This window comes from Billgrantia kenyensis, assembly GCF_013697085.1.
Lineage (GTDB): Bacteria > Pseudomonadota > Gammaproteobacteria > Pseudomonadales > Halomonadaceae > Halomonas > Halomonas kenyensis.
In genome coordinates, this window is the sequence record NZ_JACEFT010000016.1 from 1 (window position 1) to 111,712 (window position 111,712).

Below are 111,712 nucleotides of genomic sequence, written 5' to 3' on the forward strand. Positions count from 1 at the left end.
GGGGATCATGTCATCCTGACCCGGGGCGACCACATGAACGCCCACGGCGGGACCAACACGATGAAGATTCTCGAGGTAGACAAGTCATGACCGAAAACCGCCCCCAGCGCAGCGTCAAACGCACCCTGCCGGCACGCAAGCGAATCGCCCTGGTCGCCCACGATGGCAAAAAGACCGAACTGCTGGAATGGGCCGCGCGCTGGCGCGACACCCTGGCCGAGCATGAGCTGGTGGGAACCGGCACCACCGCCGGGCGCCTATCGGCCAGCCTGGGCCTCAAGGTGGAGGGCCTGATGAGCGGCCCACTGGGGGGCGACCAGCAGATTGGCGCGCGCATCACCGAGCAGCGCCTCGATCTGCTGATCTTCTTCTGGGACCCCTTCGCTCCCCAGCCCCACGATCCCGACGTCAAGGCCCTGCTGCGGCTGGCCGCACTGTGGAATGTGCCGGTGGCATGCAACGCCGCCAGTGCCGACTTCCTGGCCAGCTCACCCTGGCTCGGTCAACCCTATGAGATGGCCATCCCCGATGCCGATGCCTGGGTGGCTGCGCGCAATCCCCAGTAACGAGATAGCGGGCCACGCCCGCAAGAGGACACCATGTTCCAGCTCACCCGCAGCGTCACCTGGCAGGCACTCACCCGGCTGCGCCAGGAAACCGCAAACGACCGCATCCGTGACTACTTCGCCGCCGATTCGCAACGCTTCGACAGGATGAGCCTGCGCGTCGGTGGGCTGTTCCTCGACTACTCCAAGCACCCGGTATCCGATGCGGTACTGGCCAAGCTGATCGAGCTGGCCGACCACTCTGCCCTGGTGCAGCGCCGCGCCCAGATGTTCTCCGGCGACATCATCAACGTCACCGAGAACCGTCCCGTACTGCACACCGCCCTGCGCAACCTGGGCGAGGCGCCGGTCATGGTGGACGGCAAGGACGTGATGCCGGAGATCCGCCGCTCGCGCGAGCAGATCCGCACCTTCTCCGAGGCGGTGCGCAGCGGCGAGTGGCGCGGCCACAGCGGCGAGCGCATCCGCGACGTGGTCAACATCGGCATCGGCGGCTCCGACCTCGGCCCCAACATGGCCTGCCGCGCGCTGCTCAAGCAGCGCCACCCGGAACTCAACTTCCATTTCGTCTCCAACGTCGACGGTGCCCACATCCAGAAAGTGCTGGCGCGACTCGACCCGGCCTCGACCCTGTTCATCGTCTCGACCAAGACCTTCTCCACCCAGGAGACCCTGCTCAACGCCAAGACCGCCCGGCGCTGGTTCCTGGAAGGCGCAGGGCCCGACGCCGACGTGGGCGCTCACTTCGTTGCCGCCTCCACCAACAAGAAGGCCGCCATGGCCTTCGGTGTGCGCGAGGAGAACGTCTTCGAATTCTGGGCCTGGGTCGGCGGACGCTATTCGATGTGGTCCTCCATCGGCCTGCCCATCGCCCTCTCCATCGGCTTCGATGGCTTCATGGAGATGCTCGAGGGCGCCTACGCCATGGATCAGCACTTCATCAAGGCGCCCTTTGGCGAGAACATGCCGGTGCTGATGGCGCTGATCGGCATCTGGCACCTCAACTTCATGGGTGCCGAGACCCAGGCCATCGTGCCCTATGACCAGGCGCTGCATCAGCTACCATCGTTCCTGCAGCAGCTCGACATGGAGTCCAACGGCAAGTCGGTGGACATCTTCGGCCAGCCGGTGGACTACAAGACCGGGCCCATCGTCTGGGGCCAGACCGGCTCCAACGGCCAGCACGCCTTCTTTCAGCTGCTGCACCAGGGCACCCGCTACGTGCCCATCGACTTCATCGCCTCGCTCAAGCCCGAGCCCGGCATGGAGGAGCACCACTTCGCCCTGCTCACCAACATGCTGGCCCAGGCCAACGCTTTCATGGAGGGCAGCCAGCGCGGCAGCCGGCTCGATCCCTACAGCTGCCCCGGCAACCGTCCTTCCAGCGTGCTGCTGCTCGACGAGCTGACCCCGCGTAACCTGGGGGCCCTGATCGCGCTCTACGAGCACAAGGTGTTCGTGCAGGGGGTGATCTGGAACATCAACTCCTTCGATCAGTGGGGGGTGGAGCTGGGCAAGCGCATCGCCGGCGAGATCAGCGAGCGCATCGACGAGCATAGCCAGGACTTCGACGCCTCGACTCAGGGCCTGCTGGCCCTGGTGCGCGAGCACTTTTCCGCGCCCCCCGCGCCGGGCCAGCCCTCGCAGGAGGTCAAGCCAAGCAAGAAGAAACCAGACAAGGCATCGCGCTGACGGGCGGCAACGGCGTCAACCGAAGCGGCGGCGCACGAAGCGGTCGCCCAGCCAGGCCGCCGCCAGCCACAGCGGCACGCTGAGCAGCACGTAAAGCAGCGCAAGGCCGGGGCGGCCGAGCCCCAGCAGGTGAAGGGTCTCGAGGCCGAACAGCGAAAACGTGGTAAAGCCGCCGCAGAAACCCGCCACCAGGAACGGCTGCCAGCGCGCCACATGGCCATCACGTCGACAGGCAGCATAAGCAGCGAAAGCGGCAATCAACCACGAGCCAACCAGGTTGACCAGCAGGGTTCCCCAGGGAAAGGCGGGGCCCAGCATGGCGATACTGGCCAGCGAGACCAGATAGCGCAGCGACGAGCCCAGGGCGCTGCCCAGGCCCACTGCCGCGTAGGCAGGCCAGCTGCTCACAGCACGCCCCCCCCAAGCCACCAGCCCAGCGCAGCCAACGCCAGGCCGGCTCCCAGCGTGAGTGACAGGTTGGCCAGCGCGGCGCCATGCCGCCCGCTCTGCCACAGGGCCAGGCTCTGCAGGCTCAACGAGGAAACGGTGGTATAGCCGCCCAGCACCCCGATGACCAGAAACAACCAAGCCGCTGCTGCCTCCCCATGAGGCACGCCGAACGAGCCGGCCAGGATGCCGGCCAGCAGCGCCCCGCTGAGATTGACGACAAGCGTGCCCCAGGGGAAACCGGCCCCGGCGAGCCTGGCCAGCAGATTGGAAACCGCCAGACGCAGCATGCCCCCCAGCGCGCCTCCCACTGCCACCATCAGCAGCATTGTCATGCCTTCATTTGCCCTGTATCCGTATCACCGGTGCCAACCCATGCTAGCTGAATAGCGAAAGCGGAACAAAAAGAAGCCATCCGCAGGGCGGATGGCAAAGGGGATGTAGAGCTATTGCAGGGAATCGCGCCCTGCGCATGGGCGCGATTCCAATATGACACACAACCTTCATTCTGTACAATGTCTGCACAAGACATGACTCCGATTCGTTCCGAGAGCCCTGACGGCTTATCATTAGCACAACGAAATAGATCCACTCCCGCCGACACGCCCGAGATGGAGGTCACGCGTGAATGCAAACCGGTTTCTCCCCTGGGTGCTGGGCTGGCTGATCCTCGCCCTGCTGGCCGCCTCACCGGCCATGGCCCAGCCCGCCGACACCACCGCCATGCCTGCCCCGGCAGCGCTTGCCGACATGCTCGAAGACGAGCAGGCTCGTCAGCAGCTGATCGAGCACCTGCGCCGACAGGCTGCCGCCGAACCGGAGCTGGCGGCCGATCCCGCCCCCGCAGGACCGGTATCGCTGCCCAGGCAGCTGGCCGAGCTGACCAGTCGCGTTGTCAGCGATATCGGTGGCGAGGTCCAGAATCTGTACGGCGTGGTGGCGGGGCTGTTCACCGCCGAGACCGATACCGCCGCCATCGACTGGGGCGCCTTCCTCACCGCCGCGATCAACCTCGGGCTGGTCATTGCCGCCACCTTCTTCTTGTTCTTGCTATTCCGCCGGCTGTCGCGGCCGCTTTTCAGTCGCCTGAGCCAGTGGTCGCTCAAGGGCAACGGCCTCAATCCGATCATCCGCCTGGTGCTGTGCGTGGTCATCGCTGCACTCATCGACGTGCTGGTGGTGGCGCTCTCCTACGTGGGCGGCAACCTGATCGCCACTTTCGCCGTGGGCGAGACCGGTGAGCTGTCGACCCGGGCGTCGCTGTTCCTCAACGCCTTCCTGATCATCGAACTGATCAAGGCGGCCATCCGCATGCTGTTCGCCTCGCGCTACGAGGGGCTGAGGCTATTGCCCATCTCGGCCGGCGAGGCCTCCTACTGGAACCGCTGGCTGGCCCGCCTGGTCGGCCTGGTGGGCTACGGCCTGCTGGTGGTGGCGCCCCTGACCAGCCTCTACCTGACGCCGGCCATGGGCCAGGCGGTCGGCGTGCTGATCATGTTCGGTGCCTTTTTCTACGCCGTGGCAGTGGTACTCAAGAATCGCCTGCGTATTCGCAGCGAGCTCGACCAGATGGCGGCCCGCTCCGACTTCACCGCCACCCGGATCACCCTGCAGCTGTTCGCCCGTACCTGGCACCTGTTCGCCCTGCTCTATTTCCTGATGGTGCTGGTGCTGACCCTGACGCGCCCGGCGGATGCGTTGCCCTTCGTCCTTTTTGCCACTCTCCAGACGCTGGCCGTGGTGATCGTCGGCATGCTGCTTTCCAGCCTGCTGACCCATACCATCGGCCGGCGCATCCGGCTCGCCGATGACCTGCGGCGCAAGCTGCCGCTGCTCGAGCCGCGCCTCAACAGCTACGTGCCCAATGCGCTGCGGGTCATCCGCACGCTGATCCTGGTCGGCGTGGTACTGCTGGTACTCGATGCCTGGGGTGCCTTCGACCTGGCCGGCTGGTACGCCTCCGAGCCCGGCCGCGGGCTGGTCGGCACGCTGGTCAGCGTGGCATTGATCCTGCTGCTCGCCATCGGCGTGTGGTTGGGCCTGGCAAGCCTGATCGAGCACAAGCTCAACCCCGAGACCGGCACCGGCGAGCCCGACGCCCGCGCCAAGACCCTGCTGACCCTGTTCCGCAACGCCCTGGCCATCGCCCTGATCACCATGACCGCGATGATCGTGCTGGCCGAGATTGGCATCAATATCGGCCCGCTGATCGCCGGTGCCGGTGTGCTGGGCCTGGCCATCGGTTTTGGCGCCCAGAAGCTGGTGCAGGACATCATCACCGGCATCTTCATCCAGGTGGAGAACGCCATGAATACCGGCGACGTGGTCACGGTGGGCGGCATCACCGGCACCGCCGAGCGGCTCAGCATACGCTCGGTGGGTATTCGCGACTTGGCGGGGGCCTACCACATTGTGCCCTTCTCCAGCGTCGATACCGTCTCCAACTACATGCGCGAGTTCGGCTACCACGTCGGCGAGTACGGCATCGCCTACCGCGAGAGCATCGACGAAGCGATCGTCGCCCTGCGCGAGGCCTACGACGAGCTGGCCGCCGACGACGACCACAAGATGAACATCGTCGCGCCGCTGGAAGTGGCCGGTGTCACGGCACTTGGCGACAGTTCGGTAAACATCCGCGTGCGCATCAAGACCACGCCCGGCACCCAGTGGGGCATCGGTCGGGCCTACAATCGCCTGGTCAAGCTGCACTTCGACGCCAAAGGCATCGAGATTCCCTTCCCCCACACCACGCTCTACTTCGGCGTGGGCAAGGAGGGCGAGGCACCGCCTGCCAACGTGCGCCTCATGCAGCAGAGCTTCGACATCGACGGCCGCCCCGGCGGCCAGCCCCGCTCCGGAGAAAGCAGCCGCGAGGGAGAAGAGGACCCCCGCTCGAAGCCCAACCCCGTGTTCAAGGGCGACTACGAGGACAAGGACTGACCTCTGTCTGTGTGGGAGAGCGGGGCTGCCAGGGGCAGCCCCGCTTGCTTTCAGGGGGCCGCTCAGGCGGGCGGGGGCGCTTCCCGGCGCGGCCAGGCCAGCCACAGCGCCTTCACCAGGGTGGCCAGGGGGATCGAGAAGAACAGCCCCCAGAAGCCCCAGATGCCGCCGAAGAACAGTACCGCCACGATGATCGACACGGGGTGCAGGTTGACCGCCTCGGCGAACAGCAAAGGCGCCAGCACGTTGCCGTCCAGCGCCTGGATGACACCGTAGGCGATGATGACGTAGAGAAACGGCTGGGTCAGGCCGAAGTGGAAGCCCGCCACGGCGGCAACGGGCAGCGTGACCACCGCAGCGCCGATATAGGGGAGCAGCGTCGAGAACCCGACCAGCAGGCCCAGCAACAGCGCATAGGGCAAGCCGAACAGGGCGAAGGTAGCGTAGCTGACCGCACTGACGATAAGGATCTCGACCGCCTTGCCCCTGACGTAGTTGCTCAGCTGGACCTCCATTTCCGCCCACACCTGGCTCATCAGCGTGCGCTTTTCCGGCAGGAAGGGAAGGAAGAAGCCCAGCAGCAGGGCTCGATCCTTGAGCAGAAAGAGCACCAGGATCGGCACCAGCACCAGGTAGATGATCAGGGTCATCACATTGCCGAGCGAGGCAAGGGACAGCGTGATGAGCTGCTGGCCGAGCTGGGTGGCCTCGCGGCCTGCCATCGCCGTCCATGCCTTCATCTGCTCGGGACTCACCAGGTTCGGGAACCGCTCCTCGAGCTGCCCCAGCACCGCCTGCCCCTGGCTGACGATTTGCGGAATTTCCTGCAGCAACCCGGTAAGCTGGGTCCAGATCAACGGTATCAGCAGCAGCACCACCGCCAGGAGCAGGCCGAGGAACCCCACGAAAACCGAAATGACGGCCGTGAGGTGAGAAATTCCCCGCCGCGTAAGGCGTGACACCGCGCCCTGCAGCAGGAAGGCAATGACCAGGGCCGTGAGGAAGGGGGCCAGCATGCGCCCCAGCCATAGCACCGCCGTGAAGCCAGCCACCAGCAGGATGAGCAGGATTACCGCCTGCTCGTCGGAAAAATAGCGCGAGGTCCACCCGCGCCAGACCCGCTTCAGTGCCACCTCGATTCCTCCCGAAAGACGCGAAAGGGGCGCCATAGCGCCCCTCGTTCGCCTGGATGCCGCCCGGCGCGGGCTCAGCTGGCCTTGTGCCGCTCCTGCTCGTCATCGGCGACTTCGGCTGGCTCGCCGGGCTCCGCCGGCTGCGGCAGGGAGGGAAGCGACTTGTCGAGCAGCTCGACGCTCTGACGGTAATACAGCTGGCTCTTGTTGTGCTCCCCGAGGTTGGCATACAGCCGCGCCAGCTCGGCGCAGACCAGGCCGCTTGGACGCTGGCGCTGGCTCGCCTCGAAGTACTCCTGAGCCTTGCCCCAATAGGCGTTGCGCAGCGCCAGCCGGCCCAGGGTGAGCAGCAGGTCGGGATCGTTGGGACGCTCCTGAAGCCATTTCTCCGCATGCACCAGCTGGCGAGCCGGGTCCACGTTGAGCAGCCCGTAGCGCAGCACCAGGCGACTGTCCCAACGCTCCTTGAGCGAGTGGCGCAGCAAACGCTCGGCAATGCCCTCCTCGTTGCCGCGCACCAGCGCCTCGGCATACAGCACGACCAGCTCGACGTTGCCACGCAGCGAGTCCGGCATATCCGCCCACAGGCTGCGAATACGTTCCACGTTGTCCGGGTCCCGGGCCTCGTGGACCAGCAGCTCCTTGTAGGCGCGCAGCTCCAGTTGGTTGCGCTCCTGGGGCGAGATCAACTGGCGCGATGCCAGACGCGGCATCAGCCGGCGCAGCCCATCCCAGTCGTTGACACTGAGATAGGCCTGCTTGAGCTGTTTGAGCACCTGGGGATGATTGGGTAGCTGGCGATCAAGACGAGTCAGGATGGCCAGCGCTTCCTCGTACTGCTGACGATCCAGCATCAGCTGGACTTGCATCAGGCCCACCGCGGTGTCGGCACCCTCGGTGGAGAGATGGGCCCGCTTGAGCAAGGTGTCGGCCTGCTCGTAGCGCCCCTGATAGTGCGCGGCCAGAGCCGCGGAGAGATAGTTGACCAGCGGCGTGCTGGAGTCGTCGGCGGCCTTGACCAGCGACTTCTCGGCGCGCTTCCAGCGCCCTTCGGCCAGCGCCACCAGCCCGCGCACGGTGCGCTTCATGGCGTTGCGGTGGCGGGTGCGCCGGTTCCATACCTTGAGCCGGCTGACGGGATAGCTCATCCGCATCAGCACGCGCAGAACGAAGTGCAGGATCAGGAATACGGCCAACAGCAGCACCAGGCCAAACCAGAACGAGGTCTGGTAGGAGGTGTCACCCACCCGCACCAGCCAGTAGCCGGGCACCGAGACCATCAGCTGGCCGAGCAGCGCCCCCAGGGCCAGCCCGAAGAGAACGATCAGCAGCAGCTTTCTCATGCCTCATCTCCCCGGTCGCCGCGCGAACCGAAACGACGCTCGATGAACTCGGCCAGGGCCTGTTGGGAGCCGCTGATATCGGGAAGCTCGGGGCGGATGTTCTCGCCCTTGAGCGCCTGGAGCTGCTCGATGACGCCCTGCACCTCGCTGCGCTCGGTATCGTAGTAGCCTTCGATCAGGGCCAGCGCCTTGTCGATGCTGGCTTCGTAAAGCTCCTGTTCTTCCTTGAGCAGCGCCAGCTGGGCCTGTTCGATCACCAGGCGTGAGCTCTGGCGCAGATAGGACTCCTGCTCCGGCGTCACCAAGGTCTCGAGCGCCTGGTCGTGATGGCGGATCACGACCAGGTCCCTCAGCTCCTGGCCGAAGCGCGAGAGCTGCTCTTGCCAGCCGCCGGTGGGCGTCTCCTCGATGCCGGAACGCGCCGGGATCTCTTCGAGCTCACGCGAAAGCGGCAGCTGTGCCAGGCGCTGCTGCTGGGCATCGAGTGCCATGTAGATGCCGGTACGGTCGACCTGGGGCACACCAGCGAGAATCGAGAGCTCCGAGGCGATACCGCGGCGAACGGAGAGCAGTGCGGGGTTTTCGGCTTCGCTCAGGCGGGCATCGGCGGTACGCAGCAGGGCGGCGGCGCCTTCGACGTCGCGCTCGAGCTGGAGCCGCTGGTTGGCCAGCCGCAGCAGGTAGGCCGCTTCGGCATGCAGCCATTCGCGCTCGTCAGGCTCCTGCTGGCGAGAGAGCTCGTCGAGGACCTGGTCCAGGGCGTCATCGACTTCGCTGCGGTAGCCGGCGAACTCGCTACGCATCGACTCTATCGCCTCGGCCATTTCCGCATCCCGGGCCTCCTCGCCGCGCTCCAGCTCCTCGCGCAGGCTGGCCACGTCATCGGCCGCTGCCGCCCCGGCGGCACGCTCTTCCAGCTCGGCCAGGCGCGCCTGCTGGGCGTCGAGGCGATCCCAGGCGTTCCATGCGAACAGGCCCGCCCCGATACCGAGGAACAGCACCAGGATCAGCGCAAGGACGCCCACGCCGCGGCCCCCCCCCTTACCCCCACTCGAGGCAGGTGGAACCGCGGCACCACCGCCGGGAGGCACTGCCTTGGCAGAGTCGCCCGGCTCGGCAGGGCCGCTGCTTGCCGAGCCGGGCTTGTCGGAAGCGGCTGGCTTGTCGGCAGATGCCGACTTTTCGGCGGCAGCCGGCTTTGCAGCCTCTGTCTTGCCTGGCTCAGGCTTGGTTGAGTCAGCCTTGGTGTTGTCCTCAGGCTTGGCGGATTCCGGTTTCGCCGGTGCCTGCTTGTCAGCCCCTTGTGCCTTGCTCTCGGCCGGGGCTGGCTTGGCCTCAGGTGAAGCTGCCTTGTCGCCAGCGGCGTCGCTCTTGCCGGGGCTGACGGCACTCCCGCTGGCAGCGGCCGGCGACTTGTCGCTTGCCTGACCCCCGGCGGACGGCTTGGGCGCCTGGCCACCTCCTGGCTCGCGGCCCTGGCCGGCTGCGTTGCCAGGCTTGTTGCCGGCTCCGGCCTGGCGTCCCTTGCCGCCCTGGCCCTTGCCGGAAGGCGCCTTCTTTTCGTCCTGCTCGTTGGTCTGCTTGCTCATCTGTCGCTAGCCCTTTTCGAAATCGTCTTGATCGACATCGGCATCCTCCTGATGGCAGGCGGCCACCACGGCACTGGCGAGAGCCGCCGGCGTGGCACCCGCTGCCACCACGGGAGTGCGAAAGCCCAAGTTGTTGGCCAGTGTAGCCAAACGGCAACTGGACACGATTAGCGGTTGGTTCAAGGTGGCCTTGGTACACCATCTTGCCAGATGTTCGAGCAGTTCGCCGCTGCTGGCCACCAGTGCGAGAAACTCACCCCGTGCAAGGCGCTCCTGAAGCTCGGGGGGAGGCGACTGCAATCGCCGTCGATAGAGCGCCAGCCGCGTGACCCGGGCACCGCGCGCCGCCAGGGTTTCGGCCAGCAGCGTGCGCCCGCCTTCGCCGGCCACCAGCAGCACCCGCTGCCCGTCGAGGTCACGCAGCGAAGCGAGCTCGAGCAGCGCTTCACTGGTGTCCTCGCCGGCGTCTGCCGGCGGCAGGTGAACCCGTACCCCAAGCCGCTCATGCAAGGCGGCGGCGGTGGCCGAGCCCACCGCATACCAGGCGATCCCCACCGGAAGCTGCGGCCAGTAGCGGTCAAGCGCATGGTCGAGGCACTCGGCGGCATAGGGACTGACCACCACGATCTTGTGAAAGTGATCGAAATCGAGCCACGCCTGGCGCATTGCCTGGCTCTCCGGCAGCGCCTCCAGCGCCATCGCGTCGAGGTGAGCCACCGGAAACCCGGCGCCCTCGATAGCCGCCGCCAGGGCAGAAGCCCGCTCGCCAGGGCGGCTGATCAGCACGGGAAGCCCGGCGCTCATTCAGGCGCCGTAAACCTGCGCCAGGATCTCGCCAGCGCCCTGTTCGAGCAGGTCTTCGGCCACCCGCACGCCCAACGCTTCCGGCTCGTGGATCGAGCCGCGGCCCTCGGCGCGCAGCACCTCGGTGCCCTCGGGGTTGCCCACCAGCGCCCGCAGCCACAGGGTCTGGCCATCGTTCTCGAAGGTCGCGTAGCCACCGATGGGAACCTGGCAGCCACCCTCGAGGCGGGTGTTCATTGCGCGCTCGGCGCGTACCCGCGTAGCGGTAATGGGATCATCCAGCGGTGCCAGCAGCGAGATCAGCTCGGGGTCGTTGATGCGACACTCGATGCCCAACGCCCCCTGGCCACAGGCCGGCAGGCAGACCTCGGGCGGCAACTCCTGGGCGATGCGCTCGCCGAGCCCCAGCCGCTTGAGCCCCGAGGTGGCCAGGATGATCGCATCGAACTCGCCGGCATCGAGCTTGGCCAGACGGGTCTGGACGTTGCCGCGCAGGGTCAGGATCTCCAGGTCCGGGCGCGCCTCGCGCATCTGCAGCCCTCGACGCAGGCTCGAGGTGCCGATACGGGCCCCTTCGGGCAGCTCGCCCAGGGAGCCGAAGTGATTGGACACGAAGGCATCGGTGGGCTCGGCGCCGGCAAAGATCACCGATAGCCCGAGCCCCTCGGGGAAATGCATGGGTACGTCTTTCATCGAGTGCACGGCGATGTCGGCGCGGCCATCCAGAATGGCTTCTTCCAGCTCCTTGACGAACAGCCCCTTGCCGCCGATCTTCGCCAGCGGCGTGTCGAGAATCTTGTCGCCGCGAGTGGAGAGCGCGACCAGCTCGACCTCGAGTCCAGGGTGCTCGGCCATCAGCAGGTCGCGAACGTGTTCGGCCTGCCACATGGCCAGTAGACTCTTGCGGGTGGCAATGCGCAGCGTGGTAATGGATCGCACGTGGTTCTCCCCAGCGGGCCCGGACGGCCCTGCTCAGCGGTAATTGCCGCAACATTATGGGTCACGGCAGGTCATCGGTCATTGACTCCCATCATAAAGCACCGGGCGAAGCAGGAAAAATTGGCACGTTTCGGACTGCGCCACCGCCCCTCGTCACCCGCGTCGACTCTGGTACACTGCAAGACCAGACTGAAGCCGCCGCTGGCGGCTTTGCGAATACGCCACAGCATGCAACACGCAGGATGCCCACGCCGATGAGCTCTAGTCCCACTAACCCCGGCACCAACCAGGCCTGGGGCGGTCGCTTCAGCGAACCCACCGATGCCTTCGTCGAACGTTTCACCGCGTCGGTCGACTTCGACCAGCGCCTCGCCCAGCAGGACATCCAGGGCTCCATTGCCCACGCCACCATGCTGGCTCGCGTGGGCGTGCTGACCGACGACGAGCGTGACGCCATCGTCGCCGGACTCGACGAGATCCGCGGCGAGATCGAGCGCGGCGAGTTCCAGTGGTCGGTGAAGCTCGAGGACGTGCACATGAACATCGAGGCGCGTCTGACCGACAAGATCGGCATCACCGGCAAGAAGCTGCATACCGGCCGCTCGCGCAACGATCAGGTGGCCACCGATATCCGCCTGTTCCTGCGCGACGAGATCGATGTGGTCGAAGCCGAGCTACGGCGCCTGCGTGAAGGCCTGATCGAGCTCGCCGAGCGCGAGGCCGACACCATCATGCCCGGCTTTACCCACCTGCAGACCGCCCAGCCGGTGACCTTCGGCCACCACCTGCTGGCCTGGCAGGAGATGCTGGCGCGCGACCACGAGCGGCTGCTCGACTGTCGCAAGCGAGTAAACGTGATGCCGCTGGGCGCCGCTGCGCTGGCCGGCACCACCTACCCCATCGATCGCCACGTCACCGCCGAGCTGCTGGGCTTCGAGCGGCCCGCGGAGAACAGCCTCGACGCAGTGAGCGATCGCGACTTCGCCATCGAATTCACCAGCTTCGCCAGCATCCTGCTGATGCACCTGTCGCGCATGAGCGAAGAGCTGGTGCTGTGGACCAGCGCGCAGTTCGACTTCATCGACCTGCCCGACCGCTTCTGCACCGGCAGTTCGATCATGCCGCAGAAGAAGAACCCCGACGTGCCCGAGCTGGTGCGCGGCAAGACCGGCCGCGTCTATGGCCACCTGATGGGCCTGCTGACGCTGATGAAGTCGCAGCCGCTGGCCTACAACAAGGACAATCAGGAGGACAAGGAGCCGCTGTTCGACACCCTCGACACGGTGCGCGACTGCCTCAAGGCGTTTGCCGACATGGTGCCGGCCATCGAATCGCGCAAGGCGAGCATGTATGAAGCCGCCCGCCGCGGCTTCTCCACCGCCACCGACCTCGCCGACTACCTGGTGCGCCGCGGCGTGGCCTTCCGCGACGCCCACGAGATCGTCGGCCAGTCGGTGGCCTTCGGCATTCGCGAGGGCAAGGACCTCTCCGAGATGACCCTCGACGAGCTGCGCCAGTTCTCCGACACGATCGAGCAGGACGTCTTCGAGGTGCTGACGCTGGAAGGCTCGGTGGCCGCGCGCAACCACATCGGCGGCACCGCCCCGGATCAGGTCCGCGCCGCTGCGCAGCGCGCCCGCGATGCCCTGGCGAGCCTGGGCCGATAGCCATGAGCATGATCGGCACGGGTGCGGCACGCCTGACACGTCCGCTGGCACTGGCAGTGCTGTTGCTCGCCCTGCTGGCCGGCTGCGGCCAGAAGGGCCCGCTCTACCTGCCTGACGACGAAGCTGCCGACGAGCGCTACGGTACGGGCGCTGCCGCTCCCAACGACGACGAGAGTTAACAGAGCCAATATGGATCACTTTGAATATCGCGACGGCGTGCTCTACGGCGAGGAAGTTCCGCTTTCGCAGGTGGCTGAGGAGATCGGCACGCCCTGCTACGTCTACTCCAGGGCCACGCTGGCCCGCCACTTCCGCGCCTATACCGAGGCGCTGGGCAGCCACCCCCATCTGATCTGCTACGCAGTGAAGGCCAACTCCAACCTGGCAGTACTGAACCTGCTGGCACGCATGGGGGCGGGCTTCGACATCGTCTCGCTGGGCGAGCTGGAGCGGGTGCTGGCTGCCGGCGGCGATCCGGCCAAGGTAGTGTTCTCCGGCGTGGCCAAGCAGGCCAGCGAGATGGCCCGGGCACTCGAGGTGGGCATCAAGTGCTTCAACGTCGAGTCGCGCCCCGAACTCGAGCGCCTCTCCGCCGTGGCCGAGCGGCTGGGCAAGATCGCCCCGGTGTCGCTGCGGGTCAACCCCGACGTCGACGCCGGCACCCACCCCTACATCTCCACCGGGCTAAAGGACAACAAGTTCGGCATTCCCGTGGAAGAGGCGCTCTCCGTCTACGAGCTGGCCGCAGGCCTGCCGGGCATCGAGATCGTCGGCATCGACTGTCACATCGGCTCGCAGCTCACCGAACTCGCCCCCTTCCTCGATGCCCTGGATCGGCTGCTGGTGCTGCTCGAGCGCCTTCGCGAGCGTGGCATCACGGTGGAGCATCTCGATCTCGGCGGCGGCCTCGGCGTGCCCTACCGCGGCGAGCGCCCACCCCAACCGTTCGACTACGCCGCCTCGCTGCTCGAACGCCTGGCCCAGTGGAAGCACGGCGAAAGCCTGACCCTGCTGTTCGAGCCGGGCCGCTCGATCGCCGCCAACGCCGGCGTGCTGCTGACCCGGGTCGAGTTCCTCAAGCCTGGCGAGACCAAGAATTTCGCCATCGTCGACGCCGGCATGAACGACCTGATCCGCCCCTCGCTCTACCAGGCCTGGCAGGCGATCATCCCGGTCGACACCCGCCGGCCCCGCGAAAGCGCCACCTATGACGTGGTCGGCCCGGTATGCGAGACGGGCGATTTCCTGGGCAAGGAGCGCGAGCTGGCCATCGCCCCCGGCGATCTGCTCGCGGTGCGCTCCGCCGGCGCCTACGGGTTCGTCATGGCCTCCAACTACAACAGCCGCCCGCGCCCCGCCGAGGTCATGGTGGATGGCGATACCTACCATGTGGTGCGCCAGCGTGAAACCCTCGAGTCGCTGTGGGCCGGCGAGGCGCTGCTGCCCGAGCCGACAACGGCAAGTGGCGGAGAAACCCACTGATGCTGCTGCATTTCACCAAGATGCATGGCCTCGGCAACGACTTCATGGTGGTCGACCTGATCACCCAGCGGGCACGCCTGCGTGACGAGCAGATCCGCCAGCTCGCCGATCGCCGCTTCGGCGTGGGATTCGACCAGCTGCTGATCGTCGAGCCGCCGCGCAGCCCCGAGATGGACTTTCGCTACCGCATCTTCAACGCCGACGGCAGCGAGGTGGAGAACTGCGGCAACGGCGCGCGATGCTTCGCCCGCTTCGTGCGCGACCAGCGCCTGACCCACAAGGACGAAATCCACGTGGAGACTGCGGGAGGGCCGCTGACACTCAAGGTGGAAAGCGACGGCCAGGTCACGGTGGACATGGGCAAGCCCCGCTTCGAGCCGGAGGCCTTGCCCTTCGATGCCGCCGAGGACCGCCCCCTGCACCGGCTCGAGGTGGAGGACGAGCGCTGTGAAATCGGCGCCGTCTCGATGGGGAATCCCCACGCGGTGCTGCGTGTGGACAGCGTCGACAGCGCCCCGGTCGAGCGCCTTGGGCCGGCCATCGAGCGCCACCCGCGCTTTCCACGGCGAGTCAATGTAGGCTTCATGGAGATAGTCTCTTCCCATGAGATACGCCTGCGGGTCTTCGAGCGCGGCACCGGCGAGACCCTGGCCTGCGGTACAGGGGCCTGCGCCGCGGTGGCCAGCGGTATTCGCCAGGGCCTGCTGGAAAGCCCCGTCACCGTGCACCTGCGCGGCGGCGACCTGCGTATCGAGTGGCCGGGTGGCGAGGCACCGCTGCTGATGACCGGCCCCGCCGAACGCGTCTTCGAGGGACGCATCGCCCTGGCTTGAACGCCGGGCACATCCGAACCCAAGGAGCCATGCATGACCCGAGCCGCCCCCGAACCGCGCAAGACCCTGGATCCTGATCGAGTCGCAGAGTGGCTTGCCCGGCACCCGGACTTCTTTGTCGGCCGGGAAGGGCTGCTGCAGCAGCTCAAGGTGCCTCACCCGGAGGCCCATGGCACCACCTCGCTCCTCGAGCGACTGGTGCATGATCTGCGTCGACGGGCGGAACAGGCCGAGTGGAGGCTGGAGCAGCTGCTGGAGTCGGCGCGACATAACGAGGTGCAATATCGCCGTACCCGCGAACTGGTGCTGGCGCTGATGGAGGCCGAGGATGCCGACGCCCTGGGCCAGGCGCTGGCCACCCAGATGGCCGAGCGATTCCAGATTCCCGCCGTGGCGCTGTGGTGCCCGGCCCAGCTCACCGACCACGAGCCGCTGCCGCCCCAGCCACCGCGCCATGTGCTCGACGAACACACCGGCGTGCGCCTGGGCGCACTGCTGGATGGCCGCACCAGCCGCTGCACCCGTCTCACACCCACCGACTGGGGGCGGCTGCTGCCCCATGCACAGCCACCGCGGCAAGCCGGCTCCTGCGCCCTGGCCCGACTGACCCTGGGCGAGCCGATGGGCTACCTGGTACTGGCCAGCCCCGACCCGGACCATTTCCGCGCCAGCATGGACACCCTGTTCACCGAGTACGTGAGTGATGTGCTTGCAAGGCTGCTGCTGCGCCATGCCCCAGCCACCCATGGCAGCCCCCCCCAGCATGGCTGATGGCCCCCTGCGCCAGCAGCTGGACACCTGCCTCGAGGCGCTGGCCCGGACCGCCAGCCCGGCCACGCTGAGCGCCTACCGCCGGGACCTCGAGGCGCTGGCGGAATTTCTCGAGGCCCGTGGCATTCTCGACGCCGCCGAACTGGATATCGGCCTGCTACGTCGATTCCTCGGCGCCGAACGCAGCCGTGGCCTGGCGCCACGCAGCCTGGCACGGCGCCGGGCAGCCATATCCCACTTCGGCGCCTTCCTGGTGCAGTCGGGTACGCTGGCGCACAACCCCGCCGAGCTGGTGCCGACGCCACGGCAAGGCGCTCACTTGCCCAAGCCACTGGATGTGGACCAGCTTACGCGCTTGCTGGACACGCCTCATGACGGTTCTCCTCTGGCGCTGCGCGACCAGGCGATGCTGGAGCTGTTCTACTCCAGCGGCCTACGCCTGGCGGAGCTTGCCAACCTCGATCTGGGCGACCTGGAGAGTCGCCGCGTGCGGGTCATGGGCAAGGGCAGCAAGCCGCGCCAGGTACCGGTAGGTCGCAGCGCACGGCGCGCCCTGGAGGCGTGGCTGGCCGTGCGTGGCACCCTGGCCGTTGATGGCGAAACCGCGCTGTTCGTCGGCCGCGGCGGCAGCCGGCTTGGCCATCGGGCGATTCAGAAGCGGCTCAGCGAGGTGGCTCGCCGGCGCGGGTTGCCCGAACACCTGCACCCCCACCGCCTGCGACACTCCTTCGCCAGCCACCTGCTGGAGTCGAGCCAGGATCTGCGCGCCGTGCAGGAGCTGCTGGGGCATGCCAACCTCTCCACCACCCAGGTCTACACCAAGCTCGACTGGCAGCACCTGGCGGCGAGCTACGATGCCGCGCACCCGCGCGCGCGGCGGCGCCGCGACGACTCTCCGGGCACCTGAAACCATGCTTCGAACCGCGCCTCTCCAGGCCATCACCTTCGACCTCGACGACACCCTGTGGGACAACCATGGCGTGATGGTCGCCACTGAAACCGGTCACTACGGATGGCTGGACCGAGAGCTCACCGGCTGGCTCAACGCACGCGGGCAGCCCGCCTCGCCGAGCTTTGGCGAACGCTTCCCGCTGGAAGCCTTCGAGCAGCGCCGCCGCGCCCTGGCACGCGCTCACCCGCTGCGCCGCGGTGACTTCACCTGGCTGCGCGAGCGTGCACTGCGCGAAATGCTGGGGGAATATGGGCTGGATCCCGCCTCGGCCAGGCTATGGGCCAGTGCTGCCATGGAACGCTTCATGGAGCTGCGTCATCGGGTCGAGCCGCACCCCGAGGTGGAGCCGCTGCTGGCCGGGTTGAGTCGGAACTACCGGCTGGCCAGCATCACCAACGGCAACGTGGAGGTGCAGCGGCTACCCTTGGGCCGCCACTTCCCGGTGGCCATCGCCGCCGGCGAGATGCTCGCCCCCAAGCCAGACCCGCGACCCTTTCTCGCCGCACTGGCCCACCTGGGTATTCCACCAGGCCGTGCCCTGCACGTGGGCGACTCCTGGCGCGAGGACGTCGAGCCGGCCCGGCGACTGGGCATGCAGGTGGCGTGGATCTCGCCCCATGTGGATACCTCTCCCATGCCGCCACATATCTACCGCCTGGACCATGTGCGCGAACTGCCCGCACTGTTGCGCCGGCTGGGGCAGAAAGTACCGCAGTGAGAGCCATCAAGGCTCGTGGGAGTCACCCAGCCACCCATCCAGCCGGGCACTTGCCTCGTCGATGCCCTCGCGCTTGAGTGAGGAAAACAGCTGCACCGTCACCAGGTCCTCCCACTCGCGCAGACGGCTACGCACCTGCTGCAGGGCGCTCTTGGCCGCGCCGGACTTCAGCTTGTCGGCCTTGGTCAGCAGGATGTGCACCGGCATGTCCTGGTCGTCGGCCCAGCCCAGCAGGGTCTGGTCGAACTCGGTCAGCGGATGACGCACGTCCATCACCAGGACCAGGCCGCGCAGCGAATGGCGCCCCTGCAGGTACTCGGCCAGGTGGCGCTGCCACTCGCGCTTGACCGCCTCCGGCACCTTGGCGTAGCCGTAGCCGGGCAGGTCGACCAGCCGGCGGCTGGTGTCGTCGCCCAGCGAGAAGAAGTTGATCAGTTGGGTACGGCCCGGCGTGCGCGAGGTGCGCGCCAGCGCCTTCTGCCGGGTCAAGGTATTGATCGCACTCGACTTGCCGGCGTTGGAGCGGCCGGCAAAGGCGACCTCGGCACCGTCATCGGCCGGACACTTGGCAAGCGTGGGTGCGCTGATCAGAAAGCGCGCGCTCTGGTAGTTCAAACGGGACATGACCTCGACTTCCTGCGGGGTTGAGCATCAGGTACAGCGCCGGGTTCTTGACCTGCATTCCCGATGCCGGCTTGTTTCGTTATAATGCAGTGTCTTTTGTCTGCGACCTGGGCGCGCTAGTGTACCACCGTGCTCTTGCCCACAGCGACCGACGCAAGCGGCGCTCGAATGGCAGAGCGAAGCCGGCCTGAGAGAATAAGGCTTTGGCAGCTCCCAGGATGCGTACCGGTATAACCCTACAACGGCATAGTGAAACAGCGATGAGAAAGTTACTGGCAAGCCTGGCATTTACCATCGGCGCTGTTGGCGCCGCCCACGCCGACCTGGAAGCAGACGCCGACCCTGCCGCCGGACGTGAGCTGGCACAGCCCTGTGCCGCCTGTCACGGTGAGTCCGGCATCAGCCCCTCCTCCTCCTTCCCGCACCTCGCCGGACAGCAGATGAGCTACACGGCCAAGCAGATCATCGACATCCGTGATGGCAATCGCGTGGTGCCGGAGATGGTCGGCCAGGTCGACGACTTCTCCGACCAGGATGCCTGGGACGTGGCCGCCTTCTATGCCCAGCAGGACGCCAACATCGGCCAGGCCGATGCCGACGAGGAAGCGCTGATGCGCGGCCAGGAACTCTACCGCGCGGGTGACATGGCCAAGGGCATTCCCGCCTGTGCCGCCTGTCACGGCCCCACCGGAGTCGGCATCAACAGCGCCGTCTATCCGGGGCTTTCCGGTCAGTTCCCGGATTACACCGTCTCCACCCTGCAGGACTTCGCTTCCGGCGAACGGGCCAACGACCCGAGCAACATGATGGCCGACATCGCCGCCAAGATGAGCGATGCCGACATGCAGGCCGTCGCCAACTACATTTACGGCCTGCACTGAGTCGTAGCAGAAGCACGGTGCCGGCTGCTGCCGGCAAGGAGAGGCGGCCTTCATGCCGCCTTTTCCTTATGTGGCATGCGACCCGGGGAACCGCGGACGCTGCCAACGCTCAAAGTGAGCGGTACAATCGCTATGCTGATGTTGCCGTCCCCTCTTGCGGCGGCCTCTCAAGGAGCCCAGATTCATGTTCAAGCCTTTTCGCCTTATTCAGTCAGCCATGATTGCGGTTGCCGGCCTTGGCCTGGCGACGCTCGCCTCTGCCTCCAACTTGGTCGAAGGCCAGCACTACGAACGCTTGCCGGAACCTGTCGAGACCCGCGTCGACGAGGGGCAGATCGAGGTCACCGAGGCGTTCTGGTATGGCTGCCCGCACTGCTACAACCTTCAGGACAGCGTGAAGGCGTGGTATGAAACCCTTGGCGAGGACGTCAGCGTGATCCACCTGCCCGCCACCATGGGCGGCGACTGGAATACCCATGCCCTGGTTTTCTATGCCGCCGAGGAGCTGGGCATCCGCGAAGAGGTCCATGACGACATCTTCAACGCCATTCATGAGGAGGGTCGCAACCTCAACGACGCCGACAGCATCGCGAGCTTCCTGAGCCAATACGGTGTCAGTGAAGAAGATGCCCGTCAGGCACTGGATGCCTTCAGCGTCAAGTCCCAGGTCAACCAGGCCCACGCACGTATGCGCGCCATGCGCCTGATGGGCGTACCGGCTCTGGTCGTCGATGGACGCTACGTGGTAACGCCCAGCAGCGCCGGCAGCCTGGAAAACATGCCGCAGATCGCCGACGCCCTGATCGAGCGTGTCCGCCAGGAGCGCGAAGACTGATCGTGCCTGCCGAGTACTCGCACTTGGCAGATGCCAAGACCCCGACCCTGGGAGGTGGGCACCTCAAGCTGCTCACCTTCAACATGCAGGTGGGCATACAGACGTCGGCCTATCATCACTACCTGACCCGCAGCTGGCAGCACCTGCTGCCGCACCCTCACCGGGTTCGCCGGCTGGACATGGTCAGCAACGTGCTGAGCCATTTCGATATCGTCGGGCTGCAGGAGGTCGATGGGGGCAGCTTTCGCTCAAGCCATGTCAACCAGGTAGAGTACCTGGCGACGCGCGGTGGCTTCCCCCATCACTACCAGCAGCTCAATCGCAACCTTGGCCGCTTTGCCCAGCACAGCAACGGCCTGTTGTCGCGCCTCACTCCGACCCTGATCGAAGAGCATCGCCTGCCCGGCACGCTGCCTGGCCGCGGGGCCATCCACGCCCGCTATGGCGACGGTCCGGACGCCCTGCATCTGTTCGTCGCCCACCTGGCATTGAGTCATCGCGGCCGGGTACGACAGCTCGACTACCTGAGCGAAATCATCCAGCCGCTGCGCCACGTGGTAGTGATGGGCGATCTCAACTGCACGCCGGACCAGTTGCATTCACACTCACGCTTCTGCGCCTCCCTTCCGCTTCACCCCGTGCGGCCGCTGCTCAGCTACCCGTCCTGGCAGCCCCGCCGCGCGCTGGATCATATCCTGCTTTCCAACTCCCTTGAGGCCCAGGACGTGCGCGTGCTCGATCATCTTTTCTCCGACCACCTGCCGATTGCCGTCGATGTCGCGCTACCGCCGTCCTGCCAGGCCGTGCTCGAGGCGCTGCACAAGCAACAAAGCTACTAGGCCCTACGCATGCGGGAAGCAGGCTGCGTGAAAACCTGCCGTTGAGGCGCGAGGGTGACGCCCGCCGCGGAATCGGCGATGATGCGACCCCTGAATCGCTTCGACACGAGACTCCCAACCATGCAAACCGCGAACCGCGACCCGGTCCTGCTCGCATGGCTCGACGGCTTTACCGAGGTCGTGGGCCGCTCCATCGCCTGGCTTGTGATCATCATGATGCTGGTACAGTTCGCCATCGTGGTGATGCGCTATGTCTTCAGCATCCACAGCGTGGTGATGCAGGAGTCGGTGATGTACATGCACGCCATGGTGTTCATGCTGGGAGCCGCCTGGACCCTGCGCCATGATGGCCATGTGCGAGTCGACATCTTCTACCGCAAGCTTTCCGTCCGCGGCCGTGCCTGGATCGACCTGTTCGGCACGCTGTTCCTGCTGATCCCGGTGGTGATCTTCATTGCCTGGTCGAGCTTCGGCTATGTACGCAGCAGCTGGGCCATTCTCGAGCGCTCTCCCGACGGCGGGATACCCGGCGTCTTCCTCCTCAAGTCACTGATCCTGGTGATGATGGCACTGCTGCTGCTGCAGGGCGTGGCGCAGTTGATTCGCCAGGTGCTGATCCTGCGTGGCAAGGCGCCGGGCAATACTATCGAACACGACGAGGTGGTGTGACGTGGAAGCCCTGCTCGAGTACATGCCACTGTTCCTGTTTTTCACCGTCTGCGCGGTGCTGATGCTGGGCTACCCGGTTGCCCTGGCCCTGGCCGGTACGGCGCTGATGTTTGCCGGCCTTGGCCATTTGCTGCTGCAGATGGGCGTACCGGTCCCCTTCGAGGCGCGCATGATGGGGGCCATGCCCAACCGCCTCTACGGCATCATGACCAACCAGACACTGCTGGCCGTGCCGCTGTTCGTGCTGATGGGGGTGCTGCTGGAGAAGTCGCGGGTCGCGGAGACCCTGCTCGACGCCATGGCCTTGCTGTTCGGCACCCTGCGCGGCGGCCTGGGCATCTCGGTGATCCTGGTGGGCATGCTGCTGGCCGCCTCCACCGGCATCGTCGGCGCCACCGTGGTTACCATGGGCCTGCTCTCGCTGCCGACCATGCTCAAGCGCGGCTATTCGCCGGCGCTCGCGACCGGCAGCATCTGCGCCACCGGCACCCTGGGCCAGATCATTCCGCCCTCCATCGCCCTGGTACTGCTGGGCGACGTGCTCTCCAACGCCTATCAGCGCGCTCAGCTGGCCATGGGCGTGTGGAGCCCCAAGACCGTCTCGGTGGGCGACCTGTTCGTCGGCGCCCTGATTCCCGGCCTGCTGCTGGTGGTGGCCTACATCGTCTACATGATGGCCGTCGCGTGGCTGAAGCCGGAAAGCGCTCCGGCCGCAGACCGGGACGTACTGAAGCAGGAGCTTGGCCACTCGGGGAGCATTCTGCCGCTGCTGATCAAGGGGCTGATCCCCCCGGTGCTGCTGATCGTCGCCGTGCTGGGCTCGATCCTCGGCGGCTTCGCCACCCCCACCGAGGCCTCGGCGGTGGGCGCCACCGGCGCCTTCCTGCTGGCATTGGCCAACCGCCGACTCAACCTACCCATGCTGAGGGAGGTGGTCTTCACCACCACCAAGGTCACCAGCATGGTATTCCTGATCCTGATCGGGGCGGCGCTGTTCTCGCTGGTGTTCCGCGCCTACGGCGGCGAGGAGCTGGTCAAGGAGATGTTCGAGGCGCTGCCCGGCGGCGTTGTCGGTGCCACCCTGGTGGTGATGCTGGTGATCTTCCTGCTCGGTTTCATTCTCGACTTCATCGAGATCACCTTCGTGGTGGTACCGATCGTCGGCCCGGTGCTGCTGATGATGGGCCTCGACCCCATCTGGCTGGGGATCATGATCGCGGTGAACCTGCAAACCTCGTTCTTGACGCCGCCGTTCGGCTTCGCGCTGTTCTACCTGCGCGGGGTGACGCCGGAGTCGGTGCCCACCTCGGCCATCTACCGCGGTGTGGTGCCGTTCATCCTGATACAGCTCGGCATGCTGGGGGCGCTGGCGCTGTTCCCGGGGCTGGCCACCTGGCTGCCTTCGGTACTGAGGTAAGCCTGGCTTTGTCTGAAAAGCCGGCAAGCGCAGCCAGTTATCAGGCACAGCCTAGTTACTGACAGAGCGGGGCCAGCCACGCCTGAGCCAGATACAGCACCACGGCATAGCGAGTCCCCTTGGCCACGGTAATCAGCAGGATGGCCCGCCACCAGGGCAGGCGAAAGACGCCCGCCAGCACGGTGAGCGGGTCGCCGATCACCGGCGCCCAGGAAAGCAGCAGGCTCCACTCACCGAAACGGTGATACCAGCGCTCGGCCCGGGCCAACCCCTGGGGCGAGGCGGGAAACCAGCGGCGATCCTGGAAGCGCCGCGCGTAGCGGCCCATCCACACATTGACCAGACTCCCCAGGGTGTTGCCAGAGGTGGCAACCAACCACAGCGCCAGCACCGGCTGGCCCAGGCACCACTGGCGCGCCAGCCACACCTCGGAGCCACCCGGCAACAGGGTGGCGCTGACGAACGCCACCACGAAAAGACTCAGCATCCAGCCTCCTACACACCGCCATTCTGTTTGCGAGAGGACGCCATGACGGCCCACCGCCCTGTTCCCAATACGCTCACCATTGCCGGCTCCGATCCCAGCGGAGGTGCCGGTATCCAGGCCGACCTAAAGACCTTCTCGGCGCTGGGCGCTTATGGTACCAGCGTCATTACCGCCTTGACCGCTCAGAACACTCGCGGGGTGCGGGGCGTTCACCCAGTACCAGTGGAGTTCATTCGCCTGCAGCTCGAGACCCTGCTCGACGATGTCGAGATCGATGCGGTCAAGATCGGCATGGTGGCCAGCCGCGAGGTCGCCGAGACCATCCGCGACGTACTCGAGACAAGGCGGCCGCGTTGGATCGTGCTCGATCCGGTGATGGTGGCCAAAAGCGGCGACATCCTGGTCGACGACGCCGGCATTGCCGCCGTGCGCGAGGTACTGGTGCCCCTGGCCGACCTGATCACGCCCAACCTGCCCGAGGCCGCGGTCCTGCTGCGAAGCCCGTCACCGAGTAGCCGCAGCGAGATGCTGGCCATGGCCCCTGACCTGTCGGCACTGGGAGCCGGGGCGGTGCTGCTCAAGGGCGGGCACCTGCGCGACGAGACCTGCCCCGACCTGCTGATCGAAGGCGAACGCTCGTCATGGCTCGAAGGGACACGTATCGCCACCTCCAACCTGCATGGCACCGGCTGCTCGCTCTCCTCGGCCATTACCACCAGGCTGGCGCTCGGCGACACGCTGCCCCAGGCCGTGGCAGCGGCCAAGCAGTGGCTGGAAGCAGCGCTCACCGAAAGCCATCGTATTGATGTCGGTCAAGGTCATGGGCCGGTTCACCACTTCCACCAGTGGTGGTAACGAAACGGCCTTGCAGCCTCGCCGAGTGGCGCCCATGCTGAAGTCTGCCTTGCCAGGCTCATCGCATCGGAGAGACGCCATGACCCAGACCCTGCTGTTTGCCTGCGACCTTTCGGCCGAGAATCGCGCCGCCTTCGCCCGGGCCATCCGCCTGGCCAACGAAAGCGGCGCGCGCCTGGATGTCATCCATGTCCTCGACCCTCATCTGCCCCGGCGTGTGCTGCACGACCTGGAAACGGCGGTGGTCGATGACATGCAGGCCATCCTTACCGACGTACGTGAGGACTACGCCCTGCCCGAGCCCAAGGTACTGCTGCAGACGGTGGCCGGCGCCGCCTATGCCGAGATCATCCGCGAAGCCCACGACCGTGAGGTGGACATGATCGTGCTGGGATCCCACCGCAAGCGCGGCCAGCCCGACCTGGTGGCCGGCACCACCCTGGCCCGCGTACTGCGCAGCGCCCCCTGCCCGGTGCTGTCGGTCACTCAGCCTGCCAGCCGCGACTGGCAGGAGATCCTGGTGCCGGTGGACTTCTCGCTGGCCAGCCGCAACACCCTGCGCGAAGTGCTCAAGCGCTTCCCCGAGGCCCACCTGACCCTGCTGCACGCCTGGGACGTGCCCGGCGAGCGGGAGCTGGGTTCCGACAGCGACTTCGCTCGCTGGCGCGACCGCGAGGTAGAGCGACTGCGCTGCCAGCTAGAGCGCGAGACCGACCAGTTGATGAGTGAGCTGGACAGCGTGCCGGAGGTGGAGCTGGTGCTGGAGCCGGGCGACCCGCTGGAGGTGCTGGTCACGCGACTGCGGCGCCAGCCCCCCGATCTGCTGGCACTCAGCAGCCGCGGGCAGCTGGGGCGTCAGAGCCCGATCACCGAGGCGCTGCTGGCCGAGCCGCACTGTGACATCATGCTCTGCCGCGCCTGGTGAGAGGCTGCCTACGAGCTACGCCACCAGGCCTGTAAACACCCTATGCCGGGCGTGATACCCTTTCGGCAGGCTCATAGGTCAGTAAGGGGAAGCTCGCCGCATGAAGGCCCTGATACAGCGCGTGCGACGCGCCAGCGTGACGGTGGAAGACCGCACGGTGGGCGCCATCGACCACGGCCTGCTGGCCCTGGTGGGGGTAGAGAAGAGTGACGACGAGGCCGCCGCCGAGCGGCTGCTGCACAAGCTGCTGCGCTATCGGGTGTTCAGCGACGAGGCGGGCAAGATGAACCTCGACCTGCAGCAGGTCGACGGCGGGCTGCTGCTGGTCTCGCAGTTCACCCTGGCCGCCGATACCCGCAAGGGGCTGCGCCCGAGCTTCTCCAGCGCCGCGCCGCCGGCCGACGGTGAGCGACTGTTCCACTACCTGCTCGACCGCGCCCGGGCGACCTGGCCCCGGGTCGAGAGCGGGGAGTTCGCCGCCAACATGCAGGTCGAGCTGATCAATGACGGGCCGGTGACGTTTCTGCTGGAGAGTTGAGGGGGGCTGTCCCCGGCGCCGCTCACCGCAACTGGCTATGTTTCAAGCCCCACTTTCGAGCAGCTCCGCTTCCATCATCTCCAGCGCCTCCTCGGCGGCCAGCCACTCGGCCTCGAGCTCGTCGAGGCGCGACTTGAGCTCGCCCTGGTGGGCCAGACGCTCGGTGAGCTCGGCCTTACGCGCCGGATCGGTGTAGAGTTCGGCCTCGCCCAGCGCCTCCTCCACCGCGGCGAGCTCCGCCTGGGCCTTCTCCAGCGCCTGCTCGGCGCGGTCGCGCACCTTCTTCAGCGGCCTCAATTTCTCGCGTAGCTCGGCGGCGGCGCGGCGGCTCGCCTTGCGGTCCTCCCTGGGCGCGGCACTCTCCGCCTGACGCTCGGCCTTGTCGGCCCGCGCCTCGCGCCGCTCCCCCTCCAGCCGCGCCTTGAGCCAGGCGCGGTAGTCCTCCAGATCGCCGTCGAAGGGCTCGACGCGATGGTCGGCCACGCGCCAGAACTCGTCGACGGTGGCACGCAGCAGGTGGCGGTCGTGGGAGACGAGGATCACCGTGCCCTCGAAGGCGGCCAGCGCCTCGGTGAGCGCCTCGCGCATCTCCAGATCGAGGTGGTTGGTGGGCTCATCAAGCAGCAGCAGGTTGGGCTTGCGCCAGGCCACCAGGGCCAGGGCCAGGCGCGCCTTCTCGCCGCCGGAGAAACGCCCCACCTCGCCGAAGGCGTCGTCGCCCTGGAAGCCGAAGCCGCCAAGGAAGGTGCGGATCGACTGGTCGCTGGCCGTGGGCGAAAGCCGCTGCACGTGCATGAACGGCGTGGCGGCCAGGTCGAGTCCTTCGAGCTGATGCTGGGCGAAGTAGCCGACAGCAAGATGCTCGCCCGGGATGCGCTTGCCCGCCAGCAGCGGCAGCTCGCCGGTCAGTGACTTGATCAGGGTCGACTTGCCGGCCCCGTTCGGGCCCAGCAGGCCGATGCGCTGCCCCGGCAGCAGGGTCAGCTTGACCTCGTCGAGCTGGACTTTCTCCACACCCGCGACGTCGCGATAGCCGAGCCGCGCCTGGTCGAGCACCAGCAGCGGGTGCGAGGTCTTGTCGGCGGCGGGCAGGGTGAAGTGGAACGGCGAGTCGGCATGAGCCACGGCGATGTCGCCCATGCGCTCGAGCATCTTCAGCCGGCTCTGGGCCTGGCGCGCCTTGCTCGCCTTGGCCTTGAAGCGCGCCACGAAGCGCTCGATCTCCTCGCGCCGGGCCTGCTGCTTGGCCGCTTCGGCCTGCTGCAGCGCCAGCTTCTCGGCGCGGGTACGCTCGAAGGTGGAGTAGTTGCCGCGATAGAGCACCAGCCGGCGCTGGTCGAAGTGGACGATGTGGTCGCACACCGCATCGAGGAAGTCGCGGTCGTGGGAGATCAGCAGCAGGGTGCCGGGGTAGCGCACAAGCCACTGCTCGAGCCACAGCAGGGCGTCGAGGTCGAGGTGGTTGGTGGGCTCGTCGAGCAGCAGCAGGTCGGAGGGCATGAACAGGGTGCGCGCCAGGTTGGCGCGCATGCGCCAGCCGCCGGAGAAGGCCGACAGCGGCCGCTCCAGGTCGGCCTGGCCGAAGCCCAGCCCGATCAGCAGCTGAGCGGCCCGCGCCGGCGCGCTGTAGCCGTCCAAGGCTTCGATGTGGCCATGCAGCTCGGCCTCGCGGTTGGCATCGCCCTGGCGGCGCGCCTCCTCGAGCGCTGACTCCGTTTGTCGCAGCTCACGGTCGCCGTCGAGCACGTAGTCGACGATGGGGCGATCCAGCGCATCGACTTCCTGGGCCATGTGCGAGATGCGCTGCCCTCCGCTCATCTCGATCTCGCCGCGGTCCGGGGCAAGCGTGCCCAGCAGCAAGCCGAACAGGCTGGACTTGCCAGCGCCGTTGGGACCGACGATACCGGCCTTGTGGCCGGCGTGCAGAGTCAACTCAGCATTCTCGAGCAGGGTCTGGGTGCCGCGTTGCAGGGCAACCTGGCGCAGTGCAATCATGCAGGCTCCAATGACAGAACAGGATGCCGTCGCCGCGCCGCCTCAGGCAGGCCCGGCCGGCAACGACCGTTACATGAGCGACGATTCTACCGCAACGCGAGCTGACCTGCGGAGTCGACTGGCCGCCGACCCGCTGTGGGACTTCGCCCTCGATTTCTATGGCCGCCCCGGCGTGGAGGCTGCCTGCCTGCTGCTGCAGGACGAGGCCGGTGTCGACGTGTGCGAGCTGCTGTGGCGCTGCTGGCTACATCGCCACGGCTTGGCGCCTGCCGGGGAGCCCGCTGAACTGGCGGCGATTCGCCGCTGGCAGGACGAGGTGACGGTGCCGCTACGAGCACTCCGCCGTCGGCTGAAGGCTCAGTCCATGCATGATGCCGGCACTGCAAAAGTACGCCGAGTCATCCAGCAGGCCGAGCTTGCGGCGGAAAGGGAAACATTGCTGCGGCTGCAGCACCTCGCCGAGCACACCAACCCTTCGACAATCCTGACCAGGGCCGCTTCCAATTTCGAAAATTCCCTTGCAAGTCGCTGGAAATTACAGAAAAAAGCGCAACTTTTGGCGCTTCAAACCCTTGAATGCCAGCTTGACCCTCTGTAGGCGGCACGCTAGCCTGAAAAAAGATGTGTAGCTATATGTCGCTACCAAGGCCTGTCGATACTTATTATTTCACGGGCAAACCTGCAAGGAGACGATAATAATGAAGGCAACCAAGCTGTTGACCACTGCCAGTATCGGCGCAATGCTGTTCGGCATGTCGGCTGCCGCTCATTCCGCCAACTGGCGCTATGCGCATGAGGAATTCGAGGGTGACGTTCAGGACGTTTTTGCCGTCGCCTTCAAGGAATACATTGAGGAAAACTCCGATAATACCGTTCAGATCTACCGCTTTGGCGAGCTGGGTGAATCCGACGATATCATGGAGCAGACCCAGGCCGGCATCCTGCAGTTCGTCAACCAGTCTCCCGGTTTCACCGGCGCGCTGATCCCCGAAGCACAAATCTTCTTCATTCCCTATCTGCTGCCCACCGACGAGGAAACCGTTCTCGAGTTCTTCGAGCAGAGCGAAGCCATCAACGAGATGTTCCCGGAACTCTATGCCGAGCAGGGTCTCGAGCTGCTCAAGATGTATCCGGAAGGCGAGATGGTCATCACCGTGGACGAGCCGATCCGCACGCCGGAAGAGCTGCGTGGCAAGAATATCCGCACCATGACCAACCCGCTGCTCTCCGAAACCTATCGTGCCTTCGGCGCCACACCGACCCCGCTGCCCTGGGGTGAAGTCTATGGCGGCCTGCAGACCGGCATCATCCAGGGCCAGGAAAATCCGATCTTCTGGATCGAGTCCGGCGGCCTGTATGAGGTGTCGCCGCATCTGGTCTTCACCGGCCACGGCTGGTTCACCACCGCGATGATGGCCAACCAGGACTTCTTCGACGGCCTCTCGGAGGAAGAGCAGGAGCTGGTCCGTGACGCAGCCCAGGCTGCCTACGACCATACCATGGAGCATATCTCCGGGCTGGCCGACGACTCCCTCGAGAAGATCCAGGCATCTTCCGATGAGGTTACCGTGACTCGCCTCGACGAAGACGAGATCCAGGCCTTCCGGGAGCGTGCACCCCAGGTCGAGGAGCGCTTCATCGAGATGACCGGCGATCGCGGTCGCGAGCTGCTCGAGCAGTTCAAGGCCGACCTGGAAGCCGTATCCGGCGAGTAAGCCCTTCCGGGCAGCTCACCGTGAACGCATCAAGGGGTAGCCGGCCGGCTACCCCTTCGTGCTTTCGGACTCTCGACCGGGCTACGGCCAATCAACGTTGAAGCTCCATCAGCAACACATGCCAGAAGCACGTAACCTGTAACCAAATGCAACCCGACTCTGCGTGTCCCCGATACGCAGCGGAGCCCGGAGCCTGCCGACATGGACATGAGTGAAGAAGACGTCGCCGAAAAGAACTACCGTTCCACGCTCCCCGGCCCCCTTGGCGTCGTCGATACCTGGATCAGCAACATCGAGGCCGTGATTCTGGCCATGGGCGTGATCCTGATGGCGATCAATACCGTGGCCAACGTGATCAGCCGCTTCGCCCTAGGCGAGAGCCTGCACTTCGCCGAGGAGGTCAACCGCATTCTGATCATCATGATCACTTTCGCCGGCATCGGCTATGCAGCTCGCCATGGCCGGCATATTCGTATGTCCGCCTTCTATGATGTGCTTCCCACCGGTGGGCGACGGGCACTGATGATATTCATCTGCCTGTTCACGGCGCTGGTGATGTTCGTACTCTGCTACTTCTCCATCGGCTACATCCAGACACTCTACGGCCGTGGCCGGGTACTGCCCTCTCTGAGTATTCCGGTATGGACCATCTATCTCTGGGTGCCTATCGGGTTCACCATCACCGGTATCCAGTACCTGCTTACCGCATTCAAGAATCTCACCTCCCGCGACGTTTATCTGTCGACCCATGTGGTCGATGGCTACAAGGATACTGAGACGGAAGTCTGACGAAGGGCACAAGGAACAATAACCATGACAGCTATCATTCTCTCGATAATGATCGTGCTGCTGCTGCTGGGATTTCCGATGATGATTCCCCTGGCCACAGCCGCCTTCGTCGGTTTCTACATGACCTTCGGCGGCATGGGCCAGATGGAAACCCTCATCCAGCAGATGATGGGCGGCATACGCCCCACGGCGCTGATTGCCGTGCCGATGTTCATCCTGGCTGCCGACATCATGACCCGCGGCCAGTCTGCCCACCGCCTGATCGACATGGTCATGAGCTTCGTCGGTCACATCAAGGGCGGTCTTGCCGTCAGTACCGCCACCTCCTGCACCCTGTTCGGCGCCGTGTCCGGTTCGACCCAGGCCACCGTGGTGGCGGTGGGTTCACCACTGCGCCCGCGCATGCTCAAGGCCGGCTACAAGGATCCCTTTACCCTTGCGCTGATCATCAACTCGAGTGACATCGCCTTTCTGATCCCGCCGAGCATCGGCATGATCATCTACGGGGTCATCTCGGGCACTTCCATCGGCGAGCTGTTCATCGCCGGCATCGGGCCGGGACTGCTGATCCTGCTGATGTTCTCGGCTTACTGCGTGGCTTACGCCGTTATCAAGGACGTGCCTACCGAACCCAAGTCGACCTGGCGCGAGCGCCTGACCGCAGTCCAGAAAGCCCTCTGGCCGCTGGGCTTCCCGGTGCTGATCGTGGGCGGCATCTATGGCGGTATCTTCAGCCCCACCGAGGCGGCGGCAGCCTGCGTACTCTATGCCGTACTGCTCGAATTCGTCATCTTCCGCTCGCTCAAGCTGCCGGACATGTACGCCATCGCCAAGTCCACCGGGCTGATCACCGCGGTGGTGTTCATCCTGGTCGCTGTAGGCAACGGCTTCTCCTGGATCATCTCCTTCGCCCAGATCCCGCAGACCCTGCTCGAGGCATTCGGCATCAACGAAGCCGGGCCGGTCGGCGTGCTCATCGCCATCTGCGTGGCCTTCTTCATTGCCTGCATGTTCGTCGACCCCATCGTGGTCATCCTGGTGCTGACGCCGATCTTCGCCCCGGCCATTGCCGCCTCGGGCCTCGACCCGGTGCTGGTCGGAGTGTTGATCACGCTGCAGGTGGCGATAGGCTCGGCGACGCCACCCTTCGGCTGCGACATCTTCACCGCCATTGCGATCTTCAAGCGACCCTACTGGGAGGTCATTCGCGGTACGCCACCCTTTGTCTTCATGCTGATCCTGTCGGCGGCGCTGATCATCATGTTCCCGCAGATCGCCCTGTTCCTGCGTGACCTGGCCTTCCGCTAAGGACCCGCCCCGATACTGAGGAGACGATGAGATGTTCAACCGCATACTGGTACCGGTGGACGGCTCCAAGGGCGCCTTGAAGGCATTGGAGAAGGCCGTCGGCCTGCATCTTCTGACCGGCGCCGAACTGTATATCCTGTGTGTCTTCAAGCACCACAGCCTGCTCGAGGCGTCGCTCTCGATGGTGCGCCCCGAGCAGCTCGATATTCCCGACAACGCGCTCAAGGAGTACGCCACCGAAATCGCCGTGCACGCCAAGGGCGAGGCGGTGGAGCTGGGCGCCAATGCCGACAAGCTACGAGCCTTCGTCAAGGGGGGGCGCCCCTCGCGTACCATCGTGCGCTTTGCACGCAAGCGCGAGTGCGACCTGATCGTGATCGGAGCCCAGGGCACCAACGGCGAGAAGAGCCTGTTGCTGGGCAGCGTGGCGCAGCGCGTAGCAGGATCGGCGCACTGCCCTACCCTGGTGGTGTGAGTCCGCCCGGGGCCGGTAAAGCAAGGCAAGTGCGGAACCGGCCTCACCCTGATAGAGTCCGATGATTATTGTCACGCCGACTTGGCTCCCATGTACAAACAATAGGACTCTGCATGAAGACTGTGCTGACTTCCGCTTCCTTGGCTGCGTTACTGGCGGCGGCGCCTCTCGCCCTGGCCGCACCGGAAACACAGGACGAGCGCCTCAGCTATAGCCTGGGTATCGCCTACGGTCAGAGTATCGCCCAGGAGTACCCCGACCTCGACGTCGACGCCTTCGCCGATGCCATCCGCGATATCATCGAAGGCAATGACCCGGCCATGAGCGCCGACGATATGGCCGAGACCCTGAGCCAGTTCCAGCAGGATGCGCTTGCGACCCGTCAGGCCGAGGCCGAGCAACTGGCCGAACTCAATCTTTCCGAGGGCCAAGCCTTCCTGGCCGAGAACGCCGAACGCGAGGAAGTCACCACGACCGACTCGGGCCTGCAGTACGAGGTACTGGAGAGCGGCGACGGCGAAAGCCCGGGGCCGAGCCACCACGTGGAAGTGCACTACGAAGGCACTTTGGTCGACGGCACGGTGTTCGACAGCTCCCTGGAGCGCGGCCAGCCGCTGAGCTTCCGCGTGGACCAGGTCATCGAAGGCTGGCAGGAGGCGCTGCAGATGATGAGCGTCGGCGATACCTGGATGCTCTACATCCCCCCCGAGCTCGGCTACGGTGCCCAGGGTCAAGGACCCATCGGCCCCAACGAGACGCTGATCTTCCGCGTCGAGCTGCTTGATGTCATGGAGTGATCCCCATCACATGAAACGCTCGGTTGCGTTGGCCGCCGGACTGCTGCTGGCGCTCGGCGCCCATGCCGACGAGCGCCTTCCTGAGCTACCGCAGCTTGGCATCGAGCCAGGCAGTACCAGCGTCATCGGCGTCTCATCGGGCGGCTATATGGCTACCCAGCTGGCCGTCGCCTGGCCTGAGAGGTTCCACGGCCTGGCGGTACTTGCTGCCGGCCCCTGGAGCTGTGCTCAGGGTGGGTTGGGCCAGGCTCTTGGCCAATGCATGGCCACGCGCCGTGGGCCTCCGGACCTGGCCAGCCTGGACCTGCGCCTGCGCGAATACCAGGCCCAAGAGCTGGTCGGGGAAGCCGATGCACTGGCCGGGCTGCGCGCCTACGTCTGGCATGGTGAAGAGGACAGGGTGGTGGCTCCGGCTCTCGGCGTGGCACTCGCCGAGCAGTTGAGTGGCTGGCTGGCCAGCCCCGATGAACAGCTCAAGGTAGTGCGCTCGCCTGACGTCGGTCACGGCTGGCCCATCCAGTCTGACGGACAGGTACCACCGAGCCAGCTGGCGCAGTGCCGAAGCGGGGGCGGGACCCACCTGCTCGCCTGCGACATGGATGTTGCCGGCGAGGCGTTGACTTGGCTGCATGGCGAGCTGGAGCCGCCGGGCGAGTCGTCATCCGCTGAGCTGCTGCGCTTCGACCAGACCCCGTTCGCCACCCGCGGCATGGGCAAGGCTGGCTACGTGCTGATTCCGGAAAGCTGCAAGACGGGAGGGTGCAACCTCACGGTCGCCCTGCATGGCTGCGGCATGACGGAGGAGCACATCGAGGATACCTTCTCGCGCTACAGCGGGCTCAATGCGTGGGCCGAAGCCAACCAGCGTGTCGTGCTATATCCTCAGGCCACCACCAGCCTGGCCAACCCGCAGGGCTGCTGGGACTGGTGGGGGTTTGCCGAAAGCACCTGGCAGCTCGATCCGCTGCACGACACCCGAGAAGGTGTGCAAGTGCGGGCGCTGATAGCCATGATCGAGTGGCTGGAGCAGCCCATCGAGGAGTAGCCTCACGCCGGGCCACGGCCCGGCGTGCTGCCCTCATCCGCCTAGCTCGTTCTCCAGCGCCGAACGCAGCGCATGCGGCGCCGGCGAGTAGAGTACCCGTTGGAGTATCGTGCCGTCTCGGTCGACCAGATAGAGCGATGAGCTGTGGTCGATGGTGTATTCCATTGCCGACTCGGGGGTTTCCACCCGACGCCAGACCACACCGTAGCGGTCGGCCAGCTCCTCGAGCTGTGCCTGGCTACCGGTGGCGCCGATGAAATCTTCACCGAAATAGCCGACATATTCGGTCAATCGCTCGATCGTGTCGCGCTCGGGGTCGACCGAGACCATCACCGGGACCACGCGCCTTTGCTGCTCCTCATCCAGCCCCTGCATTACCTGGCGCATGACCGCCATGCTCATGGGGCAGACGTCAGGGCAGTAGGTGAAGCCGAAGAACAGCACGGCGATCTGATCGTCGTCGAGCTGGGTCAAGGAGAAGTCGCCCTGGGTCGAGGGAAGCTCCACGGGACCGCCCCGCGGAGAGCCGTCGTCAGCCGGCTGCAGCTGCTGGTAACCGAAGAGCCCTCCCAGGCCAACCACCACGATCAATGCTCCCAGCGCCACCCATATGCGTTGCCGCTTCATGGAAAACTCCGCTCCACCGTGAAATCGAACTGGCTGCCCAGCCTGCCTTGCGGGGTCTCGACCACCACCCGCGCCTGCCAGGACATGACCGCCTCGGTACAGATCGGCACTTGGCCCACCCCCTCGAAACGTCCTTTATCCTGCCGCTCAAGGGGAAAGCGATGCAAGCCCATGTCCATGTCACGACCCACGAAGTCGATCCTGACCGATTCTGCCTCGACCCCCTCCAGGTGAACCTCGAGCGGGAGAAGCTCCAGCGCCCGGATATCCCCGGTGGCATCAATGCTGAAGGTCAGGGTACGCCCATCCCCCAGGTCGGCCTGACAGGCCGCCTGGTGAAGCTCGCAGGGCAACGAGGCTTGATGCCAGTCGACATCCGCCCCACCACGCACCACGTGAGACAACAGGTACCACAGGGCCACGCTGAGGGTGACCAGCGTAGCCAGCATCATCAGGCGAAGTCCCGGGAAACGGGACTCACCGGTTTCAGGCAGGGGGGTTGACGGCATGGCGGCGAAAGCAGCACTTCACTGAGCGTCGGTAGAAGGTAAGCTTAACAGCATTTGCCTGCTGGCCAGGCGTGTACCGTTGTCGCAGGGTTAACGTTGCTCCGCCACGACTGAACCGAACAAGGAATTTTCGATGGATGGTGTCGCAGATGCGCTAGGCCCGCTCTTCCTGCTGATCCTGCTGGGGGCTGCCCTGGGGCGGCTGCGCCAGCCAAGCGGCGAGTTCTGGGCACAGCTCGAGAAGGTCATCTATTTTCTGCTCTTCCCCGCCATGCTGGTATCGACGCTGGCCACTGCCAACGTCGGCGAGGTGCCCGTATTCCGCCTGGCGCTGGTGCTGTTGGGGAGCCTGCTGGTTTTCAGCGGGCTACTGTGGGCCTTCCATCGCAAGCTGGGCCTGGAGGCGGCGGCCTTCACCTCGGTGTTCCAGGGTGCACTGCGCTTCAACACTTACGTAGGGGTCGCTGGTGCCGCGGCGCTGCACGGCTCTGCCGGTGCCACGGTGGCGGCGGTCGCCGTGGCGCTGATGGTGCCGGTGGTCAACGTGCTGTGCGTAGCCAGCTTCATCGCCACCGGCACGCTGGGCAGCTCCAGCCTGGGCAAGAGCCTCATGGCCCTGGTGCGCAATCCGCTGATCCTGGCCTGCTTGGCGGGGATCGCCCTCAATCTCTCCGGCATCGGCCTGCCGGGCTGGAGCGGCACTGCGGTGGAGCTGCTGGGACGGGCTGCCCTGCCGCTGGGACTGGTAGCCGTGGGGGTCGCGCTGCGGCCGCAGGCGCTGCTGCGCCTGGATCGTGGCGTGTGGACGGCCAACCTGGTCAAGCTGCTCCTGCTGCCTGCCCTGGTATTCGGCGTTGCGCTGCTGCTGGGGCTGGATGCCGTTAGCCGCGACGTTGCGCTGCTGTTCGCCGCCCTGCCGACGGCGACTTCCGCCTATATCCTGGCCCGTCAGCTGGGTGGCGATGCCGAGCTGATGGCAGCGCTGATCACCGGCCAGACGCTGTTGGCCATGGCCACGCTACCGCTATGGCTGCATCTCGCCGGAAGCTAAAATAAAAAAGATTCGCATTTGTATTGACAGGGGTAATGAGAACGAATTACATTAAAGGCGTGGTGTTGATGAGGCACCACGGCCATTAGGGGAACCGCCAGTTTCCCGCTATGGTTTCTCCCCCTCATTGCTAGTCACGGTCTTGCCTGCGCCTCCCCTGGAGGCGCTTTTTTTGTTCAGAAAAACCTCATTGCCGCCCAATCATCCCGCCGCTGCGCCGCGCCAGGGGCCGCGTCCCCGCAGGCGCTCACGCAGCAGATCGGCCAGGGCCTGGGCGGCGGGTCGCGAGGCAGGCTCGATAGCGCGGGCGAAATGCAGCCGCGCCTCGCAGCGGCCAAGCGCGGGCAAGCCTTCGGCCTCGCCCAGCTCGCGCATGGCCGGCGTCAGTCGCTCGCGGTCGAGCACGCTGAGAGCCAGGCCCGTCTCCACCGCGCGCTCGATGGCATGGATGCTGGTGCTGGTGAATACCGCATGCCAGGGCCTGCGGAGCCGCTCCAAAGCCTCGGTGGCCAGCGCCCGGTAGGGGCAGTCGACCTCGTGCAGCGCCAGCGGCAGGCTCTCGCGCTCGGTCAGGTTGGCGGCCCGCGGCGCGGCCCATACCGGAGAGGTGCGCCACAGCGGCTCGCCGCCGGGCAGCGCGATGGGACGATCGAGCACCACCGCCAGGTCCAGCCGCGAGCGCCCCAGCTGGCGGACCAGCTCGCCGCTGGTGGCGGTGACCGCCTGCAGCAGTACTTCGGGATGACGCGAGGTGAACTCGGGCAGCACGTCGCCGAGCAGCTCGCGGGCGTAATCCTCAGGCAGGCCGAAGCGCACCTTGCCGCGCAGGCCGCGTCCGGCATAGCGGGCGAGGATGCCGTCATGCATGCGCAGCAGCTCACGCGCCTCCTGCAGCAGGGCTTCCCCCGTGGCGGTGAGCACCACGCCGCGCGGTCCACGTTCCAGCAGGCGGGCGTCGAGCAGCGACTCCAGGCGCTTGATCTGCATGCTGATGGCGCTGACGGTGCGATGACGCTGCTCGGCGGCCGCCGCCAGCGAACCGAGCCGGGCCGCGGCCTGAAAGCTGCGCAGCAGCTCCAGGTCCAGAGTTGCCGAGGAGACTTCAGCCATATTGAACCCTGCATGAAATATATATCGCTTCATTGAAGCCTGGATGCGCGTCAAGCTCAAGCCACCGCTATTCGGTATCAAGGAGCACGCCATGCCAGCCCAGGTCCTCTCACTGCTGATCGCCACCGGCTTCGTGGTGGGCTGGAGCTCGGGGTTCGTCGGCGGTCGGCTCGCCAGCGAACTCGACACGCCGGTGCTTAGCCTGTTCGCGTGGCGCTTCCTGCTTGCCGCCCTGGTGGTGGCGCTGTGGTGCCGACTGGCGCTTGGCGCACTGCCCAAGGCTCGCGAAATGGGGCGCGAAATGCTTGTCGGCAGCCTGACCATGGGCGGCTACCTGCTGGGGGTGATCCTGGCCATCGACCTGGGTGTCAGCGTCGGCGTCACGGCGCTGATCGCCGCCCTGCAGCCGCTGTTGGCTGCAGCCTTGGCCGGGCGCTGGCTGGGGGAGCGGCTCAGCGTACATGGCTGGCTGGGGATGGGGCTGGCCACCCTGGGCGTGGCGCTGTGCGTGGGCGATGACATGCAGCGCACCCTGAGCGCATCCGGCTGGGCCTATCTGCTGCCGCTGCTGTCAGTCGTCTCGGTGACGCTGGGCAGCCTGCTGGCGGTTCGCGGCAAGCCGGCCCTTCCACTGCCGGCCGCGCTGCTGGCTCAGCTTCTCGCGGCCGGCGGTATCTTCCTGCTGGCCGCACTGGTGGCAGGGGGCGGCCAGCTGAGGCCACCCGGCGTCGAGCCTGCGGTGCTGATGGCGATGGGCTGGTTGGTGGTGCTGTCGAGCCTGGGGGGCTACGGCTTCTTCGTCGCCAGCCTGCGTCGGCTCGGCGTCACTCAGACCGCGGCGCTGGTACACCTCACCCCGGGGGTGACCCTGTTATGGGCTGCCGCCATGTTCGGCGAGCGCCTCGGCCCGGCGGGACTCGCGGGCCTGGCGCTCGCTGGAGCAGGCGCCAGCCTGGCTATTCGCAGCGCGCGAAGATCAGATCCCACACGCCGTGACCCAGGCGCGCGCCACGCGCCTCGAACTTGGTCAACGGACGAAAGTCCGGACGCGGCACATAAGGCGCCGTCTCCGGCGTCGCCGTATTGACGTAACCTGGTGCGACTTCCATCACCTCGGCCATCCACTCGGCATAGGCCTGCCAGTCAGTGGCCATGTGCAGCTTGCCGCCCGGTTTCAGACGAGTGCGGATCAGCTCGATGAAGGCTGGCTGGACGATACGCCGCTTGTGGTGCTTCTTCTTCGGCCAGGGATCGGGGAAGAACAGCTGCAAGGTATCTATACTCGCCTCCGGCAGGCACTGCTCGAGCACCGCCAAGGCATCCTCGCGGTAAACACGGATATTGCCGAGGCCGCGCTTGTCGGCCTCGTCGAGCAGCTTGCCCACGCCCGGGGCATGTACCTCGATGCCGATGAAGTCGGTATCGGGATGGCGCTCGGCCTGCTCGACCAGCGAGGCCCCCATGCCGAAGCCGATCTCCACCACGCGCGGCGCCCGGCGGCCGAACAGGACGTCGAGGTCCTGGCGGCCATCGGCCAGGGTCAGGCCCAGCCGCGGCCAGACCTCTTCCAGGCCACGGGTCTGGGCTTGGGTCATGCGGCCGGCACGCAGCACGTAGCTCTTGATCCCGCGGCGATGCAGCGGGGCGTCCGGCCCTTCCGGGCCGGTGGTGGCGGTATCGCGTTGCGGGTCACTCATGAAGTCGCAGCTGCTCCGGTCAGTTCAGCCGTTGATGCGGCCGGCAAAGGGTGAGGAGGGATCGGCGCTCTGGCGGCGCGGCATGCGCCCGGCGAGGAATGCCTCGCGCCCGGCTTCGACGGCTTTCTTCATGGCGCTGGCCATCAGCACCGGCTGGCGGGCATGGGCAATGGCGGAGTTCATCAGCACGCCATCGCAGCCCAGTTCCATGGCCATGGCGGCATCGGAGGCGGTGCCGATGCCGGCGTCCACCAGCACCGGCACGCGGGACTGCTCGATGATCAGGCGGACATTGTGCGGGTTCTGAATGCCGTGACCGGAGCCGATCAGCGAGCCCAGCGGCATGATGGCGCAGCAGCCCATCCGCTCGAGCTCCTGGGCAACGATGGGGTCGTCGCTGGTATAGACCATCACGTCGAAGCCGTCCTTGATCAGTTCCTCGGCCGCCTTGAGGGTCTCGACCACGTTGGGGTAGAGGGTCGAGTCGTCGCCCAGCACCTCGAGCTTGACCAGCTTGTGGCCGTCGAGCAGCTCGCGGGCGAGCTTGCAGGTACGCACGGCATCCTTGGCGGTATAGCAGCCGGCGGTGTTGGGCAGCAGGGTGAAGCGCTCCGGTGGCACCACGTCGAGCAGATTGGGGCCCTCCTCCTGGCCGAGATTGGTGCGGCGTACGGCGAAGGTGACGACCTCGGCGCCGGAGGCGGCGATGGCCTCGGCAGTCTCGTCGAAGTCCTTGTACTTGCCGGTACCGACCAGCAGGCGGGAAGAGAAACGGTAGCCGGCAATCCGCAGCGGCTGGTCCTGGAAGAAGTCTGTCATCGCATGGGCCTGTGTCTGTAGCGGAGTCTGGTTCGGGATTCGATGGGCAGCGTCGTGCACTAGCCGCCGCCGATGGCGTGGACGATCTCGACGCGATCGCCGTCGACCAGGTGCGTGGTGGGGTGCTCGCTCCTGGGCACGATCTCCTCGTTGCGCTCGACGGCGATGCGGCGCCCAGTCAGGCCCAGGCTGTCGATCAACTGCGCCACTGTGAGGTCGGGGGCAAGGTCTCGAGCCTCACCGTTGAGCTGGATCTGCATGGCGTCCTCTTCACGTTGACGAGTGTCGCGGGCCCATATTGTAGCCCCTTCGCGGCCCTCGCGGTACGGTAGGCGGCAATCCCAGTCCCCCAAGGAGGTTCGAGATGCGCGATCGCGGATGGTGGAGCCTGACGGCGCTGTCGGGCGCCCTGACGGTCATGGCCGGCGCCTTCGCCGCCCATGCCCTGCAGGGCCAGTTGACGGAGCGAATGCTCGCCGCCTTCGAGACCGGCGTGCGCTATCAGGCCTGGCACACCCTGGCGATGCTCGGCGTACTGGCCTGGCGCGCCTCACGCCCCCATCGCGGCCAATCCCTCGTGCTGGCCCTTTGGACAGCGGGAATCGCGTTGTTCTCCGGCTCTCTCTACGCCATGGCGCTGACCGGCCTTGGCGGCCTGGGTTGGATCACGCCGTTCGGCGGCGTGTTGATGATCGGCGGCTGGCTGGCCCTTGCCGCATGTGCGCTATGGGCTCGCCCCGATCAGTCCGAGTCGGGAAGCACGTAGGTCGCCGTAACCAGCGCCACCGGGCGCTCGTCGCCGGCAGAGAAGAGCTGCACCTCGCCCACGGCCAGGCGACGCCCCAGCTTGAGCAGTCGCGCCGTGGCGATGATGTCGCGATCGCCCCGCGGGCGGCGCAGGAAGCGGCAGTGCAGATCGCTGGTCACCGCCATGGGCTCGGGGCCGATCTGGCCGAGAATCGCCACGTAGAGGCAGACGTCGGCCAGCCCCATCAGGGTGGGGCCGGAGACGCTGGCGCCGGGCCGCAGGTGCTCGTCCTCGATGGCCAGGCTCATGGTCGCGCGCATGTCGTCGACCGCCTCGATGGTCCCGATACGCTGGGGGAAAATCTCGTCGAGAAAATCCTCGATGGCGGCGGCGGTCATCACTGTCATCGCAGCTTCCTTGTGAATCGTGTTGGGTCGGCCGAAGGCAGGCACCGATCAACATAACGCAAAGCGCCCCGGGCGGGTACCCGGGGCGCAGTGGCCTGACTCCGTCCTGGCGGCTCAGAGCATCAGCGCGCCTTGTGCACGGCACGCCAATGGTGCAGCAGCGGCTCGGTATAGCCGGACGGCTGCTCGCGGCCCTTGAAGATCAGGTCGCTGGCCGCCTTGAACGCGGTCGAAGCCTCGAAGTCAGCGCTCATGGCAGTATAGGTCGGGTCGCCGGCATTCTGCTCGTCGACCACCTTGGCCATGCGCTCCAAGGTCTTCTTCACGCGCTCGGCATCGACCACGCCGTGGTGCAACCAGTTGGCAATGTGCTGGCTGGAGATGCGCAGCGTGGCACGATCCTCCATCAGGCCGACGTCGTGGATGTCGGGCACCTTGGAGCAGCCCACGCCATGCTCGACCCAGCGCACCACGTAACCGAGGATGCCCTGGCAGTTGTTGTCGAGCTCCTGCTGCAGCTCGCTGTCGGACCACTCGGCCTTCTCGGCCACTGGCACGGTGAGCAGGTCGTCGAGGAAGTCAGGCTCGCCCTGGGCCTCCAGCTCGCGCTGGAGTGCGCCGACATCGACCTGATGGTAGTGCAGCGCGTGCAGGGTGGCGGCGGTGGGGGACGGCACCCAGGCGGTGTTGGCGCCCGCCTTGGGGTGGCCGATCTTCTGCTCGAGCATGGCCGCCATCAGGTCCGGCATGGCCCACATGCCCTTGCCGATCTGCGCCTTGCCACGCAGGCCGCAGGCCAGGCCGACCTGGACGTTGTTGCGCTCGTAGGCGGTGATCCAGGCGGAATTCTTCATGTCGCCCTTACGGATCATCGGCCCTGCTTCCATGGCGGTGTGCATCTCGTCGCCGGTACGGTCGAGGAAGCCGGTGTTGATGAACACCACACGCGAGGCGGCCTCGGCAATACACGCCTTGAGGTTGACGGAGGTGCGGCGCTCCTCGTCCATGATGCCCATCTTGAGGGTGTCGCGAGCCAGGCCGAGCAGGTCCTCGATACGACCGAACAGCTCGTTGGAGAAGGCGACTTCCCTCGGACCATGCATCTTCGGCTTGACGATGTAGACCGAGCCCTGGCGCGAATTGCGCGGGTCGTTCTCGCCCTTCTTGAGGTCGTGCATGGCCAGCAGGCTGGTCACGACGCCATCGAGGATACCCTCAGGCAGCTCGTTGCCGTCGGCGTCGAGCACCGCCGGGGTGGTCATCAGGTGACCGACGTTGCGCACGAACATCAGCGAGCGACCTGCCAGGGTCAGGCTGCCGCCATTCGGCGTGGTGTAGCTACGGTCGGCGTGAAGGCGACGAGTGAAGGTCTTGCCGCCCTTCTCGATGGCCTCTTCGAGATCGCCCTTCATCAGGCCCAGCCAGTTGGCGTAGACGCCTACCTTGTCCTCGGCGTCGACCGCGGCCACGGAGTCCTCGCAGTCCATGATGGCGGTCAGCGCGGCCTCGACCAGCAGATCCTTGACGCCGGCCGGATCGGTCTTGCCGATCGGGTGGCTCGGATCGATCTGGATTTCCAGGTGAAGATCGTTGTTGACCAGCAGGATTGCCTCGGGGCTGGCGGCATCGCCCTGGAAACCGAGCAGCTTGCCCGGCTCCTCGAGGCCGGTCTCACTGCCACCTTCGAGGGTCACGACCAGTTGGCCGTCGCGCAGCGCGTACTTGACGGCATCGCGATGGGAGCCGGTGGCCAGCGGCGCGGCCAGGTCGAGCACGCCGCGTGCATAGGCGATGACCTTCTCGCCGCGCTTGGGATTGTAGCTGGTGCCCTTCTCGGCGCCGTCTTCCTCGGAGATGGCATCGGTGCCATAGAGCGCATCGTAGAGGCTACCCCAGCGCGCGTTGGCGGCGTTCAGGGCGTAGCGGGCATTGCTCACCGGAACCACCAGCTGCGGGCCAGCCTGGATGGCCACCTCGCGGTCGACATTGGCGGTGGAAACCGTGACCTGGAAGGGTGCCTCCGTGAGGTAACCGATCTCCTCGAGGAAGGCGCGATAGACGCTCATGTCCCGCACCGGGCCTGGGTTTTCACGGTGCCAGGTGTCCAGTTGCTCCTGCAGGCGCTCACGCTCTGCGAGCAATTCACGGTTCTTCGGTGTCAGATCATGAAAGAGGGCGTCGACACCGGCCCAGAAGCTTTCGGCATCGATACCGGTGCCGGGCAGGGCTCGATCATTGATAAAGCGGTCCAGTTCAGCGGCCACCTGGAGGCGATGGCGAGTGACGCGTTCGGACATGGAAAAGTCTCCTCCTGCATGGCGGCCGATGGCATGAATCTCGGCCAGCCGCAATACGTGGGGTGATACCACTGCGAGGCGCCAATTTTGTGGAAAACTGTTCCATATGTAAACCCGAAGAACGGGCTACCCTACTAGACATAGGGTTAAGATTCGATTTTTTGACCATTTGGTCAGCTTGGCGAATCGCTGTGATCGTTCACTCAACAGCATGGCTGCTAGTTATACTCACTGCACGCCCGGAGTCGCAGCAGAAGAACAGGCATCGAGGGAAGACGACTTGATTCGATGGAGCGCGCCATGACCGACTTCACGCCCCTGCAGGCCCTGGGACCGGTTGCCCCTTTCAGCGCCGACGGCGATCCTTCACTGGCCGAGTACCTGGCCCATTACGGCCTTGCACCGCTGCTCAGCGAGCAGGTGGGGCTCTACGTCGGCTACACCGTCACCCAGCGCTACCAGCTATGGACCCAGGTGTGGAGTCCCGCAGAGCCGATCGGCACGGCTTTCGTGGTACATGGCTATTACGACCATCTCGGCCTCTACCGTCATCTGCTGGAGCAGCTGCTGGAGCGCCGCTGGCGAGTGGTGCTGTGGGATCTGCCGGGGCACGGCCTGTCCAGCGGCAGGCGCGCCTGCATCGATGACTTCTCCCACTACGGGGAGTGCCTGCAAGCCCTGCAGGAGCAACTGGAGTCCAAGGACCTGGCACCGAAGCCCTGGCTTGGCGTTGGCCAGAGTACCGGAGCCGCCATTCTCGCCACCGACGCCTTGAGCCGGCCCGACGAGGGGCATTGGTCGGGCCTGGTGCTGCTCGCCCCGCTGGTGCGCCCATCCGGCTGGCCCCAGGCGGGCTGGCTGCACACCCTGGTGGGCCCCTTCGTCCAGTCCCTGCCCCGGCGCTTCGGGCCCAACTCCACCGACGCCGAATTCGCCGCCTTCCTGCGCGAGCGCGACCCTCTCCAGCCGGAATACCTTTCGCTGAACTGGGTCAGCGCCATGCGTCGCTGGATGCCGCAGCTGCTTGCCCTGCCGTCGAGCGACCTGCCGACGTTGATTCTCCAGGGGGAGCAGGACCTCACCGTCGACTGGGAGTGGAACCTCTCGGTCCTCGAGCGCAAGTTTCCGCAAGCTCGTATTCATCGTCACCCGGAAGCCCGCCACCACCTCGTCAACGAGGCCGAGCCGATTCGTACGATACTGTTCGCCACCCTCGACGAATTCGTCGCCGAGCTGGAACCCGGCTTCGTGCCGGTCACACAGGAACCTATCTCCCGATGCTGAGACCCATCGCCCTGCTCCTCCTGCTCGCTTTCGTCGCCGGATGCGCCGCCCCGCCCCCCGAGCCCGATCCCATTCGCCGCGCCTTGCAGAACCTTAGCGACCGAGCCGTCGACCGGATGATGCAGGCGGAGGCCCTGCAACCACCGGCGGATCAGGTGTTGCTGCTGGTTTCGCCCGACGTGGATGCCAGCCTCGGGATCGAGAGCGAGCGCTTTCTGGAAACCCTGACCCGTGCCCTGCTGGGCGCAAGCGACGGCCCTCAGGTGCTCGACTGGCGACCGGCCATGGCCGGAGAGGGAGGCGCTCACCAGTGGCGGCTGGAAAGCCAGCTGGAAGCCACCGCGCCGCGCCTGCGCCTGACCGATCGCGACCTGCTACCCTACCGCCTCGTCGTTTCGCTGCACCGCCCCGACAACGGCGGCGCCCTGTGGCAAACCGAGGTCGAGGGCGCCTTCGACGCCACGGCGCTGTAAATTCTCTACCCTTGACGCAGTTGGCGGTCCAGCTGCCGATAGCCGATCGCCTCCATCAGCTCGCCGCGCTCCGGGTGCGGCTTTTCGGCCAGGTCGGCCAGGGTCAGCGCCACCCGCAGCACCCGGTGATAGGCACGCGCCGACAAGCGCAGGCGCTCCAGTACGCCGGCCAGCCAGGCGCGGTCGGCCGTGGAGAGCGCGCAGGCCGCCTCCAGCTCGCGCCCGCCCAGGTGGGCGTTGAGCGCGCCGCGGGCGTACTGGCGCTCGCGGGCAGCCATGACCCGGGCACGCACCACGGCGGAGCTCTCACCCACCTCACGTGACGTCAGCTGCTCAGGCGGCAGCGCCGGCACCTCGATCTGTAGGTCGATACGGTCGAGCAGCGGCCCGGAGAGCCGCGACTGGTAGCGCTGGATCTGCGCCGCGGTGCACTGGCAGGCCTGGCGCGGGTCGCCCAGGTGCCCGCAAGGGCACGGGTTCATCGCCGCGACGAGCTGGAACCGGGCGGGAAATTTGCGTTCGTGGTTGGCCCGAGCAATATGGATACGCCCCGACTCCATCGGCTCGCGCATCACCTCCAGCACATGACGGCTGAACTCGGGGAGCTCATCGAGGAACAGCACGCCCTGATGGGCCAGCGAGATCTCCCCCGGTCGCGGCCAGGAACCACCGCCGACCAGGGCCACGGCGCTGGCGGTGTGGTGCGGAGCGCGAAAGGGTCGGCGCCCCCACTGCTCGGCCAGCGGCAGTCCGCACACCGAGCGGATGGCGGCGACCTCCAACGCTTCCTCCTCGGTGAGTTCCGGCAGGATGCCCGGCAGGCGGCTCGCCAGCATGGTCTTGCCGGTACCGGGTGGACCGGCGAAAAGCAGATTGTGCGAACCCGCTGCGGCGATCTCCAACGCGCGCCGCGCCTGGTGCTGACCGCGCACCTCGGCCAGATCGCCGTCGCGATCGTCACAGACAGGCGGCGCCTCGAGGCGGTGCGCGGCGATGGGCTGCTGCCCCAGAAGGTGTGCCATGACGTCTAGCAGGTGCTCAGCCGGAAGCACCTGCAGGTCGCCGGCCAGCGCCGCCTCGTCGGCGTTCTCCCGGGGCACGATCAGTTTGCGTCCCGCCTTGCGCGCAGCCAGCGCCAGCGGCAACACACCATTGATGGGGCGCAGCCGGCCATCCAGCGCCAGCTCGCCGACACTCTCGATGCCCTCCAGCGCCTCACCGGGCACCTGCCCCGAAGCCACCAGAATGCCCAGCGCAATGGGCAGATCGAAGCGCCCGCCGACCTTGGGCAGGTCGGCGGGCGCCAGATTGAGCACGATTCTACGGGTATTGGGGAAGTCGAAACCGGCATTCATGAGAGCGCTGCGCACCCGCTCGCGGCTCTCCTTGACGGCGGCCTCGGGCAGGCCCACCAAGGTCATTCCCGGCAGGCCGTTGGCCAGATGTACCTCGACCTGAACCTCGGGCGCTTCCAGCCCCAGGCCGGCCCGTGTGGCAACGATAGCCAGCATCTTGCGGTCCCTCGCTTTCCATTTGAGAAACGCTGAATAAATTGGCGAGCGAGATGAAGCGCAAGGCGCACGGAGCACAGGAACCGGAGCCTATGGGGTATAGGTGAGGATTCCGAGCACCGCGCAACGCAGCGATTCGCTCGCGCAGATATTTATGCAGTGTTTCATGAGCGTAAGGGCTAGATACTAGCACTGTGCCGCAGCGAGCTCTCCACGCTGTCTCAGCGCTCGATGTCGTCTGCGCCGGTCTCGCCCGGTTCGATCGGCTTGTCTGCATCAGGCGGTGTGAGGGTGGCCTGGGACACCGGGGTCTCGCGAGCTGCCAGCGCCTTCTCCAGGGCCTCGACCTGCTGCTCCAGGGCCTCGACGCGGATACGCGTGCGCTGCAGCACGTCCATCAGGATGTCGAAATCCTCGCGCGATACCAGCTCGAGCCGGTCGAAGGCGCCGCGCACGACCTGCTGCACTCCGCGCTGAAACTCCTCGGGCGCCTGGGCCGCCCCTTGCAGGCGCTCTCCCAACTGCTGCGCCAGACGGCTGAGCGGGTCCTGATTCGCCATGGTGCGCTTCTCCTTAACTACCCATATGTTGCCCTACAGCATACGCAAGGCCCCGCCGCGACGCATTCCCTTCTCGCGCTTCGTCATGAGGCACCCGAGCCAACCGCTGGCACCACTCTGGTGCACGGGCGCCAGGGGCGATGCGCCATTGCGGCGCAAGGCCGCATCGAGGTGTACCGCAATCTTTTGTTTCTGGTGAGTAAAAGGGCGGCTTGGCACGCTCTGCGCATAAGGCGTGATACAGCCGGCTGGCGTTCCGCCGCCTTCATTCCAGCAGGGAGAGATGTGATGAAACTGATCACTGCCATCATCAAGCCATTCAAGCTCGACGACGTACGCGAAGCGCTAGCCGATAACGGCGTCCAGGGCATCACCGTGACCGAAGTGAAGGGCTTCGGACGTCAGAAAGGCCATACCGAGCTCTACCGTGGCGCGGAGTACGTGGTCGACTTCCTGCCCAAGGTGAAGGTCGAGGTCGCCGTGGACGACTCCCGCATCGAGAGCGTGCTGGATGCCATCTGCAGCGCGGCCAACAGCGGGAAGATCGGCGACGGCAAGGTGTTCGTGACGCCGCTGGAGGATGTGATTCGCATCCGTACCGGCGAACGCGGCGCAGAAGCCGTCTGATCGCCATAACGACAACAACGGAGAACCGTCATGAGTGAACTTGCAGAGTTGAGTTACGCGCTCGACACCTTTTACTTCCTGATCTGCGGCGTGCTGGTAATGTGGATGGCGGCCGGCTTCTCGATGCTCGAAGCCGGCCTGGTTCGCGCCAAGAACACCGCCGAGATCCTGACCAAGAACATCGCACTTTTCGCCGTCGCCTGCACCATGTACCTGCTGGTGGGCTACTCGATCATGTACGCCAGCGACGCCGGCGGCATCCTGCCCAACCTGGGCGTGCTGATCGGCGGCGAGAACAGCGTCGATGCGGTCACGGCCGGCGGTGAAGATGCCCCCTACTACTCCATGCGTGCCGACTTCTTCTTCCAGGTGGTATTCGTCGCCACCGCCATGTCGATCGTCTCCGGCGCCGTGGCCGAGCGCATGAAACTGTGGGCCTTTCTCGCCTTCGCCGTGGTCATGACCGGCTTCATCTATCCGGTCTCCGGCTACTGGACCTGGGGGGAGGGCTGGCTCGACGAGCTGGGCTTCTCCGACTTCGCCGGCTCCGGCATCGTGCACATGGCAGGCGCCTCCGCGGCCCTGGCCGGCGTGCTGATCCTCGGCCCGCGCAAGGGTAAATACGGCAAGGACGGCAGCATCCACGCCATCCCCGGCGCCAATCTGCCGCTGGCCACCGTAGGCACCTTCATCCTGTGGATGGGCTGGTTCGGCTTCAACGGCGGCTCCGAGCTCAAACTTTCGGATGTAGCCTCGGCCAACAACGTCGCTCAGGTACTGGTCAACACCAACGCCGCAGCAGCCGGTGGCGTCCTCGCCGCGCTGATCCTGGCCAAGGTGTGGTTCCGCAAGGCCGACCTGACCATGGCCCTGAACGGCGCCCTGGCCGGCCTGGTGGCGATCACTGCCGAACCGCTGGCACCGACGGCCCTGGGCGCCACACTGATCGGCGCCGTAGGCGGAGCCATCGTGGTAGGTGCTATCGTGACGCTCGACAAGCTGAAGATCGACGACCCGGTCGGTGCCATCTCGGTGCACGGCGTGGTCGGCATCTGGGGCCTGCTGGCAGTGCCGCTGTCCAATGCCGATGCCACCTTCGGCGCCCAGATCATCGGCGGCCTGGCGATCTTCGCCTGGGTGTTCGCTGCCAGCCTGGTCGTATGGATGGTGATCAAGGCGATCATGGGCGTACGCGTCAGCGAAGAGGAGGAGTACGAGGGTGTCGACCTCGCCGAGTGCGGTATGGAAGCCTACCCCGAGTTCAGCGTTGCCAAGGTCTACGGCGGCAGCGGTGGGCGCCCGCAGTCCGGCGGCTATGCGGCCGGCTCATCGATCGGCCAGCCACGCCCCGAATAACCGACAACACGCTTTATCAGGCTCCCTGCGGGGAGCCTTTTTTCTTCCTGCCATGGGCGGTGTATGCTTGTGGCCAACCACAACGAATGACCAGGGTGCCTGCCACGGACCTGGCTCCACCATGAGGAAGACAAGCCATGAAACTGGTGACCGCCATCATCAAGCCGTTCAAGCTCGACGACGTCCGCGAATCACTTTCCGAGATCGGGGTGCAGGGCATCACCGTCACCGAGGTGAAGGGTTTTGGCCGCCAAAAGGGCCACACCGAGCTCTACCGCGGCGCCGAGTACGTGGTCGACTTCCTGCCCAAGGTGAAGGTGGAGATCGCCATCGACGACGACCTGGTCGAACAGGTAATCGACGCCATCACCCAGGTCGCCAATACCGGCAAGATCGGCGACGGCAAGATCTTCATCACGCCGCTGGAACAGGTCATTCGTATCCGCACCGGCGAAACCGGCAAGGATGCGGTGTAACCGCAAGAAGGCAGGTTGAAAAAAACCACGACCGAGAGGCCGTGGTTTTTTTGGGACTCTGCGAGCGCCCGAAACGTGAGCGAGCGTCCCTTTTTACTTCTCGACGAAGGCGCGCTCGATCACGTAATCCCCCGGCTCGCCCATCCGCGGCGAGATATTGAAGCCCAGGTCGTCGAGCAGGGCGCTGGTCTCGTCGAGCATCGCCGGGCTGCCGCAGATCATGGCGCGGTCCTGCTTGGGATCCATCGGCGCAATACCGGTATCCTCGAACAGCTTGCCGCTGCGGATGTGGTCGGTGAGGCGCCCCATGGTGTGGAACTCCTCGCGAGTCACGGTGGGGTAGTAGATGAGCTTCTCGCGGATGTCGTCGCCCAGGTACTCATGAGCCGGCAGTTCCTTCTGGATGAAGTCGGCATAGGCCAGCTCGCTGACGCTGCGCACGCCGTGTACCAGGATGACCTTCTCGAAGCGCTCATAGACTTCCGGGTCCTGAATCAGGCTCATGAACGGCGCCAGGCCGGTCCCGGTGGAGAGGAAGTAGAGGTTGCGTCCAGGGAGCAGATCGTCCGTCACCAGCGTGCCGGTGGGCTTGCGGCTGACCATGATCTGGTCGCCCACCTTGAGATGCTGCAGGCGTGAGGTCAGCGGACCATCGGGCACCTTGATGCTGAAGAACTCGAGATGGTCCTCGTAGTTGGGACTGGCGATGGAGTAGGCGCGCATCAGCGGCTTGCCGTTGACTTCCAGGCCGATCATCACGAACTGTCCATTCTTGAAGCGCAGGCTGCGCTCGCGCGTGGTGCGAAAACTGAACAGGGTGTCGTTCCAGTGGTGGACGCTGAGGACGTCTTCCAACGCAAACTTGCTCATGCCGGCTCCCGGATATTCCTATATCGAATAAAACAATGGGCTTGATGATTTGCTTGCATTATAAGAGCGCAAGGTTTATCTGTTAATTGGATTGTATGGATAACCTTTATCCATCATCCTGATATAGATCAAAATCGAGCGTCGTCATGCATTTCACCCTGCGTCAACTCGAGGTCTTCGTCGCCGTCGCACAGCATGAGAGCGTCTCGCGGGCCGCCCGCGCGCTCTCCATGTCGCAGTCGGCCACCAGCACCGCCCTGGCCGAGCTCGAGCGCCAGTTCGACTGCCAACTGCTCGACCGAATTGGCAAGCGGCTAAGGCTCAACGCGCTGGGCTTCCAGCTGCTGCCCAAGGCGGTAGCGCTGCTCGACCGTGCCGAGGAGATCGAGGAAATCCTGTACGGCCAGCAGGGCATCGGCTCCCTGGATGTCGGCGCCACCCTGACCATCGGCAATTACCTGGCGACACTGCTGATCAGCGATTTCATGCAGCGCCACCCGGGCAGCCGGGTGCGGCTTGCAGTACGCAACACACGGGAGATCATCGTCCGCGTGCACCAGCACGAGCTCGACCTGGGGCTCATCGAGGGGCACTGCGAGGAGGAGGACGTCATCACCCAGCCTTGGGTGGAGGACGAGCTGTCGGTGTTCTGCTCGCCGCGCCATCCACTGGCCGGGCATGGCCCGGTGGAGCTCGATAGACTGCTGCGCGAAGCGTGGATCATGCGCGAGCGAGGTTCGGGCACGCGCCTGACACTGGAGCAGGCCGCGCGGCATCGTCGCGGGCGTTTCAATATCCTGCTCGAACTGGAGCATACCGAAGGGATCAAGCGGGCGGTGGAGTCAGGGCTGGGTATCGGCTGCGTCTCGAAGCTGGCACTGCGCGACGCCTTTCGCCGTGGCAGCCTGGTGCCGATACCCACCCCGGAACTCGACCTGAGCCGCCAGTTCGCCTTCATCTGGCATCGCCACAAGTACCTGGCCACCGGCATGCGCGAGTTCCTGCGCCTGTGCCGGCAAATGACCGAAGGGGTCAGGCGCAGCGACGAAATCGACCTGCCGCCGATCGCCTGACCCTCTTCTTGGCCTCTGTCCGTCAGCGATCGCGCAGGCGGAAGCCGCCGACGACCAGTGCCAGGCGGTCGGCCTGCTCGCTGAGCTGTTCGGCGGCGGTGGTCGACTCCTCCACCAGCGCGGCATTCTGCTGGATCGTACGATCGAGGTCGGCCACTGCCACGCTGACCTGGCCGATGCCGTCGCTCTGCTCGCCGGCAGCCATGCTGATCTCGCCGAGCATGTTGGCCACCCGGTTCACGCTGGCCATCAGCTCGCCCATGCTTTCGCCGGCACGTCCCACCAGCTCGGTGCCGGTGATGACGCGCTGGCTGGAGGCCTCGATCAGCGCACGGATGTCGCGCGAGGCCTCGGCGCTGCGGGTGGCCAGCTGGCGCACCTCGTCGGCGACCACGGCAAAGCCGCGACCATGCTCGCCGGCTCGGGCGGCCTCGACCGAAGCATTGAGCGCCAGCAGGTTGGTCTGGAAGGCGATGCCGTCGATGACCTTGACGATCTCGCCGATCTGCTCCGATGAGCGGCTGATCTCCTGCATGGTGTCCACCACCTGGCCGACCGTGTCGCCGGAGCACTGCGCGACCTCGGCGGCCGACTTCGACAGGCCATTGGCTTCCCGCGAGGAGGCCGAGGTGTGTTCCACCGTGGCCGAGATCTGCTCCATGGAGGCGGAGGTCTGCTGCAGACTGGCAGCAGCCTGCTCGGTGCGCCGCGACAGGTCCTCACCGCCGCTGGCGATTTCGCTGGCCGCCACGCGAACCGATTCGCTGCTGTCACGCACGTCGAGCAGCACGTCGTGGATCTTGTCGACGAAGGCATTGAACTGGATAGCCAGCTCGGCGCTTTCGTCCCGCCCACGCACCGGCAGGCGCTGCGTCAGGTCGCCATCACCGCTGGCGATCTCGCGCATGCGCTCGGCCAGCAGGCGCAGCGGCCGCGACACGCGGGTGCCGACCCACCACAGGGCGGCGAGCCCCAACGCCGCCAGCAGCAGGCCGACCAGCGTCATGCCCAGGGTATCGGCCCGGCGCTGCTCGCCCATGAGCGCCTGAAGGGCAGCGAGCTCGGCCATCACCGCCTCTTCGGGCAGCCGAATCAGCAGGGTCCATGGCAGCTCGCTGGTCCCGATGCTGAACGGCTGATAGCGCTCGAGCATGCCTTCCCGGGTCAGGCTTACGCTGCTGCCCTCGAGGCGTGCGCGTTCGACTGCCTCCAGCACCTCACCGTCGAAGGCTTCGCCTGCTGCGGATCCGAGCCGCTCGGCACCGGCGGTATGCGCCACCAGGCCGCCGCGCCCTGCTACCAGAGCCATCTCGCCCGCGCCGTCGTAGAGGGCGGCGTTGGCCTGCAGCAGTAGCTCCTGGATGAAGTCGAGGGAGAGGTCGACCCCGGCCACGCCGCGGAAATCGCCGTCGACCAGGATCGGGGCGTTGAACGAGGTCACCAGCAGCGTCTCGCCGCCGAAGTCGTAGGGCGCCGGGTCGATGACGCAGGGTGACAGCGTCTCCCGCGCACAGAGATAGTACTCACCTTCGCGCACGCCGCTGCCTAGCGGAGTGGTGCTCTCCATGGTATCGCCCAGCGGCAGCACTTCGACGCTGCCCTCCTCGGTGCGATACCACCAGGGCATGAAGCGCCCCGTGCCGTCGTAGCCGTCGGCCTCGCCGAGGTCGGCATACAGCGCGTCACGGCCAAAGGCATCGGGCTCCCAGCCGATGTAGGCGTCCAGCAGCGAGGGGTTCTGTACCACCGTCTCACGGACGATGTTGGATAGCTCGCGCCGGCTAAGGGAGAGAGCGCTGCGCCCGCTGGCACCGCGCTGGCCCATCAGGGCGTTGGTGTCGGCCAGTTGGGTCGCCAGCGTGAGGGCGTGCTCGAGCTCTCGCTGGATGCGTCCGGCCTCGGCATCCGCCAGCACCGCCAGGCGCTCGTCGATGGCCGACTCAAGCAGTCCCTGAGTATGTGTTTCTGCGGTGTGCTGGGTACGAGCCGAAGAGAACAGAGCGTAGATGACCAAGGCCGCAACCACGGCTATCAGGCACGGGCCGGCCAGCAGAACCACGAACTGTCGGATTGACTTGAGATACATGGGCGCTCTCGCTGCGATGAAGGAAGCATGCTGCGGTGAAACAACGTCACCACCATGCTCCCCTTATCGGCAAGAACGCCCGCGCCTTGAGACGAAAGTCGTCAAGTATTCAGCGCATATCGCTGACGGCCTCCTGGATATCCGCCAGGCTGGCCTTGGAGAGATCCTTGGCCAGGGTGTGGATCACCAGCTTGCTGGAGGGACCGTCGAGCTTGTCGCGCAGTTGACCCAGGAAGCGCGGCGGTGCCACCAGAATCAGCTTCTCCAGAGTGTTGTCGACCCGCGCGCGGTAGATGCGCTCGGCCACCTCCTTGGCAAAGATCAGCTCCTCGTGGGTACGCGCCACGCTCTCGCCACCCGATGAGCGCGCGGTGGGCGACGTGGACTCGTGAACGTCGGCCCCGCGATCGGTCACCAGGTCGCCTTCATGCAGCCGTCCCTCGGCATGAATCAGGCTCTCCTTCTCTTCCAGCTTGAGGGCGTCACGGGTAAAGATGCGCGCCCGGGCTGCATCGGCCACCACGATATAGGTTGTCATAGCCTCTCCTTGATGCCAGTGGATGGGAGAGCCCGGCGTCTCGGCGGCACGGGACTCTCCCTCTCTCAACATTGGCAAGGGCGACCTCGGCGGTCAACCGCTCAGATCACCTTGCGCCGTAGCAGGCTGGTGATCGCTTCACCGATCAGCACCAGTACGATGATGGCTGTCAGGATGGTGGCCACCGTGGGCCAGGCGAAGGTGTCGATGGCGCCCTGCAGCAGTACCCCGATGCCACCGGCCCCCACCAGCCCCAGCACCGTGGACTCGCGGATGTTGATGTCCCAGCGCAGGATGACGATGGCGAAGAATGCCGGCATTACCTGGGGCACGATGGCGTAGACGATCACCTTGGCCTTGGAAGCACCGGTCGCTTCCATGGCCTCTACCGGCCGACGGTCGATCTCCTCGATCGCCTCACCCATCAGCTTGCCGATGAAGCCAATGGAGCGAAACATGATGGCCAGTATCCCGGCCAGCACGCCAGGGCCGAAGATCGCCACGAACAGCAGCGCCCAGATGATGGTGTTCACCGAACGGCTGGAGACCAGGATGAAGCGCCCGAGCCACAGGCAGGCGCGGTTGGGGGTAGTGTTCTGCGCCGCGATATAGGAGACCGGCAGGGCGATGAAGATCGTCAGCAGGGTCGCCAGGGTGGCGATGTGCACCGTCTCGAGCAACGCACTGGTGATCGCGGCAAGCCGGGAGGGATCGGGCGGCCACATGCGTGCGCCCAGGCTCGAAATCTGGTTGGGGGCATCCCAGACCCAGGGCCAGAAGATATCGATGTCGCGCACCGCCCAGACAACCACCATCAGGGTCACCAGCAGGACGGCATAGCGAATCAGGCGCTCCCGGCGGTCATAGCGCTGCCAGACGCGATCGGCAAGGACACCGGCGTGATCTACCATATCTTCTTCCTCACCCAGCCGCTGATGCCTTCGCTGACCAGGATCACCGCGATGATGATCAGCAGAATGGCGAAGGCGAAATCGTAGTCGTAGCGCCCGAAGGCGTTCATCAGGGTGCCGCCGATGCCCCCGGCTCCGACAATACCGACCACCGCCGAGGCGCGCAGGTTGCTGTCGAGCTGGTACATGGAGAGTCCCACCTGACGCGGCAGGATCTGCGGAAAGACCGCATAGACCAGCGTCGCCAGATAGCCCGCTCCGGCGGCGCGCATCGCTTCCACCTGGCCCCAGTCGATCTCCTCGATCTCCTCGGCCAGCAGCTTGCCGACGAAGCCGATGGAGTAGAGGGTCAGGGTCAGGATCCCCGCCAGGGGGCCGAACCCCACGGCGGCGACGAACAGGATGGCCACGATCACCGGGTGGAAGCTGCGCGAGACGATGATCACCGCACGGCCGAACAGGTAGACCGGCAGCGGCGCCACGTTGCGCGCCGCCATCACCGCGAAGGGAATCGACAGCGCCACGCCGAGCAGGGTCGCCAGGATGGCGATCTGGAAGCTCTCCTTGAACCCGGTGAACAGCAGCCCCCAGCGCTCGAAGCTGGGCGGAAAACCGCCACCAAAGATGCGTGCCGCCCGGGGCAGGCCCTCGCTGATGCGCTCCCAGTTGAAGGGCAGGCTGCCGAAGGCCCAGATCAGATAGGCGATCACCGCCAGCCACAGGCCGTAGCGCAGCCAGGGGTTGGCGATGAAGGGCGGCTTGCGCCAGGTCCGCGGTACCGATGGGGAGCCGGAGACCTCAGGCCTGGTCATGGGTCACCCCCCGGGTTCCCGCCTCGGCACTGTTCGACGGCGTCTCGACGAGCTCTTCCTCGGGGGCCTCGATGCCGCCGTAGATGGCGTCCAGGGCTTCCTTGTTGAAGTCGGCCGGCGCCCCGTCGAAGATCATCTTGCCGTGGCGCAGACCGACGATCCGTTCGGTGTAGGTCTTGGCCTGGGCCACGTTGTGGATATTGATCAGCACCGGCAGCGACAGCTCGCTGGCCAGGCTCTGCAGCAGCTTCATGATCTGCTCTGAGGTACGCGGGTCCAGCGATGCCGTCGGTTCGTCGGCGAGCAGGATCTCGGGCTCCTGCATCAGCGCCCGCACCACGCCGACACGCTGGCGCTCACCGCCGGAGAGTTCGTCGGCCCGCTTGTTGGCATAGTGGGCAATGCCCACCCGCTCCATCAAGTGGAAGGCTCGCTCGATGTCGCTCTGCGGATAGCGCCGCGTGATCGCCTGGAAAAGATTGACGTAGCCGAGCCGCCCGGCCAGCACGTTCTCCATCACCGTCAGCCGATCGATCAGGTTGAAGCCCTGAAAGACCATGCCGATCTTGCGTCGGGCGCGACGCAGCTCGCGCCCGCGCAGATTGACCAGCTCGCTGCCGTTGAGCCTGATCGAACCCGAGGTGGGCTCGACCAGGCGATTGATACAGCGCAGCATGGTGCTCTTCCCAGCGCCGGAGGCCCCGACGATGGAAACCACGCTGCTTCCTTCCACCACCAGATCCAGCTCTTCCAGCACCGGCTCGTCACGACCGTAGCGCTTGACCAGCTTCGAAATTTCCAGCATCCACCCACCTCATGTGACAAGGAACGTAGGAGAAGTCGCCCCGGCCTTGCCGGGGCTCGGCTGTCGCTTACTCCTGCTCCAGGTCTTCGCGGGTGTAGCGCACGTCGTTGGCCGCCTGAATGGTGCGGATGACTTCCCAGTGTTCCTGATAGTTGATGGGGATGAACTTATCGACGCCCTCGAACTCGTCACCCAGCGCCGTGCCCTCGAAGTCGAAGGTGAAGAAGGCTTCCTTGATCTTCTCGACCAGGTCGGGATGCAGGTTATGAGCATAATTGTAGGAGGTCGTGGGAAAGGCGTCGGTTTCGTAGATGATCTTGACCTCGTCCTCATCATAGAGGCCGCGGGCGGCCATCCTCTCGACTACCTCGGAAGCGACCGGGGCAGCGTCATAGTCGCGCGCGACCACGCCGAGCATCGACTGGTCGTGGCTGCCGGAATAGACCACTTCATAGTCCTCGTCCGGCACGATGCCGAGGTCGGGGAATAGCGCCCGGGGGGCGAGATTACCGGAATTGGAGGTGGGCGAGGTGTGAGCCACCCGCTTGCCATGCAGGTCCTCCAGCTCGTCGATGCCGGAGTCGACATGGGTATAGACCTGCAGGGTATAGCCAAACTGGCCATCGTCGGAGCCCATCAGGGCAAACGGCACCGCACCGGCCAGGTTCACGGCGAACGGCGTCGGTCCGGTGGAGAAGCCAGCGATGTGCAGCCGCCCGCTGCGCATGGCTTCGACCTGAGCCGAGTTCGACTGCACGGCGAAGAAGCGCACGTTGCGCTCGGTCACCTCCTCGAGGTGATCGATGAAGGGCTGCCAGATATCGGAGTAGATGGCGGGGTCTTCCACCGGGGTGTAGGCGAAGATCAGCGTATCGGGATTGATCCACTCGGATTCATCGGCGGGCAGGTCGGCGACCATGTCGCCATCCTCGTCGCAGTACAGGGTATCCAGGTCACCTCGCGGACAGTCTGCCTGGGCCTGGGCCGATACCAGCAGGGCCAGCGGCAACAGTGAGGTCAATGCCAGGGTGGCAAAGGGATAACGGCAGGGCATCTTGGATCTTGTCATTGGCGTATCTCTCTGTGTCACTATCATTATGTTTGTTTTTTCGGAACGGCGAGGCAAGGATGTTCTGTGAGGTCGCCGTTCTGCTCGCATACGAACATGATTGCGTGATTCATGATCGCAAACGAAACTAACCATCAATCTAGGTAGTGTAACAACGAGATGTCAAACTCATTTCAAGCCTCCTCGCGCCAGCGCCACAATCGCTACCTGCTGATGCGGCACGGCCACAGCCAGGCCAACGCACGTGGGCTGATCATCAGCACACCGCAACGAGGGCTCGCTGAGTTCGGGCTTTCCCCGGAAGGCGAGCAACAGCTGGCTAGCCTGCTCCAGGCCTGGCGCTGGCCGGCACCGACGCGGATCCTGCACTCCGACTTTCTCCGTACCCGCGAAACTGCCAGGCGAGTCGCCGCTCACTTCGGCCTGGAGCTGCAGCCGGAACCACGCCTGCGGGAACGCAGCTTTGGCGACTTCGAGGGCCTGGCGGATCGCCATTATGAAGAGGTCTGGAAACACGACGAGCATGACCCGGCGCATCGTGCCTTCGGCGTGGAGAGCGTCACCAGCGTGGCCGCGCGCATGCAGGCCGTGATCGCCTCGCTGGAGCAGGAAATGCGCCACGAGACCATACTGTTGGTGAGTCACGGCGACCCGCTGCAGATCATGCTGACCGCCATCGAGGACCAGCCGCTGACCCGGCACCGTGCTCGCACTCCACTGCTGCCCGCCAGCATCACTATGCTGGACTGAGCGGCCAGGTTCGTTTCCCAGTGTAACGACTGACGCCAGAGGCTGATCTGGGGTAGCATTCCCACTGACCAGAATGGATTTTGGGCCAGTACCGGTACTGCATTGCGTCAAGGGAGGACCCCAATGCGCCACTCTCCGTTTCCCCAGCGTCCGCTGTTCCACGGTCTGCTGCTGCTTACCCACCTGCTGCTCCAGCTCAGCCTGATGGCCAGCGCAGTGTTGTGGTTGCTGCCGCGCTCGAGCTGGCTTGCGACCATGCAATGGAACGAAGCCTGGCCGCTACTGGCGCTTGGCAGTGGCCTCTGGCTAGCTGCCGTGCTGAGCCTGCACCTGCTGCTGTCGCTCTGTCTGCGCTCTCGCCAAAGGGCTACCCACAAAGGCTTCGCTCCCAGCGACGTGGTCACCCGCTCCTTCGAGCGCCGCCCCGCCGTGCACGACAGCGACTCCGCCTGGACCAGCGAAGCACGCGCCATCGAGATCGAGCCGAGCATCGTCGGCAGCGCACGGGTGACGCGTCCCGCCGAGCCCTTCAGGCCGCAGTGACACACTTGATACTCAGTGTCAGGGCTACGTCTTTCCGCTAATGCCAGCAGGTGTGTAACTCTCTGTTATGATCGTTGAACCGCTTGATGGATGAGACGTCTCATGCCGGTTCCGATCCACCCAGACGCCACGCGACTTCTGGCCGCCCTTGCCAAGGGCAGTCAAGCATTGATGCAGGGGCGCTTCTGGGGCGACGGTGTCGATGCTCTGCTCGGCGAAATCGGCCGCGCCTCGGGTGCCAGCCGAGTCTGGATCTTCCAGCTGCTCGAGCTTCAGAAAGAAGTCGTAGTTCAGGATTACGTTTTCGAATGGGCGGCCGAGCCGCGCTACCGCCAGCTCACCCACAAGCGTTTTCGCTTCTTTTCCAGCGTGTTCAGCGACCCTATCTACCGCCGCATGGTCGAGGAGCGCCAGCGCGGCGTGTCACAACGCTTCATTATCGACCACATGGCACCAGGCTCACTGCGCGACAACCTCGAAAGCCAGTCGATCCGCTCCATGGTGACTGTCCCCATCATGGTGGACGGATGCTGGTGGGGCACCCTGGGGATCGACGACTGCGAACGCCCCCTCGATTGGGAAGGAGCCGGTATCGAGGCCCTCGTGGTTGCCGCCGAACTGATCACCTCTACCCTCTACCGTCATCAGCTCGCCAGCCGCCGACGCCAGTTCGAGCTGTTCCAGCAGGTGGCCGAGTGCGGACCTGGGAAATCGACCTGAGAAGCGGTTCAACCTGGTGCTCCCGCGGTTTGCTGCGAACCCTCGGCTATCCCGATGACTATGCCCGCTTGCCGCTGCGTCGGCTGCTTGCCCATGTCCTACGCAGCGACCGTCAGCGGCTTTGGTCTGAATTGCGCCATTGCCTGTCCCAATCCTGCCAGGGCTGCCGTCTCGACGTTCGGTTGCTCTGCGGAGAAGAGCAACCCCGCTGGTTTGAGCTCGTTGCCGAGGTGGGCTTCGATGAGGCCGGCCAGGCCAGCATCGCCTCGGGGCTGGTCATCGACATCAGCCGGCGCAAGCAGGGAGAGCAGCGCGCCATGGTCGCTGCCGAATACGACGAACTCACCGGCGTGATGAACCGCCGCGGCCTGACACGCCGCCTGCGGGCGATTCTCGACAGCACTCCTACCCTGTACTGCCACCTCCTGCTGATCGATATCGACCACTTCAAGCAGATCAACGACCGCTACGGGCATCCTGCGGGAGACGCCCTGCTGAAGCTGTTGGCAACCCGCCTGGGCAACGAACTGCGTGGCCGGGACGTCCTGGCCCGCATGGGCGGGGAAGAGTTTGCGGTATTCGTCAGCGAACTCGACGACGGCCAGGTCATGCAGCTTGGCGAGCGCCTGCGCGCCTGCATCGCCGATACTCCCTTCCCGCTCTCCTCGCTGGCCACGAACGCCATGCAGCGGCAGGTCGACATCACCATCAGCATCGGTATCGCCGGGCTCACGCCGGGCCAGGCTCAGCAGGAGGCGCAGGACCTGGCGATTGCCCGGGCAGACCAGGCGCTCTATGCCGCCAAGCATGCCGGGCGCAATCGGGTGCTGCTGTTCGGCCAGCACGAGCCATCCCCGGAACCGCAGGGCCGCCCGGGGAACGACCACTCCCTCAATGGCCGAGAATCTGACTGAGGAAGAGTTGGGTACGCTCGGACTGCGGGTTGTTGAAGAAGGGCTCCGGCGCGTTCTCCTCGATGATCTGCCCCTGGTCCATGAAGATTACGCGGTCGGCCACGGTCTTGGCGAAGCCCATCTCGTGGGTCACGCAGAGCATGGTCATGCCCTCGCGAGCCAGCTCGACCATGACATCGAGCACCTCCTTGATCATCTCCGGGTCGAGCGCCGAGGTAGGCTCGTCGAACAGCATCACCTCGGGGTGCATGCACAGCGAGCGGGCGATCGCCACGCGCTGCTGCTGGCCACCGGAGAGCTGGCCCGGGTACTTGCGCGCCTGCTCGGCGATGCGCACCCGTTCCAGATAACGCATGGCCTGCTCTTCGGCCTCACGGCGCGGTTTCTTCTGCACCCACATCGGGGCGAGGCAGCAATTCTCCAGCACCGTGAGGTGCGGGAAGAGGTTGAAATGCTGGAAGACCATGCCGACGCTACGGCGGATTTGTTCAATGCGCTTGACGTCCTGGGTCAGCGGCACGCCACCGACCACGATCTCGCCCGCCTGGTGCTCCTCGAGGTGGTTGATGCAGCGGATCAGCGTCGACTTGCCGGAGCCGGACGGCCCACAGATGACGATGCGCTCGCCGCGCTTGACCTCGAGATCGATGTCGCGCAGCACGTGGAAGTCGCCGTACCACTTGTTGACGCCGCGCATCTCGACCATCGGGGTCTCGTTGCCGGCCTGGGTTGCCTGTTCAGTCATTGTTTTCATTCCTATCTCTTATGGCCGGTGTGCAGCTTCCGCTCGAGGTACTGGCTGTAGCGCGACATGCTGAAGCAGAAGATCCAGAACATGAACGCGGCGAACACGTAGCCCTCGAGGGCAAAGCCCAGCCAACGGGAGTCCGACAGCGCTGCCTGGACGATCCCCAGCAGGTCGAACAACCCGATGATCATCACCAGGGTGGTGTCCTTGAACAGCGAGATGAAGGTGTTGACGATGCCGGGAATCATCATCTTCAGCGCCTGGGGCAGCACGATCAGGCCCATGCGCATCCAGTAGTTCATGCCCAGCGCCGCCGCCGCCTCCTCCTGGCCGCGGGGAATGGCCTGCAGTCCGCCGCGGATGACCTCGGCCATGTAGGCACTCTGGAACAGCGTGATCCCGATGAAGGCGCGGATCAGGCGGTCGACGCTGACGCCGGTGGGCATGAACAGCGGCAGCATCACCGAGGCCATGAACAGCACCGTGATCAGCGGCACGCCGCGCCAGAACTCGATGAACACCACGCAGAAGCTCTTGACGATGGGCATTTGCGAACGCCGCCCCAGGGCCAGCAGGATGCCGATCGGCAGCGCCCCGACCATGCCCACCACGGCCAGTACCAGGGTCAGCATCAGCCCGCCCCAACGGTGGGTCTCCACCACCCGCAGGCCGAAGTGGCCGCCATAGAGCATGACGTAGGCAAAAATCGGGAAGGCAACCAGGGTGGCCAGCACCACCCAGCGCTTGAACGGCAGCCGGGGGATCGCCAGCCAGGCGATCAGCGCGGCGAAGGTGGCGAAGGTCACGTCGACCCGCCAGATCTCGCTGCGCGGATAGAGGCCGTAGATGAACTGGGTGAAGCGGGCGCTGACGAAGACCCAGCAGGCCCCCTCACGGGAGCAGTCGTCGCGCGAAGTGCCGACCCAGTCGGCATTGATGATGGCCCACTGGATCGTCGGCGTGAGCAGCAGGTAGAGCAGATACAGGCCGAGCAGGGTGAAGATGCTGTTGATCGGTCCGCTGAACAGGTTGGCCCGCAGCCAGGCCACGGGGCCCACCGTGTTGCGGGGCGCAGGACGCGCCTCGATCATCTTGTGTTGTATCGTCATGGCGCCTCTCCTAGCGTTCCACCAGCGCCACGCGGGCGTTGAACCAGTTCATGAACATCGACACCAGCAGGCTGATGGTCAGGTAGACCGCCATGGTCATGGCGATGACCTCGATCGCCTGGCCCGTCTGGTTGAGCGTGGTCCCGGCGAACACCGAGACCAGGTCGGGGTAGCCGATGGCGGTGGCAAGCGACGAATTCTTGATCAGGTTGAGATACTGGCTGGTCAGCGGCGGGATAATCACGCGCATCGCCTGGGGCACCACCACCAGGCGCAGCACCAGCCCCTGGGGCAGGCTCAGGGCCTGGGCCGCTTCGGTCTGGCCGTGGGCAATCGCCTGGATGCCGGAGCGCACGATCTCGGCGATGAACGACGCGGTATAGATCGAAAGCGCCAGCCAAAGGGCCAGGAACTCGGGAATGATGGTGATGCCGCCGCGGAAATTGAAGCCATGCAGCTCGGGCACGTCCCAGGTGACGGGCACACCGGTCGCTACCAGCACGAAGAGCGGCAGGCCGACGATCAGGGCCAGCGAGATCCACCCCGCCGGCAGGCGCTGTCCGGTCGACTCGTGGCGTCGCTTGTTCCACACCACCAGGACGACGCTGGCGACCACGGCGACGCCGAGGGCCAGCGGGATCAGGCCGAAGCCCGACTCGAACAGCGGCTCGGGCAGGAACAGCCCGCGCACGTTGAGAAAGAGGACTTCGCCCAGCGACAGGCTGTCACGCGGACCGGGCATGGCCCGCAGCACCGCGAAGTACCAAAAGAAGATCTGCAGCAGCAGCGGAATGTTGCGGAAGATCTCGATGTAGCCGCTGGCCAGCCGGGCGATCAGCCAGTTGGGCGACAGCCGCGCGATACCCACGATGAAGCCGACGATGGTTGCGGCCACGATGCCCAGCGCCGACACCAGCAGCGTGTTGAGCAGGCCCACGACGAAGGTGCGGCCATAGGTGCTCTGCGACGAGTATTCGATCAGGCTCTGGCCGATGCCGAAGCCGGCAGTTCTTTCCAGAAAGCCGAAGCCGGTGGTGATGCCGCGAGCGGCCAGGTTGTCCTGGGTGTTGCCGATGATGTAGAGCAGGAACAGCGCGACGGCGGTAACCAGCAGCGCCTGGAAGAACAGCGCTCGCTTGGCGCGGTCGCGCCAGAAAGGCGGTTTTGGCCCCACGGGGCGGGCCTTGGAACGAACGGACATGAAAGGACTCTCCGCCTGGATCCGTCAAGCAGGTAGCGCTCCCGGCCCGGATCATGACCGGAGCGGGAGCGGGTCGAGGATCAGGGCATCACGTCGATGCCCCGGCGGATGATCAGCGAATCGGCGGAGCGTAGAGGATGCCACCGTCGGTCCACAGGGCGTTAATGCCGCGCTCGATCTGCAGCGGTGAATCCATGCCCACGTTACGGTCGTAGCTCTCGGCGTAGTTACCCACCTGGCTGATGATGTTGTAGGCCCAGTTGGCATCGAGCCCCTTGCCTTCACCGTAATTGCCGTCCTGACCCAACAGGCGGGCGATATTGGGGTCTTCGGAATTGCGCATCTCGTCGACGTTTTCGCTGGTAATGCCGTACTCCTCGGCGTTGATCATGGCGAACAGCGCCCACTTGACGATGTTGAACCACTGATCGTCTCCCTGGCGAACCGACGGGCCCAGCGGCTCCTTGGAGATGATCTCAGGCAGAATCACGGCGCCATCGGGATCGGAGAGCTGGATGCGCAGCGCCGCCAGCTGGGAGGTGTCGGAGGTCAGCACGTCGCAACGGCCGGCCTCGAAGCCGCCCACGGTCTGCTCGGAGGTGTCGAAGACGATGGGCTGGAACTCCATGCCGTTGGCACGGAAGTAGTCGGCCAGGTTGAGCTCGGTGGTGGTGCCCGACTGGGTGCAGACGGCGGCACCATCGAGCTCGCTGGCGCTGGTCACGCCGAGGTCACTCGAGACCAGAAAGCCCTGGCCGTCGTAGAAGGTCACGCCGGTGAAATTCAGGCCCAGGGTGGTATCGCGGGTGGTGGTCCAGGTGGTGTTGCGCGAGAGCATGTCGACCTCGCCGGACTGCAGCGCGGTGAAGCGCTCCACGGCATTCAGCGAGATGTAGCGCACCGCGTCGGCATCGCCGAATACCGCCGCCGCCACGGCACGACAGACATCGACGTCCAGGCCCTGCCAATCGCCCTGATCGTCCGGCGCGGAGAAGCCCGGCAGGCCGTCACTGACGCCGCACTGCACGGCGCCACGATCGAGGGTGGTCTGCAGAGTGTTGGCGGAGGCCACGGAAGCGGTACCCAGTGCCAGGGCAGCGGCTGAAGTCGCCAGCAGCCAGTTGTTCTTGTTGTTACGCATAGGAAATCCTCGATAGATTTTTTGATGTTCTTGGACGATGCATGCCGGGGCATGTGGCAAAACAGTAGCAAGGTTTATTCCAGTACGGGGATAGTGCAGACAGAACGTTTATTCAACGATGCAGGGAAAGGGAATCGGACTAAGAAAAAGCACCGATTTAGTGCGTAATAAGACAGTCGGGAACCGCTTTGGAGCACCTTGTCCGGCGCTGTGACCGCGAGTGGCGGCCGGCTACGCAAACGCCCCGCTGAGCGAGTCAACGGGGCGTCGGGTGGGGCCGCCGCGGCATGCCGGCCGCGGCTTCACCTCAGTGGCGAATCAGGTAGTCGAAGGCGCCCAGGGCGGCCTTCGAGCCCTCGCCCATGGCGATGACGATCTGCTTGTAGGGCACGGTGGTGACGTCGCCAGCAGCGAAGATGCCGGGCACCGAGGTCATGCCACGCTCGTCGACAACGATCTCGCCACGCGGGGAGAGCTCGATCGGCGAGTCGGTGAGCCACTCGGTGTTGGGCACCAGGCCGATCTGCACGAAGATGCCTTCCAGTGCGATCTGCTTGATCTCGCCGGAGGCGCGCTCCTCGTACGTCAGGCCGTTGACCCTTTGACCGTCGCCATTCACTTCGGTGGTCCGCGCGCCGAGGATGATCTCGACGTTGGACAGGCTGCGCAGCTTTTTCTGCAGTACCGCATCGGCGCGCATCTCGTCCATGAACTCGATGAGCGTCACGTGGCCGACGATGCCAGCCAGGTCGATGGCCGCCTCGACGCCGGAGTTGCCGCCGCCGATCACCGCCACACGCTTGCCCTTGAACAGCGGGCCGTCGCAGTGGGGGCAGTAGGCCACACCCTTGTTGCGGTACTCGGCCTCGCCGGGCACGTTCATCTCGCGCCAGCGGGCGCCGGTGGAGAGAATCAGCGTCCTGCTCTTGAGGCTGGCGCCGGATTCGAACACCACCTCGTGCTCGCCGCCCTGGTCGGCCGCCGGAACCAGTTTCACGGCACGCTGCAGGTTCATGATGTCGGCTTCATACTCCTTGACGTGCTGCTCCAGGGCCGCGGCCAGCTTGGGGCCTTCGGTATAGGGCACGGAGATGAAGTTCTCGATGGCCATGGTATCGAGCACCTGGCCACCGAAGCGCTCGGCCGCCACGCCGGTACGGATGCCTTTGCGCGCGGCGTAGATGGCCGCTGCCGCCCCAGCGGGGCCGCCGCCCACGATCAGTACGTCGAAGGAGTCCTTCTCGTTGAGCTTGGCTGCTTCACGCTGGGCCGCGCCGGTGTCAACCTTGGCCAGGATCTGCTCCAGGCTCATGCGACCCTGGTCGAAGGGCTCGCCATTGAGGTAGATGCTCGGCACCGACATCACCTGGCGCTCTTCCACCTCGTCCTGGAACAGCGCGCCGTCGATGGCGACGTGACGCACGCCCGGGTTGAAGATGGCCATCAGGTTGAGTGCCTGCACCACGTCGGGACAGTTCTGGCACGACAGCGAGTAGTAGGTCTCGAAGTGCAGCTCGCCCTCGAGGTTCCTGATCTGCTCGAGGGTATCGTCGCTCACCTTGGGCGGATGGCCGCCGACCTGCAGCAGCGCCAACACCAGCGAGGTGAACTCGTGGCCCATGGGAATACCGGCAAATACCAGGCCGGTCTCCTCGCCGGGACGGTTCAGCGCGAAGGAGGGCTTGCGCGCGTCAGTGCCGTCGAGGCGCAGGGTGATCTTGTCGCTGAGACCGTCGATATCCTTCAGCAGGCCATGCAGTTCCTGGGATTTCGCGCCGTCATCGAGGGACGCGACGATCTCGAACGGCTGAGTGACCTTCTGCAGGTAGGCTTTAAGCTGGCTTTTCAGATTGTCGTCCAACATGACAGCGGTTTCCTTCATGTCTGGCTCATGGAAAACGGCAAGCCGGTGCCTGAACGCGGACCGGGGTCAGCGCAGGCAGGAGCTGGCACGTATCGAAAAATCGCCCGGGCAGTGCATGCCCGGGCGTGGGGCCACGCGAGGTCAGGGGATAGCCTCGCGGGTCGCAGATCGTTTAGATCTTGCCGACCAGATCCAGGGACGGAGCGAGAGTTTCCTCGCCTTCCTTCCACTTGGCAGGGCAGACTTCGTTCGGGTTGTTGCGCACGTACTGAGCGGCCTTCAGCTTGCGCAGGGTCTCGCCTACGTCACGGGCGATGGCGTTGTCGTGGATCTCCAGGGTCTTGATCACACCGTCAGGATCGATCACGAAGGTACCGCGCAGGGCCAGGCCAGCTTCTTCGATGTGCACGCCGAAGGCACGGGTAAGCACGTGGGTCGGGTCACCGACCAGCGGGAACTTGGCCTTGCCCACTGCCGGGGAAGTCTCGTGCCACACCTTGTGCGAGAAGTGGGTGTCGGTGGTAACGATATAGACCTCGGCACCGGCCTTCTTGAACTCCTCGTAGTGCTCGGCAGCGTCCTCGACCTCGGTCGGGCAGTTGAAGGTGAACGCAGCCGGCATGAAGATCACCACGGACCACTGGCCTTTCAGGTCCTCGTTGGAGACCTCGACAAACTCGCCGTTGTGGAAAGCGGTGGCCTTGAACGGCTGGACTTCGGTGTTGATCAGGGACATTCAGTGTTGCTCCATGTCTGGGTGGATGATCCGAATACGGGGCCTATCATATCGATCGCAACCGATAGGCGAAAATTGATTGCCGCCATGGCTCCGATAAGTCTTGTCTATGGTGGCACGCAGAGCTTATTGCAAGGCCACCGCCTCACCCTGCCGATCGAGCGCCAGGTAGCGCTGGGTATTGCCCATCTGCAGCGATTCCACCATGCGCTGCAAGTGTTGCTCGGCCTCGTCGCTGGTAGGAGCCTGCCGGCCGCTGCCGGACAGGGCACCGACGAAGACGATGTCCCATTCGATACCGGTACGCTGCGACTCGGCCACCAGGGCCTGCATGTCGCTTAGCTCCTCGGGCGTCTTGTCGACGCACAGCACCGGGGTCAATACGCCACCCTCGCCCTGCGCGAAGCGCCGCTGCTGCTCCTCGCTGGGATCATCCGGCAACTCGGCACGGGTGAAGACGAACAGCAGCCGCTGTGGCTCGGGTTGGCGGCGAGCCTCCTCAAGAAGGTCGGCGAAACGGGAAATGGCCAAGGCAATCCTCCATAAATGGCGCCTCGAGATCGAGGGACAGCATGAAACTTCTACCGAGCCTGGCTGGCAGGGCACTCGATACAATAGCGCATTCTGTAGCAGTTCATCCAAGCGGTCAGGGTGACCAATCGACGCGCAGGGCCGTTTCCTCCAGCGACCAGGAACCAGCAAGCGTCTCGTCGCCGTCCACGCTCAGGTAGCTATGCGCCAGCTGATGGCGCAGGCTGCCCAGCAGGCGCGCCACGGCCTGACGGTCGTCGCCGCTGAGCGCCACCATGGCGGTACCCGGCAGGGTCCAGGCCCGCGCCTGGCCGCGCCGCGCCATATCGCTTGTGACGTCGCCGAGGCCCGCGTCATCCAGCCACTCGGCGACCGGCTCGGTCAGTCCCACCAGCAGCAGCGCAGGCGCCCCCTCCCCCAGCGCCGGCGCCTGCCCGGCCTCGGGCAGGGAGGCGCCCAGGGCCTGCCTGACCGGCTCGGCCAAGGTGTCGTCCAGGGCGAGTAGCCGCGCCGCCGGGTCGAGCACCACGCGACGCAGGATCGGCGGCCCCTGCAGCTGCCTGAGCAGGTCGAAGTCGGGGTCGACCGCAAGCGACAGCGGCACATCGGAGAGCGACAGCGAGAAGTCGCCGCTGCTTGTCTCGAGGTTCACCCACCGGTGCTCCTGGCCCGCTGCGGTCTCGATCACGAGCGGCACCTCGAGCGGCCAGGGCGCCGCGGCGCCCTCCTGTGCCAGGGTGCCTTCGACAACCCAGCCATCCGTCGTCTCGCGGCGAGCGGCTTCGACGGCCAGCGCCGGCCGGCCGGGCTGCCCGATCCAGGCCTCCACCATTTCCTGCAGCGGCTCGCCGGCCGCCTCGCCCAGCGCAGCGGCCAGGTCCGCCCAGCCGGCCTCGCGATGCATATGGCGCTCGGCGAAGCGTCGTAGCCCCTCATCGAAGGCCTCGTCGCCGATGCGCTGGCGCAGCATATGCAAGAGCATGGCGCCGTGCTGGTAGCCCAGCAGCCGCATGGCCGGATCGCGCTGCCCGCGAAAGTCGGCCGCACGGCGGTCGAAGTCGTCCGGCAGTGCCGCAAGGTCGAGCAGCCAGCGGCGGCGCGTCTCCCGCGCCTCGCCGCGGGCTTCGTCGAGGGCATAGTCGGCAAGGTAGGTGGTCAACGCCTCGGCCCAGTTGCCGCCGACTCCATTGTGGCCGGAATAGTCGACCAGCACGCCGGCCCCCCACCAGGCGTGCATCAGCTCGTGGGCCAGCGAGGTGCGGGGAATGAAGGGCAGCGGAATGACCCGCTCGCCGAGCAGGGTAAAGCCGGGAAAAGCGAGCCCTACCGGCGCCGGCGAGGCGGCGATGGTGAAACTCCCATAGGGGTAGGGGCCGACGCGCCGGGCGAAACGCACGAGGTAGTCGGCGGCATGCTCCAGGTAGGTCTCGGCATGGGCTTCGTCGAGCGCTTCGGGAAACAGCGTACGCAGCTGTACTCCAGCGACCTCGCGGCTGCGCTCGCGCCAGGGCCCGGCGGCCAGCTCCACCAGCGCCGTACTCGGATGCACATGGCGCACGCGGTAGCCCTGCTCGTCCTGCTGCGGCTCGCCGTCGAGCGAGCCGGTACCCACCCCCCGCTGCCCCGGCGGCAGGGCAATGTCGAAGGTCAGGGCGAAGGGCTCGAGGCCTTCGAAGCGCGGATACCAGCCTCCCAGGGCGGGCAGCAGGCTGCCGCCGGTGGACACCATCAGGCGCTCGCTGCCACCGCCGAGCTGTCCCTGCCAGCGCAGGGTCAGCGCGTCGCCAGCGGCCGGCTGGGCCAGCGCATGCCGGCCCTCCTCGCCGGCGAAGACCGCCAGAGCTTCACCGTCGAGCTCGGCGCCCACGACCTCGAGGCCTGGCAGTAGCGTGAAGCTGGCCGAGGCTGGCGGCGGCGTGAGCGTGACGCTCCCTTCGAGCCAGGCGCTCTCGGGGTCGAGGAACACCTCGAGGTGTTTTTCGCGGCGCTCCTCCGCGGCTTGTGCCGCGCCGGCAAATGCGAGCAGCGCGGCCACTGGCAAGGCGCGCAGCAGTGTACGGCCCTGCATATTACTCTCCCGTCCGGGGTGGGAAACGCGCCAGGATTTCCCGCTCCTCGCCGTTGCGGCGCACCTCGAGTGGCAGCAGGGTGCCGGGCGGCTGGCGCTGTACCAGGCGAGTCAGGTCCGCTGGGCGGCCCAGCGCCTCGCCAGCGGCGCGCAGGATGATGTCACCCTCCTCCAGGCCCGCGCGCTCGGCCACCGAGCCATCCAGGATGCCGTGCACCTCGATCCCGTCCTCATGGGGCACGATATAGACGCCCAATTGCATCGGCGGCAGCGCCTCGGCCGGTGTTGCCGCCAGGGCAAAGACCGCGTGCGCCAGGCCGGCCGGCGGCGCCACGCACTCCTCCTCCACCGCCCAGGGCAGCAGGGTGGCGTGAGCCTCGAGTCCCAGGTCGTCGAGCTGGTGGGGTACGCCGTGCTCGTACTGCAGGTGGCCCTGGCCGATCAGGCCCACCGCCAGCGCACCCTCGGCGGTGGCTTCGGCCAGCCCGGCGGCCATGGCGCGGTCCCATACCAGCTGGGCGGCGACGAAGCGCTCCAGACCGACCTCGTCACCGGCGCCGGGATGCTGGGCGTACACCTCGGCGAGGCGCTCACGATACGCCGGCAAGGCCTCGGCTGGCGGGGAGATACCGAAGCGTTCGGCGTCGGGCACCGCCTCCCAGCCTTCGCCGGCCAGGCGACCGCGCAGCTCCGGCGTGACGTTTATCGCCTTGAGCGGCACCCGGTGCAGGCGAGCGAAGTGCAGGATCGGCAGGTAGAGCGCCGGGTCGAAGCCCCAGGCGCTGCGCCAGTTGCTGGCAGCGAGGAACTCGGCTTCGTCGAGCTCCCCCGCGACCCAGGCGTCGAGCGCCGGCTGCGCCTCGCGGGGCAGCATTTCAAGGCCGATCACCATGTCGGGGCGCTGGGCGTGCAGGCCGGCCAGGGTGTGCAGCTGCCAGCGGTGGTGGTCCATGCGGTCGTGCTGCTCGCCGAGCAGCACCACGTCGCGCTCGGCCAGCTCGCCGAACAGCGCTGTGGAATCGAGGCGCTCACCGCCGGGCTGGTACCACTCACCGGGGGCCGGGCAGATGTCGGCTTGCGCCGGCAGCGCCGCGGCCATCAGGCTCAGGCAGGCCAGCAGCGTCAAGCGGCAGGACAGGGCGAACGAGTATCGCATCGGCGTCTCCTTCTCGGGCCTGCCCCCATCATGGCGCATTCGCGGCGTTCAGGCAGCCTCTTCCTGGCGCTCGTCGCCCCTCCCCTCCTCGAAGTGAAACTCGAGCTGGGTCGGCTCCAGGCGCGGATCGAGCTCGGTGAAGTGCGGTGTCTCCAGCGTCGGCACCGCCACGAAGGGTTCCTGCTCGACCTCTTCGACCGGCTCGCCGGCACGCCGACGCAGCCGCAGCGCCACGAACAGCGCCAGCGCCAGCGAAGCCGCGCCCAAAAACATCCACAGCCCGTCGGGGCCGATGGCCTGCATCACCAGCGAGGCCGAGAAGGGGCCGATGATCGAGCCGATGCCGTACCAGATCATCAGCTTGGCATTGGCGGCGACGATCTCGCCCGGCTCGAGCCAGTCGTTGGTGTGGGCCAGGCTCAGGGCGTAGAGGGTGTGCAGCATGGCGGTATGGAAGCAGGCCACCAGCACCAGCAGCCAGAAGTCGATGCGCGCCATCATCGACACCAGGACCCCCGAGATCGTCATCACGATGGCCATGGCCAGGATCACCTTGCGCCGGTCGATATAGTCCGAGAGCCGCCCGAGCCCCCACTGGGCGAACAGCGCCACCATGGTGGTGATGGCCATGAAGCGCGCCGTCTCGCCGGTGGTGAGGCCGATCTCCTGGCCGTAGAAGGGGGTCATGGCGAAGAAGGACTGCACCATCAGCCCGGCGGTGAAGGCGCCGACCAGCCCCACCGGCGCGCGTTCGAACAGCGCCTTGAGGCGAATCTTCTGGGGCTGGATGTCATGGGTCTGGCGCGGGCCGTGGATGCGCACGATCGACAGCGGCACCAGCGCCAGGGCGAACAGCATGCCGACCAGGGAGAACAGCGCCGGGCCGGCGGGGTCGGCCAAGTTGAGCATCCACTGCCCACCGGCCAGCGACAGGGTCGAGAGGATCATGTAGATCGCCAGCACTCGGCCGCGATTGTCGTTGGTCGATTCCCCCGAGACCCAGGACTCCATCACCATCAGCATGCCCGCCGTGGCCACCCCGCCAAGCAGACGCCACACCAGCCAGGCCCAGGCGTCGACCCACAGGCCGTGGAGCATGGCGGTGACGGCGAGAACCCCGGCACAGGCGGCAAACACGCGGATATGCCCGACGCTGCGGATGCGCTTCTCCAGCAGATAGCTGCCCAGCACGAAGCCGAGCGAGAAGCTCGACATCAGCAGCCCCGCCATGTGCGAGGGAAAGCCCTCGATCGACATGCGCACCCCGAGCAGGGTCATGATCAGGCCATGGCCGAGCAGGAAGCTGACTTCGCAGACGAACAGGATCGGAAGAGTGGCCGGCAGACTACGCAAGTTGTCACTCCATTGACAGACGGATGCATGATGGCCCGGTACCCCACCGGGATGGCCTGGACCAGTGTAGGAAGGCCCGACCGGGGATTGCCACTCGTACAGCAGTAGACGCTCGCTATCGGCGCCACCCCACAGGGTCTACGCTGGGGTGAGAGAGCGGCATGCAAGGAGGCAACCATGACAGGCAAGACGTTCGCCCCTCTGCTGGGGGCAAGCATGCTCTGGTCGGTCGCGGCACTGGCCGCCGACCCCGCCACGCCGGACGAGACGGCTACCGGCATGGACCCGGCCGAGATCACCGAGGCGCCCGACATCACCACCGGCCGGGCCGGCACCACCAGCGGCATCACCGGCGCCGACATGGAGGAGGAGGACCAAGGCCGCGGCAGCGGCGAGACCCAGGGCGACGAGCTGTTCCAGACGCCCGCCGCAGCCTCAGATGCCGGCCCGGCCTACGAGACCCAGCCCCCCGAGCGGGAAGACGTGGAAACCGACGCCGAACTGCCCGACGAGCCGATCGGCGCCGAGGACACCGGCCAACGCGAGGATGGCGAACCCCAGGCCAGCGGCGAACAATCGCCCTGAGCTGGCTCCCTCGTTACCGATGGAAACAAACCCGCCGCAAGCAGGCGCACAGAAGTCGCTACGCTTGGAAGAGACCGTTGGCAACAGACCACAACGACAGCATTGGGTAGGAACCAGGCAGGAGGCCTCATGACCCTCAGGGTTTCGCGCAGACAGTTCTTCAAGCTCGGTGCGGCGGGGATGGCCACATCCAGCATGGCCATGATGGGCTTCGCCCCCGAGCCCGCCGTCGCCTCGATCCGCCACTTCAAGCTCACCGGCGCCAAGATCACCCGCAGCAACTGCACCTACTGCTCGGTGGGCTGCGGCGTGCTGATCTACGCCCGCGGCGATGCGGCGATCAACAACGTCGACGACATCTACCACGTCGAGGGCGACCCGGACCACCCGGTGAGCCGCGGCTCGCTGTGCCCCAAGGGCGCCGGGCTGCTCGACTACATCCGCAGCGACTCCCGGCTGCGCTATCCCCAGGTGCGCGAGGCCGGCAGCAATCAGTGGCAGCGCATCTCCTGGGACGAGGCCTTCACCCGCATCGCCCGCCACATGAAGGACGATCGCGACGCCAACTTCGTGACCCAGGACGACGAAGGCAATACGGTCAATCACTGGACCACCACCGGCATGCTGGCGGCCTCGGCCTCGACCAACGAGACGGCCTACTGCACTCACAAGATCGCCCGTGGCCTGGGCATGGTGGCGTTCGACAATCAGGCGCGCGTCTGACACGGACCGACGGTGGCAGGTCTTGCCCCAACATTCGGTCGCGGTGCCATGACCAATCACTGGGTCGACATTCGCAATGCCGACCTGATCATCGGCATGGGTGGCAACCCAGCCGAGGCGCATCCCGTTGGCTTCCGCTGGGTGATGGAGGCGCGTGAGCACAACGACGCCCGGCTGGTGGTGGTCGACCCGCGCTTCACCCGCACGGCGGCGGTGGCGGACTACTTCGCCGAGATCCGCACCGGCACCGACATCGCCTTCCTCGGCGGGCTGATCCACTACCTGATCGAGAGCGGCCGCTTCCAGCGCGACTACGTGCTCGCCTACACCGATGCCAGCCTGATCGTACGCGAGGAGTTCGGCTTCGAGGACGGCCTGTTCACCGGCTACGACGCCGACAGCGGCGAGTACGAGATGGAAAGCTGGCAGTACGAGTATGACGACGAGGGACACGCGCTGCGCGACGAGACCCTCGAGCATCCGCGCTGCGTGTTCCAGCTAATGCGCCAACACTTCAGCCGCTACACCCTCGACGTGGTCTCCTCGGTATGCGGCACCCCGCGCGACAAGATCCAGCACGTCTGGGACATGGCCGCCGAGACGGCCGCCCCCGACAAGACCATGACCTTCCTCTATGCACTGGGCTGGACCCAGCACTCCATCGGCTCGCAGATCATCCGTACCGCGGCCATGGTCCAGCTGCTGCTGGGCAACATGGGCATGCGCGGCGGCGGCGTCAACGCCCTGCGCGGCCACTCCAACATCCAGGGCCTGACCGACCTGGGACTGCTCTCCGATCAGCTGCCCGGTTACCTGACCCTGCCCGACGCCGACGAGCAGGAGTATGAGGACTTCATCCTCGAGCGTGCCCGGCCGCCGCTGGTGCCCGGCGAGGTCTCCTACTGGCGCTACTACGAGCGCTTCCACGTCAGCCTGATGAAGGCGTGGTACGGCGACGCCGCCAGCGAGGACAACGACTGGTGCTACGACTGGCTGCCGAAGATGGGCGAGGACCTCTACGACATCCTGCACACCTTCGAGCGCATGCATCAGGGCGAGATCACCGGCTACCTGTGCCAGGGCTTCAACCCGCTGGCGGCCTTCCCGCACAAGGCCAAGGTCACCGAGGCGCTGTCGCGGCTCAAGTTCCTGGTGGTGATCGACCCGCTGAGGACCGAGACCGCCGAGTTCTGGATGAACCACGGCGAGTACCACGACGTCGACCCGGCCGCCATCGACACCGAGGTGTTTCGCCTGCCCACCACTGCCTTCGCCGAGGAGGACGGCACCATCGTCAACAGCTCGCGCTGGCTGCAGTGGTTCTGGCAGGCCGGCCCGCCGCCGGGTGAGGCCAAGCCCGACACGGCAATACTCGCCGGCATCTTCCTGCGCCTGCAGAGGCTCTACCAGGAGGAGGGCGGCGCCTTTCCCGACCCCATCCTCAACCTGCACTGGCCCTATCGGAGGCCGGAGGAGCCAACCCCCGAGGAGCTGGCGCGAGAGTACAACGGCTGGGCGCTGGAGGACGTCTTCGACGAGAACCGCAACCTGGTGGTGCGCGCCGGCGAGCAGCTCGAGGACTTCGGCTTCCTGCGCGCCGACGGCTCCACCGCCTGCGGCTGCTGGATCTTCGCCGGCTGCTGGACCGAGGCCGGCAACCAGATGATCCGCCGCGACAACTCCGACCCCTACGGTACCGGCCAGACCCTGGGCTGGGCCTGGTCGTGGCCGGGCAACCGCCGCATCCTCTACAACCGCGCCAGCGCGCGGCCCGACGGCACGCCGTGGGCAGCCACCAAGGCCGTGGTGTGGTGGGACGGCGAGCGCTGGGTGGGCAACGACGTGCCCGATTTCCCCGAGGACTCCACCCCCGGGATGACCCAGGGCCCGTTCCTGATGAACCAGACCGGTCGCGGCCAGCTGTTCGCCCGCGACCGCATGAACGAGGGCCCCTTCCCCGAGCACTACGAGCCGTTCGAGACGCCCATCGCCAGCAACCCGCTGCACCCGGACAGTCCGCTGGCGAAGAATAACCCCGCCGCCCGGGTGTTCCCCCAGGATCGCGAGAACTTCGGCACCTTCGAGGAGTTCCCCCATGCCGCCACCAGCTACCGCCTGACCGAGCACTTCCACTACTGGACGATGCACAACCGGCTCAACGCCATCACCCAGCCGGAGAAGTTCGTCGAGATCGGCGAGGCGCTGGCCCGGGAACTCGGCATCGAGAAGGGCGACCGCGTACGGGTCAGCTCCAAGCGCGGCCACATCGATGCCGTGGCGGTGGTGACCAAGCGCATCCGCTCGCTGCAGGTGGCGGGCCATACCGTGCACCAGGTGGGCATACCGCTGCACTGGGGATTCCTCGGCGAGACCCGCAAGGCGCACCTGACCAACACGCTGACGCCCTCGGTGGGCGATGCCAATACCCAGACGCCGGAGTACAAGTCGTTCCTGGTGCGCGTCGACAAGCTGTAGGCACAGGGCAAGGAGGCCAGACATGAGAGGCGAACAGGTCAATCTGCAGAACATCATCGCCCGCTCGGCGACCACGGTGCCCTCGCCCCAGGAACGAACGGGGGGCGTCGACCCGGTGACCAAGCTGATCGACGTGTCGCGCTGCATCGGCTGCAAGGCGTGCCAGGTCGCCTGCGCCGAGTGGAACGACCTGCGCGATGAGGTCGGCGACAACGTGGGGATCTACGACAACCCCCTCGACCTGACCCCCAACACCTGGCAGGTGATGCGCTTCAACGAGTACGAGAACGAGCGGGGCAACCTGGAGTGGCTGATCCGCAAGGACAACTGCATGCACTGCGCCGAGCCGGGCTGCCTCGAGGCGTGCCCCGCGCCGGGCGCCATCGTGCAGTACGCCAACGGCATCGTCGACTTCAACTCCGAGCACTGCATCGGCTGCGGCTACTGCGTCACCGGCTGCCCCTTCGACGTGCCGCGCATCTCGGAAGTGGACGGCAAGTCCTACAAGTGCACGCTCTGTTCGGACCGGGTGTTCCACGGCCTGGAGCCGGCCTGCGTCAAGTCGTGCCCCACCGGCTCGATCATGTTCGGCACCCGGGACGACATGCTCGACCTGGCCGAGACCCGCAGCGACTTTCTCCGCAGCCGCGGCTACGACAACGCCGGGATCTACAATCCCGAGGGGGTTGACGGCACTCACGTGATCTACGTGCTGCAGCACGCCGACAAGCCGCAGATCTACAACGACCTGCCCGAGGATCCGCGCATCAGCCCGATGGTCAGCGCCTGGAAGGGCGTGGGCAAGCCGCTGGCCTCGGCGGCCATCGGCCTGGCGGCGCTGACCGGCTTCTTCCACTACGTCACCGCCGGGCCCAAGGAGCACGGCGAGGAAGATGAGCAGGCGGTGCGTGAGGACGAGGAGCGCGAGGCGAGGGAAGAGAGGGAGGAGCGACCATGAGCCTGGCCAAGTCCGACCCCTACCTGCGCCGCTACACCCTGGGTGAACGCATCAACCACTGGCTGGTGGCGATCAGCTTCGTGCTGCTGGTGCTCAGCGGCCTGCCGTTCTTCCACCCCTTCTTCTGGTCGCTGACGGGACTGTTCGGCGGCCCCACCATGACCCGCATCCTGCACCCCTGGATCGGCCTGTTCATGGTGCTGATGTTCGCCATCATGGCGGTACGCTTCTTCAAGGAGAGCCTGATCCGCCGCCACGACATCCAGTGGCTCAAGCAGATCAACGACGTGCTGCTCAACCGTGACGAGAAGCTGCCGCCGGTGGGCAAGAACAATGCCGGCCAGAAGCTGGTCTACTGGCTCATGCTGGGCTGCATCAGCCTGCTGCTGATCACCGGCGTGATGATCTGGCAGCCCTTGGTGGGCGAGGCGATGCCCATTACCTTGCGCCGCCTGGCCTCGCTGGGGCACGCCTACATCGCCTTCCTCGCCATCGTCACCCTGATCGTGCACATCTACTCGGGGATGTGGGTCAAGGGGTCGTTCCAGGCCATGGTACGCGGCCGGGTGAGCAAGGCCTGGGCCCGCCATCATCACGACCTGTGGTACGAGGAGGAGATGGAGAAGGAGCGCAAGCACCGCGAGATCAGCCGGCGCCACGACAGCAGCGGACAGGAGGCCCCGTGAGCCACGCATTCGGCAACGCCCCCTCGGGAATCATGCACCCGCCCGAGGTACGCCTGCCCGGCGACGAGCACTTCGCCCGTCGCGCACGGCGCCTGGAGACGCTGGCCCAGCGCCAGGCGCCGCTGGCCGAGTTCCTCGCCTTCATGGCCCGGCTGGCCCATGCTCAGCAGGCGGCGCTGGAGCAGGCCCCGCCGGGCTGGCAGCCCGAACCCGAGGCCTTTCGCCTGGCACTCGAGCACGGCATGCCGCCGCTCAACGCCCAGGCGCTGCAGGGCGACATCGCCATTCGCCGCGAACTCGAGGCCCTGCTCGACGCGCTGGAGCTGCACGTGGGCGAGGCTCAACGCCCGCTCATCCCCGCCCTGCGCGAGCTGCCCGAGGCCACGTTGAAGCAGCTGGTGGCCCAGCTCCTTGCCGGGGAAGCCGGTGACCCGCAGCACCGCGGCCTGATGCCGCTGGTCGCCGCCGCCCTGCAGGTGGCCTGGCTGCGCCTGACCCGGGAGCTGCCGCACGCGCCGGCCCGCCCCAGCGGTGAGGTGCGCACCCTGTGCCCCTGCTGCGGTTCGCCGCCGGTGGCCAGCGTGATCGAAAGCGACCCGCAGTGCAGCGGCGTGCGCTACCTGCAGTGCGGCCTGTGCGCAACCCAGTGGTACTTCGAACGCTCCCTGTGCAGCGTGTGCGAGCAGAGCGGCAAGCTCGGCTACCTGAGCCTGGCGCCGCAAGCGGGCGAAGAGGAAGACGAAGCGACTGCCGAGGTGGCCCAGGCCGAGGCCTGCGGCGACTGCGGCAGCTATCTCAAGATATTCCCCCGCGCACTGGACGCCGAAGTCGAGCCGCTGGCCGACGACCTGGCCAGCCTGGCGCTCGACCTGCTGCTGGGCGAAGAGAAGCGCTACCGGCGCAGCGGCTTCAACCCGCTGCTGATCGCCGAGGGCTGAGCCGGCGGTTGGACGCCGCCCGGTCCGGCATGCTATGCCATAGGGAACCAGACCACGAGGAGCGTGGGGGAAGAGAGTCCCACGCCCCACAAGAACGTGGGTGACCCCTGACATGGACATGAGCACGACAATGGACGTTCGACGCCGCCTGCCCGCCGTGGATACCCTGCTGGCCCATCCCGCCGTGGCCGCCGCCCGCGCCCGGCATGGTCACCGCCTCGTGCGGCGCGCGGTGCGCCAGACCCTGGACGAAGCCCGCCAGCAGCTCGCCGCTAGCCACCAGGCCGGTGAAATTGCCGATGGCGACGCCCTGGCCGATGCCGCCATCGAGCGGCTCACCGAGCTGGCCCGCCCGGCTTCCCGCGCGGTGTTCAATCTCACCGGCACCGTGATCCACACCAACCTGGGCCGCTCCACCCTCGCCGAGGCAGCCATCACGGCCATGGCCGATGCCGCACGCCACCCCACGGCGCTGGAGTACGATCTGGACGATGGCGGCCGCGGCGACCGCGACCGCCTGGTCGAGGATCTGCTGTGCGAACTGACCGGCGCCGAGGCCGCCACCGTGGTCAACAACAACGCCGGCGCCGTGCTGCTGGCGCTGGGCACCCTGGGCGCCGGACGCGAAGCGCTGATCTCCCGCGGCGAGCTGATCGAGATCGGCGGTGCCTTCCGCATGCCCGACATCATGCAGGCGGCGGGCTGCCGGCTGCGCGAGGTGGGCGCCACCAACCGCACCCACCCGCGAGACTTCGAGTCCGCCATCGGCGAGCACACCGGGCTGATCGTCAAGGCCCACACCTCCAACTACGCCATCACCGGCTTCACCAAGAGCGTGCCGGAGCCCAAGCTGGCCGAGATCGCCCACGCCCACAGTGTCCCCCTGCTGGTCGACCTGGGCAGCGGCGCGCTGGCCGACTTCACCGCCCTGGGGCTGCCCTACGAGGCGCAACCGAGCGATGCCATCACCGCCGGCGCCGACGTGGTCACCTTCAGCGGCGACAAGCTGCTCGGCGGCCCCCAGGCCGGCATCATCGTCGGCCGCCGGGCGGCCATCCAGACCATCAAGCGTCATCCCCTCAAGCGCGCCCTGCGCCTGGACAAGCTGACCCTGGCGGCACTGGAGGCCACCCTGCGCCTCTACCGCGACAGCGATGCCCCCGAGCGCGATATTCCGACCCTGACGCTGCTGACCCGCCCCGAGGCGCAGATCGCCGCCACCGGCGAACGCCTGCTGCCCCATGTGAGCGATCTGCTCGGCGACTTCGAGGTAACGCTCGCCCCCTGCGCCAGCCAGCTCGGCAGCGGCTCGCTGCCGGTGGACCGCCTGCCCAGCCAGGCCCTGACATGGCGCCCCCGCGCCGACCAGCGGCGCCAGCGCGAGCGTCAGCTGCAGCGCCTGGAAGCCGCCCTGCGTCAGCTGCCGCGCCCGGTCATCGGACGCATCGGCGACGGCGCCCTGCACCTCGACCTGCGCTGCCTGGCCGGTGAAGAGGACATCGCCACCTTCATCACTCAGCTGGCGCAGCTGCCTCGCCTGTATGACGCTGCCCCGTCGGGAGGCACGACGTGATCGTCGGCACCGCCGGCCACGTCGACCACGGCAAGACCGCCCTGGTCCAGCAGCTCACCGGTATCGACACCGACCGACTGAAAGAGGAGAAGGCCCGTGGCCTGACCATCGAGCCCGGCTTCGCCTATCCCGAGGTGGCCGAGGGCGTCGAGCTCGGCTTCGTCGACGTGCCCGGCCACGTGCGCTTCCTGCATCACATGGTGGCCGGTAGCGCCGGGGTCGATACGGTGCTGCTGGTGGTGGCCGCCGATGACGGCGTGATGCCGCAGACCGTCGAACACCTGCAGATCCTCTCCCTGCTGGGGCTCGACCGCGGCCTGGTGGCACTGACCAAGGTCGACCGGGTCGACGCCGCGCGCCGCCGCCAGGTGCGCGAGGAGATCGCCACCCTGCTGGCCGGCACGCCGCTGGCCGAGGCACCGCTCCACGAGGTGTCGAGCCACACCGGCGAGGGCGTGGAGGTCCTGCGCGACCGGCTCTGGACCCTGGCCGCCCGCCAGCAGGCGCTGGCGGTCCGGGGCCACTTCCGCCTCGCCGTCGATCGGGTCTTCACCAAGCGCGGCGCCGGGGTGGTGGTGACCGGCACCGCGCTGGCCGGCCGGGTGAACGAGGGCGACACGCTACGCCTGGCCCTCAGCGGCCATAAGGCCAGGGTGCGCGGTCTGCGCCGCCAGAACCGCGAGAGCGAGTGGGCGCACCAGGGCGACCGCGTGGCGCTCAACCTGGCCGGCAGCGACATCGACCGCGACCTCGTTCAGCGCGGCGACTGGCTGGTCGCCGAGGCGCTCGACACCCCGCTGCTGCGCCGCCTCGACGTGGCACTGCGGCTGCTCGACTCGGCCCCCAGCGTGAAGCACTGGACGCCGGTGCAGGTGCACCTGGGCGTGGGCCGTCATAGTGGGCGCCTCTCGCTGCTGGAAGGCCAGCACCTCGCCCCCGGTGAGAGCATGCTGGGCCAACTGGTGCTGGATGAGCCGGTGCACGCCTGCCTGGGCGACCGCTGCGTGATTCGCGATCCCGCAGCGGGCATCACCCTGGGCGGAGCCACGATGCTGGAAGGCGACCCGCCGCGTCGCGGCCAGCGGCGCCCCGAACGCCTGGCCTGGCTCGCCGCCCTGGCCAAGGGCGCCGCCGCCACACCCAAGGATCTTCAAGAGCTACTGGAAACGGGGCTGCGCCTGCACTCGACCGGTATCGATCTCGACGCCCTGGCGCGCAACGCCAACGTCGAGCTGACAGCGCTGCTCGACGCGGTGGCGACGCTGGGCGGCGAGACGCTGGCGAGCAGGGGGCACTTCCGCGCCTTCTCCGCCGAGGCCATGGCGGCCCTGGAAGCCCGGCTGCTCGACACGGTGGCCGCCAACCACGAGCGCGAGCCCTCGATGCTCGGCACCGAGCGCGGCCGGCTGACGCGCCAGGCCGTTGCCCAGCTGCCCGAAGCCACGGGCCGACAGCTGATCGAACGGCTGGTGGCCTGCGGCAAGCTGGTGTCCCACGGCCCCTTCGTCGCCCTGCCCGGGCACCAGGCCAGCCTCGGCGAGGAAGACGAAGCGCTGTGGCGGCGGCTCGAACCGCATATCGTGGCGGCTGGCTTCCAGCCGCCGCGGGTACGCGACCTGGCCACCAGCGAAGGTTTCGCGCAAGAGAGCCTCGATGAAAACCGCATCCGCGAGGTGCTCATCGCCTGCGCCCGCCTCGGCCGGCTCTACCAGGTGCGCCGCGACCACTTCTACCCGGCCGCCACGGTGGCCGAGATGGCCACCCTGTTACAGACGCTCGAACGCGAGCACGGCAGGGTCCGCGCGGCCGACTTTCGCGACCGCATTGGCACCGGCCGCAAGCTGGCCATTCACATACTCGAATTCTTTGATAAGGTAGGCTTCACGCGCCGCATCGGAGACGAACGCGTGATACGCAACGCCGAGATGTGGCCGTAGGGCAACGGCCTATCATGAAGAACCGCTCAAGGAAGAGGATCGACCCCCGGTGGGGCGACTAGACTTCAAATCTGGTAGGGGCTGCCAGCGGTCCCTGGTGGGTTCGACTCCCACGCTCTTCCGCCAGCCCTCATGGTAAGGCACTCTCTCCCTCTCTACTCTTCCCTTCCCTATCCCGACTACCTCAGAGCGCAGAAAATATCCGGGCGAAAAACCCGCCGCTGCGGGCGGGTTCAATGGAGCCAAAGAAATGGAGTGTCAGGAGACCGCTTGAAGCTGGCGCTCGGCGAGTGCTTTGGATTCGCGGTACTCCCAAGCCTCGGCGGCCATGGTCCAGTGCACCTCAAACCCCTCTTCCTCAATAGCTTCGCGGACTTCAGCCAGCGGCACGTTGAAGAACTCCTTGCGGGGATTGATGCGATTGACCTGATGTTCAGCGAACTGGCGATGCAGTTCGCGTTCAAGGGTCGGGGCGTCCTCAGAATAAATCATGGCATGTACGTCGAAAGAGAACGGCACGCTGGCATCACCCAGCTCCCGCACGCGGTCGAGTGGTTCCAGCCGGCGGGTCATGCCGATCTTGAACACGTTCTCTCCGAACGAGCCAATATTGGAGATGATGTAGACATGGCCGCGCTTAGTCTGTTGTGCCATGGACAGGGCCCGCTGGCCACGTGACTCGGCCTCTTCCAATTGCTGCTCAAGCTCGGACAGCCTCGCCTGGAACTGGGCACGCTCCTCATCGTTAGCGTTCTCTAACTGCTTGCGAGCCTCTTCCATGGCCTTAGCCAGCATGCGCTCTTCCTTCTCGGCCTGCTTGAGCGCCTTTTCAATGTCTCGTCGAGCCTTCTCCTCCTCGCGCATCTGCTCGCGGATCTCGCGCTGCTCTTCCTGCTCGATCCGACGCAGCTCCATGGCAGCCACTGCCCACCTCAGCTCCTCCAGCCGGGCCTGTAGGTAGAGGTCTGTGATGCGGGCATTCTTGAACGGCTTACCGTTGTGGTTCACCACGGCGAAGGCGTCGAGGATCGCCTGTCGTAGCTTGCCGTAGTTGTCGTGCTTTACCTTGGAGAGAGTGGAGTCAACCTTACCGTTGAAGGCGTCGACGGCGAAGTGAATAGCGTACTCGCGGCGCACCGCTTCCTTATAGTCGCAGTCACCTGCTCGACCGTTCTTGGCCATGTCCCGGCTGTGCTTCCGTGCCTGCTTGAGCTTCTCGCCGGCATCTTTGTGGGAGAAGTCCTCGGCCAGGTCATCGAGCAGGCTGGCATTGGGCACGATGTAGTCGTCGTGATAGCCTTCGATGATATTGCGCATGGCCTTGGCGGTCTGCTCGTAAAGCTTGGCGTCCTCTACGGCCTTCAGCGCGTTGCCAGCAGTCTCCTCCGCCTGTCGGCGCGCATCGTCGATGATCTGGCGTGCCTGCTCATCAGCCCGGGCTATCACGGCCTCAGCCTTCTCCCGGGCATCCTTGCCTTGGGCACGCCCATCGCTGAGGATGCGCTGCCTTTCCAGTTCGGCCTCCTGACGCAGTCGCTCGGCTGCCCGCTGGGACTGCAATTCGACCTCGGCGGCTTGTCGTCGTGTTTGGCGGGCATCTTCCTCGGCCTGGCTGACTAGCTGTCGAGCCTGTTCGCTGGCGTTGTGGATTTCCTCGTATTGCCATAGATGCTCGACCGACTTGCGAATGTGGTCGATTTCCGTGTCCTTCTGCTTGACCTTATGCCGGTAGAGCAGAGCCAGTACCCAGCCGGACAGGATCAGGCCGAGTATTACTAGCAGGACGATTGCGCCTTCAGACATAGCAGTCCCCTGTTCTTCCCTTATGTTATCGAACGGTTAGCTTGCCATAGCCAGCCGCGATGCGATGTAGGAGATTGCTTACAAAAAACCCGCCTCGGTGGGCGGGTCTTTGTCCTCAGCAGGAGAGGATCAGGCGGTCAGGCGGCGCTGGCTGGCATTCGGTGCTGAATCGCCAAGCCAATGGCGTGCGCCACCGGTTGGCTGGCGCCTTTTACCTTCAGGCTGGATCTCAACGCCTGAGTCCCATGGCGCTGGGTGAACACGCCAAAGAGCTCGTCGGCATACGAGCCAGAGAGCGAGATCACCTCGCTGTAGTCGAGGATCACCTGCTCGCCCTGCTGGGCAAGCGCTTCGATCTGAGCTCGCTCCTGTGCGGCAGCGGTTCGGTTTGCCAAGGAGCCTTTATATTTCAAAGTCTTAGTCATAGTCCATCGCCCCCGTTATGAGTGCGGCTTGGTGAGTGCCTTAGAACAGCAAATCGTCGAGAAGGTTCTCGACATCCTCTGTCAGTGGCTCTTCTTCGATGTTTCGACCAAGCTCGCTGATTTTTAATCTACACGCTATTATCACACCTTGCCAATGCGGCACCGCAACAAAGTTGCCGATTTCATCAGCGTTTCGGGTTCTCATATTGGAGACCAGTACCCTTTCACCAGATGCTAACCACATCTCGCCGTTGTAAGCACTCACCAGTCTCATCAAGTGCGCGAGGCCTAGGCCTTGGTGGTGATTGCCATTATGCCAGCGCCGAGTCTCCAGGCCCGCACCGAAGGGATTGCCCATGGCATCCTCTGGCTGCTGCTGAGCGAACTCATCGTGGTCCCTGTCCTTCGTCGAGTTACGAGGGGTCAAGCACCAGCGTATCGCCGTCTCGTCATCAGTGACTGCCTCAATACCGCGCCTACGGCACTCTCGCAGGAACCCTTGGCCGGAGTCCGCCACGGCGAATTCGATGACCCGTTTGTCCTCGTCGCCGTATTGGTTCCAGCAGAGCGACATGGAAAAGCCCGTTCCTTCGGCGTGAGCCCGCACATTATCGTGAAGCTCCCCGATTACATCACAGAGTTTGTTTATCCCTGGCAGTCTATCAACATGTGCCCGGATGCAGCCGTTGGTTTCCGACGTCGCTCGGTCAACGTCGTTGGCGTCTTGTAATATCTGCACAGGACTATAGTGCGTCCCCTGGTTGACACGAGCATGAAGGTAGCCATCCACACCGGTCAGCAAGAAAGGAACCTGCATCGCCTCGAAAAGCCCTTCATGTCTTTCGTCCCGGTAGGTTAAGCCCGAGACCTCACGAGAATTACCAAGGCATGTCGCCGTCGCTATGAAGCCCGGCGTGACGAAACCTGCCGGGATGATCAGCCAGCCGCCGCGCTCAGGCACGAGTGCCTGCTGCTTGCGCAATGCCGAGATCACACCAAGTTCTGCCATGCTTGCCCCTGCTTAACCATTTTTTGCAGCTTTCTATATCATGCATAAGCACGCTGTACCAAAAAGCCTTGCCGATCATGCGAACCTGTTCGGGCCAATCAGGGCCGAGCTTCTCATCGAGAAACTGGTCACAATCCGCGTTCGCGCTACGAATTCACAGGCCGCCGCGGGCAGGTATTAGAAGAACTGTATACGCACTAGGCCAGCGCTCTTCCGCCAGCCCCCTATTGCTGCAAGGCTTTGCTTAACCCTTGATCACCACCCGCGTGCCGATGCGCAGCCAGGGGTCGAGCGCACGGATCTCCTCGTTGTTGACCGCCACGCAGCCTTCGGTCCAGTCGAAGCTGCTGTGCACGTCGGGATCGCCCTGGCCCAGGCCATGAATGCCGATCAGCCCGCCCAGCGCGGTGGTGTGCGGTGCCCGGCCATGGCGCGCGCGGTAGTTCTCGATGTACCAGTACTCCTGCAGGGTGATCTTGCCGCTACTCAGGGCCTCCTCGGCAACTTGCGCATTGGGATAGTCGAAGCCGAAGAACAGGTCGAAACGCGAGGCGCGGTTGATGCGGTCGACGCGGAACTCACCGATCGGCGTCATCGAGCTACCCTTGGCTCGCAGCGGCGCCGCACCGCCGGCACCGAAGGCAAGGTGCTCGATGCGCTTGATCTCATGCTCGCCGCGCAGCACCCGTACCCGGCGGTTGCGCAGGTCGATGCTGAGCCACACCTCATCGGCGGTCAGCCCCTCGGGCTGAGCCACCGCATCCAGCACCTGCCACAGCGTCGGCAGCTCTGGCATCACGCCATTAAGTGTGTGAGAAGAATCGGGAATATTGGCCTGGGCTGCCGGCCCAAGCGCGAAGAAGCCTGCCGTCAAGGCGGCAGCCTGGAAGAATGCCCTGTCCATGCAGCCCCTGCCCGTGCGTAATGGAGTTATTGCCGACTCGAGTCGATCGAATTATTCGGACCCGTCAATATGACGCATGGGCCGAATATACCATAGGCACGCTAAGGCAAAAGGGGGACTCGCCTCCTTTCGTTGAAACAACGCGGGAAACGCCGCGATCAGGCGCTCGTCGGGCGAGCTTCTGCCTGGCCCTGAGCCAGCAGCTCGACCGCCTGCCTGGCCAGGGGTGAGAGCTCGCTGCCGTCCTCGTGCAGATACTCCACGATCAGGCGCTTCATGCTGCGCGCCCAGAACTTCTTCAGGTGGGTATGCACACGCTCGGCAGCGTCATCACCGTAGTGGGCATTGTTGGCGGCGATCTGGTTCGCCATGTGAATCAAAGTATCGAGCTGGCTGCGGCTCATGGCGACTTCAACCTCCGCTGGCTTGAACGACCGGCACGGCTTCGGGTGCCGGCTGGTGATAGATGACATGGCGCCCGGAGCGGGCAAACCCGACCAGCTTCAGGCCGGCCTGGCGCGCCTGCTCGATGGCAAGCGACGTGGCCGCCGATACGGCAACGAGGCATCCGATACCGGCGCTGGCACACTTCTGTACCATCTCGTAGCTGGCGCGACTGGAAACCAGCACGAAGCCCTGCCGGGGGTCGAACCCGCGGGTGACCAGTGCGCCGATCAGCTTGTCCAGGGCGTTGTGGCGGCCGACGTCCTCGCGGGCCAGCTGGATCCGCCCGCCGAGGTCGCACCAGGCGGCGCCATGCGTGGCGCCGGTCTCGCGCTGCAGCGGCTGATGCCACTTGAGTGCCTCCAGCGCCTGCTGGATGGCACCGTCGTCGACGGCGGGAGCCTCCACCCGGCCGATGGGACGAATCGCCTGCTCCAGCGACTCGGTGCCGCACAGCCCGCAGCCGGTGCGCCCGGCCAGGCTGCGCCGACGCTGCTTGAGCTCCATGAACCGCTGGGTGGCGATCTCGAGATGCACGGCGATACCCGCGGGCTCCTCTCGCACCTCGATGCCGTAGAGTTCATCCGGCGTGTGCAGGATGCCCTCGGTGAGGCTGAAGCCGAGGGCGAAGTCGTCGAGATCGTCCGGCGTGGCCATCATCACGGCGTGGGAGATGCCGTTGTAGACCAGTGCCACCGCGGTCTCCACGGCGATGCTGTCTTCCAGCCGCTCGGCGCTGCCGGCCCGGCGCACGTCCACCGGAGCTCGACAGCGGCTGTGGTCGTCACTCATTCGCACGCTCCGCTGCGGGCGGTCTGGCCGCTTCGTCCCTGGCGCCGCGCAGCAGCTGCAGCTGCAGCCGGTCAAAGGTCTGGAACTGGCGCTGCCAGGCGGACGGCTGGCTGACCTTCTCGACCTGCACGGCGGTCACCTTGTATTCCGGACAGTTGGTCGCCCAGTCGGAGCTGTCGGTGGTGATCACGTTGGCCCCGCTGCCCGGGTGGTGGAAGGTAGTGTAGACCACCCCCGGCGGCATGCGATCGCTGATCCGTGCACGCAGTACCGTCTGGCCGGCGCGACTGGTGATGCCGACCCAGTCGCCGTCGCGCACGCCGCGCAGCTCGGCGTCGGCCGGGTGCAACTCGAGCACGTCCTCGTCGTGCCAGGCCTGGTTGTGCGTGCGCCGGGTCTGGGCGCCGACGTTGTACTGGGAGAGGATGCGCCCGGTGGTCAGCAGCAGCGGGAAGCGCCGGTTGCTGAGCTCGTCGCTGGCCACGTAATCGGTGATGGCGAACTGGCCGAGACCGATGGGGAAGTCCTCGACGTGCATGGTCGGGGTGCCCTCGGGGTGCGCAGCGTTGCACGGCCACTGGATGCTGCCCAGCGCGTCGAGCCGCGCATAGCTTACCCCGGTGAAGCTCGGCGTGAGGGAGGCGATCTCGTCCACGATCTGCGCCGGGTGGTCGTAGTGCATGGGATAGCCCAGCGCATTGGCCAGGTCGATGGTCACTTCCCAGTCCTGCTTGCCGGCCAGCGGCGGCATCACCTTGCGCACCCGGTTGATGCGCCGTTCGGCGTTGGTAAAGGTGCCGTCCTTCTCGAGGAACGAGGAGCCCGGCAGCAGCACGTGGGCGAACTTGGCCGTCTCGTTGAGGAAGATATCCTGCACGATCAGGCACTCCAGCGAGCGCAGCGCCTCCTCCACGTGCTGGGTATTGGGGTCGGACTGGGCGATGTCCTCGCCCTGCACGTAGAGCGCCTTGAAGTCGCCGGCCACGGCGGCATCGAACATGTTGGGGATGCGCAGGCCCGGCTCGTCGTCGATGGGCACGCCCCAGGCCGCCTCGAAGCGCTCGCGCACGGCGGGGTCGCCGACGTGCTGGTAGCCCGGCAGCTCGTGGGGGAAGGAGCCCATGTCGCAGGAGCCCTGGACGTTGTTCTGCCCGCGCAGCGGGTTGACGCCCACCCCTTCGCGGCCGATGTTGCCGGTGGCCATGGCCAGGTTGGCGATGCCCATCACCATGCTCGAGCCCTGGCTGTGTTCGGTGACGCCGAGACCGTAGTAGATCGCGCCGTTGGGCGCCTGGGCATAGGTGCGTGCGGCACGACGCACCTGCTCGGCGGGCACGCCGGTGATCGCCTCGACGTTCTCCGGCGCATGGCGCGGGTCGAGGATGAACTCACGCCAGGCCTGATAGCCCGCCGCGTCGCAGCGCTTGGCGATGAACTCGCGATCCTCGAGCCCTTCGCTGATCACCACGTGGGCCATGGCATTGATCATCGCCACGTTGGTGCCGGGGCGCAGGGCGAGATGCTGGGCACCGCGATGGCGTGGCGTCTTGAGCAGATCGATGCGGCGCGGGTCGACGACGATCAGCTCGGCGCCCTGACGCAGGCGACGACGCATCTGCGAGGCGAACACAGGGTGGGCGTCGGTGGGGTTGGCGCCGATGACCACGATCACATCGGCCTGCATCACCGAATCGAAGGTCTGGGTACCGGCAGACTCACCCAGCGTCGTCTTGAGGCCGTAGCCGGTGGGCGAATGGCACACCCGGGCACAGGTATCGGTGTTGTTGTTGCGGAAAGCCGCACGCACCAGCTTCTGCACCAGGTAGGTCTCCTCGTTGGTGCAGCGCGACGAGGTGATGCCGCCGATGCTTTCGCGGCCGTACCTGGCCTGGATCGCCTTGAGCCGCTCGGCGGCGAAGGCGATCGCCTCCTCCCAGCCCACCTCGCGCCAGGGCTGGTCGATGGTCTCACGGATCATCGGCGTCTTCAGGCGGTCGGGGTGGGTGGCGTAGCCGAAGGCGAAGCGGCCCTTGACGCAGGAGTGGCCGTGGTTGGCGTCGCCGCCCTTGTACGGCACCATGCGCACCACCCGGTCGCCCTGCATCTCAGCCTTGAACGAGCAGCCCACGCCGCAGTAGGCGCAGGTGGTCACCACGCTGTGCTCCGGCTGGCCCTGCTCGATCACCGATTTTTCCATCAGCGTCGAGGTCGGGCAGGCCTGCACGCAGGCGCCACAGGAGACGCACTCGGAATCCATGAACGCCTCGCTCTGGCCGGCGGCGACCTTGGACTCGAAGCCGCGCCCCTCGATGGTCAGGGCAAAGGTGCCCTGCACCTCTTCACAGGCGCGCACGCAGCGCGAGCAGACGATGCACTTGCTGGGGTCGAAGCTGAAATAGGGGTTGGAGTCGTCGGTCTCGGCGTCCAGATGATTGTCGCCGTCGAAGCCGTAGCGCACCTCGCGCAGCCCCACCGCACCGGCCATGTCCTGCAGTTCGCAGTCGCCGTTGGCCGGACAGGTCAGGCAGTCCAGCGGGTGATCGGAGATGTAGAGCTCCATCACGTTGCGCCGCAGCTTGGCCAGCCGTGCGTTCTGGGTGGTGACCTGCATGCCGGCCGCGACCGGCGTGGTGCAGGAGGCCGGCAGGCCGCGCCTGCCCTCGATCTGCACCGCGCACAGGCGGCAGGAGCCGAACGCCTCGAGGTTGTCCGAGGCGCACAGCTTGGGAATGTTGATGTCGGCCAGCGCCGCTGCGCGCAGCACCGAGGTGCCTTCGGGCACGGTGATCGCAACGCCGTCGATCTCGAGGCTGACCAGCGTCTCGGAGAGCCGCGCCGGGGTGCCGTAGTCGCGCTCCGGCAAGAAGTGCTGCGGAGCGGGCGTCTGCTTGGGATCGTAATAGTTCAACATATCGGGCCTCCTCCCGCTCAATGCGGCTGCGCGTCGCGCTGCAGATCGTCGGGAAAGTGTTTCATCACGCTCTGCACGGGGAACGGCGTCATGCCGCCCATGGCGCAGAGAGAGCCGTCCACCATGGTCTCGCACAGGTCGGCGAGCAGTACGAGATTGGCCTCGCGACGCTCACCGGCACGGATGCGGTCGATCACCTCGACGCCGCGCACCGATCCGATGCGGCAGGGGGTGCACTTGCCGCAGGATTCCACCGTGCAGAACTCCATGGCGAAGCGCGCCTGCTCGGCCATGTCCACCGTGTCGTCGAACATCACCACGCCGCCGTGGCCGAGTACCGCGCCGACCTCGGCGAAGGCCTCGTAGTCGAGCGGCAAGTCCCACTGGCTGTCGGGCAGATAGGCGCCCAAGGGGCCGCCCACCTGCACCGCACGCAGCGGTCGACCGCTGAAGGTGCCGCCGCCAAACGCCTCCATCAGCTGGCGCAGGGTGGTGCCGAAGGCCAGCTCCACCAGCCCGCCGCGCTGGACGTTGCCGGCCAGCTGCAGCGCCAGGGTGCCCCGCGAACGGCCCATGCCGCAGTCGGCGTAAGCCTGCCCGCCCTCGCTGAGGATGAAGGGCACCGCCGCCAGCGACAGCACGTTGTTGACCACGGTGGGCAGACCGAACAGGCCTTCGATGGCCGGCAGCGGCGGCTTGAAGCGCACCATGCCTCGCTTGCCTTCAAGGCTTTCGAGCAGCGAGGTCTCCTCGCCGCAGATGTAGGCGCCGGCCCCCAGACGCACCTCGAGGTGGAACGCGTGGCCGCTGCCGAGGATGTCGCCACCGAGATAGCCGGCGGCCTCGGCGCGGGAGATGGCCTCATTGAAGATCTCCTGGGCCAGCGGATACTCCGAGCGCAGGTAGACGTAGCCCTGGGTGGCACCCACGGCGAGGCCGGCGATGGCCATGCCCTCGATCAGCAGGTAGGGATCGCACTCCATCACCAGGCGGTCGGCGAAGGTGCCGGAGTCGCCCTCGTCGGCGTTGCAGACGATGTACTTCTGCGCGGCGGGGGCATCGAGCACGGTCTGCCACTTGATACCAGTGGGGAACGCCGCGCCGCCGCGACCGCGCAGGCCGGAGGTCTTGACCTCGTCGACGATGGCCTGGGGAGCGAGACCAAGCGCCCGGCGCAGGCCGCGGAAGCCGTCGTGGGCGCAGTAGTCCTCCAGCGACAGCGGGTCGGTGACGCCGATACGCGAAAAGGTCAGGCGCTGCTGGGCCTGAAGATAGGGAATCTCCTCGGCCGGCCCCTGGCAAAGCGACGATGCCTCGCCGCCCTCGAGCAAGCCAGCCTCGAACAGTCCGGCCACGTCCTCAGGGGCTACCGGCCCGTAGGCGATGCGCCCGGCGGCGGTCTCGACCTCGACCAGCGGCTCCAGCCAGAACAGCCCGCGGGAGCCGTTGCGCACCAGTTCGATCTCGACGCCACGGGCCTCGGCCTCGGCCTCGATGCGCTGCACGACCTCGTCGGCGCCCAGCGCCAGCGCGGTGGTCTCGCGGGGAACGAAGAGTCTCGTGGTCATCAGCTCACCTTTAGCACTTGGGTGGTCAGTTCATCGACCAGCCGGTCGAAGCGCTCGGGGGTGACCCGGGCCAGGATGCGGTCGTCGACGCGCAGCGACGGCCCGCAGGCGCAGTTGCCCAGGCAGTAGACCGGCTCCAGGGTGATCTCGCGGTCGGCGGTGGTCTGGTGGTAGTCGATCCCCAGGGTGTCCCGCGCGTGCATTTCCAGTGCCCGTGAGCCCCGCGCCTGGCAAGCCTCGGCGCGACAGATCTGCACCACGTGGCGCCCCGGCGGCGTGGTGCGGAAGTGATGGTAGAAGCTGATCACGCCGTGCACCTCGGCACGGGTGAGCTGCAGCGATTCGGCGATGAGCGGCACCGCCTCGCGCGGCACGTAGCCGCAGCGGTCCTGGATCGCATGCAGGATGGGGAGCAGAGCGCCGGGCTTGTGCTTCAGGGCGTCGATCTCGTCCTGAATCATCTGGGGCGTCCATGAAGGGAATGGGCTATTGAGCATGGCCTGGCCTCGAAGCGAACGTATGGAGCGCATCTTCTGGCGTCTTGCGTCGGTACGTTCGAAGCTGCTGGTTACGGTCTAGTTATGCACCACTTATTTATGTACTACAGTGCATATATTGGATAAGGTGCCCGTAGCATCATGAGTGCGTATTTGTGAAGGTAGCAGTCCTGCCTGGGTTACGAAATATGAAAAACACATCATATGAAACGCATTAAAATCGAACCTGCCTGGTCCTTCACCGACGAGGCCGGCAACCGCCTGGATCCGCAGCTGTTCGGGCTGCTGCAGGGCATCCATCGCAGTGGCAAGCTGACCGAGGCCGCTGCCGAGGTCGGTATCTCCTACCGCCATGCCTGGAACCTGCTGAATAAATGGGCCACCTTCTTCGGTGCCGCCCTGGTGGAGATGCAGAAGGGCCGTGGCGCACGGCTCACCCCGCTGGGCGACAAGCTGCTGTGGGCACGCCAGCGGGTGGCCGCCCGGCTCGGACCGCAGCTGGAAAGCCTCGGCTCGGAGCTCAATCTCGAGCTGCAGCAGCTGTTCGAGGGTGTCGAACCGGTGCTGCGCATGCACGCCAGCCACGGCTATGCGGTGGCGCTGCTGCCCAGGTTCGCCAGCGACTTTCAGCTCGACCTGCAGTACTGCAGCCCCCAGGAGGCGCTGTCGGCGCTCAATCGCGGCGCCTGCGACGTGGCCGGCTACCACATGCCGACCTCGGCGACCCGGGGTCCGCTGATGCAGGGCTACCGCCGTCAGCTGCGGCCGCGCAGTCACAGCATCATTCGCTTCATCACCCGCTGTCAGGGGCTGATGCTAGCGCCGGGCAACCCCAAAGGGGTAGCCGGCCTGGCCGATCTGGTGCGCGAAGACGTGCGCTTCATCAACCGCCAGCAGGCCTCCGGCACCCGGGCACTGCTCGATATCCTGCTGCGGGAGGCGGGCCTCTCGTCACAGCGCATCCGCGGCTTCGAACTGGAGGAGTACACTCACTCCGCCGTGGCCGCCTACATCGCCGCCGGCATGGCCGATGTCGGCTTCGGCGTCGAGGCCGCCGCGCACCAGTTCGGCCTGGATTTCCTGCCGCTGGCCACCGAGCACTACCTGCTGCTGTGTCAGCGCAGCAGCCTGGCGGACCCCAGCGTCGTACGTCTGCTCGAGATGATCCGCAGTCAACCGTTCCAGGCGGCCGTTCGCGAGCTCCCCGGCTACTCGCTGGACCGCTGCGGCGAGGTGTGCAGCGTCGACGAGCTGTTCGATGACGCCTGACCGCCCCTAAAAATCGACTACTCTGAGCCCTGTCCCGCCCACCTACGAGAGCGAAGACAATGACAAAACGCATCGTCGCCTACACCCGCCTCAAGCCGATCCACCTCGACCAGCTTCGCCAACGCTTCCACGTCGATTACTTCGAGGCCTTGAAGAGTACCGACGACCCCGACTTTCGCCAGGCCCTGGGGCAGGCACACGGCCTGGTCGGCTCCAGCTTCGTCATCGCACCGGAGCTACTCGAGCATGCCCCGCAACTGGAGGCCGTCGCCACCATCTCGGTGGGCTACGACAACTACCCCGTCGAGGCGCTGACCCGGCGCGGCATCCTGCTGTGCAACACACCCGACGTGCTCACCGAAACCACCGCCGACACCGGTTTCCTGCTGATCATGGCGACCGCCAGACGCGCCATCGAACTGGCCGAGCTGGTCAAGCGCGGCGACTGGACGGCCAGTATCGGCGAGCCCCACTTCGGCACCGACGTGCACGGCAAGACGCTGGGCATGGTCGGCTTCGGACGTATCGGTGCCGGCGTGGCCCGCCGCGGTGCTCTGGGCTTCGGCATGCGGGTGCTCTACGCCTGCTCCTCGCCCAAGCCCGCGCTGGAGCAGGAGCTGAGCGCCGTGCGCTGCGAGCTGAATGAGCTGCTGAGCCAGGCCGACTTCGTCTGCGTCACCGTGCCGCTGACGGCGGAGACCACACATCTGATCGGCAGGCACGAGTTCGGGCTGATGAAGCCTTCGGCGATCTTCGTCAACATCGCCCGCGGCAAGGTGGTCGATGAAGCGGCACTGATCGCGGCGCTGGAAACGGGCGAGATCCACGCCGCCGGGCTCGACGTCTTCGAGCAGGAGCCGCTCTCGCCGGAGTCGCCGCTGCCGCACATGGCCAACGTGGTGGCCCTGCCGCACGTGGGCTCGGCAACCCATGAGACCCGCGACGCCATGGCCCAGCGCGCAGTTGACAACATCACCCTGGCGCTGGAGGGCAAGCGCCCGCTCAGCCTGGTCAACGAAGCGGCGTGGCGAGGGAAGACGCCATGAACCGCTGAGCCAGCTCCCGCACCGCGCTGGATCGACGCGACGGCATCGTCTACGGTAGGCTTGTATGACAGGTAGCACGACATACCATGTACCACAAGTCGATCCGCTGCATCCCGCGCAAGGAGCTCCCATGACACTGCAAGGCACATCCCTGATCGGCTGGGCGACCGTCACCGGCAGCCGCGGCGAGATCCGCGCCATCAACCCTGCGACCGGCGCGCCGCTCGACCCCGTTTATCATGGCGGCAGTGAAGCCGAGGTGGCGCGCGCGTGCGAACTCGCCGAGACGGCGTTCGGCGTCTATCGCGAGACCACGCTGGAAGCACGCGCCGCCTTTCTCGAAAGCGTGGCCGATGAGATCGAGGCCATCGGCGATGAGCTGATCGAACGTGCCATGGCCGAGACCGGCCTGCCCCGCGCCCGCCTCGAGGGCGAGCGTGGCCGCACCTGCGGCCAGCTGCGCCTGTTTGCGTCGGTGGTGCGTGCCGGTGAGTGGCTCGACCTGCGTCTCGACCCGGCGCTGCCGGAGCGCCAGCCGCTGCCCCGCGCCGACCTGCGCCAGCGCCACATTCCGCTGGGCCCGGTCGCCGTGTTCGGCGCCTCCAACTTCCCGCTGGCTTTTTCCGTGGCCGGTGGCGATACCGCCTCGGCGCTGGCCGCCGGCTGCCCGGTGATCGTCAAGGCCCACTCCGCCCACCCCGGCACCTCGGAGCTGGTGGGCCGTGCGGTGCAGCGGGCGGTGGAGAAGAGCCGCCTGCCCGAAGGGGTATTCTCGCTGCTGTTCGGTTCGGGCCGTGAGGTGGGCCAGGCGCTGGTGGCCGACCCGCGCATTCAAGCCGTCGGCTTCACCGGCTCCCGCGCCGGCGGTACCGCGCTGATGAGAACCGCCCAGTCCCGCCCCCAGCCGATCCCGGTCTACGCCGAGATGAGCTCGATCAACCCGGTGTTCCTGCTGCCCGAGGCGCTCCAGGCGCGCGGCGCTCAGCTCGCCGAGGGCTTCGTCGCCTCGCTCAACATGGGCGCCGGGCAGTTCTGCACCAACCCCGGCCTGGTGATCGGCGTGAAGGGCGCCGAGCTGGCCGCCTTCGTCGAGGCCGCGGGTAGTGCCGTCAAGCAGAGCGCCGGCCAGACCATGCTCACCCCGGGCATTCACAGCGCCTACGAGCAGGGCGTGGACCGGCTCGCCTCCAACGGCAAGGTACGCGAAGCGGCCCGCGGCCAGGTCGGCGAGACCGCCCACGCCTGTCAGGCTGGACTGTTCGTCACCACAGCCCAGGACTTCCTCACCGAGGCCGAGCTGCAGGAAGAGGTATTCGGCGCCACCTCGCTGGTAATCGAGTGCGCCGATGTCAGCGAGATGCAGCGCGTCGCGGCCCAGTTGGAAGGTCAGCTCACCGCCACCCTGCAGATGGACGACGGCGACCTGGACGCAGCCAAGCAACTGCTGCCGATCCTCGAACGCAAGGCGGGGCGCATCCTGGCCAACGGCTGGCCCACCGGGGTCGAGGTGTGTCACGCCATGGTTCACGGCGGCCCCTTCCCGGCCACCTCGGACGCCCGCACCACCTCGGTAGGCAGTGCGGCGATCTTCCGCTTCCTGCGCCCGGTGTGCTACCAGGCGCTGCCGCAGGGGCTCTTGCCCGAGCCGCTGCGCGACGGCAACCCCTGGGGGGTGACACGCCTGGTCGACGGCAAGCGCGAAGCATAGGGAACACTGCTTACACGGGCGAATCGCTGCGTTGCGCGGTGCCGAAGCGTCGGATCATCGGATCATCGGATCGTCGGAATCCTCACATATTTCTCTGGAACCTTTGGCGGCCTTCGGGCCGCCTTTTCATGTCACTGCTTGGCATGGCGCTGGCGCCAAACAAGCGCCTCGCCCTGGCCAACCACGTCCGGTTGGCAAGCCGTTTTAACTGCGCCATACTTGACCGAACATCAGGCTAGCAGCCTGTCATACAGGTAAAGTACCATGCGACTGCAGCACAAGACCGCGCTGATCACCGCCGCCGGCCAGGGTATCGGTCGTGCCACGGCCCTGCGCTTCGCCGCCGAGGGCGCTCGGGTCATCGCCACCGACATCGATGCCGACAAGCTGCGCGACCTAGAAGGTACGCCCGGCATCGAGTCGCGCCGCCTGGACGTACTCGATGCCGAGGCCGTCACGGCCTTGGGCGACGAGTTAACCTCGCTGGACGTGCTCTTCAACTGCGCCGGCTACGTCGCCAGCGGCGCGCTGCTGGAGGTCACCGAAGCCGACTGGGAGCGCTCGCTGGCCCTCAACGTCACCGCCATGCTGCGCCTGACCCGCACCCTGCTGCCGACCATGATCGCAAGCGGTGGCGGCAGCATCATCAACATGGCCTCGGTGGCCTCCAGCCTGACCGGCGTGCCCAGCCGCTGCGCCTATGGCACCACCAAGGCCGCGGTACTTGGCCTGACCAAGTCGATCGCCGCCGACTACATCGACCGCGGTATCCGCTGCAACGCCATCTGTCCCGGCACGGTGGACTCCCCTTCCCTGCGCCAACGCATCCGCGAGCAGGCCGAACGCCAGGGGCGCCCCGAAGCCGAGGTGCACGCCGAGTTTCTCGCCCGCCAACCCTTGGGGCGACTCGGCACGGCCGAGGAGATCGCTGCCCTGGCCACCTATCTGGCCGCCGACGAATCGGCCTATACCACCGGCACCGCCCAGGTCATCGACGGCGGCTGGCTCATCTGATCGGAGGAGAACTCGATGAAACTGCTGCGCTTCGGCCCCCGGGGCCACGAGAAGCCCGGGCTGCTTGATACAGACAGCGTGATCCGCGACCTTTCGGCCCACCTGACCGACCTCGACGGTGCCCATCTGGGACGCGACACCCTGGCCCGGCTGGCCGAGCTCGACCCCGCCCGGCTGCCAGCGGTGGATGCCGACACCCGTCTCGGGCCCTGTGTGGGCCGCGTCGGCAAGTTCATCTGCATCGGCCTCAACTACTCCGACCACGCCGCCGAAACCGGCGCCGAGGTGCCGCCGGAGCCGGTGGTCTTCGCCAAGTGGACCAGCGCCATCTGCGGCCCCAACGACGACGTCATCATCCCCCGCGACTCGCGCAAGACCGACTGGGAAGTGGAACTCGGCGTGGTGATCGGCAAGAGCGCACGCTACGTGGACGAGGCCGACGCCATGGAGCACGTGGCGGGTTACTGCGTGGTCAACGACGTCTCCGAGCGGGAGTTCCAGCTCGAACGCAGCGGCACCTGGGACAAGGGCAAGGGCTGCGACACCTTCGGCCCGCTCGGCCCCTGGCTGGTGACGCCGGACGAAATCCGCGACCCGCATGAGCTCGATCTCTGGCTGGAAGTGGACGGCCATCGCTACCAGGACGGCAGCACCCGCACCATGGTTTACCGGATCCCCTTTTTGATCAGCTATCTGAGCCGCTTCATGAGCCTGCAGCCGGGCGACGTCATCTCAACCGGCACCCCACCCGGCGTCGGCATGGGCCAGACGCCGCCGGTCTATCTGCAGCCCGGCCAGCGGATGCGTCTGGGCATCGAGGGGCTTGGCGAGCAGCACCAGCACGTGATCGCCGAACCGCAGTGACCCGCCCTCGTAACGAGCCCCGCAAGGAGCACCGCCCATGACCACCCGGATTCTGGCCAACGATCGCGGTCACCTCGACAGCCTGCGCGTTCATCACGCCGACAACGTGCGTGTGGCCCTCAAGGACCTGCCCGCCGGCCACCCCGTGGACGACGGCGACCGGCACCTGCGCCTGGCGGAAGCCATCCGCCACAAGCACAAGTTCGCCCTGCGCGACCTTGCCGTCGGCGACACGGTGGTCATGTATGGCGTCACCGTGGGCCGCGCCACCCGTCCCATTCCGGCGGGAGCGGCCATCACCACCGACAACACCGCCCACAGCACCGCCACCAGCGAGCCCCAGGCCCGCCGTGGCCAGTGGCAGGCGCCGGACGTCACGGCCTTCGCCAGTGCCACCTTCGACGGCTACCATCGTCCGAACGGCCAGGTGGGTACCGCCAACGTCTGGCTGGTGGTTCCGCTGGTGTTCTGCGAGAACCGCAACATCGAGGTGCTGCGCCAGTGCGTCGCCGACGCCCTGGGCGAGGACCCTTATCGTGACTACAAGCGCATGGCCCGGGAGCTGCTTCACGGCAGCAGCGGGACGGCGCCGGCCGCACCGAGCGACGAACGCCTCTTCCCCAACGTCGACGGCGTGCGCTTCCTGACCCATACCCTGGGCTGCGGCGGCACCGACGACGATGCCCTGGCGCTGTGCCGGCTGCTGGCGGGGTATATCTGCCACCCCAACGTGGCCGGCGCCACGGTGCTCAGCCTCGGCTGTCAGAAGGCGCAGATCGAGATGCTGCAAAACGCCGTGGCCGAGCGCGATCCGCGCGGGCTGCGTCCGGTGCACTACCTGGAACAGCAGGCCAGTGTCAGCGAGGAAGCGCTGATCCGCGAGGCCCTGACCACCATCTTCGACGGCCTGAGTGAAGCCAACCGCACGCCGCGCACACCGGCCCCGCTCTCGGCGCTGACCCTCGGCGTGGAGTGCGGCGGCTCCGACGGCTTCTCGGGGCTCTCCGCCAATCCCCTGGTGGGGGCCGTGGTCGACCGCCTGGTGGCGCTGGGTGGCAGCGGTATCCTGAGTGAGTTTCCCGAGCTGTGTGGGGTGGAGCACGAGCTGATCGCCCGCTGCCGCGACGATGCCGTGGCCGAGCGCTTCGCCAAGCTGATGGAGGCGTATCAGCGCCAAGCCGCACGGGTCGGCGCCGATTTCTCGATGAACCCCTCGCCCGGCAACATCCGCGACGGCCTGATCACCGACGCAATGAAATCGGCCGGAGCCGCCAAGAAGGGCGGCGACAGCCCGGTGGTGGACGTGCTCGACTACACCGAGCCGCACACCCGGGCCGGGCTGAGCCTGCTCTGCACCCCGGGCAACGACGTGGAGTCGACCACCGCCCTGGCCGGCTCCGGGGCCAACCTGATCCTGTTCACAACCGGACTCGGCACGCCCACCGGCAACCCCGTGACCCCGGTGCTCAAGATCTCCAGCAACAGCGAACTGGCCGCACGCATGAGCGACGTCATCGACTTCGACGCCGGCCCCATCATCCGCGGCGAGGCCAGCATCGACGAACTCGCCGAGCGGCTGCTCAGGCTGTGCCTCGACACCGCTTCGGGACGCTACCTGCCCCGCGCGGTGGAGCTGGCGCAGTATGATTTCATTCCCTGGAAGCGCGGCGTCTCTTTATAGTGGTCAACGTGGCTGCGCTCGACGAGGGGCGCCGGGGACAGGTCGAAGAGGAGGTCTTTTGCCATGGCCTCCTCGTAGACCTGTCGACGGATCAGCGCCGAGTCAACTTGCAACTGATCGTTAGTCGGCAAGGCGCTTTTTGAGCTTCATATAGGTCCCATAATGCCGATCGAGGTGGCGCCGCATGGCCGCCTCGGCGGCATCGGGGTCGCGGGACTCGATGGCCTCGACGATCTCGATGTGGGCTGCCAGCGCGGCCTTGTCCTCGTCCTTCTGCTGCAGCACCTGGGCGCGGCGGTCGTCGAGCCACTCGGAGAGTGCCACGTGGATGGCGTCGAAGATGGGATTGCGGGCGATACTCGCCAGCACGCCGTGGAAATCGTTGTCGGAGCGCTTGAAGCGCGCCTCGTCGCCTACGGCCTCGCGGTTGTCCTGCAGCGCCGCGCGCAGGCTCGCCAGATCCTCATCGCTGGCGTGGCTGGCGGCGTAGCGAGCCAGGGAGATTTCGAACAGGGCCCGCGCCTCCTGGAAGTACTGCTGGCCGTCGGGCTTGGCCAGCAGCTGGCGGGTGACCCCGGAAAGGCGCGCCATGACCGATTCGGCGGTGGGGCGGATGACCCTGGCCCGGGTGCCGCTGTTGATGGCGATCAGGCCCAGCTGCTGCAGGTGGAAGAGCGCCTCGCGCACCGCCGGCCGGCCCACGCCGAACTGCTCCATCAGCTCCCGCTCCGAGGGCAACTGGTCGTTCTCGCTCAGTCGACCCTCGAGGATATCCGCCTCGAGCTGCTCGGCGACCTGCTCCGAGAGCGTCTTGCGCTCAATCCGATATCGGCTCATGGGCTCGGGCTCCTGTCAGTCACGATGATTGCGGCTATCTTACTGCATCGCCGCGCCAGATGCGCTCAGCTCAGCGGTCGCAGCGGCGGCACGTCCAGGCGCTCGGCCAGCTCGGCGTAGGCGGCCTGGTTGGCGCTGTCGAGGGGAATGCCCCGGGCGTCGCGCTGCGCCTGACAGGCCCACTCCCGCTCACCGGGCACCAGCACCTCGGCCCCGCTGCGCCCCGGCTGTGCGCGCAGATCGTCCAGATAGCGCCGCAGGCAGGCGGGGAAAGGGTCCCCCGGCGCAAAGGCGTCGGGCCTGAGCGCCATGACGAAATGGGCGATACCGCGCGGCGAGGCCATGTCGGGTCCGCCCATGGGCAATAGCCGATAGCCGTGCTGCATGCCGGCGAGCATCGAACTGAGCACCTCCACCATGCCGCCGAGGCCGGCGCCCTTGAAGCCGAACTCGCTGCCGCCCAGGGGCAGCAGTGCCGCCACCTCGCCAGGCGTGCGGGTCACCTGCCCTTCGGTGTCGGCGGCCACCTGGTCGGGCAGCTCGCGCCCAATGGCCCCGTACTGCTGCACCCGGTTCCAGGGAATGGCGCTGGTCGCCATGTCGAGCAGATAGGGCTGTTCTCCCGCCACCGGCGCGGCAAAGGCGATGGGATTGGTGCCGTGGAACGGACGGCTACCCTGATGGAGCAGTACGAAAGGATCGGAGTTGCACGTCACCAGCCCGATCAGTCCGCGCTCCGCCGCCGCCAGGGCGTAGCAGCCCGCCGCGCCGAAATGAGAGGCGTTGCCCACCGCCACCGCCCCCATGCCGACCTGCTCGGCCATCTCGACGGCATGCTCCATGGCGCTATAGGCGGCCAAGTGGCCGAGGCCATCGTCGGCATCGAGATAGCCGGTGGCAGGCAGCCGACGTTCGAAGCGCATCCGGGGCGCTCCCTTGAGGCGGCCGCCCTGCAGCGCCAGCACGTAATGGGGCAGGAGCCGTAGGCCGTGGCTGTCGGTGCCCATCCGCGAGGCGGTGACCAGGGCCCGCGTCGCGGCGCTGCCCGAGACATCGTCGGCGCCGGCACGCCTCAGCACTGCCTTCATGAAGCGCTCCAGCGCTTCCCGCTCCACTCTGAAGTCCGTTGTCTCACTCATCGTTCCCTTTCCTTAGTGGATCGTCGTCTCAGCGATAGACCAGGGTGGGCAGCCACATTGAGATGGCCGGCACGAAGGTCACCAGCAGCAGGCACAGCACCAGCGGGATCAGGAACGGGATCGTCCCGCGCATGCAGCGCTCGAAGCTGACGTTGGAGACCCGCGACAGCACGTAGAGCACCATGCCCACCGGCGGCGTCAGCAGGCCGATCATCAGGTTCAGCACCATGATCACCCCGAAGTGCACCGGGTCGACGCCCACGGCAACCGCCAGCGGCAACAGCACCGGTACCAGAATGGTGATGGCGGCGATGGTCTCCATGAAGCAGCCGATGATGATCAACACGATGTTGGAGAACAGCAGCACGGCGATCTTGCTGTCCGCGAACGGGCCGAGCAGGGCCACCAGATGCTGGGTCACCTGATTGCTGGAGAGGATCCAGGCGAAGATGGAGGCGGCGCCCACGATGAACAGGATGATCGCCGTGGTCTCGATGGTCTCCATGCTCACCTTGAGCAGCTTGCGCCAGGTCAGGGTGCGATAGATCACCACGCCCAGGAACAACGCATAGACCACCGCGGCCACGGCGGATTCGGTGGGCGTGAACATTCCGGTGATGATGCCCCCCACGATGATCACGGGCGTCATCAGCGACAGCACCGCGCGCCCGAAGGTCCTGCCCAGCACGCCCACCGAAAAGCGGGCATCGGCGGTATAACCGCGGCGCCGGGAGATGATGAAGATCATCCCCATCAGCATGGCGCCCATGAGCAGGCCCGGCAGCAGGCCGGCAGCGAACAGCTGCCCCACGGATGCCGAGGCCATGACGCCATAGATCACCATGGGCAGACTGGGCGGAATGATGGGCCCGATGGTGGACGATGCCGCAGTGATGCCGACGGCAAACTCCTCGTCGTAGCCGGCATCCTTCATCGCCTTGATCTCGATGGTGCCCAGCCCGCCGGCGTCGGCCACCGCGGCGCCCGACATGCCGGAGAAGACGATGCTCGCCCCCACGTTGACGTGGCCGAGGCCGCCGCGCATCCAGCCCATCAGCGCCTTGGCGAAATCGAAGATGCGCTCGGTGATGCCGGCGTTGTTCATCAGGCTGCCAGCGAAGATGAAGAACGGAATGGCCAGCAGCGGAAAACTGTCGATGCCGTTGATCATGCGATGCGCCACCACGATGTCCGGCACCTGGCCGGAGATCAGCACGAACATCAGGCAGGCGCCAGCCAGGCTGATGGCGATCGGCACCCCCAGCACCAGCATGGTGAACAGCGAGAAGAACAGAAAGGAGAGGTAGTAGCCGGTCAGTGCCAGGATCACGCAGCCGAGCACGGCTAGCCCAGAGAGCAGTGGCGTGACGACCGGCGCTCGCCAGCGCAGCATGGAGAGTCGAGTCATGAATGGCGGCCCTTACTGTCGCGTTGCGCGAAGGCGCAGGACGATTCTCTGAATGCCGCGAAACGCCATGACGACGAAGGCGGCAAAGACCGTGAAGTAGATGATGTTCTTGGGCAGATCGACCGAGATCATCATGCTGCCGGTGCGATCGGCGAGCTTGTAGGTGACCCAGGCCATGGCGATGTAGAACCCCACGCTCACGCCCTCGGCCACGCCGGCCACGATCCTCCCCAGCCAGCCGGGCATGTAGCGGTAGAAGAACTCCACCATGATGTGCGTGCCCTTCCGCACCGCCAGCGCGCTTCCGGCAAAGCCGACGACGATCAGCAGATAGCGCGCGATCTCTTCCGTCCAGGTGGTGGAGTCGCCCAGCACGTAGCGGGTGAAGAACTGCAGCGAGACGACGAAGATCAAGGCCCAGAAGATCACCAGAGTGAAGTAGTCCTCGATGGCATAGTCGCCAAAGCGGAACTCCTCGCTTTCGAACGCGGACTCGACGTCGAGCATGGGGTCTACCGCATCATCGAGTTCATCGATCCGTTTCGACATCTCACTCCTCCCGGCATCCACCGCCCGTGGCGGTGGACGCGCTCGTCGATGATCGCTGGTGGCTTACTGGCCCAGGGCCTGCAGCCGATCGTAGGTCTCTTCGTCCCAGTCCGCATCATCGCCGAGGTGGTAGGGCACGGTGACATCCCGGAACGGTTCGCGATCCACCTCGTTGATGGTGTTGCCCTGCTCCTCGAACCAGGCCGCCAGCTCCGCCTCGGCCTGCAGGATGTCGGCGGTATTGTTCTGCGCCGCCTCCTGCAGCACCTCACGGAAGATCTCCTGATCCTCCTCGGAGAGCTGATTCCAGCGTGTGCCGCTGACGATGGTGATCAACGAGTCCGTCACGTGACCGGTCAGGTTGATGACATCCTGTACCTCGTGGAAGGCCATGGCACGAATCGCCGGCAGGGGATTTTCCTGGGCATCGACCACCCCCTGCTGCAGGGCCAGGTAGGTCTCGTCGAAGGCGATGGGGGTGGGATTCGCCCCGGCCGCACGCGGGAACATCATGTAGAGGGGAGCGCCGGGCACACGGATCCGCAGCCGCTGCATGTCCTCCGGCACGTTGATCGGCTCGTTGGAGGTAACGTGGCGCTCACCGTAGTAGTTCAGGGCGATGGGTACGTTGCCGGTGGCGTCCTGAAAGCCCTCGGCGATCTCCTGGAACAGGTTGCTTTCGGCATAGGCCTGCCAGTGGTCGAAGTCGCGGAACATGTAGGGCGCCCCGGCAATGCCCATCGGCCCGTAATAGCGACCCGCAAACTGGGCACCGGTATAGATGATGTCGACTGTGCCCAGCCCAAGCGCCTCGTTGATGTCCTGTTCGTTACCCAGCGACGAAGCAGGATGCACGCTGATCCTGTAGCGGCCCTCGGTGCGTTCCTCGATCTCGCCGGCGGCCCATTCCGCCCAGCGATGGAAAGGCTCCGACGTCTCGTACACGTGGGCAAAGCGCAGGGTCTCGGTGGCTTGAACCGCCCCCGTGAAGCCGATACCCGCCGCGATCAGGGCGGCGCTCAGCAGGGACGTCTTGAGGTGGCGTTGGCTCTTCATCATGAACTCCTCGCGATTTGTCGATGTTGTTATGCGTATCGAGCAGGTCTGAGTTTGGGTCTTGTCGGGCAGGCAGTGTCCATCGCTGTGAATGCTACGGTGCGACCATCCAGCTGTCCTGCTGTATACGTATCATACCATCAAGCTAACACTAGCCCTCCTCCAAGCGATGCGCAACCCGGTCAGGGGGTTGGCAAGGTTGGCGCGTGCTCCAGGCCAAGGCGACCATGCAGCTGCACCAGCAGATCCGGGTCGCCGAAGCCCCCCGCCTTGGTCATTACCAGGCGCTGCGGCGCGCCTTCCAGACGCCCCAAGGCAATCCCCGGAGCCCACTCCGCCTCCACTGTGATGACCGTGGCCCCCAGGCGAGAGAGGGTCGCCACGGCGATATCGCCACCGCTGAGAAAGAGCAACCCCTTGCTCGCCTGGGGCCAGTGCGAAACCGCGCCGACCGCCGCCTCGCCCATGGCGGCGGCAACCCGAGACGGTGCCAGTTCGGTGTCGTCGTCAGCGCCGGGGGTCAGCAGCACCGCCGTGGCCTCTTCGTCGCCACCTTTCAGCGCCGTCACCCGGGCCAGGCCCGGGGCATGCTCTTGCAGCCGCCGCTCCTGTTCCAGGGTTCGTTGTGCGCGGGAGCCCAGCGCATAGAGCACGCGCTCGACGCCGGTCAGTCGGCAGGGGGCGGCTCGCAGCAGACCAAAGCAGCGCTGGGCGACGGCCGTTGCCAGCCCCGCGGCTCCCACCAGCAGCCAGCGGTCGGGCGCCTGCAGTACCGCATCGTAGAGGCAGGCCAACTCACGGTCGCTTCCCGTATCGGCCACGCAGTCACCCTCAGGAAGCGGCGCGTCACAGGGCCTGGCGTGCCTGACCAAAGGCACCCCCGCGGCAGCGAAAACACGGTCCAGGGAGCCGTCCAGCGGTTCCCCCGCCACCCACACCCGCCCCTCGCACACCGTTCGCCCCTGGGCCGGCACCGCCGGTGCCACCAGCAGACGCCGGGGGATGACGTCACGCATGGCCAGGCTCTCGGCCACCACTTGGCCGCGCAGGGTGGAGTCGACCTTGTTGAACCACACCGTGGGGGTGTGTGGGACGAGACGCCGGGTCACCGCGGCTACCCGCTCGGCAGCCTCGGCCGCCGGTAGATGGCGAGACTCGGTGTTCACGGCGATCACTTCGGGCGGGGCTGCGCCCCAAGCGCTCAGCGCTGCCTCGAGCCGTTCGGGAGCGATCACCACACGCGTCTGCGCCCCACGGGCGGCAAAGGGAGCCGCCGCATCAAGCGCGCCGGTCAGGTCGTCGGCGACGATGGCAACCCGGCAGCCGTTCATGACTCGCTGCCCGCGGCCAAGCGGCGCGCATAGGCAATGGCCGCGCCCAGGTTGGTGGCATCGGCGCGGCCCTGCCAGGCGATGTCGTAGGCGGTGCCGTGATCCACCGAGGTGCGCTGAATCGGTAGCCCCAGGCTGACGTTGACCGTGGTATCGAAGGCGATCAGCTTCACCGGGATATGGCCCTGATCGTGATACTGCGCCACCACCAGATCGAACTCGCCGCGCGAGGCGCGATAGAAGACGGTGTCCGCCGAGATCGGCCCCTGCACCTCGAAGCCGCGTTCGCGCAGCTCACGTACCGCCGGCGCAATGATCCGCTCGTCCTCGTCGCCGAATATGCCGCCTTCGCCGCAATGAGGGTTGAGTCCGGCCACGGCAATGCGCGGCTGCGGAATGCCCATGCTCTCCAGATGCTGGTGCCCCACCGCCACGGTGGCAGCGATGCGCGCCTCGGTGACCCGCTCGATCGCCTCGCGTAGCGACACGTGGGTGGAAACATGCAGCGTGGAGAGCGTTTCGGAAGCGAGCAGCATGAAGGAGGACGGCGCACCGGTGAGCGCCGCCAGCATGCCGGTATGGCCATCGTAGTGGTGGCCGGCGGCATGCAGCGCCGCCTTGTTCAACGGCGCGGTGACGATCACCCAGGCGCGGCCCGTCTGCACCAGCTCCACCGCCCGCTTCACGCAGCGAAAGGCCAAGTCACCGCCGGCGGCACTGATGCGGCCATCGGCGATCTCAGCTTCAGCAGGCACCTCGGCCACGGCTATCCTGCTATCGCCAGCATAGACCTCCTCCAGCGCAGCAAAGTCGAGCGAGGCGCCGATCAGCGCGGCAGCCCGGCGATAGATGGCCGGATCACCCACCAGCAGGGTGCCGTCACGCTCCTCCGGCGACATTTCGGCCAGGGCACGACAGATGATCTCCGGGCCGATACCGGCCGGGTCGCCCATGGTGATGGCGATTGCATAGGGAGCCGTCTCCTTCATGGCATCAACTGTCCCCCATTGACCTCGATCACCTGGCCGGTGACATAAGCACTGAGCGCCTCGCTGGCGAGGAAGAGGTAGGCCCCCACGCACTCCTCCGCCGTTCCCAGCCGCCCCATGGGGATGCTGGCACGGGCGGTGGCAAGGTGGGTCTCGTCGGAGTGGCGAACGTGGAAGTCGGTGGCGATGGTCCCGGGCGCCACGGCATTGACGCGGATCCGCTCCGCCGCCAGTTCCTTGGCCATGTTGCGCGTCAAGGTGCTGACGAAACCTTTCGCCGCGGCATAGAGCCCCGCCCCGGCACCGCCACCATTGCGTGCAGCAATGGACGTGGTATGAATGACGCTGCCGCTCCCGGCACGCCGGAAGTGGGGCAGCGCTGCCCGGGTGACCATCACCACCGACCGTGCGTTGAGGTCCATGACCCGGTCGTAATGGGCGTCGTCAATCTCCTCGAGGTCGACCCGCCCCAGCATGTCGCCGGCATTGTTGACCAGCAGGTCGAGACCGCCCAGCCGCTCTGCCGCCTCATCCACCACTCGCCGTGCTTCACTTGAGCGGCCCAGGTCGCCCGCCAGGGCGAAGGCCTCTCCGCCCGCACCACGAATCGCCTCGACCACCGCCTCGGCCGCCTCGGCACTGGCGTGGTAGTGCACCGCAACGCTGGCACCTAACGCTCCCATGCGCCGTGCCACTGCCGCACCAATGCCCCGGCTGGCGCCGGTCACCAAAATCCGCTTGTTCTTCCACTCCTCGAACATCGCTTGCCCCTCGGTTCGTCTCGCTCTATCTTGCTTCTCGACCCATCTGCACCCTTGCGATAGAGTGAAGAGAGCTGGCATACCTGTCATACACGCCTACATCAATAACATTCTAGGCGGTACCTGGCCAGGCGCCACTCCGCCTTCACGGAGGTCCCATGCCCCCTCTCTCGACACGCGACTGCCTTCCCCATGATCTCGATCGTGCCTGCCTGGTGGGTCGGGTCTGGTGCGATACACCGCACCCCGGCCCGGTGCTGATCACGGTACGCGACGGGGTAGCCATCGACGTCACCCGGCTGGGGCCGACCATGTCCGAACTGCTCGAGCGCGACGACCTGCTCGAGGCATTGGCGCAAGCAGAAGGTCCTTCGCTGGGCCCCGTGGAGCAACTGCTGGAGAACGCCCTGGCCGAACCGCAGCGGGCCCCCTACCTGCTGCCCCCCTGCGACCTGCAGGCGGTGAAGGCCTGCGGCGTGACCTTCGCGGTGAGTCTGCTCGAGCGGGTGATAGAGGAGCAGGCGGGCGGCGATCCGGCCCGTGCCAGCGCCCTGCGCGCGGAGCTGCAGGCACTGATCGGCAGCGACCTGTCGCGCATCGTACCGGGCTCCGAAGAGGCCATGACGCTCAAGCGCGAGCTACAGGCCCGCGGCGGCTGGTCGCAGTACATGGAGGTCGGCATCGGCCCCGACGCCGAAGTGTTCACCAAGGCGCAGCCGCTCTCCTCGGTGGGCTTCGGCGCCGGCGTGGGCCTGCACCCAGCGTCGCAGTGGAACAATCCCGAGCCGGAAATCGTGCTGGCGGTGGACAGCCGCGGTACGGTCAGGGGCGCCGCCCTCGGCAACGACGTCAACCTGCGCGACATCGAGGGGCGCAGCGCCCTGCTGCTGGGCAAAGCCAAGGACAACAATGCCTCCAGCGCCATCGGCCCCTTCATTCGGCTGTTCGACGAGAGTTTCGGCATCGATGACGTGCGCCGCGCCCGGGTCACCCTGCGCATCGAGGGCGCCAACGACGACTTCCTGCTGGAGGGCGAGAGCGACATGAGCGAGATCAGCCGCGATCCACTCGATCTGGTCAGCCAGACCCACGGCGCCCACCATCAGTACCCCGATGGCTTCATGCTCTATCTCGGCACCATGTTCTCGCCGATCCAGGACCGCGACGGCGCCGGCCAGGGCTTCACCCATCACTTGGGCGACCGGGTCACCATCGCCACGCCGACGCTGGGCGCTCTGGTCAATCACGTGGGCCGAAGCGACGCCCTGCCGCCCTGGCGCTATGGCCTGCGCGCGCTGATACACGATCTTGCCGACCGCTGAGTCTTCCGCTCAGCCTTGCAGGCAGCCAAGGGCCGCGGTGGCGTGCTGTCGAAAAGGGCGGTCAGGCCGGGCGGAAGCGCCCTGCCAGGCCGCGCAGCGCCTGGGCCAACAGCAGGGCATCGATGCCCACCCCGACGAAACCGCACCCCGCCGCCAGATAGCCGTGGGCCTGCTGCTCGTCCAGCGTGAGAATGCCTGCCACCCTGCCGGCGGCGCGGATCCTGGCAATGGCGTCGTCGATGGCGGCACGCACTTGCGGGTGCCCCGGGTTGCCGCGATGGCCCATCGCCGCGGAGAGGTCCGCCGGCCCGATGAACAGCGCATCGACCCCCTCCACGGCGGCGATAGCCTCGAGGTTGGCCAGCGCCCGGGGGCTCTCCAGCTGCAGGATCAGACAGATCTCGTCATCGGCGCGGGCGACATAGTCTTCGACCTGACCCCAGCGCGAGGCTCGCGCCAGCATGCTGCCCATGCCGCGAACGCCGTGCGGGGGATAGCGGGTGGCCGCCACCAGCTCGGTGGCCTGCTCGGCGGTTTCCACCATGGGGATCAACAGATTCTGCGCGCCGATATCCAGGTACTGCTTGAGCAGCGCGGTATCGCCATGGGGCGGGCGCACCACCGGCTGACTGGCATAGGGAGCGATGGATTGCAGCTGGCCGAGCAGACTGGCCAGGTCGTTGGGGGCATGCTCACCGTCCAGCAGTAGCCAGTCGAAGCCCGCGGTGGCCGCCAGCTCCGCCACATAGGGGCTGGCCAGTCCCAACCAGATACCGGTCAAGGGCTCTCCCGCGAGCAGCCGCCGCTTGAAGTCGTTGTGCCCCATTTTCATTCACTCCCCCGTGTCTGGCGAATCAGCCTCGCCATGGTGGCATACATGTCGACCTATCGTACGAGCATACACAGTGGCATTCGATACTGTCAGAGCCTGGGCAGTGTCTCTAGGCGTTGCGTTCTGGCAAAGCTGCTCTTCAATGTCCCCAAACGACAAAATAGGGGTTGAGGATCTGCTCGGGCGTGGCGTAGCTCAAGGGTTTGCCATCGAGGGTTGTCACACGTCCGCCGGACTGCTCGACGATGGCCTGGGCGGCCGCGGTATCCCACAGGCACGTGGGACCGAGCCGGGGATAGGCATCGGCTGCGCCCTCCGCAATCCTACAGAATTTCAGCGAGCTGCCCATCGCCAGGACCTCATGACGGCCCAGGGCAGCGAGCCAAGCCGTCAGGTCAGGGCTGGGATGGGATCGGCTGCCGAGTACTCGCCAGCGAGTACCCTCGCAAGGCTTGCCGGCTACCCGGATCGGCACGTACTGGCCATTCTCGCCGAACTTGAATGCACCGACGTCCTGCGCTGCCAGGTAGGACACCCCCAGCGCTGGAGCCACCACGACTCCAAGCACCGGCCTGCCCTGATCGATCAGAGCGATATTGACGGTGAACTCGTCATTGCGCTTGATGAACTCCTTGGTGCCATCCAGGGGATCCACCAGCCAGTAGCGCCCGCTGGCATCCAGCCCGGAAAACCCCTCGACATCCTCTTCGGAGAGGATCGGCAGCGCCTCGGGCAGGCCCTTGAGACCTGCCACGATCACGCCGTGGGCAGTCATGTCGGCCTCGGTGACAGGGCTGTTGTCGTCCTTCTCCTCGACGGAGAAGTCGCGGGAGTAAACCCGCATGATGGCCTTGCCGGCCTCCAGGGCAATGCGCTCTACGGCGTGCAGCAGCTCTCGGGATGTCATAGGCATGAGTCGACCAACGGACAGGGTGGCATTCGTAGTCTATGACATGAGGAGGCAGCTGCTCAGCATCAAGAGAATCGAGTAGGAGGGGGAGTCGCCTCCCCCGTCCTCTCACACCACCGGGCATACGGGTCCGTACCACGGCGGTTCA

108 protein-coding genes, 1 tRNA gene and 1 pseudogene are annotated in these 111,712 nt (G+C 66.2%); 54 read left to right on the top strand and 56 right to left on the bottom strand.

Features of this window, described 5'->3' with window-relative positions; all coding sequences use genetic code 11:
* The first annotated feature begins 86 nt into the window (after positions 1-86).
* Together H1D44_RS12680 and pgi are read left to right on the top strand one after the other, a co-directional pair.
* The gene (locus H1D44_RS12680) at positions 87-566 is read left to right on the top strand and encodes a methylglyoxal synthase (RefSeq protein WP_181515229.1); all 480 of its coding nucleotides are present in this window, start codon (positions 87-89) and stop codon (positions 564-566) included.
* 33 nt (positions 567-599) lie between these two features.
* The gene (gene pgi, locus H1D44_RS12685) at positions 600-2,258 is read left to right on the top strand and encodes a glucose-6-phosphate isomerase (protein ID WP_181515230.1); all 1,659 of its coding nucleotides are present in this window, start codon (positions 600-602) and stop codon (positions 2,256-2,258) included.
* A gap of 15 nt (positions 2,259-2,273) precedes the next feature.
* Here the strand turns inward: pgi and crcB are convergent, their stop codons facing one another.
* Together crcB and H1D44_RS12695 are read right to left on the bottom strand one after the other, a co-directional pair.
* Entirely contained in the window at positions 2,274-2,666 is a 393-nt protein-coding gene (gene crcB, locus H1D44_RS12690) for a fluoride efflux transporter CrcB (RefSeq protein WP_181515231.1), read from the bottom strand.
* Positions 2,663-3,040: a fluoride efflux transporter FluC gene (locus H1D44_RS12695; protein WP_181515232.1), complete on the bottom strand. Its 378-nt coding sequence runs from the start codon at positions 3,038-3,040 to the stop codon at positions 2,663-2,665. The genes crcB and H1D44_RS12695 overlap by 4 nt, the downstream gene beginning before the upstream one ends.
* A 289-nt stretch (positions 3,041-3,329) precedes the next feature.
* Here H1D44_RS12695 and ybiO point away from each other — a divergent pair, with 289 nt between their 5' ends.
* Positions 3,330-5,645 (top strand): mechanosensitive channel protein, encoded by a 2,316-nt coding sequence (ybiO, locus tag H1D44_RS12700; protein ID WP_181515233.1) that lies wholly within the window; start codon positions 3,330-3,332, stop codon positions 5,643-5,645.
* Between the two features lie 62 nt (positions 5,646-5,707).
* Here the strand turns inward: ybiO and H1D44_RS12705 are convergent, their stop codons facing one another.
* The 5 genes from H1D44_RS12705 to hemC all read right to left on the bottom strand — a co-directional run bounded on the left by H1D44_RS12705 (position 5,708) and on the right by hemC (position 11,453).
* Positions 5,708-6,778 carry an AI-2E family transporter gene (locus H1D44_RS12705; protein ID WP_181515324.1) on the bottom strand — a complete coding sequence of 357 codons (1,071 nt, stop codon included), beginning with the start codon at positions 6,776-6,778 and terminating at the stop codon, positions 5,708-5,710.
* Positions 6,779-6,852: 74 nt separating this feature from the next.
* On the bottom strand, positions 6,853-8,121 hold the full coding sequence (locus H1D44_RS12710) for a heme biosynthesis HemY N-terminal domain-containing protein (RefSeq protein ID WP_181515234.1): 1,269 nt from the start codon (positions 8,119-8,121) through the stop codon (positions 6,853-6,855).
* Positions 8,118-9,710 carry a uroporphyrinogen-III C-methyltransferase gene (locus H1D44_RS12715; protein ID WP_181515235.1) on the bottom strand — a complete coding sequence of 531 codons (1,593 nt, stop codon included), beginning with the start codon at positions 9,708-9,710 and terminating at the stop codon, positions 8,118-8,120. The genes H1D44_RS12710 and H1D44_RS12715 overlap by 4 nt, the downstream gene beginning before the upstream one ends.
* Before the next feature lie 6 nt (positions 9,711-9,716).
* Positions 9,717-10,514: a uroporphyrinogen-III synthase gene (locus tag H1D44_RS12720; protein WP_181515236.1), complete on the bottom strand. Its 798-nt coding sequence runs from the start codon at positions 10,512-10,514 to the stop codon at positions 9,717-9,719.
* A complete protein-coding gene (gene hemC / locus H1D44_RS12725) occupies positions 10,515-11,453 on the bottom strand; it encodes a hydroxymethylbilane synthase (RefSeq protein ID WP_181515237.1) in 939 nt (312 codons plus the stop codon).
* 254 nt (positions 11,454-11,707) lie between these two features.
* Here hemC and argH point away from each other — a divergent pair, with 254 nt between their 5' ends.
* The 7 genes from argH to H1D44_RS12760 are packed head-to-tail and all read left to right on the top strand — an operon-like array spanning position 11,708 to position 17,876.
* Positions 11,708-13,120, top strand: a complete 1,413-nt coding sequence (gene argH / locus H1D44_RS12730; protein WP_181515238.1) for an argininosuccinate lyase — start codon at positions 11,708-11,710, stop codon at positions 13,118-13,120.
* Positions 13,121-13,128: 8 nt separating this feature from the next.
* On the top strand, positions 13,129-13,299 hold the full coding sequence (lptM, locus tag H1D44_RS12735; protein WP_181515325.1) for an LPS translocon maturation chaperone LptM: 171 nt from the start codon (positions 13,129-13,131) through the stop codon (positions 13,297-13,299).
* 10 nt (positions 13,300-13,309) lie between these two features.
* A complete protein-coding gene (gene lysA / locus H1D44_RS12740) occupies positions 13,310-14,602 on the top strand; it encodes a diaminopimelate decarboxylase (protein ID WP_181515239.1) in 1,293 nt (430 codons plus the stop codon).
* On the top strand, positions 14,602-15,435 hold the full coding sequence (dapF, locus tag H1D44_RS12745) for a diaminopimelate epimerase (protein WP_181515240.1): 834 nt from the start codon (positions 14,602-14,604) through the stop codon (positions 15,433-15,435). Before lysA ends, dapF begins: the two co-directional genes overlap by 1 nt.
* Positions 15,436-15,468: 33 nt before the next feature.
* Positions 15,469-16,206 carry a DUF484 family protein gene (locus tag H1D44_RS12750; RefSeq protein ID WP_181515241.1) on the top strand — a complete coding sequence of 246 codons (738 nt, stop codon included), beginning with the start codon at positions 15,469-15,471 and terminating at the stop codon, positions 16,204-16,206.
* A complete protein-coding gene (locus tag H1D44_RS12755) occupies positions 16,199-17,113 on the top strand; it encodes a tyrosine recombinase XerC (RefSeq protein ID WP_181515242.1) in 915 nt (304 codons plus the stop codon). Before H1D44_RS12750 ends, H1D44_RS12755 begins: the two co-directional genes overlap by 8 nt.
* Positions 17,114-17,117: 4 nt before the next feature.
* A complete protein-coding gene (locus H1D44_RS12760; protein WP_181515243.1) occupies positions 17,118-17,876 on the top strand; it encodes an HAD family hydrolase in 759 nt (252 codons plus the stop codon).
* A gap of 6 nt (positions 17,877-17,882) precedes the next feature.
* Here the strand turns inward: H1D44_RS12760 and yihA are convergent, their stop codons facing one another.
* Positions 17,883-18,500, bottom strand: a complete 618-nt coding sequence (gene yihA, locus H1D44_RS12765; protein WP_181515244.1) for a ribosome biogenesis GTP-binding protein YihA/YsxC — start codon at positions 18,498-18,500, stop codon at positions 17,883-17,885.
* 260 nt (positions 18,501-18,760) lie between these two features.
* Between yihA and H1D44_RS12770 the strand changes: the two genes are divergently transcribed.
* From H1D44_RS12770 to H1D44_RS12790, 5 genes are all read left to right on the top strand, one after another.
* Positions 18,761-19,381: a c-type cytochrome gene (locus H1D44_RS12770; RefSeq protein ID WP_181515245.1), complete on the top strand. Its 621-nt coding sequence runs from the start codon at positions 18,761-18,763 to the stop codon at positions 19,379-19,381.
* 184 nt (positions 19,382-19,565) lie between these two features.
* The gene (locus H1D44_RS12775; protein WP_181515246.1) at positions 19,566-20,216 is read left to right on the top strand and encodes a thiol:disulfide interchange protein DsbA/DsbL; all 651 of its coding nucleotides are present in this window, start codon (positions 19,566-19,568) and stop codon (positions 20,214-20,216) included.
* Positions 20,217-20,299: 83 nt separating this feature from the next.
* Entirely contained in the window at positions 20,300-21,055 is a 756-nt protein-coding gene (locus tag H1D44_RS12780) for an endonuclease/exonuclease/phosphatase family protein (protein ID WP_181515326.1), read from the top strand.
* 120 nt (positions 21,056-21,175) lie between these two features.
* Positions 21,176-21,724, top strand: coding sequence for a TRAP transporter small permease subunit (locus H1D44_RS12785; RefSeq protein WP_181515247.1), 549 nt, complete (start codon positions 21,176-21,178; stop codon positions 21,722-21,724).
* Positions 21,725-21,734: 10 nt separating this feature from the next.
* On the top strand, positions 21,735-23,141 hold the full coding sequence (locus H1D44_RS12790; protein WP_181515327.1) for a TRAP transporter large permease: 1,407 nt from the start codon (positions 21,735-21,737) through the stop codon (positions 23,139-23,141).
* A 55-nt stretch (positions 23,142-23,196) separates the two neighbouring features.
* Here H1D44_RS12790 and H1D44_RS12795 read toward each other — a convergent pair whose 3' ends face one another.
* Positions 23,197-23,628, bottom strand: a complete 432-nt coding sequence (locus H1D44_RS12795) for a YqaA family protein (protein WP_181515248.1) — start codon at positions 23,626-23,628, stop codon at positions 23,197-23,199.
* A 42-nt stretch (positions 23,629-23,670) separates the two neighbouring features.
* On the opposite strand from H1D44_RS12795, the gene thiD reads away from it, so the two are divergent.
* The 3 genes from thiD to dtd all read left to right on the top strand — a co-directional run bounded on the left by thiD (position 23,671) and on the right by dtd (position 25,946).
* The gene (thiD, locus tag H1D44_RS12800; RefSeq protein WP_181515249.1) at positions 23,671-24,483 is read left to right on the top strand and encodes a bifunctional hydroxymethylpyrimidine kinase/phosphomethylpyrimidine kinase; all 813 of its coding nucleotides are present in this window, start codon (positions 23,671-23,673) and stop codon (positions 24,481-24,483) included.
* Between the two features lie 79 nt (positions 24,484-24,562).
* Positions 24,563-25,408 (top strand): universal stress protein, encoded by an 846-nt coding sequence (locus H1D44_RS12805; protein WP_181515250.1) that lies wholly within the window; start codon positions 24,563-24,565, stop codon positions 25,406-25,408.
* Positions 25,409-25,508: 100 nt separating this feature from the next.
* Positions 25,509-25,946, top strand: coding sequence for a D-aminoacyl-tRNA deacylase (dtd, locus tag H1D44_RS12810; protein ID WP_181515251.1), 438 nt, complete (start codon positions 25,509-25,511; stop codon positions 25,944-25,946).
* Between the two features lie 42 nt (positions 25,947-25,988).
* On the opposite strand, the gene H1D44_RS12815 is transcribed toward dtd, so the two are convergent.
* Entirely contained in the window at positions 25,989-27,941 is a 1,953-nt protein-coding gene (locus H1D44_RS12815) for an ATP-binding cassette domain-containing protein (RefSeq protein ID WP_181515252.1), read from the bottom strand.
* Positions 27,942-27,951: 10 nt separating this feature from the next.
* On the opposite strand from H1D44_RS12815, the gene H1D44_RS12820 reads away from it, so the two are divergent.
* The 7 genes from H1D44_RS12820 (at position 27,952) to H1D44_RS12850 (ending at position 34,070) form a co-directional block, all read left to right on the top strand.
* Complete coding sequence (locus H1D44_RS12820; RefSeq protein ID WP_238984467.1) at positions 27,952-28,539, top strand: TIGR02444 family protein; 588 nt, start codon at positions 27,952-27,954, stop codon at positions 28,537-28,539.
* 100 nt (positions 28,540-28,639) lie between these two features.
* Positions 28,640-29,656, top strand: coding sequence for a TRAP transporter substrate-binding protein (locus H1D44_RS12825; protein WP_181515253.1), 1,017 nt, complete (start codon positions 28,640-28,642; stop codon positions 29,654-29,656).
* A gap of 201 nt (positions 29,657-29,857) precedes the next feature.
* Positions 29,858-30,445 carry a TRAP transporter small permease gene (locus tag H1D44_RS12830; RefSeq protein WP_422671667.1) on the top strand — a complete coding sequence of 196 codons (588 nt, stop codon included), beginning with the start codon at positions 29,858-29,860 and terminating at the stop codon, positions 30,443-30,445.
* A gap of 24 nt (positions 30,446-30,469) precedes the next feature.
* Positions 30,470-31,753, top strand: coding sequence for a TRAP transporter large permease (locus tag H1D44_RS12835; RefSeq protein ID WP_181515254.1), 1,284 nt, complete (start codon positions 30,470-30,472; stop codon positions 31,751-31,753).
* 31 nt (positions 31,754-31,784) lie between these two features.
* On the top strand, positions 31,785-32,228 hold the full coding sequence (locus H1D44_RS12840) for a universal stress protein (RefSeq protein WP_181515255.1): 444 nt from the start codon (positions 31,785-31,787) through the stop codon (positions 32,226-32,228).
* A gap of 113 nt (positions 32,229-32,341) precedes the next feature.
* Positions 32,342-33,025 carry a BamJ family beta-barrel-assembly machinery protein gene (locus H1D44_RS12845; protein ID WP_181515256.1) on the top strand — a complete coding sequence of 228 codons (684 nt, stop codon included), beginning with the start codon at positions 32,342-32,344 and terminating at the stop codon, positions 33,023-33,025.
* 10 nt (positions 33,026-33,035) lie between these two features.
* Positions 33,036-34,070: an alpha/beta hydrolase family protein gene (locus H1D44_RS12850; protein WP_181515257.1), complete on the top strand. Its 1,035-nt coding sequence runs from the start codon at positions 33,036-33,038 to the stop codon at positions 34,068-34,070.
* Between the two features lie 33 nt (positions 34,071-34,103).
* On the opposite strand, the gene H1D44_RS12855 is transcribed toward H1D44_RS12850, so the two are convergent.
* Together H1D44_RS12855 and H1D44_RS12860 are read right to left on the bottom strand one after the other, a co-directional pair.
* Entirely contained in the window at positions 34,104-34,697 is a 594-nt protein-coding gene (locus H1D44_RS12855) for an SCO family protein (RefSeq protein WP_181515258.1), read from the bottom strand.
* The gene (locus tag H1D44_RS12860) at positions 34,694-35,206 is read right to left on the bottom strand and encodes a hypothetical protein (RefSeq protein ID WP_181515259.1); all 513 of its coding nucleotides are present in this window, start codon (positions 35,204-35,206) and stop codon (positions 34,694-34,696) included. The genes H1D44_RS12855 and H1D44_RS12860 overlap by 4 nt, the downstream gene beginning before the upstream one ends.
* Before the next feature lie 133 nt (positions 35,207-35,339).
* Here H1D44_RS12860 and H1D44_RS12865 point away from each other — a divergent pair, with 133 nt between their 5' ends.
* A complete protein-coding gene (locus H1D44_RS12865; protein WP_181515260.1) occupies positions 35,340-36,257 on the top strand; it encodes an AEC family transporter in 918 nt (305 codons plus the stop codon).
* 201 nt (positions 36,258-36,458) lie between these two features.
* Here H1D44_RS12865 and H1D44_RS12870 read toward each other — a convergent pair whose 3' ends face one another.
* Entirely contained in the window at positions 36,459-37,367 is a 909-nt protein-coding gene (locus H1D44_RS12870) for a LysR substrate-binding domain-containing protein (protein WP_181515261.1), read from the bottom strand.
* Positions 37,368-37,458: 91 nt separating this feature from the next.
* Between H1D44_RS12870 and H1D44_RS12875 the strand changes: the two are divergent.
* Positions 37,459-38,313, top strand: a pseudogene (locus H1D44_RS12875) (DMT family transporter); the annotation flags it as partial.
* Between the two features lie 10 nt (positions 38,314-38,323).
* On the opposite strand, the gene trmB reads toward H1D44_RS12875, so the two are convergent.
* Genes trmB through thiS form a run of 3 tightly spaced genes read right to left on the bottom strand, consistent with a single transcriptional unit; the run spans position 38,324 to position 40,143 of the window.
* On the bottom strand, positions 38,324-39,064 hold the full coding sequence (gene trmB / locus H1D44_RS21015) for a tRNA (guanosine(46)-N7)-methyltransferase TrmB (RefSeq protein WP_238984468.1): 741 nt from the start codon (positions 39,062-39,064) through the stop codon (positions 38,324-38,326).
* Positions 39,065-39,088: 24 nt separating this feature from the next.
* Positions 39,089-39,883 carry a thiazole synthase gene (locus H1D44_RS12880; RefSeq protein WP_181515263.1) on the bottom strand — a complete coding sequence of 265 codons (795 nt, stop codon included), beginning with the start codon at positions 39,881-39,883 and terminating at the stop codon, positions 39,089-39,091.
* 59 nt (positions 39,884-39,942) lie between these two features.
* Complete coding sequence (thiS, locus tag H1D44_RS12885) at positions 39,943-40,143, bottom strand: sulfur carrier protein ThiS (protein ID WP_181515264.1); 201 nt, start codon at positions 40,141-40,143, stop codon at positions 39,943-39,945.
* A gap of 104 nt (positions 40,144-40,247) precedes the next feature.
* Here thiS and H1D44_RS12890 point away from each other — a divergent pair, with 104 nt between their 5' ends.
* Positions 40,248-40,649 carry a DUF423 domain-containing protein gene (locus tag H1D44_RS12890; RefSeq protein ID WP_181515265.1) on the top strand — a complete coding sequence of 134 codons (402 nt, stop codon included), beginning with the start codon at positions 40,248-40,250 and terminating at the stop codon, positions 40,647-40,649.
* Here H1D44_RS12890 and H1D44_RS12895 read toward each other — a convergent pair.
* Both H1D44_RS12895 and H1D44_RS12900 read right to left on the bottom strand, forming a co-directional pair.
* Positions 40,625-41,038 carry a PaaI family thioesterase gene (locus H1D44_RS12895; RefSeq protein WP_181515266.1) on the bottom strand — a complete coding sequence of 138 codons (414 nt, stop codon included), beginning with the start codon at positions 41,036-41,038 and terminating at the stop codon, positions 40,625-40,627. The two genes, H1D44_RS12890 and H1D44_RS12895, sit on opposite strands and share 25 nt — an antisense overlap.
* Positions 41,039-41,160: 122 nt before the next feature.
* Complete coding sequence (locus tag H1D44_RS12900) at positions 41,161-43,335, bottom strand: malate synthase G (protein ID WP_181515267.1); 2,175 nt, start codon at positions 43,333-43,335, stop codon at positions 41,161-41,163.
* 300 nt (positions 43,336-43,635) lie between these two features.
* Between H1D44_RS12900 and H1D44_RS12905 the strand changes: the two genes are divergently transcribed.
* Complete coding sequence (locus tag H1D44_RS12905) at positions 43,636-44,619, top strand: alpha/beta hydrolase (RefSeq protein ID WP_181515268.1); 984 nt, start codon at positions 43,636-43,638, stop codon at positions 44,617-44,619.
* Complete coding sequence (locus H1D44_RS12910; RefSeq protein WP_181515269.1) at positions 44,613-45,092, top strand: hypothetical protein; 480 nt, start codon at positions 44,613-44,615, stop codon at positions 45,090-45,092. The genes H1D44_RS12905 and H1D44_RS12910 overlap by 7 nt, the downstream gene beginning before the upstream one ends.
* Positions 45,093-45,097: 5 nt before the next feature.
* Here H1D44_RS12910 and H1D44_RS12915 read toward each other — a convergent pair whose 3' ends face one another.
* Together H1D44_RS12915 and H1D44_RS12920 are read right to left on the bottom strand one after the other, a co-directional pair.
* Positions 45,098-46,603: a YifB family Mg chelatase-like AAA ATPase gene (locus H1D44_RS12915; protein WP_181515270.1), complete on the bottom strand. Its 1,506-nt coding sequence runs from the start codon at positions 46,601-46,603 to the stop codon at positions 45,098-45,100.
* 221 nt (positions 46,604-46,824) lie between these two features.
* Complete coding sequence (locus H1D44_RS12920; protein ID WP_181515271.1) at positions 46,825-47,163, bottom strand: accessory factor UbiK family protein; 339 nt, start codon at positions 47,161-47,163, stop codon at positions 46,825-46,827.
* A 288-nt stretch (positions 47,164-47,451) separates the two neighbouring features.
* On the opposite strand from H1D44_RS12920, the gene H1D44_RS12925 reads away from it, so the two are divergent.
* The 3 genes from H1D44_RS12925 (at position 47,452) to glnK (ending at position 49,622) form a co-directional block, all read left to right on the top strand.
* Entirely contained in the window at positions 47,452-47,790 is a 339-nt protein-coding gene (locus tag H1D44_RS12925; RefSeq protein ID WP_181515272.1) for a P-II family nitrogen regulator, read from the top strand.
* A 30-nt stretch (positions 47,791-47,820) separates the two neighbouring features.
* A complete protein-coding gene (locus tag H1D44_RS12930) occupies positions 47,821-49,146 on the top strand; it encodes an ammonium transporter (RefSeq protein WP_181515273.1) in 1,326 nt (441 codons plus the stop codon).
* A 137-nt stretch (positions 49,147-49,283) separates the two neighbouring features.
* On the top strand, positions 49,284-49,622 hold the full coding sequence (gene glnK / locus H1D44_RS12935) for a P-II family nitrogen regulator (RefSeq protein WP_086509163.1): 339 nt from the start codon (positions 49,284-49,286) through the stop codon (positions 49,620-49,622).
* 93 nt (positions 49,623-49,715) lie between these two features.
* Here the strand turns inward: glnK and H1D44_RS12940 are convergent, their stop codons facing one another.
* Complete coding sequence (locus tag H1D44_RS12940; RefSeq protein WP_181515274.1) at positions 49,716-50,492, bottom strand: ferredoxin--NADP reductase; 777 nt, start codon at positions 50,490-50,492, stop codon at positions 49,716-49,718.
* Between the two features lie 146 nt (positions 50,493-50,638).
* Between H1D44_RS12940 and H1D44_RS12945 the strand changes: the two genes are divergently transcribed.
* On the top strand, positions 50,639-51,565 hold the full coding sequence (locus tag H1D44_RS12945; RefSeq protein WP_181515275.1) for a LysR family transcriptional regulator: 927 nt from the start codon (positions 50,639-50,641) through the stop codon (positions 51,563-51,565).
* 22 nt (positions 51,566-51,587) lie between these two features.
* Here the strand turns inward: H1D44_RS12945 and H1D44_RS12950 are convergent, their stop codons facing one another.
* The 6 genes from H1D44_RS12950 to phnD form a co-directional block, all read right to left on the bottom strand.
* Complete coding sequence (locus H1D44_RS12950) at positions 51,588-53,651, bottom strand: methyl-accepting chemotaxis protein (protein WP_181515276.1); 2,064 nt, start codon at positions 53,649-53,651, stop codon at positions 51,588-51,590.
* Positions 53,652-53,760: 109 nt separating this feature from the next.
* Positions 53,761-54,261: a host attachment protein gene (locus H1D44_RS12955; protein WP_422671668.1), complete on the bottom strand. Its 501-nt coding sequence runs from the start codon at positions 54,259-54,261 to the stop codon at positions 53,761-53,763.
* A gap of 29 nt (positions 54,262-54,290) precedes the next feature.
* Complete coding sequence (phnE, locus tag H1D44_RS12960; RefSeq protein ID WP_181515278.1) at positions 54,291-55,100, bottom strand: phosphonate ABC transporter, permease protein PhnE; 810 nt, start codon at positions 55,098-55,100, stop codon at positions 54,291-54,293.
* Positions 55,094-55,912 carry a phosphonate ABC transporter, permease protein PhnE gene (gene phnE / locus H1D44_RS12965; protein WP_181515279.1) on the bottom strand — a complete coding sequence of 273 codons (819 nt, stop codon included), beginning with the start codon at positions 55,910-55,912 and terminating at the stop codon, positions 55,094-55,096. The genes phnE (H1D44_RS12960) and phnE (H1D44_RS12965) overlap by 7 nt, the downstream gene beginning before the upstream one ends.
* Positions 55,899-56,717 carry a phosphonate ABC transporter ATP-binding protein gene (gene phnC, locus H1D44_RS12970; RefSeq protein WP_181515280.1) on the bottom strand — a complete coding sequence of 273 codons (819 nt, stop codon included), beginning with the start codon at positions 56,715-56,717 and terminating at the stop codon, positions 55,899-55,901. Before phnC ends, phnE (H1D44_RS12965) begins: the two co-directional genes overlap by 14 nt.
* A 67-nt stretch (positions 56,718-56,784) precedes the next feature.
* Positions 56,785-57,786: a phosphate/phosphite/phosphonate ABC transporter substrate-binding protein gene (gene phnD, locus H1D44_RS12975; protein ID WP_181515281.1), complete on the bottom strand. Its 1,002-nt coding sequence runs from the start codon at positions 57,784-57,786 to the stop codon at positions 56,785-56,787.
* 159 nt (positions 57,787-57,945) lie between these two features.
* Between phnD and H1D44_RS12980 the strand changes: the two genes are divergently transcribed.
* The 4 genes from H1D44_RS12980 (at position 57,946) to H1D44_RS21025 (ending at position 60,713) form a co-directional block, all read left to right on the top strand.
* Entirely contained in the window at positions 57,946-58,536 is a 591-nt protein-coding gene (locus H1D44_RS12980; protein WP_181515282.1) for a histidine phosphatase family protein, read from the top strand.
* 123 nt (positions 58,537-58,659) lie between these two features.
* Positions 58,660-59,079 carry a hypothetical protein gene (locus H1D44_RS12985; RefSeq protein WP_181515283.1) on the top strand — a complete coding sequence of 140 codons (420 nt, stop codon included), beginning with the start codon at positions 58,660-58,662 and terminating at the stop codon, positions 59,077-59,079.
* Positions 59,080-59,181: 102 nt separating this feature from the next.
* Positions 59,182-59,799 carry a GAF domain-containing protein gene (locus H1D44_RS21020; RefSeq protein ID WP_238984469.1) on the top strand — a complete coding sequence of 206 codons (618 nt, stop codon included), beginning with the start codon at positions 59,182-59,184 and terminating at the stop codon, positions 59,797-59,799.
* 29 nt (positions 59,800-59,828) lie between these two features.
* Positions 59,829-60,713 carry a GGDEF domain-containing protein gene (locus H1D44_RS21025; RefSeq protein ID WP_238984470.1) on the top strand — a complete coding sequence of 295 codons (885 nt, stop codon included), beginning with the start codon at positions 59,829-59,831 and terminating at the stop codon, positions 60,711-60,713.
* On the opposite strand, the gene H1D44_RS12995 is transcribed toward H1D44_RS21025, so the two are convergent.
* The 10 genes from H1D44_RS12995 to H1D44_RS13040 form a co-directional block, all read right to left on the bottom strand.
* The gene (locus H1D44_RS12995; protein ID WP_181515330.1) at positions 60,691-61,419 is read right to left on the bottom strand and encodes an amino acid ABC transporter ATP-binding protein; all 729 of its coding nucleotides are present in this window, start codon (positions 61,417-61,419) and stop codon (positions 60,691-60,693) included. The genes H1D44_RS21025 and H1D44_RS12995 overlap by 23 nt on opposite strands.
* A gap of 50 nt (positions 61,420-61,469) precedes the next feature.
* Complete coding sequence (locus H1D44_RS13000) at positions 61,470-62,570, bottom strand: amino acid ABC transporter permease (protein WP_181515284.1); 1,101 nt, start codon at positions 62,568-62,570, stop codon at positions 61,470-61,472.
* A 10-nt stretch (positions 62,571-62,580) separates the two neighbouring features.
* Positions 62,581-63,771, bottom strand: coding sequence for an amino acid ABC transporter permease (locus H1D44_RS13005; RefSeq protein ID WP_181515285.1), 1,191 nt, complete (start codon positions 63,769-63,771; stop codon positions 62,581-62,583).
* Positions 63,772-63,883: 112 nt separating this feature from the next.
* Positions 63,884-64,912: an amino acid ABC transporter substrate-binding protein gene (locus H1D44_RS13010; protein WP_181515286.1), complete on the bottom strand. Its 1,029-nt coding sequence runs from the start codon at positions 64,910-64,912 to the stop codon at positions 63,884-63,886.
* A 307-nt stretch (positions 64,913-65,219) separates the two neighbouring features.
* Positions 65,220-66,776 (bottom strand): alkyl hydroperoxide reductase subunit F, encoded by a 1,557-nt coding sequence (gene ahpF, locus H1D44_RS13015; protein WP_181515331.1) that lies wholly within the window; start codon positions 66,774-66,776, stop codon positions 65,220-65,222.
* Between the two features lie 172 nt (positions 66,777-66,948).
* Positions 66,949-67,512: an alkyl hydroperoxide reductase subunit C gene (gene ahpC, locus H1D44_RS13020; RefSeq protein ID WP_181515287.1), complete on the bottom strand. Its 564-nt coding sequence runs from the start codon at positions 67,510-67,512 to the stop codon at positions 66,949-66,951.
* 126 nt (positions 67,513-67,638) lie between these two features.
* Positions 67,639-68,043, bottom strand: coding sequence for a ribonucleotide reductase subunit alpha (locus H1D44_RS13025; RefSeq protein ID WP_181515288.1), 405 nt, complete (start codon positions 68,041-68,043; stop codon positions 67,639-67,641).
* A gap of 115 nt (positions 68,044-68,158) precedes the next feature.
* Complete coding sequence (locus H1D44_RS13030; protein WP_181515289.1) at positions 68,159-70,111, bottom strand: M1 family metallopeptidase; 1,953 nt, start codon at positions 70,109-70,111, stop codon at positions 68,159-68,161.
* 1 nt (position 70,112) lies between these two features.
* Positions 70,113-71,267 (bottom strand): ChaN family lipoprotein, encoded by a 1,155-nt coding sequence (locus H1D44_RS13035; RefSeq protein ID WP_181515290.1) that lies wholly within the window; start codon positions 71,265-71,267, stop codon positions 70,113-70,115.
* A gap of 48 nt (positions 71,268-71,315) precedes the next feature.
* Positions 71,316-72,620 carry an MFS transporter gene (locus H1D44_RS13040; protein WP_181515291.1) on the bottom strand — a complete coding sequence of 435 codons (1,305 nt, stop codon included), beginning with the start codon at positions 72,618-72,620 and terminating at the stop codon, positions 71,316-71,318.
* Between the two features lie 177 nt (positions 72,621-72,797).
* Here H1D44_RS13040 and H1D44_RS13045 point away from each other — a divergent pair, with 177 nt between their 5' ends.
* From H1D44_RS13045 to H1D44_RS13080, 9 genes are all read left to right on the top strand, one after another.
* Positions 72,798-73,205 (top strand): hypothetical protein, encoded by a 408-nt coding sequence (locus H1D44_RS13045; RefSeq protein WP_181515292.1) that lies wholly within the window; start codon positions 72,798-72,800, stop codon positions 73,203-73,205.
* 129 nt (positions 73,206-73,334) lie between these two features.
* The gene (locus H1D44_RS21420; RefSeq protein ID WP_220128081.1) at positions 73,335-73,928 is read left to right on the top strand and encodes a molybdopterin-dependent oxidoreductase; all 594 of its coding nucleotides are present in this window, start codon (positions 73,335-73,337) and stop codon (positions 73,926-73,928) included.
* 12 nt (positions 73,929-73,940) lie between these two features.
* On the top strand, positions 73,941-76,403 hold the full coding sequence (fdnG, locus tag H1D44_RS13050) for a formate dehydrogenase-N subunit alpha (RefSeq protein ID WP_220128082.1): 2,463 nt from the start codon (positions 73,941-73,943) through the stop codon (positions 76,401-76,403).
* Between the two features lie 22 nt (positions 76,404-76,425).
* Entirely contained in the window at positions 76,426-77,361 is a 936-nt protein-coding gene (gene fdxH / locus H1D44_RS13055; protein WP_181515294.1) for a formate dehydrogenase subunit beta, read from the top strand.
* Positions 77,358-78,047, top strand: coding sequence for a formate dehydrogenase subunit gamma (locus tag H1D44_RS13060; protein WP_181515295.1), 690 nt, complete (start codon positions 77,358-77,360; stop codon positions 78,045-78,047). The genes fdxH and H1D44_RS13060 overlap by 4 nt, the downstream gene beginning before the upstream one ends.
* Positions 78,044-78,985 (top strand): formate dehydrogenase accessory protein FdhE, encoded by a 942-nt coding sequence (gene fdhE, locus H1D44_RS13065; RefSeq protein ID WP_238984472.1) that lies wholly within the window; start codon positions 78,044-78,046, stop codon positions 78,983-78,985. Before H1D44_RS13060 ends, fdhE begins: the two co-directional genes overlap by 4 nt.
* A gap of 130 nt (positions 78,986-79,115) precedes the next feature.
* The gene (gene selA / locus H1D44_RS13070; RefSeq protein ID WP_181515296.1) at positions 79,116-80,558 is read left to right on the top strand and encodes an L-seryl-tRNA(Sec) selenium transferase; all 1,443 of its coding nucleotides are present in this window, start codon (positions 79,116-79,118) and stop codon (positions 80,556-80,558) included.
* On the top strand, positions 80,555-82,495 hold the full coding sequence (gene selB, locus H1D44_RS13075) for a selenocysteine-specific translation elongation factor (protein ID WP_181515297.1): 1,941 nt from the start codon (positions 80,555-80,557) through the stop codon (positions 82,493-82,495). The genes selA and selB overlap by 4 nt, the downstream gene beginning before the upstream one ends.
* Positions 82,496-82,525: 30 nt before the next feature.
* Positions 82,526-82,621 (top strand) — tRNA-Sec (locus H1D44_RS13080).
* Between the two features lie 132 nt (positions 82,622-82,753).
* On the opposite strand, the gene H1D44_RS13085 is transcribed toward H1D44_RS13080, so the two are convergent.
* The 9 genes from H1D44_RS13085 to H1D44_RS13125 form a co-directional block, all read right to left on the bottom strand.
* Positions 82,754-84,298, bottom strand: coding sequence for an SNIPE associated domain-containing protein (locus H1D44_RS13085; RefSeq protein ID WP_181515298.1), 1,545 nt, complete (start codon positions 84,296-84,298; stop codon positions 82,754-82,756).
* Positions 84,299-84,435: 137 nt separating this feature from the next.
* Positions 84,436-84,693, bottom strand: coding sequence for an STAS-like domain-containing protein (locus H1D44_RS13090; RefSeq protein WP_181515299.1), 258 nt, complete (start codon positions 84,691-84,693; stop codon positions 84,436-84,438).
* 70 nt (positions 84,694-84,763) lie between these two features.
* Entirely contained in the window at positions 84,764-85,732 is a 969-nt protein-coding gene (locus H1D44_RS13095) for a hypothetical protein (protein WP_181515300.1), read from the bottom strand.
* Between the two features lie 244 nt (positions 85,733-85,976).
* Positions 85,977-86,636: a L,D-transpeptidase gene (locus H1D44_RS13100; protein ID WP_181515301.1), complete on the bottom strand. Its 660-nt coding sequence runs from the start codon at positions 86,634-86,636 to the stop codon at positions 85,977-85,979.
* Between the two features lie 158 nt (positions 86,637-86,794).
* Positions 86,795-87,040, bottom strand: coding sequence for a formate dehydrogenase subunit delta (locus H1D44_RS13105; RefSeq protein WP_181515302.1), 246 nt, complete (start codon positions 87,038-87,040; stop codon positions 86,795-86,797).
* Between the two features lie 7 nt (positions 87,041-87,047).
* A complete protein-coding gene (fdhD, locus tag H1D44_RS13110) occupies positions 87,048-87,872 on the bottom strand; it encodes a formate dehydrogenase accessory sulfurtransferase FdhD (protein WP_181515303.1) in 825 nt (274 codons plus the stop codon).
* Positions 87,865-90,783, bottom strand: coding sequence for a formate dehydrogenase subunit alpha (fdhF, locus tag H1D44_RS13115; protein ID WP_181515304.1), 2,919 nt, complete (start codon positions 90,781-90,783; stop codon positions 87,865-87,867). The genes fdhD and fdhF overlap by 8 nt, the downstream gene beginning before the upstream one ends.
* A 17-nt stretch (positions 90,784-90,800) precedes the next feature.
* Positions 90,801-92,351: a formate dehydrogenase beta subunit gene (locus tag H1D44_RS13120; protein ID WP_181515305.1), complete on the bottom strand. Its 1,551-nt coding sequence runs from the start codon at positions 92,349-92,351 to the stop codon at positions 90,801-90,803.
* Positions 92,351-92,848: a formate dehydrogenase subunit gamma gene (locus tag H1D44_RS13125; RefSeq protein WP_181515306.1), complete on the bottom strand. Its 498-nt coding sequence runs from the start codon at positions 92,846-92,848 to the stop codon at positions 92,351-92,353. Before H1D44_RS13125 ends, H1D44_RS13120 begins: the two co-directional genes overlap by 1 nt.
* Before the next feature lie 204 nt (positions 92,849-93,052).
* Here H1D44_RS13125 and H1D44_RS13130 point away from each other — a divergent pair, with 204 nt between their 5' ends.
* The 6 genes from H1D44_RS13130 to H1D44_RS13155 all read left to right on the top strand — a co-directional run bounded on the left by H1D44_RS13130 (position 93,053) and on the right by H1D44_RS13155 (position 100,430).
* A complete protein-coding gene (locus tag H1D44_RS13130) occupies positions 93,053-94,117 on the top strand; it encodes a substrate-binding domain-containing protein (RefSeq protein WP_181515307.1) in 1,065 nt (354 codons plus the stop codon).
* A gap of 59 nt (positions 94,118-94,176) precedes the next feature.
* Entirely contained in the window at positions 94,177-95,163 is a 987-nt protein-coding gene (locus H1D44_RS13135) for a 2-hydroxyacid dehydrogenase (protein ID WP_181515308.1), read from the top strand.
* 130 nt (positions 95,164-95,293) lie between these two features.
* Positions 95,294-96,871, top strand: coding sequence for an aldehyde dehydrogenase (NADP(+)) (locus tag H1D44_RS13140; RefSeq protein ID WP_181515309.1), 1,578 nt, complete (start codon positions 95,294-95,296; stop codon positions 96,869-96,871).
* Between the two features lie 264 nt (positions 96,872-97,135).
* Positions 97,136-97,885 carry an SDR family oxidoreductase gene (locus H1D44_RS13145; protein ID WP_181515310.1) on the top strand — a complete coding sequence of 250 codons (750 nt, stop codon included), beginning with the start codon at positions 97,136-97,138 and terminating at the stop codon, positions 97,883-97,885.
* Between the two features lie 15 nt (positions 97,886-97,900).
* Positions 97,901-98,749: a fumarylacetoacetate hydrolase family protein gene (locus H1D44_RS13150; protein WP_181515311.1), complete on the top strand. Its 849-nt coding sequence runs from the start codon at positions 97,901-97,903 to the stop codon at positions 98,747-98,749.
* Positions 98,750-98,786: 37 nt separating this feature from the next.
* On the top strand, positions 98,787-100,430 hold the full coding sequence (locus H1D44_RS13155; protein WP_181515312.1) for a UxaA family hydrolase: 1,644 nt from the start codon (positions 98,787-98,789) through the stop codon (positions 100,428-100,430).
* Between the two features lie 120 nt (positions 100,431-100,550).
* Here the strand turns inward: H1D44_RS13155 and nanR are convergent, their stop codons facing one another.
* The 8 genes from nanR to H1D44_RS13195 form a co-directional block, all read right to left on the bottom strand.
* On the bottom strand, positions 100,551-101,267 hold the full coding sequence (gene nanR, locus H1D44_RS13160) for a transcriptional regulator NanR (RefSeq protein WP_181515313.1): 717 nt from the start codon (positions 101,265-101,267) through the stop codon (positions 100,551-100,553).
* Between the two features lie 65 nt (positions 101,268-101,332).
* The gene (locus tag H1D44_RS13165) at positions 101,333-102,406 is read right to left on the bottom strand and encodes an Ldh family oxidoreductase (RefSeq protein WP_181515314.1); all 1,074 of its coding nucleotides are present in this window, start codon (positions 102,404-102,406) and stop codon (positions 101,333-101,335) included.
* Between the two features lie 28 nt (positions 102,407-102,434).
* Complete coding sequence (locus H1D44_RS13170) at positions 102,435-103,814, bottom strand: TRAP transporter large permease (RefSeq protein WP_181515315.1); 1,380 nt, start codon at positions 103,812-103,814, stop codon at positions 102,435-102,437.
* Positions 103,815-103,826: 12 nt separating this feature from the next.
* Positions 103,827-104,363 (bottom strand): TRAP transporter small permease, encoded by a 537-nt coding sequence (locus H1D44_RS13175; RefSeq protein ID WP_181515316.1) that lies wholly within the window; start codon positions 104,361-104,363, stop codon positions 103,827-103,829.
* Between the two features lie 63 nt (positions 104,364-104,426).
* Complete coding sequence (locus tag H1D44_RS13180) at positions 104,427-105,419, bottom strand: sialic acid TRAP transporter substrate-binding protein SiaP (protein ID WP_238984473.1); 993 nt, start codon at positions 105,417-105,419, stop codon at positions 104,427-104,429.
* A gap of 182 nt (positions 105,420-105,601) precedes the next feature.
* On the bottom strand, positions 105,602-106,750 hold the full coding sequence (locus H1D44_RS13185; RefSeq protein ID WP_181515318.1) for a four-carbon acid sugar kinase family protein: 1,149 nt from the start codon (positions 106,748-106,750) through the stop codon (positions 105,602-105,604).
* On the bottom strand, positions 106,747-107,739 hold the full coding sequence (gene pdxA, locus H1D44_RS13190) for a 4-hydroxythreonine-4-phosphate dehydrogenase PdxA (protein ID WP_181515319.1): 993 nt from the start codon (positions 107,737-107,739) through the stop codon (positions 106,747-106,749). Before pdxA ends, H1D44_RS13185 begins: the two co-directional genes overlap by 4 nt.
* Entirely contained in the window at positions 107,736-108,500 is a 765-nt protein-coding gene (locus H1D44_RS13195) for an SDR family NAD(P)-dependent oxidoreductase (RefSeq protein WP_181515320.1), read from the bottom strand. Before H1D44_RS13195 ends, pdxA begins: the two co-directional genes overlap by 4 nt.
* A 158-nt stretch (positions 108,501-108,658) precedes the next feature.
* Between H1D44_RS13195 and H1D44_RS13200 the strand changes: the two genes are divergently transcribed.
* Positions 108,659-109,822 (top strand): fumarylacetoacetate hydrolase family protein, encoded by a 1,164-nt coding sequence (locus H1D44_RS13200; protein WP_181515321.1) that lies wholly within the window; start codon positions 108,659-108,661, stop codon positions 109,820-109,822.
* Positions 109,823-109,883: 61 nt separating this feature from the next.
* Here H1D44_RS13200 and hpaI read toward each other — a convergent pair whose 3' ends face one another.
* Entirely contained in the window at positions 109,884-110,654 is a 771-nt protein-coding gene (gene hpaI / locus H1D44_RS13205; protein WP_181515322.1) for a 4-hydroxy-2-oxoheptanedioate aldolase, read from the bottom strand.
* A gap of 139 nt (positions 110,655-110,793) precedes the next feature.
* Positions 110,794-111,567, bottom strand: coding sequence for a 3'(2'),5'-bisphosphate nucleotidase CysQ (cysQ, locus tag H1D44_RS13210; RefSeq protein WP_181515323.1), 774 nt, complete (start codon positions 111,565-111,567; stop codon positions 110,794-110,796).
* Positions 111,568-111,712: the final 145 nt, after the last annotated feature.

Coding starts and splice junctions, on each gene's coding strand:
- H1D44_RS12815 (WP_181515252.1), bottom strand. CDS start 27,941: ATGATTGCACTGCGCCAGGTTGCCCTGCAACGCGGCACCCAGACCCTG.
- H1D44_RS12985 (WP_181515283.1), top strand. CDS start 58,660: ATGCGCCACTCTCCGTTTCCCCAGCGTCCGCTGTTCCACGGTCTGCTG.
- dapF (WP_181515240.1), top strand. CDS start 14,602: ATGCTGCTGCATTTCACCAAGATGCATGGCCTCGGCAACGACTTCATG.
- H1D44_RS12785 (WP_181515247.1), top strand. CDS start 21,176: ATGCAAACCGCGAACCGCGACCCGGTCCTGCTCGCATGGCTCGACGGC.
- H1D44_RS12850 (WP_181515257.1), top strand. CDS start 33,036: ATGAAACGCTCGGTTGCGTTGGCCGCCGGACTGCTGCTGGCGCTCGGC.
- H1D44_RS12775 (WP_181515246.1), top strand. CDS start 19,566: ATGTTCAAGCCTTTTCGCCTTATTCAGTCAGCCATGATTGCGGTTGCC.
- H1D44_RS12945 (WP_181515275.1), top strand. CDS start 50,639: ATGCATTTCACCCTGCGTCAACTCGAGGTCTTCGTCGCCGTCGCACAG.
- cysQ (WP_181515323.1), bottom strand. CDS start 111,567: ATGCCTATGACATCCCGAGAGCTGCTGCACGCCGTAGAGCGCATTGCC.
- phnE (WP_181515278.1), bottom strand. CDS start 55,100: ATGGTAGATCACGCCGGTGTCCTTGCCGATCGCGTCTGGCAGCGCTAT.
- trmB (WP_238984468.1), bottom strand. CDS start 39,064: ATGAGTGACCCGCAACGCGATACCGCCACCACCGGCCCGGAAGGGCCG.
- lysA (WP_181515239.1), top strand. CDS start 13,310: ATGGATCACTTTGAATATCGCGACGGCGTGCTCTACGGCGAGGAAGTT.
- H1D44_RS12920 (WP_181515271.1), bottom strand. CDS start 47,163: ATGGCGAATCAGGACCCGCTCAGCCGTCTGGCGCAGCAGTTGGGAGAG.
- H1D44_RS12715 (WP_181515235.1), bottom strand. CDS start 9,710: ATGAGCAAGCAGACCAACGAGCAGGACGAAAAGAAGGCGCCTTCCGGC.
- H1D44_RS13130 (WP_181515307.1), top strand. CDS start 93,053: ATGAAACGCATTAAAATCGAACCTGCCTGGTCCTTCACCGACGAGGCC.
- H1D44_RS13170 (WP_181515315.1), bottom strand. CDS start 103,814: ATGACTCGACTCTCCATGCTGCGCTGGCGAGCGCCGGTCGTCACGCCA.
- H1D44_RS12710 (WP_181515234.1), bottom strand. CDS start 8,121: ATGAGAAAGCTGCTGCTGATCGTTCTCTTCGGGCTGGCCCTGGGGGCG.
- H1D44_RS13085 (WP_181515298.1), bottom strand. CDS start 84,298: ATGTCTGAAGGCGCAATCGTCCTGCTAGTAATACTCGGCCTGATCCTG.
- H1D44_RS13035 (WP_181515290.1), bottom strand. CDS start 71,267: ATGCGATACTCGTTCGCCCTGTCCTGCCGCTTGACGCTGCTGGCCTGC.
- H1D44_RS13140 (WP_181515309.1), top strand. CDS start 95,294: ATGACACTGCAAGGCACATCCCTGATCGGCTGGGCGACCGTCACCGGC.
- H1D44_RS12680 (WP_181515229.1), top strand. CDS start 87: ATGACCGAAAACCGCCCCCAGCGCAGCGTCAAACGCACCCTGCCGGCA.
- H1D44_RS12940 (WP_181515274.1), bottom strand. CDS start 50,492: ATGAGCAAGTTTGCGTTGGAAGACGTCCTCAGCGTCCACCACTGGAAC.
- H1D44_RS12750 (WP_181515241.1), top strand. CDS start 15,469: ATGACCCGAGCCGCCCCCGAACCGCGCAAGACCCTGGATCCTGATCGA.
- H1D44_RS12835 (WP_181515254.1), top strand. CDS start 30,470: ATGACAGCTATCATTCTCTCGATAATGATCGTGCTGCTGCTGCTGGGA.
- H1D44_RS13105 (WP_181515302.1), bottom strand. CDS start 87,040: ATGAGCCGCAGCCAGCTCGATACTTTGATTCACATGGCGAACCAGATC.
- H1D44_RS13125 (WP_181515306.1), bottom strand. CDS start 92,848: ATGCTCAATAGCCCATTCCCTTCATGGACGCCCCAGATGATTCAGGAC.
- H1D44_RS12895 (WP_181515266.1), bottom strand. CDS start 41,038: ATGACAGTGATGACCGCCGCCGCCATCGAGGATTTTCTCGACGAGATT.
- H1D44_RS12780 (WP_181515326.1), top strand. CDS start 20,300: ATGCAGGTGGGCATACAGACGTCGGCCTATCATCACTACCTGACCCGC.
- H1D44_RS13150 (WP_181515311.1), top strand. CDS start 97,901: ATGAAACTGCTGCGCTTCGGCCCCCGGGGCCACGAGAAGCCCGGGCTG.
- yihA (WP_181515244.1), bottom strand. CDS start 18,500: ATGTCCCGTTTGAACTACCAGAGCGCGCGCTTTCTGATCAGCGCACCC.
- H1D44_RS13195 (WP_181515320.1), bottom strand. CDS start 108,500: ATGTTCGAGGAGTGGAAGAACAAGCGGATTTTGGTGACCGGCGCCAGC.
- H1D44_RS12905 (WP_181515268.1), top strand. CDS start 43,636: ATGACCGACTTCACGCCCCTGCAGGCCCTGGGACCGGTTGCCCCTTTC.
- H1D44_RS13185 (WP_181515318.1), bottom strand. CDS start 106,750: ATGAACGGCTGCCGGGTTGCCATCGTCGCCGACGACCTGACCGGCGCG.
- H1D44_RS13155 (WP_181515312.1), top strand. CDS start 98,787: ATGACCACCCGGATTCTGGCCAACGATCGCGGTCACCTCGACAGCCTG.
- argH (WP_181515238.1), top strand. CDS start 11,708: ATGAGCTCTAGTCCCACTAACCCCGGCACCAACCAGGCCTGGGGCGGT.
- H1D44_RS12840 (WP_181515255.1), top strand. CDS start 31,785: ATGTTCAACCGCATACTGGTACCGGTGGACGGCTCCAAGGGCGCCTTG.
- glnK (WP_086509163.1), top strand. CDS start 49,284: ATGAAACTGGTGACCGCCATCATCAAGCCGTTCAAGCTCGACGACGTC.
- H1D44_RS12825 (WP_181515253.1), top strand. CDS start 28,640: ATGAAGGCAACCAAGCTGTTGACCACTGCCAGTATCGGCGCAATGCTG.
- H1D44_RS12820 (WP_238984467.1), top strand. CDS start 27,952: ATGACAGAACAGGATGCCGTCGCCGCGCCGCCTCAGGCAGGCCCGGCC.
- H1D44_RS12795 (WP_181515248.1), bottom strand. CDS start 23,628: ATGCTGAGTCTTTTCGTGGTGGCGTTCGTCAGCGCCACCCTGTTGCCG.
- H1D44_RS13005 (WP_181515285.1), bottom strand. CDS start 63,771: ATGTCCGTTCGTTCCAAGGCCCGCCCCGTGGGGCCAAAACCGCCTTTC.
- H1D44_RS13030 (WP_181515289.1), bottom strand. CDS start 70,111: ATGCAGGGCCGTACACTGCTGCGCGCCTTGCCAGTGGCCGCGCTGCTC.
- H1D44_RS12930 (WP_181515273.1), top strand. CDS start 47,821: ATGAGTGAACTTGCAGAGTTGAGTTACGCGCTCGACACCTTTTACTTC.
- H1D44_RS21420 (WP_220128081.1), top strand. CDS start 73,335: ATGACCCTCAGGGTTTCGCGCAGACAGTTCTTCAAGCTCGGTGCGGCG.
- phnC (WP_181515280.1), bottom strand. CDS start 56,717: ATGCTGGAAATTTCGAAGCTGGTCAAGCGCTACGGTCGTGACGAGCCG.
- H1D44_RS12995 (WP_181515330.1), bottom strand. CDS start 61,419: ATGGTCGAGATGCGCGGCGTCAACAAGTGGTACGGCGACTTCCACGTG.
- H1D44_RS12955 (WP_422671668.1), bottom strand. CDS start 54,261: ATGTTGAGAGAGGGAGAGTCCCGTGCCGCCGAGACGCCGGGCTCTCCC.
- H1D44_RS12805 (WP_181515250.1), top strand. CDS start 24,563: ATGACCCAGACCCTGCTGTTTGCCTGCGACCTTTCGGCCGAGAATCGC.
- H1D44_RS13060 (WP_181515295.1), top strand. CDS start 77,358: ATGAGCCTGGCCAAGTCCGACCCCTACCTGCGCCGCTACACCCTGGGT.
- pgi (WP_181515230.1), top strand. CDS start 600: ATGTTCCAGCTCACCCGCAGCGTCACCTGGCAGGCACTCACCCGGCTG.
- dtd (WP_181515251.1), top strand. CDS start 25,509: ATGAAGGCCCTGATACAGCGCGTGCGACGCGCCAGCGTGACGGTGGAA.
- phnD (WP_181515281.1), bottom strand. CDS start 57,786: ATGACAAGATCCAAGATGCCCTGCCGTTATCCCTTTGCCACCCTGGCA.
- H1D44_RS13000 (WP_181515284.1), bottom strand. CDS start 62,570: ATGACGATACAACACAAGATGATCGAGGCGCGTCCTGCGCCCCGCAAC.
- H1D44_RS12830 (WP_422671667.1), top strand. CDS start 29,858: ATGGACATGAGTGAAGAAGACGTCGCCGAAAAGAACTACCGTTCCACG.
- H1D44_RS13045 (WP_181515292.1), top strand. CDS start 72,798: ATGACAGGCAAGACGTTCGCCCCTCTGCTGGGGGCAAGCATGCTCTGG.
- thiS (WP_181515264.1), bottom strand. CDS start 40,143: ATGCAGATCCAGCTCAACGGTGAGGCTCGAGACCTTGCCCCCGACCTC.
- H1D44_RS13180 (WP_238984473.1), bottom strand. CDS start 105,419: ATGAAGAGCCAACGCCACCTCAAGACGTCCCTGCTGAGCGCCGCCCTG.
- H1D44_RS12880 (WP_181515263.1), bottom strand. CDS start 39,883: ATGACAGACTTCTTCCAGGACCAGCCGCTGCGGATTGCCGGCTACCGT.
- H1D44_RS12720 (WP_181515236.1), bottom strand. CDS start 10,514: ATGAGCGCCGGGCTTCCCGTGCTGATCAGCCGCCCTGGCGAGCGGGCT.
- H1D44_RS12760 (WP_181515243.1), top strand. CDS start 17,118: ATGCTTCGAACCGCGCCTCTCCAGGCCATCACCTTCGACCTCGACGAC.
- H1D44_RS12695 (WP_181515232.1), bottom strand. CDS start 3,040: ATGACAATGCTGCTGATGGTGGCAGTGGGAGGCGCGCTGGGGGGCATG.
- H1D44_RS21020 (WP_238984469.1), top strand. CDS start 59,182: ATGCCGGTTCCGATCCACCCAGACGCCACGCGACTTCTGGCCGCCCTT.
- H1D44_RS13135 (WP_181515308.1), top strand. CDS start 94,177: ATGACAAAACGCATCGTCGCCTACACCCGCCTCAAGCCGATCCACCTC.
- nanR (WP_181515313.1), bottom strand. CDS start 101,267: ATGAGCCGATATCGGATTGAGCGCAAGACGCTCTCGGAGCAGGTCGCC.
- H1D44_RS13095 (WP_181515300.1), bottom strand. CDS start 85,732: ATGGCAGAACTTGGTGTGATCTCGGCATTGCGCAAGCAGCAGGCACTC.
- lptM (WP_181515325.1), top strand. CDS start 13,129: ATGATCGGCACGGGTGCGGCACGCCTGACACGTCCGCTGGCACTGGCA.
- H1D44_RS13010 (WP_181515286.1), bottom strand. CDS start 64,912: ATGCGTAACAACAAGAACAACTGGCTGCTGGCGACTTCAGCCGCTGCC.
- H1D44_RS12770 (WP_181515245.1), top strand. CDS start 18,761: ATGAGAAAGTTACTGGCAAGCCTGGCATTTACCATCGGCGCTGTTGGC.
- fdhF (WP_181515304.1), bottom strand. CDS start 90,783: ATGTTGAACTATTACGATCCCAAGCAGACGCCCGCTCCGCAGCACTTC.
- ahpF (WP_181515331.1), bottom strand. CDS start 66,776: ATGTTGGACGACAATCTGAAAAGCCAGCTTAAAGCCTACCTGCAGAAG.
- H1D44_RS12910 (WP_181515269.1), top strand. CDS start 44,613: ATGCTGAGACCCATCGCCCTGCTCCTCCTGCTCGCTTTCGTCGCCGGA.
- ahpC (WP_181515287.1), bottom strand. CDS start 67,512: ATGTCCCTGATCAACACCGAAGTCCAGCCGTTCAAGGCCACCGCTTTC.
- H1D44_RS12950 (WP_181515276.1), bottom strand. CDS start 53,651: ATGTATCTCAAGTCAATCCGACAGTTCGTGGTTCTGCTGGCCGGCCCG.
- H1D44_RS13175 (WP_181515316.1), bottom strand. CDS start 104,363: ATGTCGAAACGGATCGATGAACTCGATGATGCGGTAGACCCCATGCTC.
- H1D44_RS13165 (WP_181515314.1), bottom strand. CDS start 102,406: ATGAGTGAGACAACGGACTTCAGAGTGGAGCGGGAAGCGCTGGAGCGC.
- H1D44_RS13145 (WP_181515310.1), top strand. CDS start 97,136: ATGCGACTGCAGCACAAGACCGCGCTGATCACCGCCGCCGGCCAGGGT.
- H1D44_RS12755 (WP_181515242.1), top strand. CDS start 16,199: ATGGCTGATGGCCCCCTGCGCCAGCAGCTGGACACCTGCCTCGAGGCG.
- H1D44_RS13200 (WP_181515321.1), top strand. CDS start 108,659: ATGCCCCCTCTCTCGACACGCGACTGCCTTCCCCATGATCTCGATCGT.
- hpaI (WP_181515322.1), bottom strand. CDS start 110,654: ATGAAAATGGGGCACAACGACTTCAAGCGGCGGCTGCTCGCGGGAGAG.
- thiD (WP_181515249.1), top strand. CDS start 23,671: ATGACGGCCCACCGCCCTGTTCCCAATACGCTCACCATTGCCGGCTCC.
- pdxA (WP_181515319.1), bottom strand. CDS start 107,739: ATGAAGGAGACGGCTCCCTATGCAATCGCCATCACCATGGGCGACCCG.
- H1D44_RS12925 (WP_181515272.1), top strand. CDS start 47,452: ATGAAACTGATCACTGCCATCATCAAGCCATTCAAGCTCGACGACGTA.
- H1D44_RS13120 (WP_181515305.1), bottom strand. CDS start 92,351: ATGACCACGAGACTCTTCGTTCCCCGCGAGACCACCGCGCTGGCGCTG.
- H1D44_RS12860 (WP_181515259.1), bottom strand. CDS start 35,206: ATGCCGTCAACCCCCCTGCCTGAAACCGGTGAGTCCCGTTTCCCGGGA.
- H1D44_RS12865 (WP_181515260.1), top strand. CDS start 35,340: ATGGATGGTGTCGCAGATGCGCTAGGCCCGCTCTTCCTGCTGATCCTG.
- H1D44_RS12845 (WP_181515256.1), top strand. CDS start 32,342: ATGAAGACTGTGCTGACTTCCGCTTCCTTGGCTGCGTTACTGGCGGCG.
- H1D44_RS12980 (WP_181515282.1), top strand. CDS start 57,946: ATGTCAAACTCATTTCAAGCCTCCTCGCGCCAGCGCCACAATCGCTAC.
- H1D44_RS12900 (WP_181515267.1), bottom strand. CDS start 43,335: ATGTCCGAACGCGTCACTCGCCATCGCCTCCAGGTGGCCGCTGAACTG.
- selA (WP_181515296.1), top strand. CDS start 79,116: ATGGACGTTCGACGCCGCCTGCCCGCCGTGGATACCCTGCTGGCCCAT.
- H1D44_RS12855 (WP_181515258.1), bottom strand. CDS start 34,697: ATGAAGCGGCAACGCATATGGGTGGCGCTGGGAGCATTGATCGTGGTG.
- H1D44_RS12890 (WP_181515265.1), top strand. CDS start 40,248: ATGCGCGATCGCGGATGGTGGAGCCTGACGGCGCTGTCGGGCGCCCTG.
- fdxH (WP_181515294.1), top strand. CDS start 76,426: ATGAGAGGCGAACAGGTCAATCTGCAGAACATCATCGCCCGCTCGGCG.
- H1D44_RS12870 (WP_181515261.1), bottom strand. CDS start 37,367: ATGGCTGAAGTCTCCTCGGCAACTCTGGACCTGGAGCTGCTGCGCAGC.
- phnE (WP_181515279.1), bottom strand. CDS start 55,912: ATGACCAGGCCTGAGGTCTCCGGCTCCCCATCGGTACCGCGGACCTGG.
- H1D44_RS13100 (WP_181515301.1), bottom strand. CDS start 86,636: ATGGACAGGGCATTCTTCCAGGCTGCCGCCTTGACGGCAGGCTTCTTC.
- fdhD (WP_181515303.1), bottom strand. CDS start 87,872: ATGAGTGACGACCACAGCCGCTGTCGAGCTCCGGTGGACGTGCGCCGG.
- H1D44_RS12915 (WP_181515270.1), bottom strand. CDS start 46,603: ATGCTGGCTATCGTTGCCACACGGGCCGGCCTGGGGCTGGAAGCGCCC.